We start from the raw sequence: 115,343 nt of genomic DNA on the forward strand, positions 1-115,343 counted from the left end.
TTTCGGCGCAGGGTCACTCGACTAGTGAGCTATTACGCACTCTTTAAATGGTGGCTGCTTCTGAGCCAACATCCTAGTTGTCTGTGCAACCCCACATCCTTTTCCACTTAACATACATTTTGGGACCTTAGCTGGTGGTCTGGGCTGTTTCCCTTTCGACTATGGATCTTATCACTCACAGTCTGACTGCCGAATATAAATGAATGGCATTCGGAGTTTATCTGAATTCGGTAACCCGAGATGGGCCCCTAGTCCAAACAGTGCTCTACCTCCATCATTCTTAACTTCGACGCTAGCCCTAAAGCTATTTCGGAGAGAACCAGCTATCTCCAAGTTCGTTTGGAATTTCTCCGCTACCCACACCTCATCCCCGCACTTTTCAACGTACGTGGGTTCGGTCCTCCAGTGCGTTTTACCGCACCTTCAACCTGGACATGGGTAGATCACATGGTTTCGGGTCTACGACTACATACTCATTCGCCCTATTCAGACTCGCTTTCGCTGCGGCTCCGTCTCTTCAACTTAACCTCGCATGCAATCGTAACTCGCCGGTTCATTCTACAAAAGGCACGCTATCACCCATTAACGGGCTCTAACTTGTTGTAGGCACACGGTTTCAGGATCTATTTCACTCCCCTTCCGGGGTGCTTTTCACCTTTCCCTCACGGTACTGGTTCACTATCGGTCACTAGGGAGTATTTAGCCTTGGGAGATGGTCCTCCCGGATTCCGACGGAATTCCTCGTGTTCCGCCGTACTCAGGATCCTCCTAGGTGCCTTCCAAATTTCGCCTACGGGGTTTTTACCCTCTTTGACTGACTTTTCCAAGTCATTCGACTATCTGAAAGAACTACCATATTGGAGTCCTACAACCCCAAGATGCAAGCATCTTGGTTTGGGCTGTTCCCTTTTCGCTCGCCGCTACTTGGGGAATCGATTTTTCTTTCTCTTCCTGCAGGTACTTAGATGTTTCAGTTCTCTGCGTCTACCTCGTATACGCTATGTATTCACGTATACGTAACATCCTATAAAAGATGTTGGGTTCCCCCATTCGGAAATCTCTGGATCATAGCTTACTTACAGCTCCCCAAAGCATATCGGTGTTAGTCCCGTCCTTCATCGGCTCCTAGTGCCAAGGCATCCACCGTGCGCCCTTATTCACTTAACCTTATAAGACCTTACGGTCTGGTTTTGAGCAGTTCTTCTAGCGATAGAAGCTTACTCAAGAAAATAAGCAATTGAACTTATTAAAAAACTCATTCAACGCGGTGTTCTCGGTTTGTTTTGATTTTTTCTTCAAGTATCCAGTTTTCAATGAACAAAATAAAATGTTTGAGAGTAGACCTCTCAAAACTGAACAAAGACAAGTTACAAACTGTGTAGTTTCCGTAATATTCCTTAGAAAGGAGGTGATCCAGCCGCACCTTCCGATACGGCTACCTTGTTACGACTTCACCCCAATCATCTATCCCACCTTAGGCGGCTGGCTCCATAAAGGTTACCTCACCGACTTCGGGTGTTACAAACTCTCGTGGTGTGACGGGCGGTGTGTACAAGGCCCGGGAACGTATTCACCGCGGCGTGCTGATCCGCGATTACTAGCGATTCCGGCTTCATGTAGGCGAGTTGCAGCCTACAATCCGAACTGAGAGAAGCTTTAAGAGATTAGCTTAGCCTCGCGACTTCGCAACTCGTTGTACTTCCCATTGTAGCACGTGTGTAGCCCAGGTCATAAGGGGCATGATGATTTGACGTCATCCCCACCTTCCTCCGGTTTGTCACCGGCAGTCTCGCTAGAGTGCCCAACTAAATGATGGCAACTAACAATAAGGGTTGCGCTCGTTGCGGGACTTAACCCAACATCTCACGACACGAGCTGACGACAACCATGCACCACCTGTCACTTTGCCCCCGAAGGGGAAGCTCTATCTCTAGAGTGGTCAAAGGATGTCAAGACCTGGTAAGGTTCTTCGCGTTGCTTCGAATTAAACCACATGCTCCACCGCTTGTGCGGGCCCCCGTCAATTCCTTTGAGTTTCAACCTTGCGGTCGTACTCCCCAGGCGGAGTGCTTAATGCGTTTGCTGCAGCACTGAAGGGCGGAAACCCTCCAACACTTAGCACTCATCGTTTACGGCGTGGACTACCAGGGTATCTAATCCTGTTTGCTCCCCACGCTTTCGAGCCTCAGCGTCAGTTACAGACCAGAGAGCCGCCTTCGCCACTGGTGTTCCTCCATATATCTACGCATTTCACCGCTACACATGGAATTCCACTCTCCTCTTCTGCACTCAAGTCTCCCAGTTTCCAATGACCCTCCCCGGTTGAGCCGGGGGCTTTCACATCAGACTTAAGAAACCGCCTGCGCTCGCTTTACGCCCAATAAATCCGGACAACGCTTGCCACCTACGTATTACCGCGGCTGCTGGCACGTAGTTAGCCGTGGCTTTCTGGTTAGATACCGTCAAGGGATGAACATTTTACTCTCATCCTTGTTCTTCTCTAACAACAGAGTTTTACGATCCGAAAACCTTCTTCACTCACGCGGCGTTGCTCGGTCAGACTTTCGTCCATTGCCGAAGATTCCCTACTGCTGCCTCCCGTAGGAGTCTGGGCCGTGTCTCAGTCCCAGTGTGGCCGATCACCCTCTCAGGTCGGCTATGCATCGTGGCCTTGGTGAGCCGTTACCTCACCAACTAGCTAATGCACCGCGGGTCCATCCTCAAGTGACGCAAAAGCGCCTTTCAAATACTAAACATGTGTTTGGTATTGTTATGCGGTATTAGCACCTGTTTCCAAGTGTTATCCCCCGCTTGAGGGTAGGTTACCCACGTGTTACTCACCCGTTCGCCACTCCTCTTTTTCCGGTGGAGCAAGCTCCGGTGGAAAAAGAAGCGTTCGACTTGCATGTATTAGGCACGCCGCCAGCGTTCGTCCTGAGCCAGGATCAAACTCTCATAAAAAGTGTTTGAACAGTCATAGACTGTTAAGCTCAAATAAAAATTAACTTTGCTAGCTATTGCTTGCATGTTGTTTGCTTCTATAAAAGAAGCGCCCTACACATTGGTTCGTTTGCTTGCTTTGTTCAGTTTTCAAAGGTCTACTTGCAAAATTAAATGTATTTATTTAACTTGCAGTTGGCTGCTTTTTGAAATGTTTCAGCAACTCTTATATCTTATCAGCTGACTTAATTTATGTCAACTGTTTTTTTCAAAAAGTTTTAAAAACTTTTTGAAATGATATTTCAGAAGTTTGCCGCTCATCAAGCAACTTCGTTAGTTTAACAGTCGTTGTAGCAACTGTCAACAACTTTTTTCAAAAATGTTTCAAGTTGTTTTCAATCGTGTGACTGCCTTGCCAACGTTGATTAATTTACCACTTTAAGAAGCATTGGTCAACACAAAAAAACAAAAAAATCTGCCGATGTAAACTTGTATAATCCTAGCTTTTATCCCAACGTTCGTATTTACACCGAATTCAAAAAATTAACCCAGGTTAATCAAAAGAAAATAAGTCATATTTATCTTAGGTTGTCGATGACTACGTTCAATAAATTCGTTAAAATTTTTTTTATATTTTTTCTGTATTGCTCTTTTTCCCATTTTAAATAGTAAAAGAACTAGGTATCAAAACCTAGTTCTTTAAGTTATCCATTAAACAGGTTAATTAGATCTTTTGGTAATTCAACAAAAATTTCGCACCCTGCTGCCTTTAATTCTGCTTGGTCGCCAAAGCCATACAAAACACCAACTGGTAAAATATTATTTGCTTTACCACCTAAAATATCATTTTCCCGATCACCAATCATGACAGCAGTAGATTTATCTTTTAATCCAGTACTTTCAAGCCCATAAGCTAAAACTGATGCTTTCTCACTGCGTTTATTATCCAAGTCGGCGCCATATATCCCAGTGAAGTATTGTGTATAATCCAAAAAATCTAAAATTGCCTTGGCAAAAACTTCTGGTTTTGAAGTAGCTAAATAAAGCTGCTTTTCCTTAGCTAGTTTGGCTAAAGCTTCCTCGATACCTTCATAAGGAGTGATTTCAAACATCCCACTTTGTTGATAATGTTCACGATAAAAAACAACCGCCTTGTTTGCTTGTTCTTCATCCATACCGATTTTTTTAAATGATGTTAACAGCGGTGGTCCAATAAAGGAAAGTAGTTCTTCATCTGATAAATCCGATAAGTTCATTTTTTGTAATGCATAACGAATCGAAGAAAAAATTCCTTTTTGTGAATTGATAATGGTACCATCCAAATCAAAAAACAGATGATTTTGTTTCAAACCAACACATCCTTTACTTTTTATTACTATTTAGTGTACTCCAAAGTAACGGACTATGGTAAATTTTTTCAATTGAAATTCATTCAAAAAAGTGGGATATATAATTTAAGTGGATAAGCTTTTCCATATTTTAATAAGTAATTAAAGCATATTAATTGCTGAAAATATGTTTAATCGTTATACTTACTTTTAGTAAGAATACTATTTGACCAATTTGGAGGAATTAAAATGGATACACAAATTAGAGGGCTTCACCACGTTACTGCAATGACTTCAAGCGCTGAAAAAATCTATCGCTTTTTTACTGATATCTTAGGACTGCGTCTAATTAAAAAGACAGTAAATCAAGATGATATCGAAACTTATCATCTATATTTCACAGACGACTTAGGTTCTGCCGGAACAGATATGACATTTTTTGACTTTCCAGGTATTCCAAAAGGTACGAAAGGTACAAATACAATTTCTCGTACTTCATTCCGTGTCAAAGATGATGCTGCTTTGACCTACTGGACATCTCGTTTTGATGATCACAAAGTCGAACATGGCGAAATTAAAGAACGCTTTGGTAAGAAGTATATGGAATTCGAAGATTTTGATAATCAACGCTATCAATTGATTTCTGACCAAAATAACCAAGGCGTTGCCGGTGGTACACCTTGGAAAAACAGCAATGTGCCAAGTGAGCATGCGCTAATTGGTTTAGGGCCTGCTTTTGTTACAATTGAAAATTTTGAACACATGAATTTAGTTCTAACAAATGTTTTAGGTTTTAAAGAAACAGCAAATGATGGAGACTTTCATTTATTTGAAATTGGTGAAGGTGGTAACGGTGCCAGCATTATTGTAGAACACCGCGATGATATTCCTCTAGCTACAGAAGGTTTTGGTAATGTGCACCACTTAGCATTACGCGTTGCGGATAAAGAAGCTTTGGAATGGTGGATTGGTCGCATTAATGAGTTGGAATTTCCAAATTCAGGGTTCACAGAACGTTTTTACTTTGCCTCTGAATACTTCATGGCTGCACCAAATGTCTTATTTGAACTTGCAACAGATGGTCCTGGCTTTTTAGAAGACGAAACTTATGAAACCGCCGGCGAAATTTTATCTTTACCACCTTTCTTGGAACCCAAACGACAAGAAATTGAAGATTATGTACGCCCATTTGACACAAGTGATGCCAATACTAAACGTGCGTAAGAATAAAATCATCCCGATTTTTAATTCAATTCATTTAAAATAAGTAAGATAATTACCCGAACACAACGCTATCGTTTTACTGTTGTCTATAAATTGATATGATAAAAATAGACAGCAAATAGGTAGCACAATTGACGTTCGGGTATTATTGTATTCTTATTTTTAAGGAGGCTCATTTATGATCCATTTTTCAGCCGATAAATTGGCACCAAAACAAAATTACAAATTTTTAACAGGCGCAGTTGCCCCGCGACCAATTGCTTGGATTACAACCAAAAGTAGTGAAAATGATGTCGTTAATCTGGCGCCATTTAGTTTTTTCACAGTTGTCTCTAGTGACTTACCTTATGTTTTGATTGCAACTACCCGAAAAAATGGCAAAAAAAAAGATACTGCCAGAAACCTGAGTCAGACAAAAGAAGGAGTCATTCATGTCGTAGATGAAAATATTTTACATCAAATGAATGAAACGGCCGCTAGTCTAAAGCCTGATGAAAGTGAACTTTCTTTAATCGATATGCCAACAGTTAAAAGTCGCAGTGTTGCCACTCCTGGACTTATCGATCCATTAATTCGCTTAGAAGTTAAGTTACAACACGAAATCCCTTTAAAAGATGATCAAGGCGTGATAATCTCTGATTTATTTATTTTAAAAGTTTTGGATTATTATTTTGCTGAAAGTGTTTTCGACTTAGATAAAGAATATATTCTCAATGAAAAATTGCGACCAGTCGCGCGATTAGCTGGGAATAATTACGCTTTGTTTGGAGATATCTTAACCATGGTACGCCCGCAATAAAAAGCAGACCTATCTATTTTAAAAGATAGGTCTGCTTTTTATTGCCTTTACTAATACCAATCAAATAGTAAAAATTACGTTACAGCAATTTTTTTGTGCCTTTTAAAATTTCAATAATTGTTTAATACTATGGATGATTACTCTTCTCGTATTTGTGCTAAGTAGCAGGCTGCAGCTTCATGAAGTACGGACGTAAAACTTGGCGACATTGGGAAAAAAGATGTGTTATTACTATATAGCTCTTCCATTTTCCAGCCACTTCTAATAACAATTTCCAACAGATCTAGTAACGTCTGGATGTTTTTTTCACTTACTATTTGTACACCCACTATTCTATCCTTAAAATCCACATGCAATGAAATTCGTATTTTCTCAAACGAAGAGAGATTTCCAACCCTAATCGTCTTATAGGCAATATTCGACTGTTCAAGTTTTTCTTTCGTTAAGCCCACTGAACCAAAATATAATCCAAAAAGTTGCGTTGTAGAAATATTAAGTTGTTTTGGCATAACAGTTTTTTTCCCAACTATATTTAACGCTGCAATCCTAGCCGTTTGTCGTGCCTCGGTAATTAGCGATAGTCTTGTCTTATTCTTAGTCAGTAAATTCGGTAATGCAATAAGATCCCCGATAGCATATACTTGCGGTTGATTAGTTTGAAGATACTGATTAACTTCTACTGTTTTGTCTTGCGAAATTCTTAAACCATTCCAATATAGTTCACTATTAGGCCTTGAATTATTCGCCATTATTAAAACATCACAAGCAACAGAACCCTCCAAAAGTTGTAAGTTAAGCCTGTTATCTTCTTCATTTATATCCATAATTTGATTTTCTAAAAAAAGAGAAGTACCGTAATTAGTAAATTTATGCTTAATACAATCACTTATTTCTTGATCGTAATACTCTTGTATCAAGTTTTTGGTAGGCCCAATGATAGATACTTGCTTGTTCAATTGGGTTAATACTTCTCCTAATTCTACCCCAACATAACCTGTCCCTGAAATCGCAATAGTATTAGCATTTTCTAACACTTTCAAAACATCTAGAGATTCTGAAAATGATTTATAACTATAAATATTTTTTACATTCATGTATTGTCGCGGCAAGTACTGTTTAGAGCCGGTCGCAAGAACTAAATTAGTATAGTCTTCTTCTTGTAAACCTTTGCCATTAGTATAACGAATAGTTTTTTTATCCCAATTAATCTCAACAACTTCATAACCAAAAAAAGACTTAACCCCAATTTTATCTAAATCGACTAAGGGGGCGATTGCGTCAGATAAATCGTGGATTTTATTTTTTAAAACTAAGTTAATACCACTAGCAATAAAGGGTACATTTTTTTCCTTTTCAATTAAAACAACCTCATGATCCGGGTCAAATCGTTTAATTTCACTTGCTACCATCTGTCCACTATGGGAGGCACCGATAACTACTGTTTTTTTCATTTCGCTACGCTCCTTTTGTCTCAATCGACTTCATTTTACTTCATTTTTTTTATTTTTTCTAATATTATATAAATGTACTAATTTTCCACTGGCATTTTTAAATGCTATGAAATCATTGATCGTATTACCAAGGGGGTGTTACTTTGCTAAAAAGAGAGTTATTAGAAAAACCATATGATTTTATGAACGACATTCTGGTTTATTTGTACAATAATGGTGGTACTTGCACCAAAGATGAACTCTGTAAAAATTTGGTAATTACACCAAATACGTTGACAGAGTATCTGGCATTATTAGCTGATTTTGTCGTAGAAAATGGCTTCTCTAATAGTATTGAAATAATCGAAGAACAGCAAACTCTCACTTTTAAAAAAGATCCCACCTTCCCGCTGAAAGTGTGCTTTCTAAAATTTTTAGAACACTCAACAAAATTTCAAATAGTGAAGTGGCTTTTTGACAATGGATCCATCAACGGACCAGTTTTTCAAGATCAATTTAATATTAGCTCCGCAACTTACTATAGACGGATTGCCGAACTAAACGAACTTTTGGAAGAATTCCAAATAACCATTAAACGAGGAAAAATAACCGGCAGTGAAAATCAAATTCGTTATTTTTTTTATAGCTATTATTGGTTTTTAAAAGAAAACAAAAGCGAGTTCAGTAAAGAAGTCAATCAAATGTATGGTCCCCTTATCCAAGACCTCAAAGAACAACTAGACGTAACCTTTGACCAGATGGAAGAACTTCAAATTAAACTATGGATGAAAATATCTTTTACCCGCTTTAATCAAACACGTGATTACAGTTTTCCAAAAGATTTTGAACAAAAGGATCGTCCGCTTTTTGATATTATAAATAGTATTTTATTTCAATATATGAAAAACTATGATCGCCCTTACACACTTCATGAAGGTCTAATGTTTTACGATTTCTTTTGTAGTACGCGAAATTTTTCAGTTTACTCGTCATTTGCTTTTCGACTGGCAAAACAGCAACGAGAAGAAAAAACTTACTTAGATTATCAAAATCAACAAATTTTAAGTTACTTGTGTCGTATTGGCTATATTGAAAGTGAAGCTTTCCCAAAAAGGCACCGCATCTTGTCCCATTATCTCTATCAATACCATTCACAACTTTATTATTTTAATGGTTTTGTGCTTAATTTCGATTCTTGGGGAATTTTTTTAACAGCCCAAAATTTAAGAACACCTACAGATTCCAAAGATGTCCACGACTTTATGGATTTTTGTCAAAACCAGTTTTATCCTGATGACCCACTTCAGCGTTATAGAAGTATTTTATCTGAAATAAACTACTCTTCAATCTTAAACATTGCGCAAGATCTATCAAATAAACGTATTTTGATTTCTGTTCACCATAGTGTTAATCCATTTTTAGCATCCCTTACGATTCAAATTTTAAAAAATACATTAGGAAATAAATATGAGCTGGATTTAGTTCTGTATGAAGAAGATACTCCCGGTGATATACTGCTCTCAAATATATATCTTGAGTCTTTTCGAACAAGGGAAAGCTATTACTATGTTTTTTCTGACTGCTGCAATAAATACGATGTCGCAGAAATAGAAACTTTGATTCAACAGGTAATTTCTGAACGTTTTACTCAAAAAAATCCTTATTCTTAGATAATTATTATCAATAAAATGGTTTACCCCGCTCTAAAAATCGTGCGTGGGGTAAATTTTTTATTGATACTTTTTGATACAATATTTCGCAATACATCCATTGCTCTATCCCATATTAAACTAGCTTTAATTAGATGCTAACTTATTTTCCGTTAATAAAATCTCTCAGTCAACCTTATCCATTTCAAAAAAATTTTTATCGTAGTATGATGAAATTAACAATACAAAGGGGGTTATTTTATGGCATGGGACATGTTGGACTATCCGGCATCACTGAAAAATTTGGAGCCCTTAGTAAAAAAGAAGACAATTGAAATTGCCAATGCGCTACTAGCAGATGGCTATCCTGAAGATCGCGCGATTCCGATTGCCACGAGTCAAGCAGAAAAATGGTATGCCGCTGCCGATGAAAAAGAAAAAACCGAATTTAAACAAGCAGCCGATCCGCAAAAAAATGATTTTCACAAGAAAGATGACAATGCACCAAAATTATTAACCGCTGATGTACTAGTAAAATATAGGAATGATGTTTGGGAAGTACTATCAGTAGGTGCTAAACGTGCCAGTGATACGTATTCAAACAAAGAAGAGGCGATTAAACGGGGCAAAGAAATTGCTACTAATAAACAGTCAACTTTACGTATTTATAAAAAGGACGGCACTTTACAGGCTACCCACAATTACAAAGAATAACACCTATCCTCCAAAATCTTGCGTAAGGCTTTGGAGGATTTTTTATTGTTAATTTTTTTATCGGACCTATTTAACAATTAGACTGATATTGCTAGCAAAAACGATTTTATCCAGATTACATCTACCGCCCACAAATTTAACTCATATATGTAATAGCAAAAAAAATAAAGACTAGTAGTTTATCTAAGCCAATAATTAAAGTCGCTGAATAATGTACTGCAGGCAAAGTCTTTTTCAAATCATGGGGCTACTTTTTTTACAAGGATAACCCTAAAGAATCTTAGCTTTACTGCTAAAAAACCTGCCCTACTCCCCTTATAAACCAAAGAGAGCCTGACAGGTTCTTAAGCATAAAAGCTAATTGGCTTTTATATAGTGTTTTTTTAGTTCCAGTAGGTTGCTTTCCAAAATTGTTAAGTCTTGCGTTACTTTTAGCAAAAGGATACTTCCTTGAATTTGTGCAATAACTTTTTGTGCCGCTATTTTAGCGGCGGCTAAATCAATTGAACGTAATACTTTGATTTTGTTTGCCAAAGCTACAAGCCATTGTTGCATAAAATCATTTAGTAAAATTCGAAAATCTTCATCTTCTAAGGACAACTCTACGATAAGATTTCCCATCGGACAGCCATAATAGTGTTGTTGTTGTTGATGGAAGGAAAAAATCCAAGTGAGCATTTCAGTAAAATCCTTTTCCGGCTGCGAGCTGGGAGCTAAAATACCTTCAAACAATTCTTTTTGCCAAATGGCAATATTTTCTTTAATAACTGCTAGTCCGATACTTTTTTTCGAATCAAAATAATAATAAAGTTGCCCTTTGCCAGCATTTGCAGCCAGTAGGATATCACGAATGGAGGTATTGTTATAGCCTTGTCGATAGATTAGCTCCCGGGCTGCAGCAATTAGTTTTTCTTTTGTGCTCAAAGTAATAATTCTCCTTATGAGTGTTCCTTTTCACGAATGCTATACCCAATTTTTCAAAGTAAATTTAATTTGTTTACTTCAAAACATCATTTAACGCTTCACTCATGGTTGGGTGTGAATAAATATGATCACGCAATAATGTGTAAGGCAGTTTACCTTTCATTGCTAAGGCGATCAAATTAATGACTTCGTGGGATTCTTCAGCATAAATACTTGCACCTAGTATTTGGTTAGTCTCAGGATCAACCAGAACTTTAAAAATACCTTTTGGATCTTCTAAAACTTGTGCTTTAGGAACTCCAGCAGACATGAATTTGAATAATTTATACGCAATGCCCTTCTTTCTAGCCTCTTTTTCAGTTAAGCCAACATTAGACAACGGTGGCGTAATAAAGACACTATAAGGAACAACTTCACGATCAGAGACTCGGCGCTTTTTCTCTCCAATCAATTGATCCAAAATAATCCGATAATCATCTAAAGAAATATAAGTAAATTGCAAGCCACCTTTAACATCCCCAATTGCCCAAACATCTTTTGCTGTTGTCTGCAGTAGATCATTGACCACAATAGCACCACGATCATCGACTGAAATTGTTGTGTTTTCCAAACCTAGTTCTGCAGTATTTGGTTTTCGACCAGTTGCAGCTAAAACTTTATCCGCAACAACTTTTTTCATCTCGCCATTTTCTGTGAAGCTAATTTCAACGGTAGCGTCTTTGTCTACTACTTGATCGACCGTTACACCTAAGTGAAACTCAATGCCTGCGTTCGTTAAATCACGATAGATCATTTCTGAGATATCGTCATCTTCGCGCGGAATAAATTCAGTATGCGCATCTAAAACGATAACTTTACTACCATAACTAGCAAACATTGAAGCAAACTCTAAACCGATATAACCAGCCCCAATAATGACCAATGTTTCTGGTAATTTTTCCTGATCCATTGCGCTGGTGGAATCAAGCAAGTATTTACTTTGTGCCAACCCAACAATAGGCAAGATAATCGGCAACGCACCGGTATTAATGAAGATTTTTTCCCCTTCAACCTGCATTTTTGTGCCATCTGGTAAAGCGACTTCTAAAATGTGGTCTGAAATAAAACGCGCCGTGCCATCTAGCACTACGCCTGTGGCTTCATCAGCAATCATATGATAATTTTTATTACGTAACATTTTCGTTAGTTTTTCTTTATGTTCCACAGCAGTGACGAAATCCATCTTCTTTTCGCCATTTAAAATAAGTGATTTTGACGGAATACACCCGATATTAATACACGTTCCACCATACATTCGTTGTGATTTTTCAATAACTAAAACCGATTGTCCTTTTGCAGCTAACGTTTTTGCCAGTGTTTTACCACCTTTTCCAAAGCCAATAATAATATTTTCATATTTTTCCATAGCGCGCCTCCAATAATTTTTTGTACCAATCGGTAGGTATATTTTGATTATAGTTGTCCTTTTACGCAGATGTAAAATGATTGAATTGTGAAATATCCATTTAATAAATTAAAATTTCCACTTGGCGCGGGGTTTATAACAAGACCGCGCACTAACAAATAAGATCCTTTTCTATTTTTCTACTATGCTTAGGCTACGCGCAAATTTCCAATCATAGCTAAGCCTCACCAAATGAAGTATTGGACTTTTGAGCATCATTTCCGATTTTTTTACATGCTTACTTTTCTTTATGTTTTTCGATGGGCAATTATTAGTTCGCCTAATTTCAAAATAAGGTTCAACTGAAATTCAAGTGCAAATAAAAAACTTAATTAAAAAAATTCCTGACAAAATAATCCTGACAACAAAAATACTAAGCTTACAAGTTAGCCAACTGCTGGTAAGCTTCCTTGTAATCTTAGTATCTTTTTATTATTTTTATAGTATGAATCAGTCTAGAATAGCTTTCAAATGAACTTTCGATTTCAAGAAAAATAGACCCGTCATTATCGGTACTACCTAATGACGGGTCCTCTTTATCAATTTTTCTACTACTTTCTTCTATTATAAATTCCCAATCCTTTAAGAAAATTACGCATATATTTATCGCCACAAGGCTTAAAGTTCCGTTGTCCTTCTTTTCGTAAAAAAGCGCCGATTTCTCCTTTTGACGGGTAAAGCTCAACCTCCGCAAAAATAGCTAAGATATCTTCAGTCGTCATTGAAAGTGCGATTTTCAACTTTTTCAGTAAGACATTATTGATATGTTTAATTTCCTTACTCTTTTGTGGTGTGTCTGCTGTTGCCGGTTTATCTTTTTGCGGACCCCGGGCTAAAAGAATCAAGCCGTTTAAGAAAGCATCAAAAACTTGATTATTGATGGCTTTTTCGTAGACATTTTTTTCTGCATTGTCTTCGTGTTTTTCTTGAATTTTTGTCAGCATCGCCCGGGCTTCTTCTTTGGTCACAGGGTGCTCACCGAGTTCAAAAGCTTTAATTAAATCAGCATCTTTAAGGTCGATTGCATAACGCAACCGTAATAATCGATCGTTATTGTTCATTGGTTCCTCCAAATTATTTTCTACGTTACCTCAAGAAATAAAACAGCACGTATTACCAGCAGCGCTAAAATGCGGCATCTACAAGGCTATCCATAATTCTCATAAGTCTTCATAACTATAGCACACTTGCACGCGCTTAGTTTTTGCAAATAATTATGTTTTAGGTGATTTTTAGCATCCCGAAATCTAGTGAAACAAAATCTTTATACGTACATTTCCCAAAAGATAATTTTTATCGTTGACCTTCATTCATTAAGAAAAAAATTTTACTTTTTAAATGTTTAAATCCCGTCTAATAATTTCTAGTCCGACAATCGCTACTAAATAATTTCAATATTAGTCTCTATTTTGTCTACATTCAAATTAAAGTTTTGCAGCAGTTGGGCTAAAAACTCAAGTGGAAAATCAGAATCTAGCTGTTCTGAGTCGACACGAATAGAGTTACCATCTTGATAATCTACTGTGAGAATGGCAACTTCTGTTATCTTCCTCTTACTATTTCCCTTTCTTTCAACGCTATATGCTACATCCACTATTCCTTCGTATGGTATTTTTACAGAATTCTCAAGCATTCCCCGCACAAAGACTTCGGTACCTGTGAATACCGCTCCCGTTTTTCCTTTTTTAAAAAGGGCCGTATTCATTATCCCAAGAATTAATGCGGGATTAGTATCTCTAGCTATTGTTTTTGATGCTGTAAGTAATGTTTTTTCAGCAATATTCGGTATGATACTAGTCTCTTCAATCCCCGATTTGGCTAAAGTTCTTTTAATGTAGACATCAGAAGAAACTTTGGTTACTGCTACCCCAGGAAATGTTGCTTTTTCATTTTGAGTCAGAATTTTGTAACCACACTCTGGACAAAATTTTGCCCCCGCTATCACCTTACTCCCACATTCTGGACAATATTTCATATAAAAACACCTCGTTTTCCTAGTTGTATTTTAATCTCATTGTATCAAGTAAGCGAAGTCATTACTACTCAAAACACTATTTTATCAGCTCCTGAACGTCTCGTTATTCTTCAATAAAAAAGTTCAGGACCACACTTTAAAATGTAATCCTGAACTTTCGCAAATGAAATATCGGTTGTTTTCACAGCAGATTTTTTATTATTATCTTTTCGTTTATAAACAATCATGCATAACTTCTTTTTTAATAAAATCCATTTATCTCCGTGTTAAATTACGCAAGCCCTGCTACCTTAGCGATGCTGCCATTTTCTAAATAAAATTCCTCATTACAGGATTTAAATAGCCTCATTTATGATAAGGCTCCCCATTATTAATCCGAAAAGCACGATATATTTGCTCCACTAAAATTAAACGCATCAACTGATGAGGATAGGTCATTTTGCCAAAGGAAATTTGCGTGTCACTTCGCTTTATAACCGCTGGGCTTAGGCCCAAAGAGCCACCAATTACAAAAACAAAACTGCTCTTCCCTTGGACCATCAATTGTGAAATTTGTTTGGCAAATGCTTCGCTAGTTGGATTTACACCTTCAATTGCTAGTGCAAAAACATAGTCTTGTTCTCTAATTTTAGCTAAGATCCGTTCGCCTTCTTTTTCTTTGACTTGCATCATTTGCGCGCCGCTTAAGTTTTCGGGTGCTTTTTCATCGGGCACTTCAATTAATTCAATTTTTGTATAGCCTCCTAGACGTTTCATGTATTCCTGAATGCCCTGGACCAAATATTTTTCTTTTAATTTACCGACTGCAATAATTCTGATTTGCATGTTTTACCTCTTTTCCCCAAGTGTTAATAAGTCTGTTTTAGTTTACCACAAAGTTTTACACACGCGTTTTTCTTTTCGCTAAATATTTATTACGCAAAAACGCCGAATTACCCCCACTAAACCCATGCAAACATACGTTTCAACACTTTTATCCACATTGTTCACAAGTCTGTGGATAACTAATCCCCAAGTACTCTTAAAACGAGATAACAGCCGTTTGAAACACCAAAAGATAAATTTTCGCCATTTGTGAAATATTTCATACCAACTTCTTCATATTTTTTTCAAAGTCTATAATTAGACTAAACTCAGCAATAAATCATATACTATAATTATAAGAATTCCACATTAAGGGGGAAATGGACATGCAAAGAAAAAAATCAAAAGGCACACTTAGCCGCTTTTTAGTCGGACTATTGGGTGGTGTCTTAGGTGCTGTATTAGTAGGTGGTGGTTATCTACTGGCTACTGGCGCAGATTTACAACCGAATAATACTGCCACCGAACAAACGACTACTGCAAGTGGCGACACAAAAGTCTCAAACGTCAAGGTCAATGCCGAGACAGATATAACCTCAGCTGTTAATAAGGTTCAAGATGCGGTTGTCTCTGTCATTAACTTACAAAAGCAACAAGCCTCATCAGATAATCCTTTTGGTGATCTTTTTGGTCAAGGGCGCTCTGAGTCTGAATCAGAAAGTGATAGCGAATCTGGTGGTTTACAAGCTGTCGGCGAAGGTAGCGGCGTCATTTACAAAAAAGATGGCAAAACAGCTTATGTGGTTACCAACAATCACGTTGTTGAAGGACAAGATGGCTTGGAAGTTGTTTTAAAAAATGGTGAAAAAATCAAGGCTGAATTAGTTGGAACCGATAGTTATACTGACTTAGCTGTTTTAAAAATTAATAGTGATAAGGTTGACAAAACGGCTACTTTTGGTGATTCATCTGCGTTAAAAGTTGGCGAACCTGCAATCGCGATTGGTTCACCACTAGGTTCACAATATGCAAACTCCGTAACATCTGGGATTATTTCTTCATTGAATCGCCAAGTGTCAGATTCTCAAACAGGTGTCAATATTAGTGCGATTCAAACCGATGCGGCAATTAATCCAGGTAACTCAGGTGGTCCTTTAGTAAATATCGCCGGTCAAGTAATCGGGATTAACTCAAGTAAAATCGCTTCAACAAATTCTTCAAGCTCTGATATTAGTGTCGAAGGGATGGGCTTTGCCATTCCAAGTAACGATGTAGTCTCCATTATCAATCAACTTGAGAAAAATGGTAAAGTTATTCGTCCAGCACTTGGTATTACGATGGTTGATTTATCTGCTGTAACATCACAACAACAAGAACAAATCTTGAAAGTACCAAATACTGTTAAAAATGGTGTCGTTATCACTTCTGTTCAAAATGCTACTCCTGCAGAACAAGCTGGCTTAAAACAATACGATGTCATCACAAAAATCGATGGCAAAGAGGTTGACTCAAGTTCTGATTTACAATCAGCTTTGTATAAGAAAAAAGTTGGCGACTCCATTGAAATTACTTACTATCGTGGTAGTAAAGAACACACAACAAAAGTTTCGCTAACCATCGATCAATCAGCTCTAAAGCAAAATAACTAATTTAAACAGGAACCTCCCGTAGCGAGTGGCTACGGGGGTTTAGTTTTTTTCTAAAATAATCTTTTCAGCAAAAAGGAGCTTCTCACCAAAATGTGAAAAGCTCCCTTTTTACTTTTAAGCTAGTTTAAATTCGCTGCCAACAACAGCATCTTGCCCTAATTCTAAGATACCTTTTTTCTGTGGTGCATTGGGTAATCCCAATTCGCTAGCAGAACAGATCATGCCATAGCTTTCTACACCCCGTAATACACCAGGCCAAATTAGCATTCCATCAGGCATCATGGTACCAGGTTTAGCAACTACAACTTTCAGACCTTCGCGAATATTGGCTGCACCGCAGACAATTTGCAAGACTTCCCCATCATCAACCCTAGTTTCTGTAATCGATAGGTGATCGCTATCTGGATGTGGTACACAACTTTCGACAAAACCAACAACAAAATGTGGTTTGTGATCATAAGGTAGCTTTTCACTAAAACCAGAAATTGCTAATTTTTCATTTAGAAGATCAATTTGTTCATCTGTTAGTGAAATGGCCCCATTGCCAGTTAATGCTAAAAATTCAGAAACGTGGAAAAAATTCCAACCGACAATTGTACCTGCGCTATTTTTAATTTGCGCAATATTGAATTTTCGTTCAACAGTTTGTTCTAATCCCTTGTCGTCAGCCATCATTACTAATAAAGTATCGCCAACATGGGCTTTGTTGTATGCAAAAATCACAACGTTTCCTCCTCAAAATAACTCTTTAAAAAAATTTGTAGCCAATCGTCTTAACTACCGCTAGCTATCTTACCAAAAAAGAAGGGAGCCGTCATGCTTTTTCGTTTTTTTCTTCATAAGTTACGACTAAAACATCACATGGAGCTTCTCGGATAACAAAACTTGCTACACTGCCAGTCATAAAACGTTCCACTGCATTCAAACCTGATTGTCCCACCATCACCAAATCAATCGCATATTTTTCTGGTAATTGTTGGGCCATTGCACTTTTGGCTGAACCATAAGCGATAATACCTTCGATATTGGTAAAGTCAACGGATTTCCCATATTCCTTACATTCTTCGATCAGCAACTTGGCGGTATTGGTTTCTTGATCAACAATATTTTGATTTAAAGAACTATAGCCCATTAAGACTGGTACATTTTGTTGAATGACATTAGCAACATAAACTTTACCGTTATTACGCCGCGCAACTTCCACTGCTTTTTGAAAAGCTTGGGTTGCTTGTTCTGAACCGTCAATACCGACTAAAATATTTTGATACGCCTGTCCACTCATGATAATCTCCCCTTTTTATGCTTGTGGTAAGCTGTTTAGAAATTCTTCAATTTCTCCTTTGGTTTTACGATCTTTATTTACTAGGCGCCCCAATTCTTTACCGTCTTTAACGGCTACTAAACTGGGAATGCCAAAGATATTCCATTTTGCAGCAACATCAATGTATTCATCACGATCGACTTCAATAAATTTAAATTGGGGAAAATCCGCCTCAATTTCTGGTAACGCCGGCTTAATAAAACGGCAATCACCGCACCAATCAGCAGTGAAGAAAAAGACGTTTTGTCCCTTATCTACATAGGTTGCTAATTCTTCTAAATTCTTCGGAATAATCATAATATCTCCTTTTTACATTTTACATAGTCTAAATAATGCTGCTAATCAAAAGTAACTTCTTATTATAGCGTTATAGCAAACTTTTCGTTAACTACTACCGGTTATTTACCGCCAACAATTGTAGCTACTGTACTTTTATCTAGTCCTTTTAATGTTTGAATTAACATTTCACGGGCCGCTTCAAAATCGGCAATACTAAACATTGTTTGGTGCGTATGAATGTAACGACCGCAAACGCCGATAACTGTACTAGGAACACCTTCATTTGTTGTATGGGCTGCCCCAGCGTCTGTTCCACCTTTTGAAACAAAGTATTGATAAGGAATATTGTGGGTCGTAGCGGTATCTAATAAATATTCTTTCAAGCGAGGTAACATAATCAAACCTGGATCATAAATACGCATTAACGTCCCTTCACCCAAGTGACCGAATGTTCCATTTTTTGTAACGGTGTCATCTGCCGCAGAACAGTCTACCGCAAAGAACAAATCTGGTTTAAATTTAGAAACAGAAGGTTTTGAACCTCTTAAACCGACTTCTTCTTGCACATTGGCACCAGCAATTAAAGTATGACCTAGTTTTTCATTTTGCAAAGCTTCCAATGCTTCTAAAACAAGTGTACAGCCGTAGCGGTTGTCCCATGCTTTACTAATAATATTTTTGCCGTTGGCAGTTTTAATCGTTTCAACTTGCGGTACAATTGTGTCCCCTGGTAAAACGCCATATTCTAAAGCTTCTTCTTTTGAAGCAAAACCAGCATCAAATAAAATACTGTCGACTGAAACATTTTGTTGTCCGCTCGTTCCTCTTAATAAATGTGGCGGAACGGAGCTAGAGATACATGGATAGTTGTGGCCTGTTGCCGTCTTTAAAGTAAAACGTTGTGCTGAAACAACGTAAGGATTCCAACCACCTAATGGAACAACTTTAAATAAGCCAGTTGCCGTAATTTCTGTCAACATGAACCCGACTTCGTCCATATGGGCTGCCACCATTACCCGTGGTGCATCTTCATCTTCGTTGTGGCGGATACCAAAAAGTCCGCCTAAACCATCTTGTTGCACTTCATCCACAAGAGGTGTCATTTTTTCTTTCATGTAGGCTCTGACTTCATGTTCAAAGCCACTTGTTCCTTGTAGTTCTGTTAGTTCTTTAATGCGTGCAAATGTTTTTTCTTCCATCTATTTACGCCCGGAGGCTAACCCTTCTTTCATAAAAAATCTTTACGTGCCTATTATAGCATAACAAATCCTAAGCAAAATCCATTCGTTTCGAAAGTAGTTTTTTCTATGTATTTTTTTACTTTGTGATAAAATGAAAGTGGATAATGAAAGAAGATACGCTCTGGAAATTAACAACCGAAATTACTGGATGAAAAAGTATAGGAGGGCGCCGAATGAACAACGAAAATGAATTTTCATATTTTAAAGGCGGACTGGCGCTGGGAATGGGTGTTGGTCTAGTTGGCGGGATGGCTTCTGCCTTTTGGCTGCAAAAAAAAAGAACATTGCGCGCAGATGATGTGTTGCAAATCGTAAAAGAAGAGTTTTTAAAAGAAGGTCCAATCGAAGGTTCTTGGATTAACTTCGAGAAACAACCTTTACGAAAGTTCGCCATTCATTCAGAAGGCTACGAAGGTGGCATTACACGTTTAGAAGACGAGCAGTTAGTGACCTATGAATTTTTGGCCGATGCAAAAACCGGAACGGTCTTAGATGTTAAACGTGTGAAAATTAGCGACTAATAATCATTGGGTGCATTTTGCCCAACTAAAAAACGACTACGTATGCCTGTGGGCACTGTAGTCGTTTTTATTTTGTCGCCCGTTTAAATGTGGAGTGTGCTTTATTTTGCTATTAAAGATTGCAACAATGTTTTTATATCTAATTGTAAAGCATACTCGACATTTTTATTGGTATGGCTTCGGTAAGCTTTGGCGCCACTTTCAAACATCGCAAACAAATCATCCCCATCTGCTGTAATTTGCTCCAAATAAGGTGGAAAATCTAAAATCAATTTAGCAGAGGCTGGGCTAAAACCACCGACTGTATCTTGCAAGTCAAAAACATACAGTTTACTATTGTGACTGCCAAAAGATTGGGACATCAGCATATAATTTTTCCAATAGGTAATCCCTTGAATTTTTTTCAAGATTTTCTCTGTATCCTCTGTTTGTAAATTATCTACTGAACCTAAATCATTTAAATTTTGTGTTTTACTAACAACAGAAATTAAATCCCCATTAGGAGCAAAAGGAAATAAACCTAATTTACCTTGCTGATGATTGGAAAAATAGCCCACGACTAAAAACGGATCCAAATAGGCTAAAAGTGAAGCTTTAGGGATATCTCCTACTGGGATGACGGTATCATATTTGATGGGCCGCAGACTAAGATTAGCATCATAAGCTGTCATCGTTTCTTTTAACAATAAGGACAGACTAGCATGTTTTTTTGTTTCAGTAGCCAGCCAAAGCTGTTGCTCTTTGGCGCGATAAACTAGGCCCCCTAAGTGTGGTTTACCTGGCACAATAATCGTCTGTACCCAATCTTTGGTTGCGCGATCTAAAACTTGTACCACAGAATGATGTTCATGCAAGTGGCAATATTCACTGATATAAATTTCAGTGCCGCTGACCGCAATTCCTTGGGGCGTTAGATCATGACATGTTTCTTTCTTCCCTGTTTTTAAATTAATACTCTCACCTGTAAACAAGCCAGGAATAGGATACATTTTTTCTTTTTCATCTTTTTGTTTGGTTAAAGCTTGAAAGACAGCAGGATAAGCTTCGATAATTTTCAATTGCTGTGTTTTGGTCCGCTGCGTGTTCAGTAGCGCTGACTCTTCTTGATGATACTTTGTATACCAAACCCCGCCTAATAATGCTATCAACACAATTCCTAAAACAAACCAGCTACGCTTTTTCATCTAATCCTCCTTTCCCGACAAAATTCATAAATAAAAGAAAAACACCCGAACAAAAATGATTTGCGCAAATTCAAACGCAATAAAATGCAGCTTTACTTAAAAAGTACATCTTCTTTTTGTCCCAGTGTTTTCAAACAAACAGGCTAAGATTTTAACCTCTTAATTTTTAATTTTATTTTGCCAAGCGATGAATCGCATCGGCGTATATGGCTGTTGCACGCAATAAATCGTCTAATGTCATAAATTCATTTGCTTGGTGCATGGTATCCACATACCCTGGGAACATTGCCCCATAAGCTACGCCACGTTCTAACAAGCGGCCATAGGTGCCACCACCAATGATTTTTTCATGACCTTTTTCACCAGTGTGATCTTCGTAGACTGACAATAATGTCGCTACCAATGGATCATCTTCTGGTACGTAATGTGGTAACATATTGCGTTCGTTATGGGTAATAGAAGCACCTTGCATACCTAAATTACCATCAATTGAAATTTCCAAACCTTCTGCTGTGATACCTTTTGGATACCGGAAGTTCATGGCGATAAAATTATCAGCCTGGAAACCGTCAGTGCTTTCTTTAAAAGCAAACAAACCAGCATTCATCGTAAGTTTGCCCATTTTTTCATCTTCATAAGCTACGCCTAATTTTTCACCGTAGAAATCTTCATGAATAATCGTGCCTGCTACGTGTAAGAATTGTTTTGCTCCGCCACCAAATTTGAATTGGTCTAAGAATAATGCCAAGAAAGTTCCCGCATTTATCCCAGATTGTGGGCTAGCACCGTGGGCACTTTTACCCACTAATTCCAATGAAGCTTCCACGCCTTCAACTGTAATTGTTCCTGTAACAGGATTTTTTTCTACAAAGTCATAGAACGCTTTTTCCATTTCTAGGGCTGCTTTGTCATTTGGCAGAATAACTTTGGCATTTGCTGCACCAGGAACCATGTTTTCTCTTAGCCCGGCAGCAAAACTCTTCAAGCGATATTCCCCTTCATTATTGCCATGGAAATGTGCCCCTAAGGTAATATTTCCCTTTTCACCATTAATAATTGGAAATTCAGCATCTGGTGAAAAGCCAAAATCTGGTTTTTCTTCGTGTTCAAAATAGTAATTCATATCGCCCCAGCCTGATTCTTCATCAGAACCAACAACAAAACGAATTTTTTTGCTCAATGGCAATCCTAAGTCACGAACAATTTTCATACCATAATAAGCTGCCATGCTTGGCCCTTTATCATCAGAAGAACCGCGGGCAAAAATTTTCCCGTCTTTTAATTCTGGTTCATAAGGATCTGTTTGCCAACCATCACCAGCTGGTACCACGTCCATATGGCCAAAGATACCAAGGGTTTCGTCCCCTTCACCAAATTCAATATGACCAGCATAGTTATCAACATTTTTAACTGTAAATCCGTCTCGTTCACCATAAGCCAGCATATGTTTTAAAGCATCTCGTGGTCCAGGGCCAAAGGGTGCATCCGCTGTTTTTTTGTTGTCATCTCTTTCACTGTTAATGCGAAGTAAGTCGAATAAGTCTTTTAATAAGTCGTCTTTTCTAGCTTCGACTTCTTTTTGCCAATTGATTTCCATCTGCATTTCCTCCTGACGATTACGCGACTTAGATTTAAATAGGTGTATTCAAAATCGTTTGTCTTCGTATAAAGCTTCGTTATTTTCCCAACCATCATACCACTTTTAAAGGCTTTTTGACAAAGGATGGCGATTGATTTTTGGTAAGGGGGAAAAGATTCGTTATAATGAACTAAAAGAAGATCTAACAAAAAAATTAATCCCAATAAATTTTTTCCTATTCATTTTAAAATTCTAAGAAACTTATTGCGTATTTCACGCAAAATTTTACTTACTTTTCATCATAGCAAGTAGGTTTTACAATTTTCAAACAACACTGCTTAAAAAACTGTCAATAACTACCAAAGGAGTAAAAAATGGAGACTTTAACTGAAGAAATTTTAACGACCGTTATAAAAAAGCGACCTGCAATTTCCCATAAAGGAACTTTTGGTCGTGCAGTTTTAATTGGCGGCAATGCCCAGTACGGTGGCGCCATAATCATGAGTGCAGAAAGTTGTCTTAAAAGTGGAGCAGGTCTGGTAACAGTCATTACCGCAAAAGAAAATCACGCTCCTCTTCACGCCCGCTTACCTGAAGTCATGGTACTTGATTGGAACGAACCAAAAGCTCTGCGTACAATTATTGAAAGTGCTGATGTTCTCTTAATTGGCCCTGGTCTCGGATTAGAAGAACATAGTCTCGCTTTATTAAAATTTGTCTTGAGCCGACAAGAAAAACAGTGGCTAGTCATTGATGGATCGGCTATCAGTTTATTCGCCCATGAAAAATTAACGCTGCCTCACCCTGACAAGACTGTTTTCACCCCTCATCAAATGGAGTGGCAACGTCTAAGCGGGATTGCTATTGCAGATCAAAATGAAATAACCAATCACACCTATCAAAAAAAATTAGCTGCCACAATTGTTGTCAAAAGCCACCGTACAGAAATTTATACAAACAAAAAGAATTATCGGTGTCCTTTAGGTAATCCCGCCATGGCTACCGGTGGTACCGGTGACACATTAGCTGGCATTATTACAAGTTTTCTAGCACAATTTGCAGCAAAAGAGGCTGCTGTTTGCGCCGCTGTTTATCTTCATAGCTACATTGGTGATTTGCTTTCTGCCAAAAATTACGTCGTTTTACCGACAACTATCAGTGCCGCTATCCCTCGGTACATGCACCATTTCAGTAATTAACTAATTTATTCGCTTCATTTTCCAATAAACAAAAAAAAGACTGGACTAATAATAAAAAATACCGACCTCCAGAAGTTAGATTTTTGTCTAACTTTTGGGGGTCGGTACAATTTGGTCTTATCTTTTTTATTTATACATCACAAAAAAAGATACTTCTGTACAATTCATTTATTACGACTACAATTCTTCCCAGCGCCAGTTTTCAACTTCTGGAATATCTACGCCATTAGCACGAATATAGTCGTGGTGATAATTCAGTGTATCTGTCATTTTTTGGACAAATTCAGCGCTTTTAGAACCATAAACTGCCCGTGCAGCATCTTGTGCAACATGGAAACGATCCATTTCAGAGAATACACGCATATCAAAGGGCGTTGTAATATCGCCATTTTCCCGATAGCCGTGGATGTGTAGATTACGATTTTCACGATCAAAGAAGATATCGCGAATCAAACCTTCATAACCGTGGAAGCAAAATACGATTGGCTTATCTTTGGTAAAATAACTGTTGAATTCTTCTGTCGTTAAGCCCCGCTTATCAACAGCTGGATGACGTAATTTCAACAAGTCAACAACATTGATAAAGCGAATCTTCAAGTCGGGAAATTCTTTGTGCAAAATCGTTATCGCTGCTAAAGCTTCCAAGTTTGGTTCAGTACCTGCTGCGGCAATGACAACATCGGGACTTTCATCTCCATCTGTTGAGGCCCATTCAATAATCTTCAAGCCATCTTTCACCAATATTTCTGCTTCTTCCACCGAATAAAACTGCGGACGGGGATGTTTAGAAGACACGATTAAATTGATTTTTTCTGCCGAGGCGAGTGTTTTTGCCATTACTGCCATTAAGGTATTGGTATCAGCTGGTAAATATTCCCGAATAAATTCCGGTTTTTTCTCAGCTAAATGCGTTAAAATTCCCGGATCTTGGTGGGTATAGCCATTGTGATCTTGTTGAAAGGCAGTCGAACTAGAAATCAAATTCAAAGAAGGATATTGTTTTCGCCAAGATTGTTCATGGGCTTTACGCATCCATTTGAAATGTTGGGTAATCATAGAGTCCACCACACGCAAGAAAGCTTCATAGGAGGCAAAAAATCCATGTCTTCCTGTTAATACATACCCTTCTAAGAATCCTTCACTTTGATGTTCTGACAATTGCGAGTCAATTACTCGTCCAACTGGTGCTAACCATTCGTCATATTTAGGCTTTTCTGGTTCCAACCATTGGCGATTTGTGACATCAAATATTTCATTTAAGCGATTCGATTTTGTTTCATCTGGACCAAAAATTCTAAAATTATGCGGGTTAGCTACGATTAAATCCCGCGCAAATTTACCAAATTCAATCATATCTTGGGCGGTTATTGCACCAGGGGTTGTCGTATCAATAGCATACTTATGCCAATCTGTTATTTTTAATGGTTGCGGATCAAGACCACCGTTTGTAATTGGATTGGCTGACATTCGTTTTTTTCCTTTGGGAGCTATTTTACGAATTTCAGCTTTAATTGTTCCATTTTCATCAAACAATTCTTCTGGACGATATGATTTTAACCATGTAACCAGTGCCTTACTATGATCCATATGATTACCATCAACTGGGATAGGAACTTGGTGCGCCCGAAAACTGCCTTCGATTGCCTCGCCATCCCATTCTTTTGGCCCGGTCCAGCCTTTTGGTGTGCGACAGATAATCATAGGCCAATGCGGCATGACCGCTTGTTCAGCTTTACCTTGACGCGCCTTTGTTTGGATCTCTTTAATTTTTTCGATGGCATTATCCATGACTTTAGCCATTTGTGGATGTAGAGTTTCAGGATCATCGCCACTGATAAAAATAGGCGCCCAACCCATTCCTTCAAAATATTTTTGTAAGTCTTCATCTGTTTTTCGCGACAAAATTGTCGGATTAGAAATTTTAGCCCCATTTAGATGTAAAATTGGTAAGACAGCCCCATCATTAACTGGATTAATAAAGACATTTGAAAACCACGATGTTGCTAGCGGCCCTGTTTCTGCCTCTCCGTCTCCCACGACGGTAGCGGCAATAACTTCTGGATTATCTAAAATAGCGCCTGTTGCATGGGACAACGAATAACCTAACTCGCCACCTTCATGAATAGAACCTGGCGTTTCTGGTGCTGCATGAGAAGCAATCCCGCCTGGAAATGAGAAAATCTTGCACAGTCTTTTTAAACCAGCTTCATCCTGCGTAACTTCTGGATAAATTTCTGAATAACTTCCATCAATATAAGAATTTGAAACCATTACCTGACCGCCATGACCAGGACCTTCAATGTAGAACATATTCAAATCATACTTATTGATTACTCGATTTAAATGGGCGTAAATAAAATTTTGACCTGCAATTGTTCCCCAATGACCGATGGGGTGAACTTTAACATCTTTTTTGGTCAGTTCATCTTTAAGTAACGGATTGTCCTTTAAATATATTTGTGCAACTGAAATATAATTTGCCGTACGCCACCATGCATCAACTTTTGCTAAATAAGCTTTTGAATCATAATCTACTGTCATTGTTATGCTCCTTTTAATTAAGTTTTCTGCTAGATTTCTTTAGTAAAGATACGCTTATTACTTAAAAAGTACATCTCTTTTCTTGGCTTTTGTCAAAGCTGTTTACCATTTAATGGTACCACAATCCATTCATAAAGATGTTTTCAACGTCTTTATCACTTAAGTAAAAAACTCCCTTTACCAAGCTGATCAGTTAATACTGATAAATACTTGGATAAAAGGAGTTTTCTTTCTTATTTCAGTTTAGGCTTTAATTAAACTGTCCACCATTAGTTTTACATAACTGGTTAACCCATCTGGATTGATGTGGGTGCCATCTTCATAAAACCACTCACCATGGTTGATACTATAATCATACCAATCAATGATTGTTAAGTTTTTATATTGCTTTGCCATTTTGGTCAAAGCTGCATTAACTGTGCCTTGTGTTCGAACAGTCGGGGCACGCATATTGATCCAGTAAACTTTGCGGTCTTTCCCCATTACATTCATAATGTCGGCAAATTGTTGGTCTGTAAATGGACTGTTGGTTCCAAGACCAATAATGACTGTATCATGTAACAATTTATCATCTTTTAGTTTTTGCAGTAAATCTACGCTAGCATAGACCTGCCGATTAATTTCAGCGTCTACTACTGAATTCGGGAACATTTCATTTAAACCTGCTGCTGCGCCTAACATGACCGAATCACCAAAGAAAGTAAATTTCGCCGCATCAGATTTTTTTACTTGTTGGTCTGTGACACCATATTTCTTGGCTAATTCTAAATGTTGTTCTGCTTGTTTTGCGGTGGCTTCTTTATCTTGACTTCCGCTAGTTGAGCTTTCAGTTGTCTTTTCTTTTGCAGTTTTTTTCGATTCAGCGGCAATCTTGCGATTGGCTAAGATCTGTTCTTTCATTCTTTGCTGATTAGCATCTACGTGATTTACCGGCGCAATAACTAAACCTACCAGTGTAATTGCTAAGATGGCAATAGTTGGGATTAGCGCTGGTTTCTGGCGACTTAAGATTGGTTTTTTAAACCAGCCTTTGACTGTCTGCCAAGTTTTACTGTAGTCAAAGTTTTTTAATGGCTTTTCAAAGAACTGATACGATAGTTCACTCAAAAGCATAATTAAAAAGATTTCAACTATCGTGTGCAGCAAAACATTGTCTGCTAAGTTTTTTATTTTTGCTTCATAAAAAATCATGACCGGATATTGATACAAATAAATCCAATAGCTCCGACTGCCAATGTAGCTAAAAATCGGATTGGTAAGCCATTTGTTTAAGCTGGCACCAGGATGTACCACGACGGCCAGCAACAAAACACATAAGATACTGATTAAAAAGAAGCCGCCATAATACAAAAATTTACTTTGATCACTTAAGAAAAAGAAACTCAAAATCAAAAGGAGTAAAGAACCTAATCCCACCCCATTTAATAAGCGTTTGGCTTCGCGGGGAATTTTTTCTTTTAAATGATTCGAAGGCCAAATGAATGCTAACGCACTACCTAACCAAATTCCAAAGACACGGGTATCCGTACCATAGTACACCCGTGTTGGATCGCTACCAGGCTTAAATAAAATCGCCATCCAGATTGCCGAAGCAATAGCACCAATCACAATGGCAATAAAAATCTTCCCTCTTTTTTTCAAAAGCAACATCAATATAATAAATATAATGGGCCAAATTAAATAGTTTTGAGCCTCAACAGCGGTGTACCAAATATGGGTAAAAGGCGATTCATTGTTGAAGCGGTCAAAATAAGAAGCGCCATTATTGATTTGCCACCAGTTATTGAAAAATAATAGGCTACTAAAAAATACGCCTCGTAAATTATTCAAGAGGTTACGTTGAAATAACGTAATATACGCAGTGGAAAGCACCATTACCAACGCTAAGTTGGGCCACAGACGCTTTAATCGTTTTTTGTAAAAGGTCAGTAAGCGAATCTTCCCCGTTGCTTGCCACTCTTGATTTAAATGATCGGTAATCAAATAACCTGAAATTGCAAAAAATATCGCTACCCCTAAATAACCACCTTTTACTTTATCAGGCAAAAGGTGATAAAAGATAACGCCTAAAACAGCCAAGGTGCGCACACCATCAAGGCCGGTAATGTATCTTCGTTTTGTTTTTTGTTCCATGACTTCGCCACTTTTCAAAATAAATTCTTGTAGATTATTTCCTTTTTTATCTTGCTATTTATAATTCTTCTTCATAAAAACGTCCTAAAATTTGAACATTTTCGGCAATACTCACAAAGGCTTTCGGATCAGATTCACGCATAGCCTGTCGTAATAACGGTAGCTCAAAGCGTGTACACACAGTTAAAAGCACCGTCTGTTTATCGTGTTTATAAGCGCCTTCTGCCTCATTAATAATAGTAATTCCCCGGCGCATTTTATCTTGAATATGATGAATAACCGCATCTGGATGACGGGTGATAATGGTCACCTGCATTTTCTTTTGCTTGGTAAAAACGGCATCAGTGACTTTGCCACTAACAAAAATAGCGATGGCACTATATAAAGCATATTGCCAGCCAAAGAGTAAGCCTGCAGCAAACATAATCAAAATATTAAAGATAATGGAAATTGATCCCACCGTCTTACCGGTCTTTTTTTGGATGGCAATACTGACAAAATCCAAGCCCCCAGAAGATAGACCACTTCTTAGTGCATAGCCAATTCCAGCTCCCATGACGGCACCACCGAAAATAGCACAGACAATTGGATCTGTAGTTAAAACTTCTTCTGGCATAATCTGCATAAACAGTGAGGTCAATATAACTGTAATCCCGGTAAAAATCGTAAACTTATGGCCTACCTTATACCAGCCAACTAAAAATAATGGCAGATTTAAAATCAATAAATTTGCCGAAACCGGCAGATGAAACCCTAATAAATCTTTAGATAGCGTCGTGATGATTTGGGCTACCCCAGTAATCCCACTAGAATAAATTTTCCCCGGCTGGTAAAAAAAGTTCACCGCAATTGAGGCTAAAATTGCGTAAACCACTGAAAACGAAAACTTTTGCAAATAGTCAGTAAAATTGACTTTTTGCGCAATATTTTTCATGATAAAAAAGCTCCTTATGCCTTTAACTAAGAGGCCAGCCAAATCAATGCACAACACAATAATTCAACTTTCTTCTCGCTGTGTACATTATACGAAGTCTAGCCCAAAAAGAAAAGGACAACCCACCAAAGTGAGCGTCCTTTTAAGATTCTTTTAGTCTTCTTCTGTAGCGGTCACATCAATACTTAATTCAAACAACTGTAAAGGTGAAACCGTGCTTGGTGCTTGCGTCATTGGATCGGCTGCTTTCCCATTTTTTGGAAAGGCAATGACTTCGCGAATATTGTCTTCTCCTGCCAACAACATAACAAAACGATCTAAGCCTAATGCGATACCGCCAAGTGGTGGGAATCCGTACTCTAGGGCATCTAGTAAGAAACCAAATTGTTCTTGCATTTCTACTCGACCAAAACCTAATGCTGCAAACATTTTTTCTTGTAATTCACGTTCATGAATACGCAACGAGCCGCCACCTAATTCATAACCATTTAAAACAATATCATAGGCCTGGGCATATACTTTAGTTGGGTCGGTTGTTAAATATTGAATATCTTCTTCTTTTGGTAAAGTAAATGGATGGTGCGCAGAAACATAGCGCCCTTCTTCTTCACTGTATTCAAATTGTGGCCAGTCTGTAATCCACAAGAAATTGAATTTACTTTCATCAATTAGCCCTAATTCTTTGGCCATTTTATTACGAACAGCCCCCAAAGCAGCCGTGACTACGTTAAATTGATCGGCACCAAACATAAGCAAGTCTCCAACTTGCGCGTTTGTTGCTTTTATAATTTCTGCTTCTTTTTCGGTTAAGAATTTAGCAATTGGACCTTTTAAGCCATCTTCTTCCACTTTCACCCAGGCTAATCCTTTGGCACCAAATTGACTAACATAATGCGCATAGTTGTCCATATCTTTGCGTGAATATTTGCTGGCAGCACCTTTGGCATTTAATGCTTTAACCACACCACCAGAAGTTAGTGCCATTTGGAAAACTTTGAAATCGACATCTTTTACAACATCGCCTAAGTCCACCAATTCCATTTCAAAACGAGTGTCGGGTTTATCACTACCATAACGATTCATCGCATCATCATAAGTCATGCGTGGAAATGGCAATTTTACATCTATGCCTTTAACTTCTTTCATCACGCGGGCGATCATGCCTTCCGTTAAATCTTGAATTTCTTCAACTGTTAGAAAACTCATTTCCATATCTACTTGGGTGAATTCTGGTTGTCGATCGCCCCGTAAATCTTCATCCCGGAAACAACGGGCAATTTGATAATAGCGATCAAATCCAGCATTCATCAATAGTTGCTTAAATAGTTGTGGTGATTGCGGTAATGCATAAAAATGTCCTGGGTGTACCCGAGAAGGAACTAAATAATCCCGTGCGCCTTCTGGAGTTGATTTACCAAGGTAAGGCGTTTCAATATCCAAGAAGCCATTTTCATCTAAATAATGACGAATTGCTTGGGTAGTTTTATGACGCATGATAATATTTTGTGTCATTTTTGGACGACGTAAGTCAATTGAACGATTTTTCATCCGAATTTCATCGCTAATTTCTTGCTCGTCTTCAATTGCAAAGGGCGGTGTCTTCGCTTTGTTTAAAACTGTAATGTCACTTGCGATAACTTCGAATTCACCGGTTTTCATTTTTGGATTAATTGCTGCTTCATCCCGTAAAATAACTTTACCCGTTACTTCAATTACGTATTCACTGCGACATTTGTCAGCAATTTCCCAAGCTGCTTTTGATAATTCGGGATTGAAGACAACTTGCACGATACCTTCTCGGTCACGCAAATCAATAAAAATTACGCCACCTAAATCACGACGTTTTTGAACCCAACCTTTTAATGTAACTGTTTGTTCTAATTCTGCTTTTGAAACTAAACCACAATACACAGTTCGTTTTGCCATTTTTTACCCTCCATAGACACTTTTTTAATCAGTAATTGGCAGTTTTTGAAAAACAAAAAAAGCCCTTGTGAGAACAAGGGCGAATTGTTAGTCCACGGTACCACCTAAATTTGAAAGTTAAACTTTCCTCAACACCGATAACGTTGGTGAAACGGAAGCGGCTTTGCACGCGCTCATCTCCAGAATGTCTTTGACAAATAAGACTTAAACTACTTTCAGCCAAGGTAGTTCTCTCTAAAAAGTGACTTATCTGCTACTCTTTCTTTCACTGATTTTAACTATTACTGTTAAGCTACTAGAATTACGTGAAAATGTCAAGATTTTTCAAAAAGCTTTTCAAAAAAATGACGGACTGCGATGAAAAAATGCTGAGTAAACCTTGTTTAGTTCCCAAAAAATAAACGTGAAATTTTTGAAAATTGTTCCGCAAGTTTCTCAAGATTTCGACTTTTCGACTTATTGTTACGAAGAGTTAGTGCTTGCAGCTAGCTTTTTTTCCTCTTTTTAACTAGGAACATAAGAAATTAATTTTACACAAGACGTTTCAATTCAGCTTTTTGTCAGATTGATTTAGACTAAAGTAAAGATAGAAAAGTAAACATACAGGAGGTCTTTTTCATGGCAGATGTACAAATTGGTAAATCACAAGTTTACGCATCAACTTTAGGACTTGGCACAAATAAAATTGGTGGGCATAACCTTTTCAAAAATTTAGATGACGAAGTGGGCAAAGAGGTTTTACGCACTGCGCTACGCAATGGTGTCACCATGCTAGACACAGCCTATGCTTATGGTTTGGGTCAATCGGAAAAATTAATCGGTGAAGTTCTACAAGAAGATGAATTTGATCGAGCTCGCGTGATTATCGCGACCAAAGCTGCCCATATTCCTGGCAACGAAGACAAAATGGACAATCGTCCCGAATTTTTAAAAAATGCCGTAGAAGATGCTCTACAACGCCTACAAACAGAGTACATTGACATTTTTTACATTCATTTCCCAGATGAAACTACACCAAAAAATGAAGCTGTAAAAGCTTTACATGAATTAAAAGAAGCCGGTAAAATTCGGGCTATTGGTGTTTCTAATTTTTCTTTAGCGCAAGTAAAAGAAGCAAATTTAGACAATTATGTCGATGTTGTTGAAGACAATTACAATTTATTACACCGTAAAGCCGAAACAGAATTGTTTCCTTATTTAGACAAACACCAAATCAGCTTTATCCCTTATTTCCCATTAGCTTCTGGTTTGCTATCAGGAAAATATACAGCGGATCAAAAATTTTCTGCTCCAGACCCGCGAAGTAAAAAAGCCGATTTTACCGGCGAACGTTATCAAAAAATTATCGCCACAATGGAAGAGATGAAGATTATCGCTCACCGTAACGATGCCACCGTTTCACAATTAGTTTTGGCTTGGTATTTGAAAAATCCCCATATTGCTGCTGTGATTCCTGGTGCTCGCAATGAAGAACAAATGCGTGCCAATGCAAAAGCAACAGACATTCGCCTCAACAATGACGATTATGAATTAATTGATGATTTATTCCGTTTTTAATATTCTGGTACTTTTTATAAAAGACTGCTATGCTAAATAAAAAAAGACAGGAGCAACTATGGAGAAATATTCAGGATATGTCCGCAGTCCCCATTATTATGAAACCGACCAAATGCAAATTATCCACCACTCCAATTATATACGTTGGTTTGAAGAAGCTCGTGTTGATTTATTGGAACACTTAGGGCTGCCTTATCACATTTTAGAAGCAAGCGGCATTATCGTCCCGGTACTTGGGGTGAGTTGTCAGTATAAAGATATGATTCGTTACGGTGATACGGTAAAAATTCATGTTTCAGTAGAAAAATATACCGGTACCCGTCTAAATTTTGCGTATCGTATTACACCTGTAACAGATGAAAGTAAAATCTTGACGACAGGTGACAGTCAACACTGCTTCTTGCAAGGAGATTCCGGGCGTTTGGTCCACTTAAAAAAAGCAAACCCAGCCTTTCACCAACTATTCAGTGATTATACAGCCCTCTAAAAATTTATTAAAAAAGGACTAGCTAGAAAAATCGAAAAAATCCTTCAGCCCTGAGAGATAAGATCAGAACTTTTTTAAAATTGTTGCTTAATTTTTTGGAAATTTCGCCTTGTTTCTTAAAGTGCTAGTTTGTGAAACAGCCACGGATACAGCTGCAATTAATTTCACGGGAAAACTTTATATCTTCTGATTGAAACCAAAACACCGAGATAAAGGAAATAACGTCCTTGATCTCGGTGTTTTTCACTTAAGCTCTGAACGGCTAAGAGCTTGAGCTTAACTTTTTTATTTTGTAGCAAAAACTTCTGACCACTCATCTTCTTTAGCTAAAAATTCTCGGGCTAAACTTTTAGCACCTTCCAGCGTATGATTAGCTGCCCAGCCACATTGTTTTTCATTACTTGCAGGCACTTCTGTCGCTTCTAATACATCTTCCATCGTTTTTTTCAAAACACTTAAGATCTCAGCGTAATTATCATGATTTAAAACCGTTAAGTAAAAACCGGTTTGGCATCCCATCGGGGACCAGTCTACAATATAATCGGCATGATTTCGAATTAATTCGGCTGTTAAATGCTCCAAAGAATGCAAGCTTTTCATTTCCATATGTTCTTTATTGGGCTGTTTAAAACGGACATCATACTTAATAATCGTATCGCCATTGCCCCCTGTTTTACGATCAGCAACGCGAACATAAGGTGCGCTTACTTTTGTGTGGTCTAAATTGAAACTTTCAACATTCATCTTCATTGTTGTTACTCCTTTTCATTTAAATTTCCTGAATTTTTGGGGAAGTTTTTGCATTATTTTTTTACAGCTTCGGCAATCCAGGCAAAGGTGTTAATCTGCCAAAATTTTACCGCAAAACCAGCTTCATGGAAATAGTTTTCTAAATCTGGTAATAAAGGATAGTATTCTCGTTGCAAATCAGCAGCGAGTGTTAATTTTTCAGCCTTCACAGCCTCTGTAATTACATCATCAAAGCGGATTTGCGAAACAAACATCGTATCACCAATAATGACTTTGCCACCTTTAGGTAAAAGTGTGGCGTATTTTTTTAGCGCTTGTTTTTTTTCTATGCCATTTAAATGATGGAAAACAAAATTCGCGGCGATTGTGTCGATGTTATCATTTGGCACAGGAAAATCTTCCATATCGCCAGTCAAAAAATCCACCTTTTCAAGTTCAGGCTTACTTTGGGCCAGCGCTCGCATTTCAGCTGATGGTTCAATTGGGTAAACAATTTTACCAGCATTTAATAAACTAATAGTTAAATTACCCGTACCGCTGCCAAATTCTAACACAGTTTGCCCTGACTTTTCAGCAATCATGTGCAACATCTCATTATAGTTTGAAAAGACCTCGGCGTATTCACGATCGCCTCCTGCCACTGTATCATCATATGCGCCAGCCCACTCTTTAAAAATCGGCATAAACTCCAAACCCATTTACAATCCCACCTTTTCAAAGGCTAATTTTAAATCTGCCAATAAATCTCGTTGATCTTCTAAGCCCACTGATAAACGGACCAAGCCGTCTTTAATCCCTGCTTCTTCTCGTTTATCTTTGGGAATGGATGCATGGGTCATTACTGCAGGAACTTCGACCAAACTTTCAACACCACCTAAACTTTCACCAAGGGTAAATAAAGTTAAACTTTCTACCCATGTTGTCGTTTTTTCTTCTGCCAAAAGTTCAAAAGAAACCATGCCGGAAAAGCCTTGCATTTGTTTTTCTGCGATTTCAAAACCCGGATGTGTGCTAAGACCCGGGTAATAAACTTTAGCAACAGCCGGATGATTTTGTAAAAATTCAGCTATTTTTAAAGCGTTACGCTGATGTTCGCGCATCCGCACGCCTAAAGTTTTTATTCCCCGTTGCATTAACCAACTGTCTTGGGGTCCTAGCACTGCTCCAATCGCATTTTGCAAAAAGCCGATTTTTTCTGCTAATTCATGACTATTCGTCGTCACTAAACCAGAAACGACGTCACTATGTCCTCCTAAATACTTCGTGCCACTATGCACCACAATGTCTGCCCCTAAGTTTAAAGGTTGTTGAAAATACGGTGTAGCAAATGTATTATCCACAATTGTCAAAAGATTATTGGCTTTGGCTAATGCCGCAGCGCCTTTTATATCTGTGATTTTCAAAAGTGGATTACTAGGAGATTCCAAGTAAAGGGCCTTCGTATTTGCTTGAACATTTTCGGCAATATTACTTAAATCACTCGTGTCAATTGTTGTATAGGTCAAACCATTCTTCTCAAAAACTTGTGCCAGCAAACGAAACGTGCCGCCGTAAACATCATCTCCTAGTAAGATGTGATCTCCAGGGTTAAATAAAGATAAAACGGTGTGAATACCTGCTAAACCAGAAGCAAAGGCAAAACCTGTTACCCCACCTTCTAAATCGGCAATTAATTTCTCTAAGGCAAATCGAGTAGGATTTCCTGAGCGAGAATACTCATAACCCTTTGGTTTACCAACAGCATCTTGTTTGTAAGTAGATGTTTGATAAATTGGGACACTAACAGCCCCTGTAGCAGGGTCTGTACTAATACCCCCATGAATAAGTTTCGTATTGAGATGCATAAAATTTCCTCCTCAAAATTTCTTTTGATAAATTTTTACTGTTAGTTCTTTTTAATAATTTGTCCGACTGTAAATTTTTTTTGATAAATAGCGATCGCCTGCATCAGGAAAAATTGTGGCAATCACACTAGCAGCAGGCAATTTTTGGGCCACATTCACTGCCGCTGCTAAAGCCGCGCCACTGGAACTGCCAGCCAAAATACCAAAGGTTTGGGCTAATTTACGCGTATAAGAAAATCCTAAGTCATCACTGATGGTTTCATAGCCACTGATTGTTAAAGCTTCAAAAAATGGCGGGATAAATTCTACCCCAATGCCTTCAATTTCATGACCATGACTTTTTCCACCGTTTAAAATAGAGCCCACTGGTTCTACACCATACAACAAAATTTCAGGATATTTTTCTTGCAAGTAAGCGCCTGTTCCAGCAAAAGTGCCCCCTGAGCCGACTCCTGCTACAAAAGCCGTCAACCCACTTGGAAACTCGGCCGCAATTTCTGGGCCTAAGGTTTCATAGTAAGCTTGGGGATTTTCTTTATTTTCAAATTGCAATGGCAGAAAACTATTAGGAATTTCTGCTGCTAATTCCTTGGCTTTTTTGATTGCACCACTCATGCCAGCTGCTGTTGGCGTATGAACAATTTCAGCCCCCAATGCCTGCATTAACGCTTGTTTTTCCAAACTAAATTTTTCTGGTACTACAAAAATGGTTTGAATATTATACGGTTGCGCCGCTAGCGCTAACCCAATTCCGGTGTTACCTGCTGTCGGCTCAATCAACGTCCCCCCTACTTGCAGTTCTCCTTTTCGTAGCGCTTTTTGAATTAGAAATTGCCCCAAGCGATCTTTGATACTGCCGCCAGGGTTTAAAAACTCCAGTTTTGCAAAAATTTCTGTCCCTAAAGGCAACGGCAATTGTTTACTGGTAAACCGTATCATTGGCGTGTTGCCGATCAATTCATCAATCTGATTTACTATCATGTTTTTACTCCTTAATTTGACGTTGAAAACAAAAAAAGAGGTACTGACTATTAATCAGTACCTCGAAAAGTCTAAAAATATTTGCAAATATACTCTGGTGCACGCAGAATTATTTACGACAAATTTTAGAAACTAGGTCTATTAATAGGCATGACAAAATGGTATGCTGCAATTTTTTGCACCATACAACAACAATCTGCAACTAAAACAGTTCGCTGTGCCATGTCCGCCTGACCCCTTTTCTTAAAATTTGATACAAATCTACCATCCACAACATTTGCTGTCAATAAGTAAATTATTAAATAACAATCAAAACAACATTTGAACAAAGCGCCATAAATAACGCAGTAATCGATATAAAATAAATAAGAAAAACAGATTTCCTAAAATGAAATTCACACCATTACCAGCTGTAGCCTTCAAATTACTCCAAGTAAAACGGCGTAAAAACCTAGGCACGTTACTGTAACCATTGCGTTTTAACCGAAACTTCTCTTCATAAGTCAGCTCCAACATATCATAATAGTAAAGCTCCAAAGGCTGCAGTGTAAAAAAGTTTTTCGCAAATCCGACTAACAAAGTATATTGCTTATTACTAGCAGGTAAGTTACGCGCCCCTTTTTTATTAATCGCAACGATTAATTGCTTATCTTTTTTGACATTATACGTATATTCCGCTTCTTCAATTTGAATAATTTCAGCTGTCGGATTATTTTGTGCTAAAAAGTCAGCATAAACTTTGGGAAATTCCTGCAGCTTTTGTAGCAGTAGAAAAGTTACCCCTAAAAGTATGACGACAATAACACCATTTACAAGTAAATGATCTTTAAAAATAAGACTGTAAATAACAATAATCAAAAGTGCTAAAAGTGATAATACAATCCGCTTCATAAAAAACTTGCGATACATCAATGCAATGGTGCGCTCGTAATATGCAAAATCTTGATTGGCAAAATCCATAAAAACCTCCTTAGTCCCTTTAGAAAAGATGACTTTTAATTAGTATAACTGATGACTTGCACTCTGTCATGATGCTAAGTCGTTTTACGAAACACTTGACCTTTTCTTTTGCAAAAATTATCTTTTAGCAGTAACGTAGTAATCGTTGACGGGAAATAGCTCAGCTTGGTAGAGCACTTGCTTCGGGAGTAAGGGGTCGCAGGTTCAAATCCTGTTTTCCCGATTCTATTTTTTTAATTCATCCATTTACTCTGACTACTTTAGTTATCAAAATCATGTCCGTAGTTATAAATTGAATAATCACTCAAAAAAAATATCCTTGTGAATGTAAACTGTTTTTACCAGTTTTTTCCCAAGGATATTTTATTTTCTAGCTATAAAATGTCTATTTCTTTTTGCGACGGTAAAAAATGAAAGTAACGCTAATAATTACCAATATCCCTATAACTGAAACATAAAACATCGGATTGTCTCCCATTTTTGGTAAAATTCCAGTTTGTTCTTTTTTATTATCTTCTTTTTTAGTTACAGAAGATTCCGTTGTCGTCTCATTAGTAGCAGAGGTTGTTTCTGTGGTCGCATTCGTCGTCACAGGCTTCACCAATTCATTGCGGGCTTGCGGGATTCCTTCAGAGGCATAGCGGGCAACCCAAGCAATAATGCCGGGGAAAAATCGCCCTTCTTCTGCCAACATTTTTTCTTGTAGTGGTGTTATAAAATTTAAAATCGCAAGCAGTTCATCATGGCTTAACTGCCGAATTGAAATAAAGCTACTATTGGCTGGATAAACAGTTTGCAAGTAATTTTCTAATGCATCGACTTGGTTTTTCAACTCCGACAAAGATAAACCGGTCGCATCAAAACTTAAAGCTGCAAGTGCTGATGACACAGCAATTGTTTTATCTTGATACAAGGCTGTTAATAGACGTACATACGCACCTAAATCCATACCATAAAAATCTTGATTTATGCGGGTAAATAATTGCAACGCTTCGTCTAACTGTTCATCTGTATAGTTTGCCAACTCTTCTGGCGTAATAGCATATTGCCCACTTGCTAAGGCTTTGCGAATTTCAACTACATTTTGATTAACGGTTTCACTAGCTTCAACAGCTTTAATTCCCGTCTGTTCTTCAATACCATTTTTGATTGCTTCCCCCACTTCAACAGCTTTGGTTGTCGTATCTGTTGTCTTTTCACTTGTCGTCTCTAAAGATGTTGTCGTTTGAGTCGTACTCATCTGCTCAGTCGTTGTGGTGGTTAGTGTTTCTTCACTTTCATTCACATTTGCAGCTGTATTTTCCTCAGCGGCATACGCACTTGGAACTGTTAATAGTGCCATGAAAGCCAAAATCCCCAATACTTTTTTCACTTTGATCACACTTCTTCACTTTTATTTTTTACAAAAACATTTCTTTTGTAACACAATTGTAACATTAACTTAAAAAAATAAAAGACTTTTTATGAAAAAAAAGAAAGTTCTCGTTTTTATGCGAAAACTTTCTTTCTATATTACGTTTCTATTTAATTATAAAATAGTAAAAATTTTAGCTGTTCTTTGTTTTTTCAGATAGTTTTTTCCACCAAGCTGCACTTTTTTTGGGAATTCTTTCTTGCGTGTCAAAATCTACATAAAATAGACCATACCGTTTATTGTAGCCATTCGTCCAAGAAAACATATCTTGTAGTGACCAAATAAAATAACCTTTGACTCTAATTCCAGATTGAATTGCTTCTTCGATCGCTTTAAGATGAGCCGTTACGTAATCAATACGCGCTTGATCTGATACTTTGCCACTTATTACTTGATCTTTATCCCCTAAGCCATTTTCAGTAATATAGATTTTTTGATAATTTGGATAGCGGTTTTTAATATAAAGCATCATATCATAAAGCCCCTTTGGATAAATTACCCAGTCCCAGTCAGTCTTAGGAATATTGGGATTATATATCCGTTCTCCAACCCCTTTTAATTGGAAAACAGCGGTTCCTTTTTCACCAGTACCGTTATGATGAATATAACTTTCGCCTAAAAAAGGGCGAACAAAATGACTTTGATAATAGTTCAAGCCTAGAAAATCGATTTGTTTTGCCGCTTTTGCCAACGCTGCTAGTTCAGTGGCTTTAATCTCTAATTTCCCTTGATTTTGCTCCAAAACTTTATTAATGACAAACATTGTATCATCATCGTAATAGCCTTTATAAATTGCATCTAGCATAAATTGGTTGTACAAAACATTACAGGCATTAACCGCAGCCAAATTTTCTACCGCATCTTCAGCAGGGTAATAGGATTCTAAAATGTGAACAATACCGATTTCGCCAGGGTAATCTTTTTCTTTAAAAAGATTTACTACTTTGGCATGGGCCACCATTTGATTATGCATAGACTGAATTGCTTTTTCTAAATCGTATTGAATATTAGGCGGAAAATTTCCTACGACATATTGGCCAAAAGCAATGGAAGCTGGTTCATTAATAGTAATCCATTTTTTTACCTGATGACCAAACTCAGCAAAACAGTAGTCTGCGTAGTCTACAAAAGCATCAACTGTTTTTGAATTTAACCAATCACCATTTTGATGCAAAACCAAAGGTGTATCAAAATGGTGCAATGTTACGTATGGTTGGACATCATTTTTCAAACATTCATCAAATAAAGCGTGATAATATGCAACGCCTTTTTCATTTATTTTCCCAGTACCATTAGGAAAAATCCGTGTCCATGCAATCGAAATACGAATCGCATCAACCCCATATTTTTTACTTAAAGCTAGGTCAGTTGGATATTCATGATAAAAATCACTTGCAGGATCTGGTGAAAAACGATCTTGCTCTTTTAAGAATACATCCCAACAGACAGGCCCTTTTCCATCCTCTGTTGTAGCTCCTTCTACTTGATATGCTGCTGTAGCTCCGCCAAAAATAAATTCTTTAGGCAATAACAACGTCATCTGTTTGTCCTCCTTTATTTTTCAAAATATTTAATACAAATTCTAATGATTTCTTTGGATCTCTCGTTAAGGATATATATTCAACTCCTTCTGTAGCGACACACGAAATTCCCAAACGCTCACAATCTTTTTGTAATTCTGGTAAGTTTGTTGCAACTTGTGGTGCCAAGATAACAAGATCGTAATCTGAAAGCATATCTTGATGAGCTCCCCATGCCGCAGCAGCAGCCGTAACTTTTACATTAAATTCTTTTGCGCCTTTATTTAATGCATTGGCTAACAACCCGCTCGTCCCCCCACCAGCACATAGTACAAGTACATTCGATTCATCAGAAATCACTTCTTCTGCAGCTAAAGTTACAATTGGTTCATCACTTTTTTCGATAGTATTTTTTTCATTATCACTTTCATTTTGTTCTTCTTCATATCTCTGCAAATCGTAAGCTTTAAAGAATGGATAATAGATTAGAGCATCTACAGCAAGTAATGCGACTGCTAATACAAATGAAAGTGGACTAAATCCCGTTCCCAAGACAAGTCCAATTGGTCCAGGAAATGTCCAAGGTAGAACATAAAGAAAACTATTCATCCCAAGTATGTCAACAAAAAATTTAAACAACCAAACATTCACGATTGGTGCTGTGATAAATGGTATAAAGAAGACTGGATTTAATACTAGCGGTCCACCAAATAAAATAGGTTCATTTACCCCAAAAGAAGTTGGAACAACTGCTGCTTTACCGATTGCTTTATTCGCTTTTGACTTCGCAAAGAAAATAAATAAGAAAGGTACGACAAATGTGGCTCCTGTTCCACCTAAAGTAGCAACAAAATATTGTAGTCCAGGAGTTAATAATTTGGCCGCATGATCACCAGCTTGCATTGCACTGACATTCGCTGCAATATTGACATAATAAATAGCTGAAACAGCTGGCTCTACAATTGACGGTCCGTGAATACCAATAAACCAGAAGAAAGCCATTGCCCCATAAATAACAGCTAAACCAATCCAACCATCTGCTGCTGTAAAAAGGGGTTGGAAGAAAGTAATAACACCTTGAGCAAAATTCATTTCAAAAGCGGAACGGAAACCTAAGTCAAATAACCAAAAAATAATAATTGAAACTCCAAAAGGAATAATATCTTTAAATGCTTGTGAAATATTCGGTGGCACTTCTTCTGGTAACCGAATTGTAATGTTGCGCTTTACACAAAAGCGATAGACATTTACTGTCACAAATGCAACGATAAAAGCTGCCAACAAACCGCTGGAACCTAAGTAGCCAGTCGAAATCCCGCCATCAAGCCGATCTGTTGCTAGCAATAACAATCCACAAATTGACGCAACCATTGGAGCAATAATATTAATTTGATTTGTTTGTGGCATATTGCGGTTAAAGTTATCTGTTAATGCTTTAGCTGTAGTCGCAACAACCCCTACGGCTAAAAATCCCATAGTAAAATTGTATGGCGTCATAATCATAGCTTCTATACTATCCGACCAATAAAACCCAAAAATATTTGGCACATAGGCGATTAAAAGAAAAATACTAGAGAAAATAACAACAGGCATACAAGATACAAAGCCATTTTTTATTGCGGATAAATAGCTATTTTTTGAAACTTTTTCAAAAAATGGTTTCCATTTTTCAATTGTTTGAATAATCTTATTCATTTTTTTCCCTCCTAAATTTTACCCTACTCATTATTAAAAACATTATTTTGTTATTCGTTGGTACGTTGGTAAAGCTCTACCATATCCATGACAATATCTCGCAATAATAATGTAGTCATTAAGTGATCTTGTCCATGTACAAAGATAAAGCCTAAATCTACTTCCTCACCTCCAGCTTCCGCTGCTAACATTTGTGTTTGTGATTCATGGGCTTTTTTCAAAAGTTCATCAACGCTTGCAATACCTTCAGTAACATTTGTAAAATTTCCTGACTTGGCTTCTTTTAACAACATTAAAAGTTTTGAACGAGCATCGCCAGAATAGGCAACAATTTCAAAACCAATCATAGCAACTTCATCTTTTTTCATTATTTTCCCTGCTTTCTTTGTAATAATCGTTGTAGGTGAATTGTTAAATAAACTTGTTCATTTGAACTAAGGGTAACGTTGGCTTTTTTTATAAGAATGGTAAAAATTTCGCCTGCAATTTGATACGCTTGCGGATATTCAGCAATTAAGTTCTCACGAAATTTTTCTGCTAAAGCATCACTTTTCATTTCATCTGGCTCTCGATCTAACGTGTATTTAATATGAATCATTAAACGATCATACAAGTTACCATCTGCTTCACGCGAAATACCTTTTTCTTGTAAAAAATGACCAATCTCCGCTAACGTGTCTTTTATCAGAGATAATCTTGATGATTGACTTTCATTTGTCACGCCTCTTGCATTAATGAAATGATAAGCAATATTTGCAACTTCGCCTGCCGGCATGATAATAGCTAGTTTATTTTTTATAATTTTTAAAGCATCTTCAGCAATCTGATACTCTATCGGATATTGCTGACTTAAATCTGGCAACATACTAGCAACATATTCATGATTCATAATTCTTTGATAGCTAAAATAAATATGATCTGTCAGTGTCGCATAGATGTACTCTTGAACAGGAAATTGGTACTTCTTTTTCCCATGTTCAATAATTTCGTAACTTGTCGTAATAAAATCGATGGGTACATCCTTTAATAGCGCTGAAAAATTTTGTTCGGATTGTTCATTTCGTAAAACAAATAAGTTTTGAATTTCATTTTTGTTTACGAAATCTCCCTTCTTCTTTTGAAAAGCAATGCCTTTTCCCATTGCAATTGCCTTTTGTCGCCCGTGGTCCCAGATAATAACGACATTATTATTTAGAACCTGTGCAATTTCATACATTTCATCACTCCTTTACAAAAAAAGAACCGCAAATATAGAAAAGATAGTAACTACCCATTTCTATATTTGCGGTTCTTGCCTAATCGAATTAGTAACAATCCACACTTTATTTACATATTTAATGTATCATGCTTCAAACAAATTGTAAACACTTTCATTCAAAAATATTTTTAAATAAAAGAGAAATAAACAATACCAGGGGAATAAACCCAATTTTCAGGTATCCAATCGCCTTTATACAAACGTTTTTAAACAACAAACAAACTTTTGCAAACATAAACTACAAGTGCAGAATTGTGTTACCAGACGTAGAAAATATGCTATCTTTAAATTAACACTAACTAAAGGGAGTTATGAAATGTTTAATGAAAAAAGCTTTACCGTTTTTACTATACCAGGTCTAGAAGCACGAATGGCTGCTATTCGTAGCGAGATTCAGCCAGTTTTTACAGCAATTGGTAACCCAACTTGCGAAATGCTAGCACAACACTTTAAACATCCTTTTTATCTGCATATTGCCCAACACCGCCGTAGAACTGTTCACCCGCCCGAAAATACTTGGGCCGCTATGAGCGAAGGTAAACGCGGCTACAAAATGAGTGCTCACTTTCAAATCGGTATTTGGCCAGAATATGTTTTCATGTGGCTCTCCATTATCAATCAACCAAAAAGACAAAAAGAAATGGCAGCTATACTGTTAAAAAACACCGCTATATTTGATAGGCTACCAGCAGATACCGTTATGAGTTTGGATCATACCAAAGAAAAAACAGTCCCATTAACGCAAGAAAATTTAGAACATGCCTTACTGCGACTGAGCACCGTTAAAAAAGCTGAATTCCAAATTGGACGAATTATTAAAAATAAAGATGAATTATGGCATCATCCTGCTAAAGCCGCAAAATATATTGAAGAAACTTACAAAGAGCTACTACCTTTATACGCCTTACTTCAGGACGTGTAAATCGTAAAAAAATCCCTCACGAAATTCGTGAGGGATTTGCAGTAGTTAACTAAGTTATCGTTAATATAAAGATAGGTCTAAGCACTAGCTCGAAAGCTAATTCTCATGGATTAGCGCATGACTACTATGCACATTCTTCCATAATTTATTACGTTATGCGTTAGTAGTTGGTAAAATCGACTCTACCTCAGCATGTGGGCGTGGAATTACGTGAACTGATAATAATTCTCCTACTCGTTGAGCTGCTGCAGCACCGGCATCAGTTGCCGCTTTAACCGCACCAACATCACCACGAACTAAGACAGTCACAATACCGCCACCAACATGTTCTTTTCCTACTAAAGTAACATTAGCTGCCTTCACCATTGCGTCTGCTGCCTCAATTGAACCAATTAATCCTTTTGTTTCGATCATTCCTAATGCATCTGACTTCATTTTTGTATTCCTCCTAAATTATTTTCTAATTTCTATTTTTGTTCCTGGTACAACACCAAGAGCATTGGCTTCTTCCGTATCAATATGACACTCTAAGCCTGAATTCGCGGTTGCGCGAATTACAACATTGTTTAAAGTACCACCTCGTTGACCACTAAATTCAATCGAGACAGTTTCCCCATCGCGTACACCAAAACGAGTTGCATCTTCTGGTAACATGTGAATATGACGTTTTGAAACAATGACACCTGCTTGAAGCTCAAATGATCCATTAGGACCAACTAACGTTATACCCGGTGTACCTACTAAATCCCCCGACAAGCGTAATTCACCTTTAACGCCTAGCTTAAAGGTATCACTTTGTAAAATCTCAACTTGTGTTTGTGTTCTGACTGGGCCTAAAATACGAACTTTTTCAATCACACCTTTAGGGCCACAAATTGTGACACATTCCTTGCACGCATATTGGCCAGGCTGAGATAAATCTTTTAGCCTTGTCAGTTCATAATTACAGCCAAATAATTTATCAACTGCTTGTTGGCTCAAGTGAATATGACGATTAGAAATTCCAACAGGGATTTCATTTTTTGCGACTGTTTCTCGGGGATTTAAATGTGCCATAATAGCATCCAAAATCACTTCATAGTCTTCCATTTTAACTCCTCTAATTCCTCATTTTCTTGTTTTCACAAAAAACTAGCTATTCATTCTAGATAAAACTTTTCGAACAACTTCAGCTAATTCCGTTAATTCATCTGATGAAAAATCAACGTCTTTTTCAACTGGAGTGCTTGTTGTTTGCGTACTATTTTGTAAAGTCGCCGTCGAATCGATCGGCTCCTCTAATTCTGGATGAGAAAAACTATTATCTTCTGCAAACAATGTTGTAACATCTTTTAATCCATATGCAACCTTTTTGATATTTAACAAATGTTTGGGACTCAAGTTTTCTGAAACAGAGCTGCCACCAAATGTTCCACAACCTAACGTAAAGGAAATTGGTAAGCCAGTACTAATCCCTGTTCCCCCTTGACTGCCACCCGTATTAACTAAAATACGAGAAGCAGGCTTGGTCGCAAATTTTAAGACAATGTCACGATTATTTGTGTGAATACTCATGGTATGTCCAATACCATTTTGTAAGAGTTCAATACTTAATCGGCAAGCTTCTTCCCAATCTTTGACAGTATAAAAAGCTAAGACAGTTGTCAATTTTTCATAAGACAAAGGGTTTCCTTGCCCCACACCTGTCTGACGACCAATTAAAACAGTTGTTGTATGCGGGATACAAAATCCGGCTGCTTCAGCAATCATTTGGGGTGAACGCCCAACAAATTTAGCATTCATCGCATAACTGCCACCTTTAAAGAGCAGACCGCAAACTTTTTTCGTTTCTTCTTCGGTCATGAAATAGCCACCTTGTGCTTTTAGCTCTTCCACGACAGCCGCTTCATTACTTTCTTCACAAATAATAGATTGTTCAGAAGCACAAATCGTTCCATTATCAAATGTTTTACTCGCAATAATTTGAGAAACAGCATGTTTTACATCCGCGCTATTTTCAATATACGCTGGTGAATTTCCTGCTCCTACTCCAATAGCAGGTTTGCCAGAGCTATAAGCTGCCTTCACCATGCCAGGACCACCTGTCGCAATAATCAAGCTCACTTCTTTAGCATGCATCAATTCGTTTGTTGCCTCCATTGTCGGTGTGCTCACGCAACCGATAATGCCTTTTGGAGCACCCGCCGCTTCAGCAGCACGACCCATCATATCCGCAGCTTTTTTTGTACAATCTGTTGCAGCTGGATGGGGGGCAAAAACAATTGCATTTCGCGCTTTCAAAGCTACCATGGCTTTGAAAATAACAGTTGAAGTTGGATTTGTTGAAGGAATAATTCCCAAAACTAATCCGACTGGTTCTGCAACGTCTAGTGTTTTTTTAACTTTATCTTCATGAATAATACCGACTGTTTTTTCATCTTTTATTTCTTCGTATAAAAGCGTGCTTGCTGCATGGTTTTTATACGTTTTATCAGCGACTTTACCAAATCCTGTTTCATCTACAGCTGCTTTGGCAAGACAAACAGAAAATTTTTCTGCCGCTTCCTTCATATTTTCTAAAATGGCATCGACTTGTTCTTGTGTAAACGTTGCAAATTCCTGTGCTGCTTTATGTCCTGCTCGTGCTAAGTCACGAGCTTCTTGTACAGAACATAAATCTTTATCAAACTTATTCATTATGATGACTCCTTTAGTATTACGATTGATAGCTATCACATATGAAGTAAAACGCTGTTACTTCGAATTCGTTTTATTTTCTTTAAAATGACCAGTTAATGCGGCAATCAATTGTTCCTTATTAGCTTGTTGGATTTCTTTTTTGTTCATTGAAAATTCGACTTGTTTTTTAGCAAGTTTGCGTAAATCCACCGCCTTCATTGTTGTGAAAGATTTTGTTATTTCTTCATCCACAATTTTGGAAGGATGATTGGAGACCTCTTTAATTTTTATTGGTTCTTTTTTTATCGTTTCGTGGTTTACGAGACTTTCAACCGAATTTTTCGTGACGTTGTCTACTTGATCTATTGGTTCTTCTTTTAATAATTCACTTTTTTCAGTGATCACATCTAACAAGCTTAAGCTTTCATCTGGTCTTGCAATCACATGTTTTGTGATAAACAAACCATCATCAAGGCGCTGAACTGCAATCGCCGCTGCATCCACAGCTGTTTTAACAGCTGAAACATCACCACTAACCATAACCGTTACAATGCCACCGCCAATTGCTTCCTTTTGTATCAAGGTTACTTCAGCGGTTTTTAACATCACATCGCTTGCTTCAATTGCTGCTAACAATCCATTGGTTTCAACTAATCCTAGTGCTTTCATCTTTTACTCCTTCGTTACCTTAGCTTTAAGTATGAATTTTTCAAATTAAATCTGGCCAATTTGCTGGATAAGTTGCATAAAATAATTTTACTTTATCAGGTGAACCCCACATTACTTTACTTCCCTTCGGTACAAAAACAACATCTCCTGCATGAGCTGTATATTTTTTACCTTCAATCGTAATTTCTAGAGTTCCACTAATAACGTAATCAATTTCTTCATAAGTTAATTCCCAATCAAATTGAGAATGATCAATTTCCAAAAATCCTGCACTCAATTTCGCTTCATCTTTACTAACCAATTCTTGATAAAAGACCTTGTCAGTAGGGTTACCCGTATCAAAAACGTCCATTTTCACACTGCTACCTTTAACAACTTTCAAGCCGTTGCGATGGTTTTCAGCTAAAAATGTTGGATTTTCATTTGCTAAAATCATTTTTAGTAACTGTACTAAAGTATCTTGCGTTAAATTTTGTGGCAATTCAGCAGCTAAAGCTTGTTCGCAAACTTCACTTAACGGTACTTGAAGATTTTCAATTAAATCTTTTGCCGCCGGCGTAATAATCGTGTCTTTATTTACACATAAACTTTCAGAATTTTTATGTGCTTTGGTAACATCTTCAGCACAAATCAATTTTTTCATTACTTCTGATCCTTCCTAAACAGATTCACAACTTTCATCGATAATGCCAACGACAGCAGCATCAACTGGAATCGCATCATCTTCTAACATTCGTCTTGCAGCACTTCCACAAGTAATGATTACGCGATCTCCAATCCCCGCACCAATGACGTCACAGACAATCATCTGTTCACCATCCCGTGACCCTCCGATAACTTCAGCAATCATCAGTTTCAACCCATTTAACTGTTCTGATTTTCTCGTTGCCCAGATGTTATCGACTAACTTTGCCGTTACCATTTTCGTTCCTTTTCTTTACGTTTGATTTCTTCAATCGCAGATTCAACTGAAGCTGTGTCACCAAATATCGCAAGCATGATCATATTTTGTGGACAACTACCACGAATATCTTCTACCGTTACACCCACTGCTTTTTCTGCAATATCAGCTGCACAAACCATTTCGATTAGTTTTCCTTGAACAAGTCCAACCGCATCTGGTGTGTCCAAAGCTGATTTTGGACCCGAACCTTTCCGGCGGTTCAAAATGGCTAGTGTTCCTTCACCTGGCGATTTAATAATTCGACAATCCATTTTCTGTGCCTCCTATTTTCAGTCAGACTATAATCCAGCAATACGATAAAAGAATAAATAGAAGTTTTTAAGGCTTTTAGCTTATTGCCAAATTGATTACTGACTACAAAATTTTATCTGTACAACTTAACGCAATACCTAATGGTGTAACAAACATTGGATTGAACGGCTTGTACGTTACAATTTTAGTTTTTTCTTCGATGATTGATTCAATGCCCGTTAAACAAGCTGTCCCACCGACTAAATATAAGCCATCAATTGCATAGCCCTCAATTTGTGATGAAATAATTGTAGCTATTTTTTCAACAACCGGTTTTAAAACGGCAATAAGTTCTGCATGATTTTTCTGATTACGTTTATATTTTTCGGCTTCGGGCACTGATATGCCATAAGCACCGGCGGTCACTAATGTTAAATGTGTTCCACCCGTTGCTTCATCACCAATTTTGACTACTTCACCATTTTTAATGATTGAAATTCCGGTTGTTCCACCACCAATATCAACGACCGCTCCGTTTTGAATTTGTAAAACTTGATTTGCAGCCGTTGGTTCATCTAAGATATTGGTTAGATAAAATCCTGCACCTTGTACAACATTTTTAATTGCACCACTGTCTAATTCATCTGTTCCTGGTGGAATGGCAGCAGCAGCATAGATTAATTCTGTTTCTAATTTCACTTCCAATTCTGCCTTTAACTCTTTGACAATCGTAATAGCACCAATATAATCGACTACCATGCCATCACGTACAACATCTGCATAACGATAAGCGCCCGCTACTGGTTGATAATTTTCATCCATAACAGCCAAAACGATGCACGCTGTGCCAAGATCCACTCCGGTATAATAAATCGAGCTCGTATTTTTCTTTGGTGTTTTTATTACAGTTTCAAAATTTGCCACAATCTTGTCACACACATCAATATCCGTTATCGTCATCACAAACGCAAACCTCCGACTTTTAGTCTTGTTCCAATTGATAAATTTCTTGTCTTAAGAATAAAATGATTTGTGCTAAAGCAATCTTTTGTTCTTTTGACACACAACTTTGCAAGGCTGTTGCATAAACACTTGCTCGTTGTAGTTTGATAATTATTTTCCCGTTGGGTTGAAAAATGAGTTCTTCTTTGATTGTCATGATTTCAATTTCCACTTCATTTTGTGGTGCTGTTTTAGCATCTAGTTGAAGCCCAGTAAAATCATCTGTCTGAATGGCTTTCACCAGTTGAACAAGAAAAAGTATCTTTTCTTTATACGCTCGACTAATTTCGGCTGCTTTTAAAGCGGCTTCCCATAATTCTAATTCTAGTAAGGGAAATAAAGTTTCTCGTTTACTTTCAGAGACTGCGAGTAAAGCTATTGTCTCGGATTGATTGTTTGGAAAAGTTCCTTCACACTCAATAATTGCAATTTGATGATCGCCTAAAAATTGTCTTGCACCTGGAGTTAATCTTTCGTTTTCCATTAGGTTAAATTTTTGTATTTTTTCTTCACGAAAACGTACTTGTAGTTCTTGCTCAGTAATATAACGCATCAATAAACACCTCGACACATTCTGGCATAAATTTCTGCTAAATCGGCTGCTTTGACCGGTCGTGGATTGGTTAGCGTGCATTTATCTTTTAAGGCAGCTTCTACCATTGTTGGAATTGCTGCTTTAAATTCCGCTTCATCTATCCCTAACCCCGTTACAAATTTCGGAATGCTCATTTTGTGCGTCATTTTTTGAATGCCTGCTATTAACAAATTGACTGTTGTCCGTGGTGTCATCGCTTGCAGACCTAACAAATTAGCTGCTTCAGCATATTTTATTAATGCTTTTGTATCACAACTTGTTTCCAACCCAGCATTAAAAGATATAACATGTGGTAGTAAAATCGCATTGGCTCGGCCATGTGGAATATGAAATCTACCACCTAGCGCATGAGCTAAACTATGACAGATCCCTAAAGATGCTTCGCTAAAAGCCATCCCTGCCAAGCAAGAGGCATTATGAACCTTTTCTCGCGCAACCTCGTCTTCACCATTTTCTACGATATGTGCTAGATTTTGCCAGATAATCCGCATCGCTTTTTCTGCACAAGCGTCAGTAAAGTCAGTGGCATCTGTTGAAACATAAGCTTCTAGTGTATGTGTTAAAACATCTATCCCTGTATCTGCCGTAATATTGCTTGGTACTGTCAAGGTAAAAATCGGATCTAAAATTGCGACATTTGGAATCATATCCTCATCGACTAAAGCATATTTGCCATTCACACTTGGATCAGAAATGACCGCAAAGCTTGTCACTTCACTTCCTGTACCACTTGTAGTTGGAATACATACCAATTGCACCGCGTTATCAATTTCAACTTGTTGATAAATTTGTCTGACTACTTTTGCTGTATCCAGGGCTGAGCCACCACCTAAAGCAATCATAAGATCGGGTTGAAACTGTGCTGTACAAGCTACACCTTTAGTCACAACTTCAATTGTAGGATCTGGAACGATCTCTGAAAAAATTTCATACGGTACACTGGCCTCATTCAAGATTTCAGTTACGTTGTCCACCATACCACTGGTTACCATAAAAGGATCGCTAATTATTAAGGCTCGTTTACAATGGAAATCTTTTAAACAGGAAATGGCCTGCTTGCCAGAATATACTTTCGTTGCCATTTTAAAGCTATTCATCTTCTTCCCCCCTTCCTATTAATTTTTCTATTTGGTCATAGTTATCTTTTGTTAAATCAAAGAGCAAATCAATTTGATTTATACCACAATCAAAAAGTTGCTGTGACGCGTTTTCTAAATTACTTTTCGTGTATTGCTTTTGATAGGTTAGGACTCCATGAATTGGAATGCGAAATACCTTGGCAAAATTCGGAGGATAACTACGTTTTTTAGCTCCTAATGGCTGTAAAAAAATGCCACAAAACGCAGATTGTTGCAATGCAATCAGATGTTTATGCATCCACGGACTTTCCAAATAACTATCTGGTACAATAATCGTTTTTTTGTAATAGACAATGTTTGCAACTTTTTTTAATGGCTTTTCACTGCCTTCAATCAAACTAGCAACTGTCATTTTCCCACTATTTTTTGGACCAATTAAAAGTGTTCTCATGTTCTCGTCACATCGACAATATTGAAATGCAAAATAGTTTCAAAGACACGAATCACCTCTTTTAAACTTGTCTCGACACTTTCTACATCTCCTGTAATAACAACTGAACCCGTAAATCGATCTAAAAAACCAATTTCTACATCCGCTACTTTGACTGCTGTATCTGCAGCAATCATGGCTGTTTCAAATGGGGAGACTGTCAAGATTCCAATGGCACCACTTTCTTCAATTCCTAATGATTGATAGACGTCGATAACAGGTGCTGCAATGACATGAGCCAATGTAATCTGTTTTCCGGGGACCGATTCTTCAATTACGCGTTGCGCTATACTTTGCGACATGCCATTTCCTCCCAAAATGCTGTTTCAGTTAACCAATTCAGATTTTGTAAGCAAAAAAATCTTGATTGGTTCGTGCGTAGCTTTTATCTTTAATGTCTAACTACTCGAACTGGAAAATCATATTCTGCAATCCAGCCTTCGATTCGATCCAAATCAGCTTCTGCTAAACTCGGATCACCTGAGACAGGATACGTCATGCCTAACTGTCCATACTTATTCACACCTAATTTATGGTAAGGTAATAAATCAATTCCTTTAAAATTGGGTAAGTCTTTATAAGGTAGTAAAAAATCAATAATTTGTTTAATTTCTTCGTGGCTATCATTAATCATTTTTAACATTGGCATTCTAATTTGAACTTTATAACCTCGCAATAACAACTCTTGTAAATTTTCTAATATTTTTTCGTTGCTAATACCTGTCAGCTCATTATGTCGTACGGGATCCATATGCTTCATATCATATAAAAATAAATCAACATAATCGGCCATTTCCAGTAGTTTTTTCATGCGACTATGACCACACGTTTCAATCGCTGTATTGAGCCCATCTGCTTTACAAGCTTTCAATAATGCCAGTGCAGCTTCAGGCTGCGCCGTACACTCTCCGCCACTAAACGTTACACCTCCACCGGACATTTCATAAAAAGCATCATCTTCATGAATGACTTCCATTAATTCTGATATAGTTTTAATCGCGCCAGTAATATTCAATGCTTTCATGGGACAAACTTCGATACATTTTTGACAACCATTACAAGAAATATCGCGACGCACTTGATGCTTGCCATTTTCATCAATGTAATGAATACCTAATGGACAAACATCCGCACAGGCGCCGCAATCCGTACAAACACTTTCTTTGTACATTACTTCAAATTTACGATTAATACCTTCTGGATTGGCACACCATTGGCAGCGCAATGGGCAGCCTTTGAAAAAGACGATAGTTCTGATTCCGGGTCCGTCATATAGGCTGTATTTTTGTACGTTGAAAATCATGGCTTGCCGTTCTATCCGTTCCTCTTTCACATTAACCATCTATTTCAAACTCCAGTTCTTTAAAATTTAGTCAACATTGTACGACTAATGATTTCATCTTGAACATCCTTACATAATTCGACAAAGAATGCACTGTACCCTGCCACACGGACAATTAAGTCGCGGTATTGTTCAGGATGTTTTTGAGCTTCAATTAACGTATTATTATCTAGATAATTGAATTGCATTTCGCCATTACCTAAATGACACGCTGTTTTTAATAAGGTAATTAGACTTTCTTCACCTTCTGGTGTATCTAACAGACCAGACATAATTTTAAAGTTATGAACCATCCCAATATTCATGCTGTCATTTGACATTTTTGAAATTGATTTGATAATGGCAGTTGGACCTTTAAAGTCTGCGCCTTGTGTTGGACTAATACCGTCTGACAAAGGTGTCCATGCTTTACGACCGTTCGCAGAAGCCCCTGTCATTTGACCAAACGGTGTGTTATTTGAAATTGACAATGTACCATGACTCAAAACAGAATATAATGTTTTGTATTTACGATGTTCTGCTTCTGTAAAGTTAATCAAGTCAGCCGCAATCAAATCAGCATAATCGTCGTCATTTCCATATTTAGGTGCATTTAAGCAATCTGTTCGTAGGCGTTCATAGCCAGCAAAGTCTGATTTCAATCCTTCATTTAATTCATGTAAAGTATATTTCTTATCTTCAAAGACTAATTTTTTAATTGCTGCCATTGAATCGGCATAAGTTGCTAAACCTGACCACACAACACCAGGTCCAAAGTTGTACATCGCGCCTCCAGCAGAAACGTCTTTTCCTTTTTCCATACACCCTTCATACATAATTGACATTAATGGTTTCGGTGCTAAATCACGATGAACACGTTGTGAAATAACGGTTGCCACATCTGTCCATTTCGTAATATATTTAATTTCCTCTTTAACAGCACTTTCAAACTCTTCAAATGTACTAAAACGTGAAAGATCTCCCATGTCAGGGCATACTTTTTTTCCATACCACAATGGAACACCATGATTTAAAACAAGTTCAATACAGATTGGCCATTGTGTATAGGCAGTTGATGTCCATTGATAAAGACGACCAGATTTTTGCGGTTCCACACACCCCATCAAACAGTAGTCACGCGCATCTTCAATCGAAACACCTTTAGCTAACATCATTTTGATATGGGTATCATCAAAGTGGCACGCTGGAAATCCCATCCCTGCTCGTACAACATCAACTATTTTTTTTAAGTATTCCCGTGGTGAATGATTATGAATACGACATGCCAATGATGGTTGATACACTTTGACATGACGGACAGCATCCATTAATAGATAAGTTAGCTCATTTGTAGCGTCTCGTCCTTGACGTGTCACACCACCAACACACATATTTACAAATGGTTGATAACCAGCGAAGAATTTTGAACCACCTTCACTCGTAATCCACATCATTTCAGACATTTTAATTAACATACAGCCTGCTAATTCAAACGCTTGAAATTCATTCATCCGACCTTCATCCAAATCAGCTTGGAAGTATTCGTACATATATTGATCCACACGTCCAATAGACATACCTGTTTGGTTTTCTTCCACTACAAGTAAGGATTCAATTGTCCATACAGCTTGAATCGCTTCCCAAAAAGTTTCAGGTTTATGCGCTGGTACTTTGCGGTTTACTTCTGAAATTTTTAAAAGTTCAGCTTTACGTCTTGGATTGCTTTCTTTTGCGGCCAATTCTGCCGCATAATCTGCCATACGACGTGCATAGATCATGACGCCTTCTGTCGTATCGATAATTGATTTGTAAAAATAAATTTTTTCAATATCATCTGGATTTTCATAATCTAATTCTTCTAAATGCGCTTTAGCTTCATTTTGAATGTCTATCATACCTTTTTTCATTAAAATGACATCGTACCCGGGATTAGAATCCCCACCACCATTTAAGGCATGGTATGAACAGTCAGATACAAAAGATTCGCCAGATAATTCCCAAACGCCAGCTTCGCGATATTGATCTTCACAATATTCATCAACAGATTTGCCTGCCCAAAATGGGAAAAGTTCTTCTCGCATGATTTTTTTATCTTCATCTGAAATATAAAACGGATCTTGCGCACGTGTACCAATTGTTTCAAGCTCATCTTCCATCCAACGCCACGCAATATCTGGTGAGAAAGCGCCAGCACGAGGTTTTCCGTTAGGAGCGCCGACAATTAATTCATGATCTTGAATAACTAGAGGCGCTGTTTCACAACAATATCTAAAACATTTGGCACGAAGAACAATCTTTGGCATCCCAGGATTTTCTTTAGCGATCTTAGTGATAGCACGCGCACGATATGTTGTAATAGATGGCACTTGCTCTAAATAATTATCTTTTAACGCTTGTAAACGTTTGGTAATCCCGTTTGGAATACTTGTTCCTTCTTCTGAAACTAGGGTTTCGGTAACAACTTCATCATTTTTAACTTCATCAGATACAGAAGCAAACATTTTCACTAAAGCTTGTCTCTCTTCTGAACTTAACTCTTTGGTTGCTTCAGCTAGCTTAGCTGAAAACTCTTTGATATCCATTTATACCCCTCACTTATTGCTCGATTATTTTTTGTAATAACTTTTCTAACAACATTTGTTCATCCTCCGCAACACCTTTACTGCTCTTTTTTTCACTTGGTATGACAAGTTTCGCCTTTTTATTGTCATAGCCAATTTCGCGAACATAGCTCATATCTTTTGCGGTGACATTTTTGGCTACATAACCTCTGCCGGTGGTCATTCCACCTAAAATCATTGACAATGGTAGCGTTGCATCCAAGCCGATTCCGGCTAAACTGGCACCAGTATTTACTAACATGCGTCCAACAGGTTTTTTTAAGGCAAATTCATTAATGACACGTTGATCATTAGAATGAATAGCTAAAGTATGTCCGTTGCCTTTTTCCTTTAGTAACTGGATACACTTGTCACAAGCATGGATCCAGTCAGATTCTAAATAGAAAGTTAAAACCGGACATTTTAAAGCGCTTGCAAAAGGATTTTCATCAAAAATATACGGCTGCTCGGATACGAGAACTTTTGTTTTAGCCACAACTGAAAAACCAGCTAATGCTGCGATTGTTCCCGCGTCTTTACCAATCACTTGAGGATTAACCTTGCTGCCAATAAATAATACTTTCAAAAGCTGTTTTTCTTCAGTAGCAGTCATAAAATGAGCCCCCGCTTGAATCATCAGCGTTTTCACTTCTTTTGCTACAACACTCTCAGCAATGACAAATTGTTCTGCTGATGGGAGTAGACCATTATCAAAAGAACGACTGTTAATTATCGATTCACAAGCTTCATACATATTTGCTGTTCTTTCAATAAAAACAGGCGTCGAACCACTCGCACCATATATTGTGGCTTTGGGTCTATTTTTCCAGTCAAAATATTTTGGCGCGGCACTGTTGATTACTAATGAAATCGACTCTTGCTCGATGATTGCTCGAATTCCTTCAGGTGCTGTATTTTCCATAAAGCAGTAACTTGACTTCGGTAATCCCACGTTATCTTTTTGAATAAGTTGAAATAGCTTTGCAACAACCTTCGCAGATTTCCCTTGTGGAATTAAAATTACAGCATTACCAGCTTTTAAAGCACTAATCATTGAAAAAATTGCATTTAAAATGATATTTTCTTCCGGTAAAATAGCAGCAACTACACCTAATGGAACACCAATCTTTTGGACATGACTATTTTCACAGTCTAATATACCAATTACTTTTTCTTCTAGTGAAGATGTAAACTGGTATAAAAAATTTTGCCACAGGAATAGTTTATCTTCCTGGTTCCCCTTTCCTGTTGTAGCTACTTCAAAAGACACTAATTCAGGCAATACCATTTCAATATTCTTAATTATTTGTTTAATTATGCAATCAATTGTTTTTTGATCATATTCTTTTAATAAGATTTGTGCATCACGAGCAGATTCAACCAGGACACGTGCTTCTTGGATTGATTTTAAATCATCATCCACAAACTGCATGTTCTCCACTCCTTACGCTGGTAATAATTTTTCTAATGAATAACGATCAATAATTTTACCCAAATCAAGGTGCGGGCTTGCAATTACAACTGAACTATAAACTTCTGCTCCTATTGCTGTTACAGCTGCAATACCCGTTTCCACAGCAGCCTTACAAGCCGCCACATCGCCTCGAACAATAACGGAAATATAACCTGACGCGACGTTTTCATAACCGACTAATTCAACATCTGCTGCTTTACACATCGAATCTGCTGCTTCCAAAACAAAAACTAAACCAAATGTTTCAATTGCGCCAATTGCTTCATATCTTTTCATCTTTTCACCTCTTATTGTTGATCAATGTCATGAACAGATACAATGTCGCCAACAGCTCTTATTGGTCGAGGCATGACATTTTGTGCTGTTAATTTACCAATTTCAGCCGCGACTTTTGCTCCAGCTACAACTGAGGCTTCAACAGCTGCAACATCACCTTTAATCATAATGGTGACTAAAGTTGAACCGATATTTTCATAAGAGACTAATTCGACATTCGCTGCTTTTAGCATCTCGTCACAAGCTTTTAAAGCTGGAACTAATCCCACCGTTTCTACTAATCCCAGTGCCTCTTCTCCCATATATCTCATCTGAAAGTCTCCTTATCTTTTACGGTATGAGGCATCCACATACTTGCGTACTGCGTGTCGCCCATCTTCTGTGATTACATAACGCATTACCAATTCACTATTCACATCTAAATCATAACTAGCCATCTCGACTAACCCGTTAGCTTCTAATGCTAACAAATGATCTAAATACATTTTTTCGTTGAACTGTTTTTCATTACCATAATCTTTTTCTAGAGCTGACATAACTTGATTTACATCTACTTCTTCCGTATCAAACATATGATTTAAAACAGCCATTCTGCTAGGTAGTAACATTTTATGCCGCCCCTTTTCTAAATAAGTCTAAAGGATTCATCGTTACTACGATAGCTCCCATTACAATAACAACTGATCCAAGCACAATCGTTGGTGTTAAGGTTTGACCTAAAAATAGGACACAGAATAAAACACCCCAGAAAGCATATGTTACATTTAGCGACATACCAATTGCACAACCAACCATTGAATTTGCTTTATACCAGCAAACAAAAGATACGGCAGCACTTAGACCAGATAAGATTAGCCAAAGGGCTGGAACCCCTGCAGATAATGTTCCACCTAATAAATTCAAGCCACCAACTAGTGGTAAAATTAATACTAAAACAACTAAACCAGAAACTAATTCTCTTAAGTTCACTGCAACATCTGTATCAATCATGGCACCACCAAAACTAGAGAAGACACCTTCTAAGCCCCAAGCAACTGCGGCAATTAAGGCACAAATAATTCCCATAGTAAAGTTTGGTGATCCTTCAGGTTTTACCCAGTTAATAATAATAGCTCCAAACACACACATGACCATTCCTAAGACAACTCGTTTTGTTGGCCGTTGTTTTAAGAAGACCCAAGCAAATAATGCTCCAAAAAGGCTACATGTTGCCGAAATTGGGATTGCATAAGCACCAGCCATCGCTAAGCCAATTAAATAAGCGCCATTGGCAACTGGACCACCTAGTAAAAAGCCAATGACAAGCATTTTCCCTGGCTTTGTTTTCAAAGTTCGTAGTAATTCTTTTAAGCGACCTTGTTTTGCGTTATAAATCAGCAACCAAATACCAGCAAATAAATCATTTAAACCCGAACAAACAAACGGTGCTGCTAAAAATCCAGCTGCACTAACTAATGGATCAAAACCACTTGCTACCATAACAAGCGTTGAATATACGCCGTAAGTTAGACCAGAAACGAGTCCATTACTTATACCTGCAACTCTAAATTTTTTCCCAACTGCTTTCATTTTTGTTTCAGCTGAAACCTGCGTTTGCATCACACTTTTTTCACTGTTCATATTTTATTCCCCTTATTCATTTGACGTACGTGGAAGAACAGATTCAACTTCACTATGAGGACGTGGAATAACATGAACTGATAATAATTCCCCTACTCTTTGTGCTGCTGCCGCTCCGGCATCTGTTGCTGCTTTGACGGCACCTACATCGCCACGAACCATGACTGTAACAATCCCGCCGCCGACTAATTCTTTCCCAATTAAGGAAACATTAGCTGCTTTGACCATCGCATCTGCTGCTTCAATTGATCCGACTAATCCTTTGGTTTCTACCATTCCTAATGCATCGTATTTCATAACAGTTCCTCCAATACACGCTTTTTGCGTTTATATTTTTTATGCATTTTTAATTTAGAGCGTTCCCTAATGGTGTAAGTCAATAGGAAATAAAAAAAAGATTGTGCTTTACAACACAATCTTTTTCCATTGATACAGATTATATTCTCAATTACCTAAATTTAATCGAGAATACACTCCTTGATCAATCACTTTATTTCGATTTATCTTTGTTATAAAGCCATTTGCTATTTTAAAATAACTTTTTTCAAAAACAAGTTTTTATTTTTCTAATTATTACAGAAAGATAAAAAAAAAAACAACAAAAAATAGATGAAAAAGCTAGATTCGGAGATAAGTCATCTTTTCATGCAACTTGAAAATGAAAAAGTCGGTTACATTTTTAATAACCATTTAGTAAAAGTTGATATAACAACATTCTAGTAGCAGATTTATTATTATACAAAAGATTGTCCTTTAGATTAATGTTTTGGATTATTTCATTTTTTTTCATATTCTTTTCAGTCAAAATACTTATTTAAAAACAAAAAAATACACCACTAAATACGTTAGATGTTTAACGTATTTAGTGGTGTATTACCGCTATTCCTCTTTCTTTTATGTGGTTATTTTTTGGACAGGAAGCATAATCTCCGTTACAAATTTATTCGTATCTTGCGTCGACCAATAATCAATAACATATCGTTCATAGCAACTTGGTCCAAGTTGATAATGATGTCTATTTGCCCACTCTTCTATGAGCGCATATTTACCTGCAATCAATTTCTGATTTCCTAAATGATACATACAGACAAACATTTGCCCTCCAAAATCTTGCCTCGGCAAGAGAAACTTACTATTTCGGACAGGTTTTTGTACCACCGTCGCTCGTTTCATTCGCCCGTCGGCTTTGGCACGATAATCGTCAAAAGACAAAATAACCGGCCCAGTAATTTCACTATCAGAAGCACCTAAATAATTCGTCCACTCAATATTGATAATCGATTTTTTGTAATCGTATTCAAAATCTTGTTCTAAAAAAAAATAATAATCACGATCAATATATTTAAGACTAATATTATTCATATTATTTTCCATCGCGATTGTGCCTTCATTCAATAGCCCGACCCAATCAGAAACGGATTCATGACAATTTTGAATACGTTCTTCTTCTTGCTTTAATACCTCCAGTTTAGTAAGAAAGTTGCGTTGATGGAAAAAATAGTCTGAATTATTTGATACTCCTGTCATTTCTTGCAAATGAAACCCCATCTGTTTGTAGTATTTCAAAACAGGAATCAGCATAACGGTGTCATCACTATAATAGCGATAGCCATTTTTAGGGCTAATATAATCTGGTACAAGTAATCCTAACTCTTCATAAAAACGCAATGTTTTCCTTGAAACATTACAAATTTCTGCTGCTTCACCAATACTATGTAGTTTCTTTGTATCAACTTTTACTCTTGTCACCATACTCTTCCTCCTACTCAACTAGTTAAAGTATGAGACCAACTGTTATAGTTGTCAAGACTATTTAATCTCTGATTTATAACAGATATGGATTATTTGTGAATTAAAGTACTTAGTAAATCGTAAAAAAATCCCTCACGAATTTCGTGAGGGATTTGCAGTAGTTAAATATAATTATTTAGCCAATGCGTCTTTCGCTTGGTCAGCTAGTGCAGTGAAAGCTGCTGCGTCGTTGACTGCAAGATCAGCCAACATTTTGCGGTTGATGTCGATTTCAGCCAATTTCAAGCCATGCATTAATTTTGAGTAGCTCAAGTTGTTCATACGAGCCGCTGCGTTGATACGTGCGATCCACAATTTGCGGAAGTCGCGTTTTTTCTGACGACGATCGCGGTATGCGTAGTTGTATGAATTCATTACTTGTTCTTTTGCTGTTTTAAATAAAGTATGTTTGGAACCGTAGTAACCTTTAGCTAATTTAAGCACTTTTTTACGACGTTTACGAGTTACTGTTCCACCTTTAACACGTGCCATGTTTAATTCCTCCTAAAATAAATCTCGAATTTTTGAAATGGTAAAGCAAGGGTTCAATTAGCTTATTTCATACGAGCTAATTGTTGACGGATACGTTTGTAATCGCCAGCTGACACCATGCTTGCTTTACGCAATTGACGGCGTTGTTTTTTTGTTTTGCCGTGGAAACGGTGGCTTGTAAACGCGCGGAATCGTTTTAATCCGCCTTTACCGGTACGTTTTACGCGTTTTGCTAAACCGCGGTGTGTTTTTTGTTTTGGCATAACTAATTTCCTCCTCAAAATCAATTCTTCATGAACTTTGACTGACTGACGCTTATTTCTCAGGTTTTGGTGCAACCACTAGAAACATGCTGCGTCCGTCCATCTTCGCTTTTTGCTCAACAACTGCGATATCCGCAACTTCTTCAGCTAAGCGATCAAGGACTTTCTGACCAATTTCTTTGTGGGTAATGGCACGACCTCTAAAACGGATCGAAGCTTTCACTTTGTCTCCTTTTTCTAGGAACTTACGTGCATTACGCAGTTTTGTATTGAAATCATTGACATCAATTGTCGGACTTAGACGAACTTCTTTAATGTTGATCACTTTTTGTTTCTTACGAGCTTCACGATCTTTTTTCTGTTGTTCAAAACGATATTTCCCGTAATCCATGATCCGCGCTACTGGTGGTTTCGCACCGGGAGCTACTAAAACGACATCAAGATTGGCTTGTTCTGCAATACTCAATGCTTCTGCTTTAGTTTTAACACCTAATTGTTCACCGTTTTGGTCGATCAAACGCAACTCACGTGCACGAATGCCGTCGTTTACCATCATATCCTTTGCTATGGTCATTCACCTCCAAGTTTTTTGAAGAGAGAAAGCAATAAAAAAACGAGTTCGAATTCGAACCCGCGCGCAAAATCAGCTTGTAAACAAGCGATCTAACTATTCTGCCCAGCAATATCTTCACTAAGGCGAGAAGCGGGTGCTTCTGCTTTCATTTCTCAACTCGTATAATATACTATATCCAAAATTCTTTGTCAACAAGAAAGAAACTTGACTAACTTTTTTATAAATTTCTGTTACCAAGCAAAAAAAAGCCATTTTCTTTTGCAGCAATTCCAAAAGTCAGATTAAAAATCTAACTTTTTAGAAGTACTTCATTTCAAGAAACTGGCTTTTATTTGAGGCTGTATTATCTTTTACGATTTTACACCTATACTTTTAATTGCCTAAAAGGTCTGGTTGGGGCCACGAAAATTGGCGCCAGGTAACGGGGTCTCTTCTAACACCTTTTCAAGGCCTTTGCTTTCTTTTTCATCTTTTTCTTCATTGTCATCATCCAGTTGCAATTCTTTTTCCATTTCGTCGATTTTTTCCATTGTCTTATCTTTTTTTGCTTCTTTAGCCAAGTCTGCTAATTGTTTTTCTTTCTCCTCCATTTTCACCACTCCTCTACTATTTAATTTTCCTTCAATGTAAGCGTATCATTTTTAGCACTAAAACTAAAATAGTCCGCTTAGTGGTCACATTTCTTATATTTCACTAAACTTTTTAAGCGAACAAAAAAGCTGTGACAACAATTGTCACAGCTCTTTTTGTTGACACTTTTTGTCAACAAACGACGCGTAGGAGTAGTTAAATAAAAAAAGGTGCTATTATTTTAGACGGTTTTAATACCACCTGTTATCCCTTTAGTTAAGCATTATAGGCTGCTTCAAACAGTGAAACGATATCGGCTTTTATCCCTTTACGGGGATTTGAAAAAGCATTCCCATCTTTCAAAGCATTTTCTGCCATTAAAGAAAAGTCAGCCGGATTTGCGCCTATGGATTTAATATTTGCAGGAATGCCGACATCTTCTGAAATACGTTCTAATGCTGCAATTCCCCGCTCAGCAGCTGCCATTTTTGACAAGCCTGCAATATTTTCACCTAAAAAAACAGCAATATCTGCAAAGCGTTCTGGACTAGCGATCATATTCCAACGTTCAACAGTAGGCATTAATACAGCACAACAAACACCATGAGGCGCATCGTATTGACCACCTAATTGATGCGCCATTGCGTGAACATACCCTAAATCAGCGTTGTTAAATGCCATACCCGCAAGTAACGAAGCATAGGCCATATTGGTACGTGCCTCTAAATCGTGACCATTTGCCACTGCACGTCGTAAATATTGCCCAATTAACTTCATTCCTTGAATTGCTTGCGCGTCTGTAATCGGATTGCGATTTTCTGAAACGTAAGCCTCCACACAATGACACAATGCGTCCATGCCAGTTGCAGCGGTTAATTTTGTTGGAACATCTAGCATTAGTAATGGATCATTAAAGGAAACTAGCGGTACATTACGCCATGAAACTACTACAAATTTCAAATGTGTCGCTTCATTTGTCAAGACTGTGTGCCGGGTAATTTCAGAAGCAGTACCTGCCGTCGTGTTAACTGCCATTAGCGGAGGTAATGGTTTATCTAGCGTTTCAATTCCTGCCAATTTTGTCACGTCAGTACCATTGGTCAAAACAATTCCAATCCCTTTGCCACAATCATGAGCAGAGCCACCGCCCACGGTTATAATGGCATCGCAGTTTTCAGATTGATACAATGCTGCCCCAGCCTTCACATTGCGAATTTTGGGATTCGGTTCTACTTCATCAAAAATTGCATAAGCCACACCAGCATCAGATAAACTTGCTTCTGTTTGTTTGACCGGACCATTTTCCATTTGACGCAAAAAACTATCTGTCACAATTAAGACTTTTTTCATATTTAATATTTTTGCTCGTTCGCCAATTTTTTTAATTACTCCTGGACCAAAAAAATTGACACTGGGCATCATAAAATCAAAATTTGTTTTCATTTTTTTCCCTTCTTAAAATGCTATTTATTCGTTACGCTTTTAAAAATATGTTAAAAGAGTGGTAAATAACAAGGCACTTGAGGCTGCTCCAGGATCGATATGGCCTACTGCCCGCTCGCCTAAATAAGAAGCTCTGCCTTTTTTGGCCACTAGATCTTTTGTTGCTTCTTTAGCTGCTGTAATTTTTTCAACCGTTAAATTTTCTTCTTTTAACGCGGCTACCACTGGCGACCAGACATCGACCATCGTTTTATCGCCAACTTCAGCTTTTCCCCGTAATTGAATACCATTTAAGCCTTGTGCCATTAAATTTCCTAATTGGGCCTGACTGGTGATTTCTGTAATATTTTTCGTTTCTTTGGTTAAATTCATAAAAGCTGAGCCATAGAGGGGACCAGAAGCGCCCCCAACTTTTGAAATTAAGGCCATTGCCAATACTTTAAAGGTATCACTAATTGTCGCAGGTTTTTGTTGTGCCAAACTTTCTTCATAGGCCTTCATTCCGCGAGCCATATTATTTCCATGATCCCCATCACCAATCGGGGTGTCTAGCTCACTTAAATAATCTTTTTTGGCTTTTATTTCAGCTGCAAAATCTGCCAACCATGCTTGCAATTCTTTTACGGTTATTTCCATTGTCTTTTTTGTCCTTTCTTTGCCAACTTTTACCAAGAAATTGTGTCTACTTGACTGTTTAGCGCACTTAACCAAGTTTTCTCACTCAAATTAATCAAGGTTAAAGAAAGTCCTTCCATGTCAATGGAAGTCATATAATTGCCCACTTTGTGAAAAGTAACTGCAATACCTTGACTGCTTAATTCATTTAAGACATCATTCATGAAGACAAATTGTTCCATTAGCGGTGTTGCGCCCATACCATTCACCAACACCCCAACTTCAACAGGTTTTTGTTCATATTGTGCCAAAATTTTACCAACTAATTCTTGGGCCATCTCTTTTGAAGACTGCATCTTTTCCCGACGGTAGCCGGGTTCACCATGGATACCAACACCAAATTCAATTTCATCTTCTGCTAAAGTAAAGCCAGGTTTTCCAACTTCCGGTACGGTTGCCGCAGCTAAGGCCACCCCAATGGTTTTAATTTCAGCGACAACTTTTTCCCCCAGCGTTTTTAATTCGCTTAAACTTAGACCATTTCTGGCTGCATCACCCAAAATTTTGTGCACTAAAATAGTTCCTGCTACGCCACGTTTTCCGGCTGTATACGTACTATTTTCAACTGCGACATCATCATCAACTACGACCATCTCCACTGGAATTTCATTTAATGCTGCCATATCCTTCGCCATTTCAAAATTTAAAATATCGCCGGTGTAATTTTTTACAATTTATTAATTGTCAAATTAAGTTAGACAATTCCTCTTTGCATATGTGACTCAAGAATACTTCTATTGGTGTTTTATAGTTTAATGATTTTCGAGGGATATTATTTCTTTTCGATGCAATAGATTGGATAAAAGATTCATCAACTTCGTTGAAGTCCATTTGCTTTGGTAAACCATCTTTACGTAATAAACCATTAGAGTTTTCATTTAAACCTCTTTGTGATGGTGTACCAGGATCTGCAAAATAGATATCAATATCATTGATATTACTGATTGATTTCCAATTTGAAAATTCCTTTCCACAATCAAAAGTCATTGATTTGAATAGATACTTAGGTACAGATTGCATCCATTGGTTCAAACGATTTTCAATATCTATAGCTCGTCTGCCTTCTGGCTGAAGAGTGATGATTACTTTAGATAATCGCTCAACGAGGGTAATAACAGCACTTTTGTGCTTTTTACCTACAATAGTATCCCCTTCAAGGTGGCCAAATTCTTGATTGAATTTAGAATAATCTTTTCCTCTGTCACGAAGTGATCGACGAAAAGATTGTTTTCCCCGAGTTTCTTTGTGTCCGTTGGCTTTACGTTTTCCTTTCATAGGTAGGTGAGTCACTTCAAATACGCCTTGTTTAAACATACGATAAAGTGTACGCATAGAACAAGAAATAGAAAACTCTGCACGGCCAACAATCACATCAGGTGTCCAACCTTGAACAACCCTCTTTTGAATATATTCTGTTTGTTCATCTGATAAGACAATAGGACGTCTGCCACAGCGAGTTTTATTCTTCTTGTATTGATTGAAATAATCTAGAGCATTGTGCCCTGTTTTGAAAAATTGGTAAACTTTATGAATCGTTTGTCTAGATCTATTCAATAGTACTGCGGTTTTGGCTACAGATTGATGATTATTATAATACGCCTCTATCATTGCAAGTTCATTTGATGTAAGATGGGTATAGGTCATTTGTCTTCACTCCTTATAATTCTTTTGCGGGAACTATCTTGAGTGTAGCACAAATGACTTTTTTATTTGTCTAGCTTAATTTTACAATCGGCGATTAATAAAACACCTGCGCCGTAATCTACTTCATTTATAGCGATTTCAATTTGATCAGGGGTTGGAGAAGTAAAGACATCTCCTAAAACGGCCGCACTTAACATCCCTTCCCCTACAAAGCCAGCATGGGCTGGCTCGTGACCACTTCCACCACCAGATACTAGACCAACTTGTTTTTTGGTTTCATTTTTTGCCACAACACGCGAGTCAGCCACTTGGTGAATTGACTCAGGATAGCTTTTGACTAAACCTTGCAACATTTCATCCACAATCATACCCGGTTCATTAATAATCTTCTTCATCTTTTTACCATCCTTTTTTGCCTGCTTGTTTTGCTTCTGTCATGATTTGTTCAACATCATCTGTAATGCCGGCAGTAATTGCAGCTGCAAAGGCACCTTCAACTAGAGGAGCGTCCACTAAGCGATATTTTTTCTGGTCATTTTCAGCTAACAAATCAAAGGCCAATTCAGCGCTTAACACCGCACTGCCTAAATCGGCAAAAACAAGGTAGACGGCGGCATCTTGTGATGCTTCTACGGCAGCCATAATTTTGGTTGGATCACTGCCCAATTGCCCTTCAGCTGTGCCGCCTAAAGAAAAGATAGCTACTTCTTCTTTTTGAGCCATTTGTTCCACCATAGCTTTAATACCGTCCGTAATTTCTTTACTATGGGAAACTAAAAAGATACTTTTTTTCACGGATAACCTACTCCTTCGTCAATAAAAATCTATGCTAAGTCGTGTCGCTCTTTATAATTTTGACCAATTTTATCTGCGACAATTAAGGCATTGGCCACTTCTTCTACCACAATTGGAAACGGCATTGAATGAATGGACTCTTCTGGAATACAAGCAATTTCAGCAACTGCCATGGCTTCATCAAAGGAAATCGTTTCAACTCCCAAATCAGCCAATGTTAATGGCAAACCAACAGAAGCACTAAAATCCATGACTGCTTCTAATTCTTCTTTGTTCGCATCTTCTAAGACCAATTGAACAATTGTTGCAAAAGCCACTTTTTCACCGTGCAAGTAGCCATGGGCACCTGGTAAAACCGTCATCCCATTATGAATGGCGTGTGCTGCTGCTAAACCACCGCTTTCAAAACCAAGTCCTGAAAGCAAGATGTTGGTTTCAACGATTTTATTTAAAGCTTCTGTTACTAAATTACTATCCGCTGCAATTTTGGCTTTTAAACCATCTTCTTGCAAATGAGTCCAGCATAATTTAGCCATCGCTAAAGCCGCATACGTTCCAGACGCATTAGGTGTTAAACCTTCTCTTGAGCCCATTGGTAAGCTCGCATTTACCCGTGAATAAGAGTTATGCGTGGCTCTTGCTTCAAAATAAGTGGACAAAGCATCTCCCATACCAGCAACTAAAAAGCGGGTTGGTGCTTTGGCGATGACAGTTGTATCTACCAAAACGACACTTGGACTTTGTTTAAAGTATGCATAATCATCAAAAGAACCATCCTCATGATATAAAACAGCAGAATGTGAAGTTGGTGCATCCGTTGCCGCGATTGTTGGTACAATAATTAAATGTTCGCCTTCTGCGACTACTTTTGAAGCATCAATAGCCTTACCACCACCTAAACCAACGATGGCATCAGTATGATTTTCTTTTGCTACAGCTTGCAAGCGTTTGGTTTCTGCGCGAGTAACTTCACCATTAAAACCACCTTCAATAAAGGTGATATTAAATTTTTTGGCAGTCGCATCTAATTGCGGTTTCACGCGTTTGACATCTTCTGGATTTGCAATTAGTAAAGCTGATTTGCCAAATGTTTGAACAAAATAACCTAAATTTAGTAATTCATTTTCTCCTTGGACATACTTTGTTGGTAAGATTAATGCTTTTCTCATAGTAAATTCCTCCTCATTTGTGGTGGGTCGATTTTTTATAAATTGAAAATTAAAGATAGTAAAAATTAACTATCTCTTTTTCTCTACGCCACAATAATAACCGCTTCCATTACAATTAACACGACACTTTGATAGCGCTTTCTTATAAATTTAGATAGAATTTTTTTGTGAAATAGCAATTATTTGTCATTAAACCAAAAAGTTCTATAATAAAACTACGGAGGGCCCAATTATGAGTACCCATTTTGAGATTGAAAAAGTTTTGGATTTAGAAAAATGGGAGCGCCTACAAGAAAGTATTGCTGTCGCTACCCACTTAGCAATTATTTTAGTTGATTACAAAGGCAAACCCATTACAAAGCACAGCCAAGTGAAACCCTTTTGTAACTTAGCCCGTCACCACCCACAATTAGCACAATTTTGTGAAAAATGTGATGCCCGCGGCGGTTTAGAAGCTGTGCGCACCGGTGAACCTTTCATTTACCGCTGTCATTTTAATATTGTTGATTTAGCCATTCCTATTCTGGTGGACAATAATTACGTCGGTGCTATTATGGCAGGGGAAATTTTATTAGACGAACAACAAGAAGAATTAGAACAGATTTTAAACTTGGATACCCGCGCTGATGTCGCCGCCTTTAAAGCTGAACATCAGGATTTAATTAACGCCTATCCGCGTTTTAGTATGGCCGATTTAAATCATGCAGCCAACATGTTAGAACAATTAAGTGAATATATTGTCACCGAAGCCATCAAAAAAGATTACTTAATCAAAGCCTATCAACAAACACTTCGTCTAACAAAGCGCACTACAAATTTAGCTGTCATAAAAGATGAAGAACCGGTTGATTTGACCTTTATTCAAGAGGATATTCGCCAATCAGTCTTAGAAAAACGCTTAAATACCACCAGTGGCATTTATCAAGCTAAAAACAAAATTTTGCAACCAGCTGTCGATGCCGTCTTCGCTAATAAAAGCAATCATGTGGATCTGCCAACACTAGCACAGTTGGTGAATTTGAGCCCTAGTTATTTAAGCCGTCTTTTGAAAGAAGAATTTGGTGAGCCTTTTAGCCAGATTTACAGTAAGCTAAAAATCTATTGGGCCGAAGAGTTGTTAAAAGATACTGATTTATCAATCAGCGATGTTAGTGAAGAACTCGGCTACCTGGAGCCTAGCTATTTTATCCGCTCTTTTAAAAAAATTAAGGGACAAACGCCTTTAAAATGGCGCCAACAAAATCGCCCCTAATCCTCAAGCTACGCGTAGAAAAAGTTTAAACAACACAAAAAAATACAGCGAAATTTATACCTATAATTTCTGCTGTATTTTTTGTGTTGTTTAAAGCTGTACTTTTATTTATCTATATTTTTTTAATTATTGGTTAAAACAATTTTGCCCACCGCATGATGGGTAGCACTTAATTCATGGGCTGATTTCACCCCTGCAGCCGTTAGCGGAAATTGCGCACCAATAACACTTTCTAACTGACCTGCCTGCATCCTATTGGCTAATTGCGCTAACTCTTTACCATTTGGTTCTAACCAAATAGCCTGTGCAAAAATATTTTTAGCTGTCATTAAATCCGGATTACTGATACCTAAGACTGTGACTAAGCGACCACCATTTTTGAGCACTTTGACACTGTCTTCTTGAATTTTTCCTCCCATTGTATCCAATACCAAATCTAAATCAGAAAAAGCTTCCGCAAAATTTTCTTCATGATAATCAATTACTTTGTCTGCACCAAGGCGATAAAGCAGTTCATGATTTTTTTTGCTGGCAGTTGTAAATACCTCAGCTCCTTGTGCTTTTGCTAATTGAATTGCATAAGTTCCGACACCACCGGCGCCAGCATGAATCAAAACTTTTTCACCTTTTTGCAAATGACCATGATTGAATAATCCTTGATAAGCTGTCAAAGCCGCCAGAGGTGTGGCAGCAGCAGCTTCAAAGGAAATATTAGCGGGTATTTTAGCCAAAAGATTTGTATCCACAATCGCATAATCGGCATAAGTTCCAAAACGCGTAGTCGCCGGTCGAGCAAAAACACGATCACCGATTTGCCAGTCTGTGACATTTTCACCAACTGCGCTAATTATTCCAGCTACATCCCAGCCAAGAATAATGGGAAATTCCCAATCAAACATCTGTTGCAAATAACCTTCCCGCAATTTCCAATCGATTGGATTAATTGAGGTCGCTTGAACTTGAACTAAAACTTGATCTTCTTTTAAAGCGGGCAGCTTCACATTTTCTTCTTGTAAACCTTCACTACCACCATACTGATTAATGACAATTGCACGAGTTTCCATTCTTTTACCCCCTTACTTAATAAGCACTAATAGTTACTGCGATATTTCCTTTGGTAGCACGAGAATACGGGCAAACTTTATGCGCTTCTTGCAATAATTCCATTGTTTCTTCATTCGTCGCACCGTCGATATGTCCGGCAATTTCAACACCTAATTGCACGTCAGGTAATTCCGATTGACTCAAATTATATAAAGAAACGGTTACTTCAATCGTAGATTCACCGGTAAAGCCCGCTTGTTCTTTAATATAAGAAAGTGCACTGTTAAAACAAGCACTGTAACCTGCTGCAAAAAGTTGTTCGGGATTTGTTGCGCCTTTTTCTTTACTGCCAGGAGGCAAAATATTCATGGTAAAAGCGTGATCAGGTGAGTGAACTTCTCCTGTACGACCACCGGTATTAATCATCTTAGTTGCATAAACTTTTTTCATGTCAATTCCTTCTTTCTTATTTACAAATTAAATTGTATACAATTTAATTGTGTTTGACAAAAATTTAGATTCTGCTTAGACTAAAAGAAATTAAAAGGACGTGAAAAAATTGGCGGAAGATTTTTTAACAAAAGAATTATGTTTTCAACTGTATGTTGCCTCAAAAGAAATAATTCGGTTATATAAACCTTTTCTAGCAGAATTGGATTTGACTTATACAAGTTTTATCGCTTTATTGGCGATTGAAGAGGATATGAGCGTAAAATGTTTAGGTGAAAAATTATTCCTAGATTCGGGCACTTTAAGCCCACTTTTAAAAAAAATGGAGAATCAAGGACTACTAAATCGTAGCCGTTCTCCTGAAGATGAGCGAATTCTAAAAATTGATTTAACCCCAAAAGGGCGAGAAATTAAATCCCAATTACCTAATATTTCAAAAAAAGTTTATCAAAATATTAAAAGCCGCAATCCCGAAATTGACTACCATCAACTCATGCACTTTTTAAATCAACTAAACTTGGCTTTTTAAAGTAGCGAAGTTTTTAAAACTCGTTTTGCTTTTAAACAATAAGACAGAATTTCAATAATTGCTTTTCAATTTTCTTGAAAGTTTGGCTTAATATCGCAGAAAGTTGCTTCAAAAACAAGCCAGCTTGAAAAGCTTAAGGAACCTTTTTGTCCCAAGCTATATAACAAAATTTGCTAAAATGGCTTTTTATTTTTGAAAATTTTTGCTTATGGCCGTAGTGATTCATAAATTGAGACAAAAAAAGCCGTCTGTAAATGTACCTGTAGATGAAATCACTAAAAAATTAAGCTCTTACTTTAATTTTTTAGTGATTTCATCCCAGAGACTGACAGAAAGCTTTTTTGTTAACGCCAATAGATGGGTACACCTTCATTTTCATATTGGCTAATCAATTCTTCTGCTTGCAAGGTAATCCCAATTTCATCTAAGCCATTCACCAATTTATTTTTCCACGTTTCATCAATAGCAAATGAAAATGTGTCCTCTTTTGTTTTGACAACTTGGTTTGGTAAATCGATCGTAATTTTAGCGGTCGGTGATACAGCTGCTAATTTTTCTCGTGCTACTTTGTCTAAAGCAATCGGCAACAGGCCATTTTTAGTCGCATTCATATAAAAAATGTCACTAAAACTGCCAGCAATAACTGCTTTAAAGCCATAATCCATTAAAGCCCAGGCCGCATGTTCTCGCGAAGAACCAGAACCAAAATTATCGCCTGAAACTAAAATCGTAGCCTTTTGATACTCTGGAAAGTTTAACACAAATTCAGGATTGGGCCTGTGATCTGACAAATAGCGCCAATCATCAAAAAGAAATTCACCAAAACCTTTTTTATCTACACGTTTCAAATACGTTTTTGGAATAATTTGGTCGGTATCCACGTTATCATTCATAAAAGGAACAGTCATTCCCGTATAGACTTTAAATGCCTCCATTAACAAGCAGCTCCTTTCACGATTTTTCGTACATCGACAAAAGTTCCATTTAGCGCAGCGGCAGCCGCCATAGCCGGACTACATAGATGCGTGCGGGAATTTTTCCCTTGACGGCCCACAAAGTTGCGATTAGAAGTAGAGGCACAGTGGACAAACTCAGGAACTTTATCTGGATTCATCCCCAAACACATGGAACAGCCGGGTTCTCGCCATTCAAATCCTGCAGCTTTGAAAACTTCATCTAGCCCTAACTTTTCAGCGGCCTTTTTTACTGGTCGTGAACCTGGTACAACAATGCCCGTGACACCGACTTTAATTTTTTTGCCTGCAATAATTTTAGCGGCTTCTTGTAAATCTGAAAGTCGGCCGTTAGTACAAGAACCAATAAAAACATATTCAATTGGAATATCATTGGGTGTTTGACCAGGCTTTAAATCCATATATTCATAAGCTAATGCATCATTATGATCTTTGATTGCAGGAAAGTTCTCTTCAAAAGAAACCCCCATCTCCGGATTGGTCCCCCAGGTAATATAAGGTGCTAAATTTTTGGCATCCAATTCTAATAACGCATCAAATTGGGCATCTTCATCTGTATAAAGCGTCTGCCAATCGGCTATAGCTGCGTCCATATTTCTAGGTGCATATTTACGTTTTGCAACATACTCAAATGTCTTTTGATCCGGGGCCATCATCCCCATTTTAGCACCACCTTCAATTGCCATATTACAAATAGTCATCCGCTCTTCCATTGATAAATTCGTAATTGTATCTCCGAAAAACTCCGCCGCATAGCCAACACCAAAATCCGTACCGTATTTAGCAATCAAAGCTAAAATAATATCTTTAGCATAAACTCCTGGTTGTAATTCCCCTGTTACTTTAATACCCATGCGTTTTGGTTTTTTCTGCCAAATTGTTTGCGTTGCAAAAACATGTTCCACCTCACTTGTGCCAATCCCAAAGGCAATTGCGCCAAAAGCACCATGAGTAGCCGTGTGGGAATCGCCACAAACAATGACTTTACCTGGTTGTGTCAACCCCATCTCTGGTCCTACCATGTGAACAATTCCTTGATTTTCTGAACCATTATCACAAAGCTCAATCCCAAATTCCTGACAATTTTGGCGTAAGGTATCGATTTGCTTTTTTGCAATCAAGTCCGTGATATTATGAATATCCACCGTTGGGACATTATGATCCATCGTGGCAAAAACTCGCTTGGGACAGCGAACTTTACGCTTAGCTTGTCGCAAGCCTTCAAAAGCTTGCGGTGAAGTAACTTCATGGATTAGCTGCAGATCTACATATAATAATTGGGCGCCTCCTGCTTCTCCTTTAATGACGTGACGTTCCCAAATCTTATCAAAAAGTGTTTTTCCCATCTTTTTACTCCCCTCTTATGCACATATGTTTTTCTTCCTTTAATCCATAAACTGTTTATGCTTGAATTTTATTTATGACAGCTGTTGTAAATTCCGTCGTCTTTGCACTACCGCCTAAATCAGCCGTAATGACACCTTCATCCATAACCGCAAAAACGGCTGTTTCAATTGCTTGCGCCATTTTTTCTTCATTAAAACTTTGTCGTAACATTAAAGCCGCTGATAAAATCATTGAAGCAGGATTGGCAATATTTTTTCCGGCAATATCTGGGGCTGAACCGTGAATGGGTTCATATAATGACACACCGTTTTCACTATGACTAGCACTTGGCAAAACACCTAATGTTCCCGGTAAAACAGCGGCTTCATCGCTTAAAATATCACCAAATAAATTTTCTGTGACAATCACATCAAATTCTGTGGGCTGTTGCACGATACGCATCGCACAGGAATCAACCAGCTGATGTTCCAATGTACAATCAGGGTATTGTCTGGCTACTTGCGTCACAACTTTGCGCCATAATTTACTTGTAGCCAATACATTGGCTTTATCCACTGACGTTACTTTTTTATTACGAGTTTGTGCAATTTGAAAAGCTTTATGGGCAATTCGCGCAATTTCTTTTTGCGTGTAACGGCAGGTATCAAAAGCTGCTTGTTCTTGTAACTCTCTTGGTTCACCAAAATAAATGCCACTGGTTAATTCCCTCACCACGATAAAATCTGTCCCTTTTACGATTGCTTCTTTAATGGGAGATAAGGGTAGCAGTGCATCTGGCACACTGATTGGCCGAATATTGGCAAAGAGATTTAACGCTTTTCGTAAAGCTAACAGTCCTTGTTCAGGCGTTTGCTCAGCTTTTTCCCAAGGTGAACCTGCAATACCACCAATAGCCCCTAATAAAATTGCATCCGCATTTTGACAGGCAACTAATGTTTTTTGCGGCAATCCTTTACCACTGACTTCAATTCCAGCACCGCCAAAAGGTTGTTCATCAAATTGAAATTCCTGACCATACTTGGGTGCAGCTGCCTGCAACACAGCAATGGCACTATTCATAATTTCCGGTCCAATTCCATCCCCGGCTAAAACTGTAATTTTTTTCATCACGATTCCCCTTAAATTTATTATTTATCTTCTGAGAAAAGATTTTTTAGGTTACCACTGGCTTGAACATAGGCTTTTGCCGAAGCTTCTAAGACATCAAAATCAATGCCAATTCCGTTAATCCGTTTTTTTGTCTGGGGACATTCTAAAATCACCTGCACTTGTGCTTGCGCATCTTCGCCAGCAGTTAAAGCGGTGATTTCATAGCTGATCAAAACTGGCTGTTGTTCAAAAATCTGATTGATTGAATTGTAGATTGCTTGAATACTGCCAGAACCAATCGCAGAAGCCATTTTGATTTCTCCTTTTTTGTCACGAACCGAAACGATCGCGCCTTGATGACCATTAGAAACATACTGTAACTGCACACCAGCTAAGTGAAGACTTGTTTCTTCTTGGCGTACTTGATCGGCCACCAAAGCCAGGAGATCTGCGTCAGTAATTTGCTTTTTCTTATCTGCCAAATTTTTGAAACGTTTAAAAAGTGGTTTGACTTCTGCTTCTGCTAAGCTGTAGCCCAATTCCTCCATTTTGGTTACAAAAGCGTGACGGCCAGAAAGTTTTCCCAGTGGCAAGGAGTTCGTATTCACACCCACTAATTGTGGCGTAATAATTTCATATGTTTCTGGATTTTTTAAAACACCGTCTTGATGAATTCCTGACTCGTGGGCATAGGCATTGCCGCCAATAATCGCCTTATTACGCGGAATAGAAATTCCTGAAAGACGGGCGATTAAATCACTGGTTCGTTTTGTTTCTTTAAGTTGAATTTTATTTTCACATTGATAGAAATCACGGCGAATATGCAGTGCTACGGCCACTTCCTCTAAAGCCGTATTTCCCGCGCGTTCACCAATACCATTTATTGTACCCTCGATTCGATTGGCACCATTTTCAATTGCAGCCAATGCGTTGGCTGTGGCCATACCTAAATCATCGTGACAATGGGAAGAAAAAATAATTTCTTCTTCACTTTTGATATTTGCCAATAAATATTTGAACAAAGCACCATATTCAGTCGGATTGGAATAACCGACTGTGTCGGGAATATTGATAATTGTGGCACCCGCATCAATTGCCGTTTGAACAGCTTTTAATAGAAATTCTTTGTTGGTACGTGTAGCATCTTCAGGTGAAAATTGAACCTTGGCGAATTTTTCTTTTGCATAACTCACATGTTCCCAAATCGCTGCTAAGACTTGATCTTCTGTCATTTTTAATTTGTACTGCATATGCACATCACTCGTTGCCAAAAATACATGAATTTGAGAAAACTTAGCATGTTGCAACGCTTCATAAGCACGATCAATATCTTTTTTCTGGCACCGTGCTAAGCCAGCTACCGTCATAGTAGTTGCCGCTTTGGCAATTGCTGTTACAGCCTCAAAATCTCCCTCTGAAGCAATCGGAAAACCCGCTTCAATTGTATCAATACCCCATTTTTCTAACTGTAAGGCAATCTGCACCTTTTCTTTCGTATTAAAATTAACACCGGGAGTTTGTTCGCCATCCCGTAGCGTTGTGTCAAAAAATTGAATCTCGCGCATGTAATTCCCTCCTTGATGCAGTAATTTGCAATGTGCAACAGCTTTTATCACCAAAAAAATTTATAAAAAAAGCATTCCATTAAGGTTTTAACCGTTAATGCAATGCGAATAGGACTCTTAAATTACCAAAAGAGTCCTAGGCTATAATAATAAATTCATCATGAATGTCGAAGTTGTCATTTTCATCACCTGCTTGTTTGTTACAAATATCATAAAGCTTCGTGAAAATGATGTCAACAGTTTATTCTAAATTTTCTGAATATTCTTTTATATTTGTTTTCAAAATTTGGTTACTCTTACGCATAAGAATTAAAACATACTTGGGTAGACAGACTTTTTTACTACGGAGCTACAAACTCTTTTTGAATCGTTTGATTTTTTTCATTGCCCATTCATAGTGACTCGCTGTTGCAGAAACAAAATAGCTCCCTAAGGTACTTCCTCCCACCCACGGAAATACTCCTTTTTCAAATAATTCTTCATTAGAAAATGTCTTAGCCAAATCCATAACTTGGTAATGCGTTTTAGCTATAAGTTGCAACGCCTCTTCATAACTGGTATTTTGATGTTTTAAAAAAAATTCCTCATTCATTTTCCCATAAGTTTTCCAATTATAGCCAGCTTTTAAAAACTGTTTTGCTTTTCCATTTTGATTGGCCGCTACCCAATCTAACAGCAGCTTGTGCCATTCATACAGATGCACGAAAACATCCCGTAAATTTTTATCCCGCTGCCAATGTGCTTGCTTTTCCTTTTCAACGTCAAAGGTGAAATTTTGCGTTAAACTTTCCTGTGGCAGTGTGTCTAATAATTCCATCATATTAAGATAAGTATCGTTTCCTGCTTGAAGTAACGCTTCTTTTGTTTTTGATCTTGCCATTTTAATCCTCCCTAAGTTTTTAATAATCAGCCTACCACTTAAAATAAATTGTCTACTATTTCATTATGCCGTTATCCCTATAGGAGGCGTCAAGTGAAAACTAATCCTACCACTTGAAATATTCTTTATCTCCAATATTTTCGCATTTAATAAAAAGAAGCCTGTTAGTTTTCATAACTACCAAATGCGAGTAGCACTATAACGACAAACTTTTCCCCAACAGCCTAAAATTTTTTAAGATTACAAAAAAACGCTAAGAACAGCGATAAAACTGCTCTTAACGTTTTTACACTTATTTTATTTTTCTACCTATTCAGCAGCTAAAGCAGCCATTGTAATGTAGTTGTAAGGTTGGTTAAAGTGTGGCAAGAAGAAGATATCCAATAATTTTAATTCGTCGATTGTAACGTGTTTGCTGATTGCCAGTGAGAACATATGGATTGCCATGGAAATATCTTCGGTGGAAGACATTTGTGCACCGACAATTCGACGTGAAGACGCTTCGTAAACGATACGAATTTTCACATCGCCATTTTCTTCTTTAATGAAACCAGGTTTTTGTAAGTCTTCGTAGTCCGTGTATTTAACTTCCATGTTGTTCTTTTGGGCTGCAGCAACAGACAAGCCTGTTGAAACCATATTAAAGCCAAAAATTGAAATACCATTTGAGCCTTGAACGCCAGCAGATTCAACCGGTGTGCCACCAATATTATGACCCGCCACAATTCCTGTACGAACAGCATTAGAGGCAAGTGCAATATAAGTCGTAGCATCAAGTGCATTAGAGTAAATGGTCGCACAATCTCCGACTGCATAAACATCTGGATCACTTGTTTGTTGGTGACGATCAACTAAATAAGCCCCATTAGCAAATAATTCTAAATGATCTTTTCCTAATTGTGCATTTGGCCCAAAACCAATCGCATTAATAACCATGTCCACTGGGTACTGCCCTTTTTCAGAAACAACGGCATCTACGCGGCTATCACCTTTATATTCTTTGATCAATTCTCCAAAATGTAATTCAATCCCGTGATCTGCCAAATTTTTATCCATATCATCTGTAAACCATTTATCATAATATGAAGGCAATGAACGATCAGCAGCATCAAATAATAAGACATTTTTGCCTCGGCGTTTTGCTGCTTCTGCAATTTCTACACCGATATAACCAGCACCAATGACAGCCACTGTTTTTACACTGTCTCGTGCCATTTCGCGATCAACATCTTGTCCTTCTTGGAATAATTTCAAGAAGTGAATTCCGTCTAAATCGTGACCAGGTACTTTAGGTGAAATTGGGCGAGAACCTGTAGCTAAAATAATTTTATCATAATTTTCTTCAAACGTAGAACCGTCTTTTTTCTCGCAATGAACGATTTTTTTGTTAAAATCAACGCTGGTTACAGAAGTTTCCATATAAATTTTGGCGCCTTTTTCTTCAAATGCTTCTTTATTTGTATAAAAAAGGTCTTGATAACCATCTATTTGACGGCCTACCCACAAGGCAGTGCCGCAACCCAAGTAACTTAAGTTCGTATTGCGGTCGATCATCACGACTTCTTGATCTGGGTAATTATCTAATAATGTATTTGCAGCAGCAATTCCGGCATGGTTAGTTCCGACAATAATCGTTTTTGTCATTTTTTATTCCTCCAATAATAAACTCATTCATACTACTTTTTTCACAAACTTTTTCAAAAAAAGAGAAAAAAGCAATTCTGAAAAAATAAGTGTGAAACAATCTATTTTCTGTTTCCGTTTACATTCTAGAAAAAAAAGAAGCTAAAGGCGATCATTCTGCTTGTGAATCTCTATTGCCTTATTTATAACAGGAGTTTCCATTCTAAAGCTTGCGATAATACGTTTTCAATATTAGAAATTTATGAGATAAAATATTTTTCACAATAATTATTCTAAAATAATAAATATTTTTAAGTGAAATGACATATCTGTTTTAGCTTAATTTGTTTTTAGTATTTTTTTTAGCTAAAATGCAACTAACAAACCACAAAGGAGACGCGCCAATGAAGCAGCCTGCCCCACCTCAATTACCAGTTTTAATTAAAAATGATTTTTTTATTGAAGATGAAGCCTACTTTGAAGCAAATCGTTTTACTAATAGCGATCACAGCTATTTAACTGGTAAAAACATCATCATTCGTCAAAGTGAATTAGAAAAAATCACCTTGCATAAAACCCGCCTGGACAATTTCGAGGCTAGCAACGTGATTTTTCGTAATTGTGATTTTTCCAATATTGAATGGCTTAAAGCCAGCTTTCATCAAGTAATTTTTGAACAATGTAAGCTCACGGGAGCCAATTTTGCAGAAAGTTATTTACGCGATTGTCAATTTCACGACTGTCTTTGTGACTTTGTCTCTTTTAGTCAAGGAAATTTGAAAGTTGTGACTTTCGCCAATTGTCGCCTGACTGATAGTGAATTTTACAATCTGAAATGGCAACATATAAACTTCATTAACAATGATTTAACAGGTAGTAATTGGGGCCATACATCTTTAAACAAGCTTGATTTTAGCAATAACAAATTTTATCGCATCATTTTAGAGCAAGAAAACTTGCGCGGGCTCATTGTCAATTCCCAACAAGCCTTAGTTATTGCAGCTAGTCTGGGGCTTGTTATTAAAGATTAGCTTATTTAATCCGGCGCCACATAGCCAAAAGCATCCAAACAGATAAGCCAATGCTGATCAACATTGCAATCCCCCAACCAAAAACAGAATGGGAGAATGGCAGCGGAACATTCATGCCAAAAAAGCCCGTAACAATCGTCGGTACCGTAAGCAATAACGACCAAATAGTTAAAAATTTCATCGTATCATTCAAATTATTATTTAAAAGATTGTTATAGGCACCTGAAAGTTGGTCGATAACTTGAGCAGCTAAATTCGTCATCTCCACTGCTTGCTTGGCTTCAATTAGAGCATCTTCCAATTGCTCTTTTTCATTATCTTGCAGGCGATGGAAAATATTCAAGGCGCGGATTTGTTGCAATAAGACCGCATTTTGTTTGGTCGCTGTTACTAAATAGACCAAACCAATTTCAAGGTCAGAAAGTTCCAGTAAATTTTTATTTGTCGTCTTTTCCCGCAGTTTTTGATTTAAACGCATCCGCTCACTGTTCACTTCTTCAATCAAAGGAAAAAAAGAATCTGAGATTAAAAATAGCGTGTGGAACAATAAGCTGTATTCACTTTGTTTACTATTTTTGTGAAGTAAATTCTCCATCATATCTGCTACATAGCTGGTATGCTCTGTCGTAAAAGAAAAAAGATGATGTTCTTTAATAATAAAAGTCATCGGACTTGTTTCATAATGATTATCTGTTTTATGGCGATGAGGCACATTATAAACCAGTAAAAAAGCATGTTCTTCGGGATCATATTCTACCCGCGCGCGTTCGTTTTTATCTAAAGAATATGTCAGCATCTCATCACTTAACTGGTACTTTTCTTGTAATTCACTTAAAGTGGTGACACTGTGATTATCGACTTGGACCCAATAAGAGGCGCCTTGATTAAATTCTCTTTTATGTTCCATATTCCACCTCATTTGATTTTCTATCTTCAATTATAACAAAAAACGCTGGAATCCCTATTCATAAGCCTGGATTCCAGCGTTTTACTTTTTAGCCGATAAATTCTAATTGGCGAATTTCTGCCAACTTGTCATCAATCAGTTGGATAACTTCTTTTGCCGCTACTTCATCTTCCACGAAATTCAACAGATCGCCATCAATTTGTAATTTGGGACTCTCGTGATAGTTTTCAAACCACGCATCATAACGACGATTTAATTCTTGATAATAATCGTAAAGACTTGGATCATATTCCAATTGTTCAAACTCGCGACCACGTTTTTTAATTCGCGCTAACATCGTTTCAAAGGACACTTTGATGTGAACCAATAAATCAGGATGCTTTTTTTGAGCGGCAAATGGCAATTCTTGCATCATATTGGCCAACAATTCATCGTACACTTGTACTTCTGTGGCAGTTGCCCGACCCAAATCAGCATTTAAATGAAATAATAAAGAATCTTCATAGATCGAACGATCCAAAACATTGTCTTCGTGTTGCAATGCTTTTTTTATACTATCAAATCGTTTATTCAAAAAGTAAATTTGCAATAAAAAAGCATATTTATTGGGATCTTGATAAAATAAGGGCAATACTTCATTATCATCAACTGATTCATAAAATGCTTCGCTGTTTAAATGATTGGCAATCATTTCTGTTAAACTTGATTTACCTGCGCCAATGGTACCTGCTAATACAATCACACTCATGGACCTCCAACTCACCTATCACTAAATATTGTGTTTTTTCTCTACCTGACACACTATACCCCACAACATCTTGTTGCGTCAAATAAGAAAGTACTCACAAAAACAGGTACTATTTTGATAAAATCCGCTACCAATATGGCTTAAAAATTAGAACAAGCCACCTGAGTGAAAAAAATTATTTGACTGACAAAAAAATAGCTTTCTATAGTTTACCTTTATAAATGCAATGATTTTAAAAAAAGAAGTTAAAAAAATCTCTTAAGAAAAAATTGAAAAGCGTTGAAATTTTTCATAAACCCTTAACGATTCGCTTAATTTTTAGTAGAATGGACAAGCAGTACATATTTTGTTTTATTTAAATATAAAAAGAAATGAGGCATTTGCATGAAATCCAGTGGTGAAGGTAATGCCAATGGAAAAATTATTTTGATGGGGGAACATTCTGTTGTCTATGGAAAACCCGCCATCGCTTTTCCTTTCCAACCGACCCATGTCACAGCTGAAATAACCGACCACATTTACGACGTATTACGTTCGGGTTATTTTGTCGGTCCCTTAGCGAAGGCACCAAAAAGTCTGGAAAATATTAAAACACTCATTCACCAATTGCGTCATGACTTTTCTACGCCACCAGTACAAATTACAATTTCTAGTACCATTCCCGCTGAAAGAGGAATGGGATCAAGCGCTGCTGTTGCGGTAGCCATTACCCGGGCATTTTTTGATTGGCAAAATTTACCCCTAAGCCATGAGCTTTTATTAACCTATGTAAATTATGCTGAGAAAATTTCCCATGGGAATCCAAGTGGCATTGATGCTGCAGCCACAGCCGGTGATGAACCGATTTTATTTCAAAAAGGCGCAGCTTTTGAGACTTTTCCTATCAACATCAGTGGCTTTTTAATTGTGGCAGATACCGGTGTTAAAGGCAAAACCCGCCAAACTGTTAAAGCAGTAGCGCAACGTTTTGAACAAGATAATAAGACTACTGGTCATTTAATTAATGAGCTAGGAGACTTAACTTTAAAAGCTAAAAAGGCTATTTTAAATAATCAAGCCGCGTATCTGGGAGAACTAATGAATGCTGCCCAAAAAAATTTAGCCGCCCTACAAGTAAGCGATCAAACATTGGATAATTTAATTATGGTGGCCAATCAAAATGGTGCACTAGGCGCTAAACTAACTGGTGGTGGTAAGGGTGGCTGCATGATCGCCCTAGCTTCAGATTACAGTACCGCCAAAAAAATTACGACCGCTTTAACTAACCAAGGTGCCAAAGCAACTTGGATTCAAGAATTAGGAGTTTATCAATATGCTTAAAGGAAGTGCCCGGGCACACACCAATATCGCCTTAATCAAATACTGGGGCAAAGCCAATGAAGAATTAATTATTCCCATGAACAACAGTCTCTCATTAACTTTAGATGCTTTTTATACCGAGACGACAGTAATATTTTCAGAAGATTTAACAGCAGATACCTTTTATTTAGATGATATTTTACAAGATGAAAAAAGCACAGAAAAAGTCAGCCGCTTTTTAGACTTAGTGCGCAAAATGGCAACTTGTCCGCTTTTCGCTGAAGTAAAAAGTTATAATCATGTTCCTTATGCCGCTGGTTTAGCTTCATCTTCAAGCGGCTTAGCCGCCCTAGCTGCCGCTTGCAACCAAGCGCTGCAATTAGATTTGTCTGATCGGGATTTATCCCGCTTAGCGCGCCGTGGTTCAGGTTCTGCTTGTCGCAGTATTTTCCCTGGTTTTGTGGAATGGCAAAAAGGTAACAGTGATGAAACTTCTTTTGCTGAAGTGGTGCCAAGCAATGGCTGGGAAAATGAACTGGCAATGCTCTTTATTTTGATTAACGATCAAGAAAAAGATGTTTCCAGCCGTGATGGTATGCGACAAACAGTCGAAACTTCAGCCTTTTATGAAGGTTGGTTGCAAACGACACCGCAAGATTTAGCCAGTGCTAAAATTGCCATCCACGCGCAAGATTTTAATAAGTTAGGTAGCATCGCTGAAAACAATGCTTTAAAAATGCACGGCACGACATTAGCAGCCGTACCACCATTTACTTATTGGTCACCTGACAGTTTAAAAGCAATGCAGGCGGTCAGAAAAATGCGGGCAGCAGGAATCCCTTGTTATTTCACCATGGATGCTGGACCAAATGTTAAAGTATTATGCCTGAAAAAAGATGCTGAAAAAATCAAAGCTAAATTACGTGATTATTTTGCAGCAGATCAGCTTGTCACCGCTTTTAGTGGTCCAGGAATTACGTATTTATAAATGGAGACACATTACAGGGGGAAAAAGAAATGTTAGTGGAAGCTTCGGCTCCAGGAAAACTTTATATTGCAGGAGAATATGCCGTGGTTGAAGCAGGTCACCCTGCAATTATTATCGCCGTCGATCAATTTATCACAGTTACCATCACAAAAGCCACAAAAAGTGGTAGCATCCAATCGGCGCAATACAGTGAATTGCCAGTAAAATGGACGCGCCGCGGTGGCGAACTGGTTTTAGATATTCGGGAAAATCCATTTCATTATATTTTGGCAGCAATTAAAATCACCGAAAAATATGCCCAAGAACAAGGCAAACAATTGGCTTTCTTTGATTTAAAGGTCACAAGTGAATTGGATAACTCTAATGGTCGTAAATACGGTCTGGGTTCTAGCGGAGCGGTAACAGTCGCAACAGTAAAAGCATTAAGTGCATTTTATGAACTTTCGCTAACTCCCATGATGACTTTTAAACTCGCAGCCTTATCTCACCTAGAAGTGCAAGGCAATGGCTCTTGCGGAGATATTGCCGCAAGCTCTTACGGCGGCTGGATTGCTTTTTCTACCTTTGAACAAAATTGGTTGCAAAAACATCGCCAAGCAGAAAGTATCACGACTTTATTAGCAAAAAAATGGCCTAAGCTTGCTATTACACCGCTGCCAGAAGTTTCTCATCTGCGTTTGTTGATCGGTTGGACAGGATCTCCTGCGTCTACTTCTGATCTGGTGGATCAAGTAAATGAATCCAGAGCAGATAAGAAAACCTCTACTTCTTATGAAGAATTTTTAGCCACCAGTAAAGACTGTGTAGAGCAAATGATTACTGGTTTTCACACCCAAAATATCAGCTTGATAAAAAAAATGATCAAGAAGAACCGGCGGCTTTTAAACGAATTAACCCAAATCACCAATGTCACGATTGAAACACCTCCATTAAAAATGCTCTGTGATTTAGCTGAAAATTACGGTGGTGCTGCCAAATCCTCTGGCGCTGGTGGCGGTGATTGCGGTATCGTGATTACCGATCAAAAAAGTGGTATATTGCCTTTGATGAGCGTTTGGGAAAAAGCTGGTATCACACCGCTGCCCTTACACGTTTATCATTATCAAAAAAAGGTTGAAGAAAGGACGCAGCATGAATCGTAAAGATGAACACGTAAGCTTAGCAAAAGCTTTTCATAAAGAAAAAACAAATGATTTTGACGCAGTCCGTTTAATTCATACCCCGTTACCACAAATTGATGTAAAAGATGTCAGTTTAAAAACAGAGATTTTAAATCACGAAGAAAACTTTCCTTTTTTCATTAATGCCATGACTGGTGGTTCCAAAAAGTCATTACAGATTAATCACGATTTGGCCCTTATTGCTAAAGAATGTCAGTTAATGATGGCAACAGGCTCTGTCACAGCTGCTTTAAAAGACGAAAGTGTCAGTGATAGTTTTAAAATAGTGCGCCAGATTAATCCAGCTGGCTTTTTTCTTGCTAATATTGGTGCGCACAACGCCTTGGAAAATGCGCAACGTGCCGTGGAACTATTTGGTGCTAACGCCTTACAAATCCATCTAAATGCACCGCAAGAATTGGTCATGCCTGAAGGAGATCGAACTTTTTCGGATTGGTTAGACAACATCGCTGAAATTGTTGCAAAACTCCAAGTACCAGTAATAGTCAAAGAAGTTGGCTTTGGCATGACCAGAGAAGCGATGCTGCAATTAATCAGTGTTGGGGTTCAAACGATTGATGTTTCTGGTCAAGGCGGTACTAGTTTTACCCAAATTGAAAATGCACGCCGACCAAAACGTGAAATGGCGTATTTAAGTGAATTTGGCCAATCGACTGTTATTTCGTTACTTGAAGCTGCCCAAGTAACGCGCTCCTTTGAAGTAATCGCCTCAGGTGGCATTCGCAATGCTTTTGATATTTTTAAATCATTAATTTTAGGCGCTGACACAGTAGGTATTTCTGCCACCATTTTAAATCAACTTTTAAGCCACGGCGTTGAGGCTACGATTGAAATGATTCAAAATTGGCAAGAAGATTTGGCGCTTCTTTACACCATGGTAGGTAAAAAAAATACCCATAGTTTAGAAACAGTTCCGCTTATTTTTACTGATGAAGTTTGGCAGTGGTGCCAAGCCCGCGGCATTGATGTAAGAAAGTATGCAAGTAGAGGACAAAATGAAATACCGCTTCGTTTTTAAACTTCAGTTATCACTTAGATAAAACAAAAAATAACGTCTTTTTTCAAAATTTGAAAAGGACGTTATTTTTTATTGATCATTTTTTAAAAAGTCGTTTAAAAAAACCATTTTTTTCTGGTGCCGCACTTTCTTTTGTAACTGGTACTTTAGCTAAATCGACTACCAGATTAGGTTCTTTTTGCAAAGTCCGGTTGAGTTCTGTGATACCTTTTAAACTTTCTGTCAATCGCCGGATTGCCCCTGGTGTCAAATCAAATTTTGCTTTTGCTTCTGCTTGCCCTTCTGTTGACTGCAACTCACCAATAATAGCTTGTAATAAGGTATATTGTTGCTGCAAAATATTTCGTAATTCATAATTTTTAAGCTCGTTTTCTGCTTGATCTTTAAAAAAATATGTTACGACAGATAAACTTTCGCCGTAATCGACTAAGTCATTACGTAATTGGATTAATGTTGCGTCATCAGTAGGATTTTCAATTCCTGCGACAAATTTCTTCAATAATACTTGAGACGTTTTTAATTGCGCAATTGCTTCTGCTAACATTTTTTCACTTCCTTTCCCCTTATTTCTTTATAGCCAAGTATCAAATTATGTGCCCAAAAAGTCAAGAAGTATGAGAAAAGCTGAAGGAATCGCTCTGCCCTGAGCCATAAGACCACAATTTGCTAAAATGGCTGTTTCATTTTTGCTAATTTTGGCTTTTGGCCGAAGGGTGATTCAGAAAGCTAGACAGCTGGAAAAGCTTTTTGAACTCGTTTTGCTTCCAAGCATTAGAACGAAATTGCAATAAATTGCTTTTCAAATTTCTTGGAATTTTGGCTTAATGTCGCAGAAAGTTAGACATGAAAAATCTTCTGTAAATGAATTTATCTAGGCAAAGATTTTAACCTTTTCTAGTAAAAAACCGCCCAGCTGCTAAGAAGCCGGGCGGTTTTTGTTAATCAAAAATATCAAATATCGTCTTAAACGTCAGCTATAAAATTAAGCTTTTTCGTTGTACGCTTCAATAATGATACCTTTTAATTCAGAGATTAAAGGTTCTTTTGGATTTGCTGTTGTACATTGGTCTTCATAAGCAAGTTCTGCCATACGATCAACAGTTGTATCCAATGTTTGTTGCGTTACACCTTGGGCTTTCAAGCTCATGTCGATGCCGACTTTTTTACCTAATTCGTAAACTGCTGTTGCTAATGCTTCAACTAATTCTTCAGTTGTTTCACCTTTAAGGCCTAAGAATTTCGCAATATCCGCATAGTCTGTATCAGCACGGAAGTAGTCATATTTAGGGAACATCGCATGTTTTTGTGGGTCTTTGGCATTGTAACGGATGATGTGCGGTAATAAAATCGCATTTGTACGTCCGTGAGGAATACCGTATTCGCCACCAATTTTGTGTGCAATTGAGTGACAAATACCCAAGAATGCATTCGCAAATGCCATACCAGCCATTGTTGAAGCGTTATGCATTTTTTCACGAGATTCCATATCCGGTGTTTTCACTGATTTTTCTAAATAGTCAAAGACAATTTTAATTGCTTGTAAACTTAAACCACGTGTGTAATCAGATGCCATAACAGAAACATATGATTCAATTGCGTGAGTTAATACGTCCATACCTGTATCGGCAGTCACACCTGCTGGTACTGACATTACAAACTGAGGATCCACGATGGCAACATCTGGAGTCAATGCGTAGTCAGCTAACGGGTATTTTACATGGGTTTCGCTATCTGTGATAACTGCAAATGGTGTTACTTCTGAACCAGTACCTGAAGTAGTTGGGATACATACAAATTGTGTTTTTTCAGGTTTGCCAATTTTGTAAGTCCGTTTGCGGATATCTAAGAATTTTTGTTTCGCGCCAAAGAATGAAGTGTCTGGGTGTTCAAAGAACATCCACATACCTTTTGCCGCATCCATTGCAGAACCACCACCAAGAGCAATTACTGTGTCAGGTTGGAAAGCGTTGAATACTTCAAGACCTTTGTAAACAGTGTTTGTTGAAGGGTTAGGTTCAACATCTGAGAAGATTTCAATTTTCACATCGTTTTTACGACGAGCTAAAACTTCACGAACTGTATCTGCGTAACCAAATTGCACCATACCTGGGTCACAAACGATCATGACACGTTCAACATTTTCCATTTTTTCCAAGTACAATAAAGAGTTCTTTTCAAAGTAAATTTTTGAAGGTAATTTGAACCACTGCATGTTATTTCTCCGTTTCGCGATAGTTTTAACGTTGATTAAGTTGATCGCAGATACGTTCTTAGATACAGAGTTACGACCGTAAGAGCCACAACCTAATGTTAATGATGGAATCATTTCGTTGTAGATATTCCCGATACCACCTTCAGCAGATGGAGAGTTTACTAAGATCCGGCAAGCTTTCATTTTCAAGCCATATTGTAATTGCAAGTCTTCGTTTTCAGAGTGGATAACTGCTGTATGGCCAAGACCGCCTAATTCCAACATACCTTGCGCTAAGTCAAAACCGTGTTCTGTGCTTTCAGCTTTCATCATAGCTAAAACTGGTGATAATTTTTCGCGAGATAATGGATAATCCGCACCCACACCGTCAAGTTCTGCGATTAGCATTTTTGTCCCTTCAGGAACTTTGATACCGGCTAATTTTGCAATTTCAACTGCTGGATGACCAACGATTGCTGGGTTAACAGCATATTTACCTTCGTTCATTACAGCATCTTCTAATTTTTTCAATTCTGATTTTTTCACAACATAACATTGATGCGCTTCAAATTCAGCTTTAACAGCAGCGTAGATTTCTTTATCGACAATCACGCCTTGTTCAGAAGCACAGATCATACCGTTATCAAATGTTTTTGAAACGATAACGTCATTTACTGCCCGTTTGATTTTAGCTGTTTTTTCGATGTAAGCTGGTACGTTACCTGCACCTACACCTAGAGCTGGTTTACCAGTTGAATAAGCTGATTTAACCATACCAGGACCACCAGTTGCTAATACAATGGCAACGCCTGGATGATTCATTAATTTTTGTGTTGCTTCGATTGAAGAATGTTCTTTTTCAATCCATTGGATACAGTTTTCAGGAGCACCTGCTGCAATTGCTGCGTCACGCACGATACGAGCTGCTTCTTTTGAACATTCTTGTGCAGATGGGTGGAAAGAGAAGATAACTGCATTTGCAGTTTTCAATGAGATCATCGCTTTAAAAATTGTTGTTGAAGTTGGGTTAGTTGTTGGTACAACTGCTGCAACCACGCCAACTGGTCCTGCAACTTCGATTAAACCTTTTTGCTTGTCTTCGCCAATAATGCCGACTGTTTTATCGTGTTTAATTGAATTCCAGATATATTCTGATGCGTACATGTTTTTGATTGCTTTATCTTCAACAATCCCACGACCAGTTTCTTCAACTGCCATTTTTGCTAAAGGCATATGTTTGTCTAAAGCAGCCATTGCCATTTCATGAACGATTTTATCTACTTGTTCTTGTGTAAAGTTTTCCATTTGTTTAGCAGCCGCATTTGCTTTTGCTGCCAAATCGTCGATTACTGCATCTGTATCGATTACTTTAACTTCTTTTTCCAATGTCTTAGCCATTGTGTTCCTCCTAAAAGTTGGTTAAATTTTCTTTGTTAATCATTTCACATACAGAACTATACACTATATTTTTTTCGTTGTAAATACTTTTTGTGATTTTTTTCACAGTTTTTGTTATAACGCTGTTTTTACTGTTCCAATCACGTTTTAGCAAACATTGATTTAAAAACAAAGAAAGCAGTTACAAGATTTTCATCTATTGTAACTGCTCATAAAATATTTTTTTATTTCGTTAGATAAAATGAAAATAGATTAATTATAACTTAAGTATTTTATTTTCATTTAGACTTTTTAATACCATTTAAAAGCTCGTGCAAAATGCCACAATTTATTTTTAAGTGAAACTTTTTACCATTTTTTCTAAGCCCAGTTCTAACTTGCTTTTTGAACACCCGATATTTAGACGCAAGAAATTACTCCCCTCATCGCCGTAAACACTGCCATCCATAATTGCAACTTGCCCAATTTCTATTAAACGTCGTTGGACAACTTCCATTGGTAAATTAAGTTTTGTGATATCTAACCACATCAAATACGTTGCTGTTGAATCAACGATTTTTATTTGCGGCAAATTTGCTGCCAGATATTTTTTAACAAATGCAAAATTGGTGTCTAAGTATTCATTTAATTCATCCACCCAGTAACTACATTCATAATACGCAGTCATAGTAGCCAACATGCCAAGATTGCTAGCTGAAGACAGACCATCTTGATTTTTCAAAGCCAGTTGAAACTGCTCGCGTATTCTTTCATCTGGTAAAATGGCGTATGAAAAAATTAACCCTGGAAAATTGAAAGTTTTAGACCCCGATGTTACTAGCGCAACATTTTTATCCATGAAATCTATAATCGGGTGGTGCTTTTGCCCCTTACGAAGGATATCCATATGAATTTCATCACTGATCAAAAAGACATCGTATTGCCAACACAAGCTGACAATTTTAGCCAATTCTTCTTTTTGCCACACGCGTCCAGTAGGATTGTGAGGAGAACATAATAACAGCACCGTATTCTCTTGACTTGCTAATTTTAGTTCTAAATCTTGCCAATCAATTTCATACTGACCTTCTTCATAACGTAAGGGATTGGGAATAATTTTACGCTCATTGCCAGCAATTGTTTTATAAAACGCATCATAGGCCGGCGTTTGAACGATAACACCTTCTCCTTTTTTAGAGACGATTTGCAATAATTTTGAAATGCTATACATGACTGTCGGACTATAAACGATATCTTCTGGCGTAAGATAACTCGTGAACCTTTTTTCATACCAATGTAAAATACTTTGTTTAAATGTTTCGTGATTCCAGCGGGTATAACCAAAAACTGGATGTTGCAACCGGTCTTTTAAAGCTGTCATTACTTCATCAGGTAAAGCAAAATCGGTATCTGAAATCGTAAAGGGTAGCAAGTCCGCTACGCCAAAACGATCTTGAACATAATCCCATTGGGTACAAAATGTACCTTTACGATTGACGACTGTGTCAAAATCCATCGTCTTTGCCTCTTTTCTTAAATCAAATTGTCTAGTGCATTGCGCACTGTTGTAACTTTAGTACCGATAATGACTTGAACATTGGTATCATCCAAATGCACGACGCCTAAAGCCCCTAATTTTTTCAATTCATCATCTCGAACTTTTTTGCCATCTTGTAAAACTAAACGAAGACGTGTAATACAATTGTCCAATGATTCAATATTTTCTGCGCCACCTAAAGCATTTAAAATGCCCGTCGCATCATAGCCACCTTTTTTAGCGTAGTTTGTCTCAGTATCAGTGTATTCTGTTTCATCTACTACTGCCTCACGACCTGGTGTTTTCAAGTCTTTTCGTAAGATAACGGTTTTAAAGACGAAGTAGTAAATTGCAAACCAAAAAGCACCCACGATTAATACCATCCACCATTTCGTATAATTACCTTGCATTACACCAAAGATTAAGAAGTCTAATACCCCACCATCTGTGTTGCCAATCGTAACTCCTAATAAGCTCATAATCATAAAACCAGCGCCAGTCATAATAACATGGAAAATCCATAGTAATGGGCTAATAAACAAAAATAGAAATTCAATCGGTTCTGTAATTCCCGTGACAAAAGTTGCAATTACGCCGGAAATTAATAGACCTTTAATTTTATGACGATTTTCTGGTTTGGCAGTTTGATACATTGCCAGTGCGGCTGCTGGTAGACCAAACATAAATGTAGGCATTTTACCTTGTGATAAAAAGGCAGTAGCAGCAGAGCTGATTGGTAAATTATTTTGCAATTCTGCATAAAAAATATTTAAAGCACCAAAAACTTCTTTACCATCAATTACTGCATGACCCCCAGCTTCTGTGAAACGAATCATAGATACTAGAATATGATGCAGGCCAAATGGGAGTAATAAACGTTCGCCTGAACCAAATAAAAATGGACCAAATGGACCAGCTTTTTGAATTAAAGTGCCAATACCAGTAATAAGTAAAGCAAATACTGGCCAAATCATCGGAATCGCTGTCCCTACCAACGCCATTACAAGTGATGTGATAATTGGGACAAAACGAGCGCCTGAAAAGAAAGCAAAACTATCTGGCAGCTGCGTTTGATAAAAACGATTATGCAGATGATAGACGATTACTCCGGCAATAATACCCCCTAGTACACCCATTTCTATTGTCTGAATACCAAAGACCATTCCTTGGCCTGCTTCTCGTAAACTTTCAGCAGCAGCTAAGTTGTTTGTTTCAGTTAAGTAAAAATTGATGGCTAAATTCATTACAACGTAGCCGACAAAACCAGAAAAGGCTGCCACCCCTTTTTCTTTACGAACTAAACCTAAAGGAATTGCCATGGCAAACATAACTGGTAAATAAGTAAATGCAAAACCACCAATCGCTGACATAAAGCGGAAGATAACTTGTAAAATATCATTTCCTAAAAATGGTAAGGCTTGGATTGTTGACTCACTAGAAAATGAACTCCCAATCCCTAGTAAAATCCCCATAAACGCCAGCAATGCTACTGGAAGCATAAACGTTTTTCCTAATCCTTGAAAAAATTCCCAAAACCCAGCTTTTTTCTTCATTCTTGTGTCCTCCACACTTGTTATTTTTATTATCATCTGTTCTTATGCTAATTAAATGAGTGCTGTAAATTATTTCGGATACATTAGATAAGTTTCAGTGATAATTTTTAATTTGTGGTAGTGCATAATATTTTTTTATTTTACTACACATCACCTGTAACAAGAAAAATGTTATGTATCCGCTTTCTTATTACTTGTCTTATTTTAGCCAGTTAAAACAAAAATGCAATATTTGCGAAAGATAATGAAAGAGCATACAAGATTTTGTATGCTCTTTCATTATCGCTATTGCCATTTTTATCCCATTTTTTCTGCTAGTTTCATCATTAAAATATCTGTAACAGCTGTTAAAGACACCCGCGAGCTTAAATCAACTTGATCAAAATAGACCATTTCTACCATAACTTGTAAGGGATAGTCCGCTAGTTTAGCCAAGGTTGAATTCTTCGTTCCCACGATAGCAATGATTGGAACTTTATTTGCCATCAGGTTACGGGCGTATTCCATTAAATGAATTGTCTCGCCGCTATTGGAGACAATAATTGCGGCATCTTTTTTTGTTAAAGATTTAGAAACCGCTTGAAGTTCATCCCAATCAATTCTGGCAGAGGCATTTTTACCTAAGAAGGTTAATTTGCGTGCAGCTTCGATACAATTTGGCAAACTGCCTCCAACACCAAATATTTCAATTTTTTCAGCATGAAACAACTTTGTCACTACTTCATCTAACGGCTCTTTTTGCAACAGACGAAATGTTTGATGCAATTGTTTTTCAATTGAGGTCATAATGGTTTTTATGTCGTGATCAATTCGTAAATCGTGCTGTTCTGCTTTTTCCACATCGTCATATTGCGCAATCGCGTATTTTAATTCTTGAAAGCCGCGAAATCCCAGATGTTTTGCCGTACGCGATACTGTCGCCGTTGAAATGAACAGCTCCCCAGCGACTTCATCGGCGGTCATCTGCCCAATTTTTTGCGGATTACGTAAAATATAATCAAAAACTTGGCGTTCCAATTCACTTAGCTGGTCCCGTCTTTTTTGTAATTTATTAATTAAGCTTTGCATTTTTTTCTCCTTGTATTAAAAAGGTCGTGCAAACTCCATCTTTTTTATGTATCGGGTATTTTTTTATTAGCTGACTAACACTAAAGGATAAAAGAAAAATCCCGCAAAAGCAGGATTATTCTTTATCGCTATTTTCGTCAGTTGAATCTGTTGAATCAGAAATTAAGTCTTCTGTTTTAACTTCTGTCACCGTATCGTCAACTACGACAGATTTACCAGGAGTAATTGATTTGATTGCTTGTTTATCAAAGACAAGAAACACACCTTCGCAATCGATTGTTACGGTTTTATTCGTTTCGTCAACTTCAGACAAAACACCATGCAAGCCGCCGATTGTTACAACTTCATCGCCTGGTTTCATTGCATTCAACGTATTTTGACGTTCTTGTTGTTGTTTTTTCGTTGAACGTGACATAAACCACATTGCCCCTAATAAAACAACGAACATGATAATCGTTGGTAAGCCACCCATTTTATTCACCTCGTTTAATTTGATTCACAAGAATAACTTTAACAAAGATTCTTTACTTAAACTAGTTTTTTCTATGAATTTTAAAAACTTTTCGCGTTTTCTTTATTATAGCCATATTCTTCAAAGAAAGCTTGACGAAATTCTAACAAGTTATCATCCATGATTGCTTGGCGAACTTGTTTCATTAGATTCAACAAGAAGTATAAGTTGTGATATGTGGTTAAACGAATCCCAAAGGTTTCATCACAATGAATCAAATGACGAATATATGCGCGACTGTAATTACGACAAGTATAGCAATCACATTTTTCATCTAATGGTCTAAAATCGTGGGCAAATTTTGCATTTTTTACAACTAACCGGCCTTGTGAAGTCATACAAGTACCATTGCGGGCAATTCTTGTTGGTAAGACACAGTCAAACATGTCAATTCCGCGAATCACACCATCAATTAGTGAATCTGCTGCCCCAACGCCCATTAAATAGCGGGGCTTATGATCTGGAATCAGCGGTGTTGTGAAATCTAAGACGCGATTCATTTCAGCTTTTGGTTCACCAACTGATAACCCACCAATAGAATAGCCGGGAAAATCCATACTAATTAAATCTTTGGCACTTTGACGACGTAAATCTTCAAAGCCAGCTCCTTGGATAATACCAAACAAACCTTGGCGATCTGGATTGGCGTGGGCTTCTAATCCTCTTTGTGCCCAACGTGAAGTCCGTTCAACGGATTTTTTGACATAATCATAACTTTCATCAAACGGCGGACATTCATCAAAACTCATCATAATATCTGAACCCAGTTTATTTTGAATATCAATCGCTTTTTCTGGTGATAAGAAAAGCGGTGCACCATTTAAGTGATTTTTAAAATGAACGCCTTCTTCGGTGATATTACGCATATCGGCTAATGAAAATACTTGAAAGCCACCTGAATCAGTTAAAATAGGTTGATCCCAATTCATAAACTTGTGCAAACCACCAGCTTCTGCAACTAGATCTTCTCCTGGTCGTAGCCATAAATGGTAAGTGTTACTCAAAATTACTCCGGCACCCATTTCCTTTAATTCTTCTGGCGCCATAGTTTTTACAGTTGCTAATGTTCCTACTGGCATAAACATTGGGGTTGGAAAAGTCCCGTGAGGTGTAATCAGTTCACCTAACCGAGCTCCCGTATGCTTTTCTTTTTTTATTAAACGGTATTTGATGGCTGGTTCTTGTGCCATTTTACTCCCTACTTTCTACTTTGTTCTTTGTAGCTTCAACCATCATAAAGGCTCGGGAAAAAATTTGCAAGGTCATAATTTCTACTGTTATTTTCTCTTAATAAATGTGCCTTTATTCCTTTAAAAAAAGGCAAAATACAGAAAAATTCTTGTAATTTTCCAAAAGTTAAAGTTTTTGTTATACTAATATTACTTTGAAAAAGGAGTTGAAAAAAATGAAATCATCTGGTGAATTAAAGTTAGAAGCAAAACAAATGCTACAAGGGCGCTGGAAAGATGCCGTTTTAATGAACTTAATCCCAACGGTTATTGGTATTGCAATTGCAGCAATTATTATCATTCCTCTTATTGCTATTATTAGTGGTATCGCACTTTTTAGTCCTGATACATTGGATACCGTTTCAAATGGGATTCAAAACAGTAACGGTGATGTCTCTTGGACAGCACAAATTGGACAACAAGGTGGCGGCATTATTAGCGGGCTTCTGACCTCTATTTTTGTCTCTGGAATGTCTTGGACTTTCTTAGATATTTACCGTGGCAAACGTGTGGACATCCATCCAATGAGTGATATTTTCCGCGCATTCAAAAGCCCTTATCTAGTTGGCGTTGTATGTATTTACCTACTTTCAACAATCTTTATTGGTTTGTGGTCTTTACTATTCTTAATTCCTGGGATTGTTAAAAGTTATTCTTATTCACAAGCGAACTTTATCTATTACGATATTTTAGATGGTACTGGCCAAAAACCAGGTTATCTTGAATGTATTACTGCAAGCCGTCGCTTAATGAACGGCTACAAAGGCCAGTTATTCTGGTTGGATCTAAGCTTTATCGGTTGGCACATCTTGGCAGTATTGACTTGCGGTATTGGCTACTTATGGTTAAATCCTTATATTTATGCCACTAAAGCAGCTTTTTACAACAACTTACCAAACGAAGCCGAAACTTTTTAATAAGTCATACTAGTGTAAAAAGATCAAACACAAAAAACCTCTGTTACTTTCATTTTAGATGAAGGCAACAGAGTTTTTTTTATCTTAGCGTAAAAAGAGCATTCTAAAAATTTCAGGAATTTTTTATTCTTCGTCAGTTGAAAAATGAAACTTAATCATTTCATTTACAAATACCGGGACGATTGATAAAATCGCCACTAAAAACCAGTGATTTAAGCTAATATGCACTAAATTAAACAAGTCTTGTGTAAAAGGCAACAAAGCAATTGCAGTTGTAATCAAAATCGCTAAGACTGCCATTTCAAACAATGATTTATTCGTTGCTAATTTCACTTGGAAAATCGAACGACTGCTCCGAACATTAAAAACATGAATAATCGAAGAATAGGCTAAGACTAAAAAGGCAACCGTCTGACCTACTTCAGCACTTGCATCTACCCATGGACTAACGCTATCCACAAAAGAACCAAGATAATAACCAAATAGTGTTACTACAGTAAAGATACCTGCATTTACCGCAATCTTCTGCCAAAGACCACGGGCAAAAATTCCTTCATGAGCTGGAATTGGTGGCTCATTCATAATTCCCACTTCAGCTGGCTCTCTTCCTAAGGCAAAGCCTGGCAAGCCGTCTGCTACAACATTTACAAATAGCAATTGCACAGCACTAAATGGTGCTCCCCAGCCAATCAGCATGGCAATAAGGACGATGAAAATTTCTGAGATATTACAGCTTAATAAAAAGTTGATCGCTTTACGGATATTTTGATAAACAGTTCGCCCCTGCGCAACTGCATCAACAATTGTAGCAAAATTATCGTCGGTTAAAACAATATCTGCTGCTCCTTTGGCGACATCTGTCCCGGTAATTCCCATCGCACATCCAACGTCACTAGCATTTAGTGCCGGTGCATCATTGACACCATCTCCGGTCATGGCCACGACAGCACCCGTTCGCTGCCATGATTTTACAATTCTGATTTTATCTTCTGGTGTTACACGAGCATAGACGGTTAAATCTTTTACTTTTCCATCTAATTCATCATCGGTTAATTTTTGCAATTGCGACCCGGAGATTGCTTGATTTTTGTGATTCAAAATACCTAACTCTTTGGCGATTGCACTAGCAGTTACTACGTGGTCCCCTGTAATCATAACGGTCTTAATTCCTGCCTTGCGTGCTTTTTTAATCGCACCTTTACTTTCAGGTCGCGGCGGATCGATCATCCCCACTAATCCCAGTAAGCGTAAATCTTGTTCCAAATTTTCCGAAGTGATCTCAGTTGGCTCTGCCTCAAAGATTCGATACCCAACTGCAATGACGCGCAACGCCTTTTTCCCAAAACGATCATTTACAACTTGTGCCCGCTCTACGTCCCCATAATGAAATTTGGGCATTAAAACATCAAAGGCGCCTTTGGTAACGGAAAGAAATTTCTTATTCCCCATTTTATGCACCGTTGTCATCATCTTGCGCTGTGAATCAAAAGGCAATTCTGCAATCCGCGGATATTCTTCATCTAATTCTTTTTTTGTATGATAATTTTCTTCGATCGCTCTTACAATGGCAACTTCTGTCGGGTTACCCTTGACGATTACTTCATCATCTTCGCCTTTTTCTACAATGACATCGGTACAAAGGCTGGCAATTTTTAATACTTCCATCGCTTCATCTGTCATGCCATCTTCAACGTCTGTTACTTCATCACCTCTAGACCAAACACGGCGAACTTGCATTTTATTTTGAGTCAAAGTACCGGTTTTATCCGAACAGATCACACTTGCAGTCCCGAGCGTTTCGACTGCCGGTAATCGTCTAATGATTGCATTTTTCTTGGCCATTTTCTGCACGCCATAAGCTAATGTTAATGTGACAATGACAGTTAGGGTTTCAGGAACTGCCGCAACAGCTAAAGAAACCGACGTCATAAACATCTCTAAAATTGGCTCATTTTGTAAATACCCAATTAAAAAGACTAAAGCTGCAGCAACCAAAGCAATTAAACTGATCCGTTTGCCTAATTGATTTAACCTTTTTTGTAAAGGTGTCAAAGAAGTGCCTGCATCACTTAACAAGCCTGCAATTTTACCCATTTGCGTTTGCATCCCGGTAGCAGTAACAATCGCTTGTCCGCGTCCATTTACGACAGTACAGCCTTTGAAGACCATGTTTTGCTGATCTCCTAATGGCAATTGTTCCTCACTAACAAAATCAGCATCTTTTTCCACCGGCTCACTTTCCCCGGTCAACGCAGACTCCTCAATTCGCAATTGGGAAGCTTGCGTTAAACGAGCATCCGCCGCAATCATTGCACCATTTTCAATAACCAATAAATCACCTGGTACTAATTCATCCGCATCGATATCTTTTTGCTGACCGTCTCTTATAACAGTTGCCGTTTGTTTGTTCATATCCTGCAACGCACTGAGCGCTTTTTCAGCATTTCCTTCTTGCACAATTGTCAAAACCGAATTAATGACAATAATCGCAATAATCAAAATTCCTTCAAATAAGTCACCATGATCCGTTGCAATGGCGGTGTAAAACGAAATAATTGCCGCTACCATTAAAACTAATGTAGTAAAATCCGTTAAACTTAATAAAATTTTCTTTAACATGGAATCTTTTTTTTCTTCAGCAAAACGGTTTGGTCCATATTTTTCATAACGCGTTTTTGCTTCATCTTGACTAAGGCCTGCTTTACTTTGTGAAGAAAACTCCTTCACTATTTCGTCCGCTGTTTTTTTATAATAGTCCATCATCTTCTCTCCCTTTAATTTAATTCACAATCTAACTATAACATATGATTTTTTAAGACCACAAATTATATGCGGTTTTTTCACAAATGTTCATATTTTATTCATATTTAAGGTAGGAATTTTCTTTTGAAAAAGGTGAGTTTATTACTTGAAAGCGCTTTTATATCGTGCTATACTATGGGTGTAAGGAAGGAAGATATTTGTTGGAAAGGAGATCTCGAAAAGAAGAAAAATTAAACAAGCTAAAAGTTGTTCGATGTACAAGATTCACCTAGATTTATATGTGTGAAGTAGCACCAAATTATAAATAGTGAATGCGTATTAGAGGTTGAGAATTAAGCAACATGTAGTAAAAAAATCAATACGTAACAATTACAGGATACAAGATTACAAGTGAATAGCAACAAGAATCACATGTTTTAGTGTAGAAAATGTAGTGAAAACAAAATTTTATGTTTAACACAAGAGATTAATACTTTGCATATATAAACTGCAAATACCCTTTTCAACAAATCCTTCCATGATATAAAAGAGGATGGGCACTCGAGAGCCCATCCTCTTCTTTTTGTCTTTTTAACTATTGCAAAAAAGTGTACAAATAGTATTTCAATAGACTTCAGTGTTGCACTTTTGATTATCTAAAGCGCTATCTTTTTTCATTAAGAAGTTTGGCTGTTACAATAATCTATGTAGGTCACGCTAAAAATAGAGAGGAGAAATTTGAATGAATCGATTAGAATCAAAGCCACTACAAACACGCAACATTGTGCTGGGTGCTTTATTTTTATGTATCGGGTTTACACTATTATCGCTTTTCACATGGGCCTGGTGGGCACTGCTATTAGGAAGTATCGCTGCTTGGCTTATCGTCTTTAAGAAAGACTTATTTACTATTTTTACCTTCCCAAAGCATCCTTGGATTATACTAGTAGGATTTGTCGGTTACTTAATTTTAGGTATTGTTGTTGGTACCTTGGCTAATTTTTTAGGTTTTTCTTGGGCAGGTAATCCCATTGCCAACCAGCTGGGCAGTATGCTGTTAAAAATTCCCTTTATGTTATTGGGAGAAGAATTATTAGGTATCGGCATTTTAGAAACCGCTAGAAATAAAGGTCTATCTTTAATGAGTAGCTCACTTTTGAGCGCCTTGCTTTTTGGCTTGATGCATAGCTTTGTTTATTGGGATGGTTCCATATTTTCAACCTTGCTCCACGTTTTACTGCTCCAAGGAGTGGCACGCCTGATTTTTAACTCCGTCTATTTAAAAACAAATCGCAGTATTTGGGGCTCTTGGCTTTCTCATGTATTGGTGGATATTGTTACGCTTATTTTCTAATTCACTTTCGCCACATCTCAAACCGGCAAAATGCTTTTAACTTGTCAGAACCTAGTTAAGGGAGGATAAATCTTTATTTTCCCATAAAAAATTCCTAAGCGGATATTTTCCTTTAAAATTAGAGCAAAGCTAATCTTAAAGGATCACTACCTGCTTAGGAATTTTTTAACGCCATTTATTTTACAAACATTGCATCGCCAAAACTAAAGAAGCGGTAACGCTCGTTTATGGCATGTTGATAAGCATCCAAAGTTAATTTACGACCGGCAAAGGCACTGACTAACATAACTAATGTTGATTTTGGTAAGTGAAAGTTGGTACTGAAAGCTTGGACAACTTTAAATTCATAGCCTGGCGTAATAAAGATATCCGTCCAACCGCTATCTGCCTTAATTTCACCATCAAATTTCGTACCAATTGTCTCCAAGGTACGAATGGATGTCGTTCCTACTGCGACAATCTTGCCCCCATTTGCACGAATATCATTTAACACTTGGGCGGCTTCTTCGGTCAGACGGTAAAATTCACTGTGCATCTGGTGTTCAGCGATATTATCGACACTAACCGGTCGGAATGTGCCAAGTCCCACATGTAATGTTAGATAAACCAATTTGACCCCTTTTGCTTCAATTGCGGCTAATAATTCAGGGGTAAAGTGTAATCCTGCCGTTGGCGCTGCCGCCGAACCATTTTCTTTTGCATATACTGTTTGATAGCGATCTGGGTCTTCTAAACGTTCTTTGATATAAGGTGGTAACGGCATTTCTCCTAATGATTCCAAGATTTCTAAGAAAATGCCCGTATATTTAAAAGTAATAATGCGACCACCATGTTCTAATTCTTCTTCTACCACGGCTTTTAATCTACCATCGCCAAAAACAATTTCTGTCCCCACTTTAGCTCTTTTAGCAGGTTTAATCAGTGTTTCCCATGTATCACCTTTGGTATTGGTTAAAAGTAAAACTTCTAAATGGCCCCCTGTATCTGGTTTTTCGCCATGCAAACGGGCTGGTAAAACACGCGTGTCATTCATGACTAGCGCATCGCCAGAATTCAATTCATCAATAATATCCCCAAAGTGTTTGTCTTCCATTTCACCTGTTTGCCGATTTAAAACTAACAAACGTGAACTAGAACGCTTTTCCAAGGGCGTTTGCGCAATTAGTTCTTCTGGCAAATCAAAATCAAAATCTTCTGTTGTTAACATATTTACCACTCTTTTCCTGAAATTGTCTTTTGTATTTTAACACTTTTTAGAAGCCTTGACGATGAATGAGACACAATACTTGCTGAAAAGACTTTTAGCAAGTATCCTTACATTAAGTAAGAGAAACTTAGCCCCTGCTTTGTTTTCTCCAATTTTAAAAAGAGGTGTCTTTTATGCCAGCGTTTCATCATATTTCGTTATTAACCAAAGACCGCAAGCAAAATGTTGCGTTTTATACTGAACTGTTGGGTATGCGTTTTGTTAAAAATACTGTCAATCAAGAAAATAATAGAATGCTACATTACTACTACGGTGATTATACCGGCAGTCCCGGCAGTGTTGTTACTTTTTTTGTTGTGCCCCATCTTGGGCAACGATATGATCACGACCACTTTTTAGCCACGATTGGATTAAAGATTCCCAAAAATAGTTTGAATTATTGGCAAGAACGGTTAGAAAATGCCGGTGTTGCGGTTACCCAACAAGAAAATCAACTATTTTTTGATGATCCTGATAATGTAGCTGTAATCTTAACAGAAGTACCAGAAGGTCCATTAAAACCTGAATTACAGGTCAAAAATGATATTCCTGGTGACAAACAAATCCTCGGGTTGGCTTCAACACAACTACATGTAGCTGATCTCGAAAAAACGGCGGACTTTTTCAAACGCTATTTGGATTGGGATGTGGTCGCTGGTCAAATCAAACTAAGTGAAAGTGAACATTTAGAAATCTATCAAACAAAGACCCCAGAAAAAATGCGGATGGGTCGTGGTAGTATCGACCATGTTGCCTTTGCGGTAAAAGATGATGCTGCCTTAGATGATTTATACAAAAAAGCACAAGAGCAAAATTGGAATATTGAAGAAATTATTTCCCGTGGTTACTTCAAGAGCCTCTATATTCGTGAACCAGGTGGTAACCGACTTGAATTTGCTACGATGTCGCCAGGCTTTACTATCGATGAACCTTTGGAAACATTAGGGGAAAGTTTTGCTTTACCACCATTTTTAGCTGATAAGCGGGCGGAAATTGAAGCCAATTTATATCCAGTTGACTAAAAATATTTTACTTAGGCCCAGTGACAATCTTTGTCACTGGGCCTTTTTTTGCATACATGTTCTGTGTCTGGAATTTTTTTGAAACAAAGGGCATCAATTTAAAAATATACGAAGCTAATTTGAGTTTATCTGTTTAATAAGAACCACAGATTGCCTTTAGGATTTCTTTATCCCGACGTGAATTTTTTCATACAGGATTTAAATAAGCCAAAAATAATAAAACGCTGTCATTCACCCTTTAATTCATTTATTTTTGCAAAAATATGCGTATTATTTGTCATATTTTCCATTTACTTTCATACTAGTAGTGATACCTACAGGGAAAAAAGATGAAGAGGTGAAGCACATTGATCGAATTTCAACATGTAACAAAAATTTACAAAGGCGGCAAAGTCGCTGTCGAAGACGTCAATTTGTCTTTTGATAAGGGGGAATTTATTTGTTTTATCGGCACAAGTGGTTCTGGTAAAACGACTTGTATGCGGATGATTAACCGGATGAATGAACCGACAAAAGGAAAAATTTTAATTAATGACAAAGACATCAAGGAAGTTAATCCGGTGGAATTACGACGCAAAATTGGCTACGTAATTCAAAATATCGGCTTAATGCCCCATATGACGATTCGAGAAAATATTACCTTGGTCCAAAAGCTACTGAAAGTAGATGAACAAACTCGCAAAGAAACTGCAGAAAAAATGATTGATCTAGTGGAATTACCACGAGAAATGTTAGATCGTTACCCTGCTGAACTCTCCGGCGGTCAACAACAGCGCATTGGGGTAGTACGCGCCCTTGCAGCCAACCAAGACATCATTTTAATGGATGAACCTTTTGGTGCCTTAGATCCCATTACCCGTGACGCGTTACAGGATTTAGTGAAGGATCTACAAGAACGTTTAGGTAAAACGATTGTTTTTGTTACCCACGATATGGACGAAGCTTTAAAATTAGCCAACCGCATTGTCATTATGAGTGAAGGTAAAGTGATCCAATTTGATACGCCAGAAAATATCTTGCGTAATCCTGCGAATGAGTTTGTCGAAGAATTAATTGGTGAAGATCGCTTATTACAAGCAAAACCTGATACAACCACCGTTGGCGAAGTTATGTTAAAAAGCGCGATTACGATCACACCAGAAAAATCTTTACGTGAAGCAATCTCTTTGATGCGGGAAAAACGCGTGGATACGCTGCTGGTAACAGATAACAGCAAAATATTAAAAGGGTTTATCGACGTCGAGTCTATCGATAAAATGCGCGGAAAAGCCTCTAGTGTGGGGGATATTTTGAATAAAGACGTCTTTTATGTCAAAGAAGATAAATTACTACGGGACGTGTTGCAGCGCATTTTAAAACGGGGCTTAAAATATGTTCCAGTGGTGGATCAAAAAACCCGCGTCGTCGGAATTTTAACCCGCGCCTCATTGGTTGATATTGTTTACGATGTTTTATGGGGTGATGAAGCTTCCATCAGTGAAGCGATTGAATCTGCAAAAGAGGAGGCGTAAAGCATGGCTGATTTTTTTGCAAAACACGGTTCTGAAATTTTAAATAAAAGTTTTGAGCATATTTATATATCTTTTTTTGCTTTACTATTAGGGATTGTTATTGCAGTGCCTTTAGGTGTTCTTTTGACGCGCTTTAAAAAAGCAGCTAACATTGTGATTACAGTCACCTCTGCGTTGCAAACTATCCCCTCTCTTGCACTTTTGGCATTGATGATTCCCATTTTTGGTGTTGGGAAAGTACCGGCGATTATTGCCTTATTCATCTATTCGCTTTTACCAATTTTACGGAATACCTACATTGGGATGAAAAATGTCGATGGCAATTACCTAGATGTCGCCCGCGGAATGGGCATGACGAATTTGCAGTCAATTTTTAGTGTGGAACTGCCAATTGCGATGCCAACCATTATGGCCGGAATTCGCTTAGCCTCAGTTTATGTCATCGCCTGGGCAACGCTAGCCTCTTATATCGGTGCTGGCGGTTTGGGGGATCTAATTTTCAGCGGGTTAAATAACTACCAACCTGATTTAATTTTTGCTGGGACTATTCCAGTAACACTATTGGCTTTATTAAGTGATTTTCTTTTAGGTTTATTAGAAAACTATTTAACGCCAAAAGCTTTAAGGGGGGCAGACGAATGAAAAAATTAAAAACACTCTTCCTTACGCTGATGACGACGGTTTTATTAGCTGGTTGTTCATTTCCTGGACTAGCTTCTTCTAGTAGTGAAAATACAGTTGCCATTACTGGTGGTATTACTTCTGAAGCACAAATTTTAGCGAGTTTAGTCGCTGGTATGATTGAACACTACACCGATTTGGATACGACAATTATTAATAACTTGGCGACTACTACAATTAACAACCAAGCTATGATAAATGGCGACGCTCAAATTTCAGCCGCGCGCTATACCGGGACTGACTTAACTGCCACCTTAGGCATGGAACCGGTCAAAGATCCCGCCGAAGCTTTTAAGATTGTAAAATCCGAATTTAACAAGCGTTATCAACAAACTTGGTTTAAATCTTATGGTTTTGACAATACGTATACGTTTTTAGTTCGCAAAGATACAGCTGAAAAGTATAATTTGAAAAAAATCAGCGACTTAAAAAATGTAAGTGACAAGCTAGTTGCCGGCGTCGATACTTCTTGGATTAATCGTAAAGGTGATGGGTATGACGGCTTCCAAAAAGAATATGGTTTTTCATTTAAAAATATTTTACCGATGCAAATTGGCTTAGTTTATGACGCAGTAGCCGCCGGCAAAATGGATATCGTATTAGGCTACTCCACCGATGGCCGGATTGCCAGCTACGACTTGGTGATGTTAGAAGACGATTTAAAATTCTTCCCACCTTATGATGCAGCTGCTATTGCCGATAATGCATTGTTAAAAAAATACCCTGATTTACAGACGGCATTAGGACGCCTAGAAGGTGTTATAGACACCAAGCAAATGCAAAAATTAAATTATGAAGCCGATAATAATTTAGTTGAACCTTCTGTCGTTGCAGAAAAATTTCTTAAAGACAACCACTATTTCGAAGGGAAGTGAGTAGATGGATCTGCAAAATATGAATTTAGCCGAACAATTTGTTTATTACTTTAAAGAAAACGGCAGTTACGTTTTCAGCCAGTTTTTACGTCACTTCTTAATTTCGATTTATGGCGTGTTACTTGCAGCGATTGTGGCAATTCCACTAGGGATTTTAATTTCTAAAAGACACAAATTAGCCGATTGGGTGATTCGGATTGCTAATGTCATTCAAACCGTACCGCAGCTGGCAATGTTATCCATTTTAATGATTGGATTAGGTCTAGGGGTAAATGTCGTTATCGTAACGGTTTTCCTTTATTCTATTTTACCGATTATTAAAAACACATATACGGGAATGAAACAGGTCGATAAAAATGCTTTAGATGTTGGTAAAGGGATGGGGATGACTAGCTGGCAGCGTCTTTACATGATTGAATTGCCGCTTTCCATTTCTGTTATTATGGCCGGGATCCGTAACGCCTTAGTGGTTGCGATCGGGATTACAGCAATTGGTGCTTTTGTGGGTGCTGGCGGTTTAGGCGACATTATTATTCGCGGTACAAATGCTACAGATGGTGCTTCAATTATCTTAGCCGGTGCTTTACCAACTGCTTTAATGGCGATTATCACAGACTGGATTTTAAGCATTGTAGAACATCGCCTAGATCCCGCTGGCAAAACTTCAAAATAATAATAAAAGTTTTTCAAACTCGGTTTACTCGCAAGCAATAAGGCAGAATTGCAATAAATTGTTCTGCAAATTTCTTGAAATTTTGACTTATTGTCACAGCGAGTTAGTTTGAAAAACTAGACATCAATAAAAGTTTTTCAAACTTGTTTTACTCGCAAGCAATAAGACAGAATTGCAATAAATTGTTCTGCAAATTTCTTGAAATTTTGGCTTATTGTCACAGCGAGTTAGTTTGAAAAACTAGACATCAATAAAAGTTTTTCAAACTTGTTTTACTCGCAAGCAATAAGATAGAATTGCAATAAATTGTTCTGCAAATTTCTTTGAAATTTTGACTTATTGCTGGCGCGTTAGTACATGAAGCTAGCTAGTTAGAAAGCTTTGCTAAAGCGATTTATTCATTTGAGAATGCTAATTTTAGTTAAAAACATATCAGTGAATCAACTAAAAAAGACTTGAAAAAAATACCGACTGTTAAGAGCTAGCGTAAAAACTAACCCTTAACAATCGGTACAAAATTTCAAGTCTTTTTTATTTTTTCAAATGGTAACTATAGGTGCTGACGACAATATTTTGACGCCAAGATAAACGCATCCGCAAACGTAAGCTTGTTTGGTTGTGCAAAATATTTTGCCAACGTCGCCGCGGTACGAATTGGGGAATGATAACCGTTGTCGTATAGTTGTGTTTCACGGCATTTTTACTCACTAAGTCGACGTAACGGATAATCGGATTTTCAATCGAACGGTAAGAGGAATGAACAACAGAAAAACGTACATCTGGGAAATTTTGTTTAAATTCTGCTTCAATTTCTTTTTCTTTTTTTACATCTTCATCTAATGAAACGTGCATCGCAACCACGTAATCACCAATAGATTGGGCATAATTTAGTGCCCCGACATTTACGCGGGTCACATTACCAACTAAGACAATCACGGTATTGCCGTCGTAAGTGTGAAGTTTGGCTTCATCTTCCATTAAACGCAATTGCTCGGCAACTTTCCGATAGTGATCATGAATCTTGTAAAAGATAAATAATAAAACCGGCATAATGATAAAGAATGGCCAAATATCACCTAGGCGATAAGCAAATAAGATTGTAATAATCGCATATGAGATAAAGGCACCGACAATATTTGCAATGGATTTTTTCAACCAGCCACTGCCTTGTTTTTGCCAGTGACGGACCATCCCGGTTTGTGATAACGCAAAGGGAATAAATACCCCAATAGAATAAAGCGGAATCAAGCGCTCTGTCGAACCTTGGAAAATAATCAACAAGACAATAGAGCCTGCTGCAAGGGTTATGATCCCATTGGAATAACCTAAGCGATCACCACGATCTTGATACATATGCGGCATAAATTTATCTTTTGCTAAATTATAAGCCAAAACTGGAAAAGCTGAAAAACCCGTATTGGCAGCCACAGCCAAGATTAAAGCTGTCGTAAATTGTAATGCATAATACATAATTCCGTGACCAAAAACAGCTTCCCCGATTTGAGATAAAACTGTTACCTCTTGTTCAGGGACGATCCCATACCAATAGTTGATAAAAGTAATTCCGACAAAGAAGAAGCCTAAGATACTCGCCATGATTGCTAGCGTTGCAGCTGCATTTTTTGCCCGAGGTTTTTTAAAGAAAGGTACAGCGTTACTAATGGCTTCCACCCCAGTTAAAGAAGATGAACCAGAAGAAAATGCTCGTAAAATTAACGCAATCGAAATTCCCGGAATCGCTGCTCCAGGTAGCGCCGTTGCATTAAGTGGTTGTACACCGCTAATGATTTTAAATAGACCAACAGCAATTAAAATCGTGATTACGGCAATAAATGTATAAACCGGCACCATCAAAAAGCTAGCCGACTCTCTTAATCCTCGCAAGTTCATCATCATAATCAGCAAAACGATGAAAATGGAAATGGCAACTTGGTGTCCGTACAACGCCGGTACAGCTGACGTAATCGCTTCAGCTCCAGCAGAAACAGATACCGCTACGGTTAACATATAGTCAATTAAAAGGGAACCTCCGGAAATCAGGCCCGCATTCCGCCCCAAATTCTCACTACTAACGACATAGGCGCCCCCGCCATGTGGATAAGCGTGAATGATCTGCCGATAAGACAATGTCAAAGAGACCAACAAAATAATGACAAATGCTGCAATTGGCAATGAATACCAAATTGCCGCTGTGGACAAAGCGACTAAAACAACAACAATTTGTTCTGTTCCGTACGCAATTGAAGATAGTGCATCAGAAGATAATAATGCTAACGCCGCAAACCGCGTTAATTTTTGTTCATCATTTTCTGCTGATTTTAAAGGCCGTCCCACTAACAGCCGCTTTAAATAATTCACTTTTCCTTACTCCTTTACGAAATAATTTAGTCTAACAAGATAGTTAATCGTGGTTTTGTAACAACCCAAAAAATAGAAATAATTGCTGCAATCAAGAGTGTATGCTACGCCTCTCTTTTGAAAAAGTCAATGAAAATTTCATTTAAAAATCTACAGCTTTTTTTAAAGCTTTAAAGGACCACTAACAAGCAAAAGAAATCGCTTTCTAAAAAGGAGAAAAAAGAGAACAAATTGCAGTAATTTGCGTTGCTACAATTTGCTCTCTTACTTTTAATGGAAGAAATGACTTTCTTTGGTCATATTGCCGAGTTTTTTTGTCGCCCCTTCTAAATATGGATAGGCGATCGTCCCAACGACACCAAAGAAAATAAACAGTCCTAACATGATAAAAATATTTGGCCAAGCATTTGCCCAATAAATTCCTCCCGCTGACTCCCGCAATAAATCTACCGCATGGGTAAATGGCAATAATGGGTTGATCATTTGGAAAAATTTACCGGAAACTTGAATTGGATAGTTCCCGCCACCACCAGAAATGGACAGTACCAGAATAATGATCGCAATTCCCTTACCGATGTTACCAAATAACGCTGCTAAAACATAGACAATCATCATAAAGGAAAGTCCCACTAGTAATCCAAATAAAACAGCATAAACAGGTTGTTTAACATCGACACCTAATAAGAAATAATTTCCTAAGGTAACAATTAAAGCCTGTGCCACACCTTCCGTTAAGAAAGTTAGCATACGAGCAACAAAAGTTTCACGTTTTGAAAAGCGACCTTTGTTTTTGTCTTCAATAAAGACATCGGTTGCCGCGACACTAGAAAGTAACAAGGCCCCCACCCATAAACATAGTGCGGTATAAAACGGTGTGCTGGCCGATCCGTTATTGGCCATTGGATACATTTGATTGGTTTTTAACGCAACTGGGTTGGTGAAAAATTCACTTTCTTTATTGGCATCCAATTTCAATAGTTTGATGATTTCACCAAGGTCGGCTGTTTCTTCACCTTTTTTAATCGCAGTTGCCGCTTTTTTTATGCCTGCGCGTAACGAAGGCCAATTATTTTGAATTAAGCCAGTTGCTACATCCAATGCTTTTTCAACTTCGGGTAATTTTTCATTAACCATTCCCATGGTGCTGGTTAAATCTTTTCTGATTCCTGGCCAATCTTTTTCATAAAAATCAACAGCCAGTGCTAATTTTTTCTCAACTTCAGGTAAATCATTTTTATAAAGGTCCGCACCTTTATTAATACCAGAAACAATCGCATTCATGTGGCCATTTAGCATGACATTCGCATCATGTAACTCTTTACCGATTGCTGGCATTTCTTTTTGATACTTTTCTAAAATTTTAATCGCATTTGTAATAGTCGTCTTGGTTGAGGCTAATAAAGCTTGAAAATCAATGTGTTGTGCTTTGGTCAATAGTCCATCGGCCGTATTGATCGTTGTGATCAATTGTGTCAATCCTTTTGAAATCTCACTTGAAATTTGATTAGCATCAATGCCACTTAACACATTATCTACTTCATTTCCTACACTTTGGACTTGTTCAATAAAGTTAAGGGCAGCATCCACATTTCCCGCTTGAATATAGCCATTTAAAGTCGTCACGCGATTTGCAAGACCATTAATTAGGATTTTTGCATTATTTAGTCGGCTCACCAAGTCTTGTAAAATTTGGCTATCACTCGCATTTGGCAACTTATTAATGAAATCAATCAAGTTTTGAATGATTGTTTGTTGCGTTTGCAGGTGACTAACAAAATCTTGTAATGATTTATCAATCGCTTTTTTTTCATCATCTGTCAATTTGTTATCGGCTAAAGCTGTCTTCACGTCTTCTAAAGCACTATTTACTTCTGTATGAATGAATTTCAGATTGTTTAAAATCATATTTACACTTTGCGTGATATTCGGAATAGCCTTTTGCAGTTCTTCGGCCCCTTCTTTGGTGGTATTGGCAAATTCTTGTGCCTGATTGCCCAATTTTTGAATATCAGGTAAAACACTTTGGACTTGTTCAATAATCGTTAAGCCTTGCTTGGCGTCTTTAATCCCGGCATCCATCGTGCTCTTAATATTTTCAAAGTCACCATCAACCATCGCCAATTGTTTCCCTGCGTTTTGGATTTCAGGAATTTTAGCTTGTAAATCCAAAATAATTGCCGCTTCTTTTTTCAATTGGGGCATTTTATCATTCAAACTAACTAACTTGTTGCCCATTTCATCTACTTGAGGTAGATAGTCGATAAATTGATTGGCCTTATTCAATTTTTCTTTAATTTCAGGCATCTTATCATTTAACGCAACCACTTCTTTGGTATAGCCTTCAATTTGATCCAAATTATCATTGGTAGTTAAAATCAAATTTTTCACTTTATTGATGCTGACTAAGTTACTGTCAATATCATAGCCTACTTCATTGAAAACTTTCATCAGCGTGTTACTAGCAGTATCAATGAACTGATTAGAAATTTGTTCTTGTAAACTAGTAGCACCTTTGTCAGCAATTTTTGGTGCAATTGCATTGATTTTTTCATTAATGTAATATTCAATCGTCGGTTTTTTTATCGTTCCCGTTGTAAAACTCAATAAATCTTTGGAAAACTCTTTTGGAAGATAAATCCCCGCATAATATTTCCCAGAGCGCACGCCTTTGGTTAATTCTTCTTTCGAGTCAACAAAACGCCAACCTAGTTGCTTGTTGTCATGAAGAGTATCAATCACCTGCTCGCCGATTTCTACTTTCTTATCTTGTAAACTCGCCCCTGCGTCATCACTGTAAACGGCAATGGGCAACTCCCCAGTATTGCCATAAGGATCCCACAAAGCCTTGATATTAAACCAAGCATATAAAGAAGGCAAAACCATTAACGCAACGATTAAGAAAGCTGCCATTGGATTTTTAAAGATTCGCTTCCAGTCTGTTTTATATAGTTCAAAAACATTTTTAATATGTTGCATATTCATCACCTTTATTTTTTTCTGCCTGCTTACTTTACCATTTTTTATTTTAAGGAACCATCTAAAAAAACGAGCTCGTCGTGACTTTTTGACACTTATGACAATCTGTCATAAAGAAAAGGCTTGCATTCTTTTCAAATGGGGTTACTTCTTAAACATTACTTTAAGTTTACCAAAATTATCATTATATAGAAATAAATACGGTTCTTTTGAGCAAGAGACAAAACAAGAGACAAAAATAGTAGCTTTGATCACCCACCATTTTGCCGCAGTGAATGAAAAGCTACTATAATTTTGATTTTTGATTATAAATTTTAGTTCATGGCATCTAACCAATCCCATAAAACTTTTAAACTTGTTCCTTGTAAAAATGGAGTTAAGCCAATTTCAGCCGGATCGCGGTGATTGGCTGGTAAACTTTGATCTGGAATGAGTACAACTTTCATTTTCGCTTGCAAAGCAGCCTTAGCGCCGGTTAAAGAATCTTCGACTGCAATCGTATTTTGTGGATTTGCTCCAACTTTTGCGGCAGTTGCCAAATAGATGTCTGGTGCTGGTTTTAATTCTTTAACATCATCGCCAAATGTGATCACATCAAAAAAAGACGCCAATTGGAAATAATCCAAATACATTTTACCTCTTTTTCTCAAAGTAGAGGTGGCCAAACCACAATATAAACCTTTTTCTCTGACTTTTGCTAAAGTTTCTTTTGCGTAAGGCTTCAACTGCAACGCCCCTTTTGCCAATTCAGCAGCAATAAAAACTTCCCGTTCTGTTTTCATTTTTTCCACGATTTCTTCAGAACCAAAATGAGCAGCTAATTTTGCCATTGTTTGACTAGCGCTTTGCCCACTCCACCCCTTCATATCTGCTTTTGTCAGTGAAATACCATGTTTTTTAGCAACCTGTAACCAACCGCGCTGATACATTTGCTCACTGTCTATTAGTAAACCATCCATATCAAAAATTATCATCTCAATCATCACATCACCCTAAATTCTTTGCCTGCAAAAATTTTGCCACTGTTAAATCAAACAACTCGACAACTTTATCTGGTGCCTCATCATAAGATAAATTAATGGTGGGTGTTGCCAAACTATCAAAAGCACTTAAGGGTTGCAAAGTTTGAGTATCAAATGTAATTTTCGGTGCATGAATCGTCTCACCACAGGGGCCTGCATGAATAATTGCCAGCTCAGCTTTATGCTGTGGTAACAGGCGCAGACGATAAAAAACACCATCTAAAAATTCTCGCTCTTCACTGTAATTTTCTTTAATTTTTTGCCACTGTTCTTTTCTCATCAGCAATTCTCCTATTCTTATTTTACCTTTATTATAGACCAAAAAACACCCTGTAACCAACCGCGGTTACAAGGTGTCTTTTTGCGCCAAGTTCATTATTTCAACAAATTTATTGTTGTTTTTTATTATCCAATGCTTCATCCATAATAAAAGTTGCAATTCGTTCATTAGGCTGACGACTTGGATAAACGGAGCGACCTGAGTGAAAGTCTTTTGCGTCAAGCTGGGTTAAGTAACGATCAGAAGCTTCTTTTTGAATTGCAATGATGCGGCGATTCAGCACTTCCCAATCTGCTTCTGAAAGATAGTCATCTACAATCATGAGATTTTCATTTTGATAGTTATGAATTGGGTCATTTGTGACAACTAAGTCATAATCTTCAAAGTGCTCCAATTCCGCTGTAGAAACAAATAAAGGCGATTCTTTATATAAATCAATTTTAAAACGATCTCCATACGGCGCTTTTAGCAAGGAGCGCAACATTTTTGCGTGACGCACGCCTCTATGGCTAACAACCAAAATGCTTAGACTACGTCGCAAACTTTCCAACTGCAAGGGTAAATTAGCCCATTCTTTCAATAAAATGCAGCGCACATCTGCTTCTGTCTTTTGTACCCAAGGAAAATTACAGTCTTTTTCAATTTCTCTTAAGTGCACACTGACAATCTTAGAAAAGATTGGATAGATTCGTTGAATATTACGCGCATATTCTTGACTTTGATTATGCAAGATTTCCCGATCATAAGGGTAAAGGGAATACGTCGAATAAAGTC

Annotated in this window: 105 protein-coding genes, 1 tRNA gene, 2 rRNA genes, 2 pseudogenes and 2 other annotated features (2 of these 112 only partly in view); of the genes and pseudogenes, 25 read left to right on the top strand and 85 right to left on the bottom strand. The window is 37.6% G+C overall.

Going from position 1 to position 115,343, the window contains the following annotated elements; genetic code table 11:
- From AC6R0T_RS10585 to AC6R0T_RS10595, 3 genes are all read right to left on the bottom strand, one after another.
- Nucleotides 1-1,167, bottom strand: a 23S ribosomal RNA gene (locus tag AC6R0T_RS10585) (it extends 1,747 nt beyond the left edge of the window).
- Nucleotides 1,168-1,401: 234 nt separating this feature from the next.
- Nucleotides 1,402-2,961: ribosomal RNA gene (locus AC6R0T_RS10590) — 16S ribosomal RNA — on the bottom strand.
- Together the 16S and 23S rRNA genes form the textbook arrangement of a ribosomal RNA operon.
- A gap of 683 nt (nucleotides 2,962-3,644) precedes the next feature.
- Nucleotides 3,645-4,289, bottom strand: a complete 645-nt coding sequence (locus AC6R0T_RS10595; protein ID WP_303753432.1) for an HAD hydrolase-like protein — start codon at nucleotides 4,287-4,289, stop codon at nucleotides 3,645-3,647.
- 228 nt (nucleotides 4,290-4,517) lie between these two features.
- On the opposite strand from AC6R0T_RS10595, the gene AC6R0T_RS10600 reads away from it, so the two are divergent.
- A complete protein-coding gene (locus tag AC6R0T_RS10600; RefSeq protein ID WP_303753431.1) occupies nucleotides 4,518-5,492 on the top strand; it encodes a ring-cleaving dioxygenase in 975 nt (324 codons plus the stop codon).
- A 178-nt stretch (nucleotides 5,493-5,670) separates the two neighbouring features.
- Nucleotides 5,671-6,291 carry a flavin reductase family protein gene (locus tag AC6R0T_RS10605; RefSeq protein ID WP_303753430.1) on the top strand — a complete coding sequence of 207 codons (621 nt, stop codon included), beginning with the start codon at nucleotides 5,671-5,673 and terminating at the stop codon, nucleotides 6,289-6,291.
- Nucleotides 6,292-6,428: 137 nt separating this feature from the next.
- Here AC6R0T_RS10605 and AC6R0T_RS10610 read toward each other — a convergent pair whose 3' ends face one another.
- Nucleotides 6,429-7,742, bottom strand: a complete 1,314-nt coding sequence (locus AC6R0T_RS10610; RefSeq protein ID WP_303753429.1) for an FAD-dependent oxidoreductase — start codon at nucleotides 7,740-7,742, stop codon at nucleotides 6,429-6,431.
- 143 nt (nucleotides 7,743-7,885) lie between these two features.
- Here AC6R0T_RS10610 and AC6R0T_RS10615 point away from each other — a divergent pair, with 143 nt between their 5' ends.
- Nucleotides 7,886-9,391 carry an AcpB/EbpR/MafR family transcriptional regulator gene (locus AC6R0T_RS10615; protein ID WP_303753428.1) on the top strand — a complete coding sequence of 502 codons (1,506 nt, stop codon included), beginning with the start codon at nucleotides 7,886-7,888 and terminating at the stop codon, nucleotides 9,389-9,391.
- Between the two features lie 240 nt (nucleotides 9,392-9,631).
- Complete coding sequence (locus AC6R0T_RS10620) at nucleotides 9,632-10,084, top strand: DUF2188 domain-containing protein (RefSeq protein ID WP_303753427.1); 453 nt, start codon at nucleotides 9,632-9,634, stop codon at nucleotides 10,082-10,084.
- A 357-nt stretch (nucleotides 10,085-10,441) separates the two neighbouring features.
- Here the strand turns inward: AC6R0T_RS10620 and AC6R0T_RS10625 are convergent, their stop codons facing one another.
- The 5 genes from AC6R0T_RS10625 to rlmH form a co-directional block, all read right to left on the bottom strand.
- The gene (locus tag AC6R0T_RS10625) at nucleotides 10,442-11,008 is read right to left on the bottom strand and encodes a TetR/AcrR family transcriptional regulator (RefSeq protein WP_303753426.1); all 567 of its coding nucleotides are present in this window, start codon (nucleotides 11,006-11,008) and stop codon (nucleotides 10,442-10,444) included.
- 73 nt (nucleotides 11,009-11,081) lie between these two features.
- Nucleotides 11,082-12,413 (bottom strand): FAD-dependent oxidoreductase, encoded by a 1,332-nt coding sequence (locus tag AC6R0T_RS10630; protein ID WP_303753425.1) that lies wholly within the window; start codon nucleotides 12,411-12,413, stop codon nucleotides 11,082-11,084.
- Nucleotides 12,414-13,003: 590 nt separating this feature from the next.
- Nucleotides 13,004-13,513, bottom strand: coding sequence for a YehS family protein (locus AC6R0T_RS10635; RefSeq protein ID WP_206903633.1), 510 nt, complete (start codon nucleotides 13,511-13,513; stop codon nucleotides 13,004-13,006).
- A 320-nt stretch (nucleotides 13,514-13,833) separates the two neighbouring features.
- Nucleotides 13,834-14,427, bottom strand: coding sequence for a zinc ribbon domain-containing protein (locus tag AC6R0T_RS10640; RefSeq protein ID WP_282462130.1), 594 nt, complete (start codon nucleotides 14,425-14,427; stop codon nucleotides 13,834-13,836).
- A 345-nt stretch (nucleotides 14,428-14,772) separates the two neighbouring features.
- Nucleotides 14,773-15,252 (bottom strand): 23S rRNA (pseudouridine(1915)-N(3))-methyltransferase RlmH, encoded by a 480-nt coding sequence (rlmH, locus tag AC6R0T_RS10645; protein ID WP_206903631.1) that lies wholly within the window; start codon nucleotides 15,250-15,252, stop codon nucleotides 14,773-14,775.
- Between the two features lie 365 nt (nucleotides 15,253-15,617).
- Between rlmH and AC6R0T_RS10650 the strand changes: the two genes are divergently transcribed.
- Complete coding sequence (locus AC6R0T_RS10650) at nucleotides 15,618-16,880, top strand: S1C family serine protease (RefSeq protein ID WP_206903630.1); 1,263 nt, start codon at nucleotides 15,618-15,620, stop codon at nucleotides 16,878-16,880.
- A gap of 114 nt (nucleotides 16,881-16,994) precedes the next feature.
- Here AC6R0T_RS10650 and ytpR read toward each other — a convergent pair whose 3' ends face one another.
- From ytpR to pepA, 4 genes are all read right to left on the bottom strand, one after another.
- Nucleotides 16,995-17,603, bottom strand: coding sequence for a YtpR family tRNA-binding protein (gene ytpR / locus AC6R0T_RS10655; protein ID WP_303753424.1), 609 nt, complete (start codon nucleotides 17,601-17,603; stop codon nucleotides 16,995-16,997).
- 91 nt (nucleotides 17,604-17,694) lie between these two features.
- Nucleotides 17,695-18,162 (bottom strand): universal stress protein, encoded by a 468-nt coding sequence (locus AC6R0T_RS10660; protein WP_230711291.1) that lies wholly within the window; start codon nucleotides 18,160-18,162, stop codon nucleotides 17,695-17,697.
- Between the two features lie 15 nt (nucleotides 18,163-18,177).
- The gene (locus tag AC6R0T_RS10665; RefSeq protein ID WP_206903627.1) at nucleotides 18,178-18,498 is read right to left on the bottom strand and encodes a thioredoxin family protein; all 321 of its coding nucleotides are present in this window, start codon (nucleotides 18,496-18,498) and stop codon (nucleotides 18,178-18,180) included.
- Nucleotides 18,499-18,599: 101 nt separating this feature from the next.
- A complete protein-coding gene (gene pepA, locus AC6R0T_RS10670) occupies nucleotides 18,600-19,679 on the bottom strand; it encodes a glutamyl aminopeptidase (RefSeq protein WP_303753423.1) in 1,080 nt (359 codons plus the stop codon).
- Between the two features lie 215 nt (nucleotides 19,680-19,894).
- Here pepA and AC6R0T_RS10675 point away from each other — a divergent pair, with 215 nt between their 5' ends.
- Entirely contained in the window at nucleotides 19,895-20,242 is a 348-nt protein-coding gene (locus AC6R0T_RS10675) for a PepSY domain-containing protein (RefSeq protein ID WP_303753422.1), read from the top strand.
- 101 nt (nucleotides 20,243-20,343) lie between these two features.
- On the opposite strand, the gene AC6R0T_RS10680 is transcribed toward AC6R0T_RS10675, so the two are convergent.
- Nucleotides 20,344-21,426 (bottom strand): hypothetical protein, encoded by a 1,083-nt coding sequence (locus tag AC6R0T_RS10680; protein ID WP_303753421.1) that lies wholly within the window; start codon nucleotides 21,424-21,426, stop codon nucleotides 20,344-20,346.
- Nucleotides 21,427-21,598: 172 nt separating this feature from the next.
- Entirely contained in the window at nucleotides 21,599-23,023 is a 1,425-nt protein-coding gene (gene pepV, locus AC6R0T_RS10685; protein ID WP_303753420.1) for a dipeptidase PepV, read from the bottom strand.
- A 356-nt stretch (nucleotides 23,024-23,379) separates the two neighbouring features.
- Between pepV and AC6R0T_RS10690 the strand changes: the two genes are divergently transcribed.
- Complete coding sequence (locus AC6R0T_RS10690; RefSeq protein ID WP_303753419.1) at nucleotides 23,380-24,204, top strand: NAD(P)H-hydrate dehydratase; 825 nt, start codon at nucleotides 23,380-23,382, stop codon at nucleotides 24,202-24,204.
- A gap of 177 nt (nucleotides 24,205-24,381) precedes the next feature.
- On the opposite strand, the gene AC6R0T_RS10695 is transcribed toward AC6R0T_RS10690, so the two are convergent.
- From AC6R0T_RS10695 to aspS, 4 genes are all read right to left on the bottom strand, one after another.
- Nucleotides 24,382-26,745, bottom strand: coding sequence for a phosphoketolase family protein (locus AC6R0T_RS10695; RefSeq protein ID WP_303753418.1), 2,364 nt, complete (start codon nucleotides 26,743-26,745; stop codon nucleotides 24,382-24,384).
- 243 nt (nucleotides 26,746-26,988) lie between these two features.
- A complete protein-coding gene (locus AC6R0T_RS10700) occupies nucleotides 26,989-28,878 on the bottom strand; it encodes an acyltransferase family protein (RefSeq protein WP_230711285.1) in 1,890 nt (629 codons plus the stop codon).
- A gap of 58 nt (nucleotides 28,879-28,936) precedes the next feature.
- Nucleotides 28,937-29,812 (bottom strand): YitT family protein, encoded by an 876-nt coding sequence (locus AC6R0T_RS10705; RefSeq protein ID WP_206903619.1) that lies wholly within the window; start codon nucleotides 29,810-29,812, stop codon nucleotides 28,937-28,939.
- A gap of 153 nt (nucleotides 29,813-29,965) precedes the next feature.
- Nucleotides 29,966-31,738 (bottom strand): aspartate--tRNA ligase, encoded by a 1,773-nt coding sequence (aspS, locus tag AC6R0T_RS10710; protein WP_303753417.1) that lies wholly within the window; start codon nucleotides 31,736-31,738, stop codon nucleotides 29,966-29,968.
- Nucleotides 31,739-31,810: 72 nt separating this feature from the next.
- Nucleotides 31,811-32,016 (bottom strand) — a binding site (T-box leader).
- A 340-nt stretch (nucleotides 32,017-32,356) separates the two neighbouring features.
- Between aspS and AC6R0T_RS10715 the strand changes: the two genes are divergently transcribed.
- The gene (locus tag AC6R0T_RS10715; RefSeq protein ID WP_206903617.1) at nucleotides 32,357-33,295 is read left to right on the top strand and encodes an aldo/keto reductase; all 939 of its coding nucleotides are present in this window, start codon (nucleotides 32,357-32,359) and stop codon (nucleotides 33,293-33,295) included.
- A gap of 58 nt (nucleotides 33,296-33,353) precedes the next feature.
- The gene (locus AC6R0T_RS10720) at nucleotides 33,354-33,782 is read left to right on the top strand and encodes an acyl-CoA thioesterase (protein WP_206903616.1); all 429 of its coding nucleotides are present in this window, start codon (nucleotides 33,354-33,356) and stop codon (nucleotides 33,780-33,782) included.
- 285 nt (nucleotides 33,783-34,067) lie between these two features.
- On the opposite strand, the gene AC6R0T_RS10725 is transcribed toward AC6R0T_RS10720, so the two are convergent.
- The 5 genes from AC6R0T_RS10725 to AC6R0T_RS10745 form a co-directional block, all read right to left on the bottom strand.
- On the bottom strand, nucleotides 34,068-34,532 hold the full coding sequence (locus AC6R0T_RS10725; protein WP_206903615.1) for an S-ribosylhomocysteine lyase: 465 nt from the start codon (nucleotides 34,530-34,532) through the stop codon (nucleotides 34,068-34,070).
- 53 nt (nucleotides 34,533-34,585) lie between these two features.
- Nucleotides 34,586-35,230, bottom strand: coding sequence for a class I SAM-dependent methyltransferase (locus tag AC6R0T_RS10730; RefSeq protein WP_303753416.1), 645 nt, complete (start codon nucleotides 35,228-35,230; stop codon nucleotides 34,586-34,588).
- Entirely contained in the window at nucleotides 35,231-36,376 is a 1,146-nt protein-coding gene (locus tag AC6R0T_RS10735) for a cystathionine gamma-synthase (protein WP_303753415.1), read from the bottom strand.
- A gap of 51 nt (nucleotides 36,377-36,427) precedes the next feature.
- Nucleotides 36,428-37,357, bottom strand: a complete 930-nt coding sequence (locus AC6R0T_RS10740; RefSeq protein ID WP_303753414.1) for a PLP-dependent cysteine synthase family protein — start codon at nucleotides 37,355-37,357, stop codon at nucleotides 36,428-36,430.
- 309 nt (nucleotides 37,358-37,666) lie between these two features.
- Nucleotides 37,667-38,317: a hypothetical protein gene (locus AC6R0T_RS10745; RefSeq protein ID WP_206903611.1), complete on the bottom strand. Its 651-nt coding sequence runs from the start codon at nucleotides 38,315-38,317 to the stop codon at nucleotides 37,667-37,669.
- Between the two features lie 149 nt (nucleotides 38,318-38,466).
- Here AC6R0T_RS10745 and AC6R0T_RS10750 point away from each other — a divergent pair.
- Nucleotides 38,467-38,540: transfer RNA gene (locus AC6R0T_RS10750), tRNA-Pro, on the top strand.
- A 162-nt stretch (nucleotides 38,541-38,702) separates the two neighbouring features.
- Here the strand turns inward: AC6R0T_RS10750 and AC6R0T_RS10755 are convergent.
- The 5 genes from AC6R0T_RS10755 to AC6R0T_RS10775 all read right to left on the bottom strand — a co-directional run bounded on the left by AC6R0T_RS10755 (nucleotide 38,703) and on the right by AC6R0T_RS10775 (nucleotide 44,162).
- Complete coding sequence (locus AC6R0T_RS10755) at nucleotides 38,703-39,698, bottom strand: LPXTG cell wall anchor domain-containing protein (protein ID WP_526159360.1); 996 nt, start codon at nucleotides 39,696-39,698, stop codon at nucleotides 38,703-38,705.
- A gap of 166 nt (nucleotides 39,699-39,864) precedes the next feature.
- Nucleotides 39,865-41,271: a 6-phospho-beta-galactosidase gene (gene lacG / locus AC6R0T_RS10760; protein WP_303753412.1), complete on the bottom strand. Its 1,407-nt coding sequence runs from the start codon at nucleotides 41,269-41,271 to the stop codon at nucleotides 39,865-39,867.
- The gene (locus tag AC6R0T_RS10765) at nucleotides 41,252-42,946 is read right to left on the bottom strand and encodes a lactose-specific PTS transporter subunit EIIC (protein WP_303753411.1); all 1,695 of its coding nucleotides are present in this window, start codon (nucleotides 42,944-42,946) and stop codon (nucleotides 41,252-41,254) included. Before AC6R0T_RS10765 ends, lacG begins: the two co-directional genes overlap by 20 nt.
- Nucleotides 42,947-42,996: 50 nt before the next feature.
- Nucleotides 42,997-43,314 carry a PTS lactose/cellobiose transporter subunit IIA gene (locus AC6R0T_RS10770; RefSeq protein WP_303753410.1) on the bottom strand — a complete coding sequence of 106 codons (318 nt, stop codon included), beginning with the start codon at nucleotides 43,312-43,314 and terminating at the stop codon, nucleotides 42,997-42,999.
- Nucleotides 43,314-44,162, bottom strand: a complete 849-nt coding sequence (locus AC6R0T_RS10775) for a PRD domain-containing protein (RefSeq protein ID WP_303753409.1) — start codon at nucleotides 44,160-44,162, stop codon at nucleotides 43,314-43,316. Before AC6R0T_RS10775 ends, AC6R0T_RS10770 begins: the two co-directional genes overlap by 1 nt.
- Nucleotides 44,163-44,520: 358 nt before the next feature.
- Here AC6R0T_RS10775 and AC6R0T_RS10780 point away from each other — a divergent pair, with 358 nt between their 5' ends.
- Nucleotides 44,521-45,126, top strand: a complete 606-nt coding sequence (locus AC6R0T_RS10780; protein WP_303753408.1) for a DUF1054 domain-containing protein — start codon at nucleotides 44,521-44,523, stop codon at nucleotides 45,124-45,126.
- Between the two features lie 153 nt (nucleotides 45,127-45,279).
- Here the strand turns inward: AC6R0T_RS10780 and AC6R0T_RS10785 are convergent, their stop codons facing one another.
- From AC6R0T_RS10785 to AC6R0T_RS10940, 32 genes and pseudogenes are all read right to left on the bottom strand, one after another.
- A complete protein-coding gene (locus tag AC6R0T_RS10785; RefSeq protein WP_303753407.1) occupies nucleotides 45,280-45,561 on the bottom strand; it encodes a BMC domain-containing protein in 282 nt (93 codons plus the stop codon).
- A gap of 18 nt (nucleotides 45,562-45,579) precedes the next feature.
- Nucleotides 45,580-46,215: a phosphate propanoyltransferase gene (gene pduL, locus AC6R0T_RS10790; RefSeq protein ID WP_303753406.1), complete on the bottom strand. Its 636-nt coding sequence runs from the start codon at nucleotides 46,213-46,215 to the stop codon at nucleotides 45,580-45,582.
- A gap of 42 nt (nucleotides 46,216-46,257) precedes the next feature.
- Complete coding sequence (locus AC6R0T_RS10795; RefSeq protein ID WP_303753405.1) at nucleotides 46,258-47,802, bottom strand: acetaldehyde dehydrogenase (acetylating); 1,545 nt, start codon at nucleotides 47,800-47,802, stop codon at nucleotides 46,258-46,260.
- Nucleotides 47,803-47,859: 57 nt separating this feature from the next.
- Entirely contained in the window at nucleotides 47,860-48,453 is a 594-nt protein-coding gene (locus tag AC6R0T_RS10800) for a BMC domain-containing protein (protein WP_303753404.1), read from the bottom strand.
- 40 nt (nucleotides 48,454-48,493) lie between these two features.
- Nucleotides 48,494-49,096 carry a EutQ-related cupin domain-containing protein gene (locus tag AC6R0T_RS10805; RefSeq protein WP_303753403.1) on the bottom strand — a complete coding sequence of 201 codons (603 nt, stop codon included), beginning with the start codon at nucleotides 49,094-49,096 and terminating at the stop codon, nucleotides 48,494-48,496.
- 15 nt (nucleotides 49,097-49,111) lie between these two features.
- Nucleotides 49,112-49,375, bottom strand: coding sequence for a EutN/CcmL family microcompartment protein (locus AC6R0T_RS10810; RefSeq protein WP_303753402.1), 264 nt, complete (start codon nucleotides 49,373-49,375; stop codon nucleotides 49,112-49,114).
- Nucleotides 49,369-49,668: a BMC domain-containing protein gene (locus AC6R0T_RS10815; RefSeq protein WP_303753401.1), complete on the bottom strand. Its 300-nt coding sequence runs from the start codon at nucleotides 49,666-49,668 to the stop codon at nucleotides 49,369-49,371. The genes AC6R0T_RS10810 and AC6R0T_RS10815 overlap by 7 nt, the downstream gene beginning before the upstream one ends.
- A 103-nt stretch (nucleotides 49,669-49,771) precedes the next feature.
- Nucleotides 49,772-50,608, bottom strand: coding sequence for an ethanolamine utilization protein EutJ (eutJ, locus tag AC6R0T_RS10820; RefSeq protein WP_303753433.1), 837 nt, complete (start codon nucleotides 50,606-50,608; stop codon nucleotides 49,772-49,774).
- A 22-nt stretch (nucleotides 50,609-50,630) separates the two neighbouring features.
- On the bottom strand, nucleotides 50,631-51,203 hold the full coding sequence (locus AC6R0T_RS10825; protein WP_303753400.1) for a hypothetical protein: 573 nt from the start codon (nucleotides 51,201-51,203) through the stop codon (nucleotides 50,631-50,633).
- Nucleotides 51,203-52,342: a 1-propanol dehydrogenase PduQ gene (locus AC6R0T_RS10830; protein ID WP_303753399.1), complete on the bottom strand. Its 1,140-nt coding sequence runs from the start codon at nucleotides 52,340-52,342 to the stop codon at nucleotides 51,203-51,205. The genes AC6R0T_RS10825 and AC6R0T_RS10830 overlap by 1 nt, the downstream gene beginning before the upstream one ends.
- Nucleotides 52,335-52,775, bottom strand: coding sequence for a EutP/PduV family microcompartment system protein (locus AC6R0T_RS10835; RefSeq protein WP_303753398.1), 441 nt, complete (start codon nucleotides 52,773-52,775; stop codon nucleotides 52,335-52,337). Before AC6R0T_RS10835 ends, AC6R0T_RS10830 begins: the two co-directional genes overlap by 8 nt.
- On the bottom strand, nucleotides 52,772-53,116 hold the full coding sequence (locus tag AC6R0T_RS10840; RefSeq protein WP_303753397.1) for a BMC domain-containing protein: 345 nt from the start codon (nucleotides 53,114-53,116) through the stop codon (nucleotides 52,772-52,774). Before AC6R0T_RS10840 ends, AC6R0T_RS10835 begins: the two co-directional genes overlap by 4 nt.
- A gap of 89 nt (nucleotides 53,117-53,205) precedes the next feature.
- On the bottom strand, nucleotides 53,206-54,156 hold the full coding sequence (cutD, locus tag AC6R0T_RS10845) for a choline TMA-lyase-activating enzyme (RefSeq protein WP_303753396.1): 951 nt from the start codon (nucleotides 54,154-54,156) through the stop codon (nucleotides 53,206-53,208).
- A 20-nt stretch (nucleotides 54,157-54,176) separates the two neighbouring features.
- The gene (gene cutC, locus AC6R0T_RS10850) at nucleotides 54,177-56,717 is read right to left on the bottom strand and encodes a choline trimethylamine-lyase (protein ID WP_303753395.1); all 2,541 of its coding nucleotides are present in this window, start codon (nucleotides 56,715-56,717) and stop codon (nucleotides 54,177-54,179) included.
- A gap of 13 nt (nucleotides 56,718-56,730) precedes the next feature.
- Complete coding sequence (locus AC6R0T_RS10855; protein ID WP_303753394.1) at nucleotides 56,731-58,167, bottom strand: aldehyde dehydrogenase family protein; 1,437 nt, start codon at nucleotides 58,165-58,167, stop codon at nucleotides 56,731-56,733.
- A gap of 12 nt (nucleotides 58,168-58,179) precedes the next feature.
- Nucleotides 58,180-58,485, bottom strand: coding sequence for a BMC domain-containing protein (locus tag AC6R0T_RS10860; RefSeq protein ID WP_303753393.1), 306 nt, complete (start codon nucleotides 58,483-58,485; stop codon nucleotides 58,180-58,182).
- Nucleotides 58,486-58,496: 11 nt separating this feature from the next.
- A complete protein-coding gene (locus AC6R0T_RS10865; protein ID WP_303753392.1) occupies nucleotides 58,497-58,796 on the bottom strand; it encodes a BMC domain-containing protein in 300 nt (99 codons plus the stop codon).
- Between the two features lie 12 nt (nucleotides 58,797-58,808).
- A complete protein-coding gene (locus AC6R0T_RS10870) occupies nucleotides 58,809-59,093 on the bottom strand; it encodes a hypothetical protein (protein ID WP_303753391.1) in 285 nt (94 codons plus the stop codon).
- Nucleotide 59,094: 1 nt separating this feature from the next.
- Complete coding sequence (locus AC6R0T_RS10875; RefSeq protein ID WP_303753390.1) at nucleotides 59,095-60,105, bottom strand: DMT family transporter; 1,011 nt, start codon at nucleotides 60,103-60,105, stop codon at nucleotides 59,095-59,097.
- A 12-nt stretch (nucleotides 60,106-60,117) separates the two neighbouring features.
- Nucleotides 60,118-60,402 (bottom strand): ethanolamine utilization microcompartment protein EutM, encoded by a 285-nt coding sequence (gene eutM, locus AC6R0T_RS10880; protein WP_303753389.1) that lies wholly within the window; start codon nucleotides 60,400-60,402, stop codon nucleotides 60,118-60,120.
- A 597-nt stretch (nucleotides 60,403-60,999) separates the two neighbouring features.
- Nucleotides 61,000-61,857, bottom strand: a complete 858-nt coding sequence (locus tag AC6R0T_RS10885; protein WP_303753388.1) for a MerR family transcriptional regulator — start codon at nucleotides 61,855-61,857, stop codon at nucleotides 61,000-61,002.
- Nucleotides 61,858-62,028: 171 nt separating this feature from the next.
- Nucleotides 62,029-62,388 carry a 50S ribosomal protein L20 gene (gene rplT / locus AC6R0T_RS10890; RefSeq protein ID WP_173103647.1) on the bottom strand — a complete coding sequence of 120 codons (360 nt, stop codon included), beginning with the start codon at nucleotides 62,386-62,388 and terminating at the stop codon, nucleotides 62,029-62,031.
- Between the two features lie 62 nt (nucleotides 62,389-62,450).
- Nucleotides 62,451-62,651 (bottom strand): 50S ribosomal protein L35, encoded by a 201-nt coding sequence (gene rpmI, locus AC6R0T_RS10895; RefSeq protein ID WP_016173762.1) that lies wholly within the window; start codon nucleotides 62,649-62,651, stop codon nucleotides 62,451-62,453.
- A gap of 52 nt (nucleotides 62,652-62,703) precedes the next feature.
- Nucleotides 62,704-63,225 (bottom strand): translation initiation factor IF-3, encoded by a 522-nt coding sequence (gene infC / locus AC6R0T_RS10900; RefSeq protein WP_016173761.1) that lies wholly within the window; start codon nucleotides 63,223-63,225, stop codon nucleotides 62,704-62,706.
- A 25-nt stretch (nucleotides 63,226-63,250) separates the two neighbouring features.
- Nucleotides 63,251-63,376: a sequence feature (ribosomal protein L20 leader region), on the bottom strand.
- Nucleotides 63,377-63,605: 229 nt separating this feature from the next.
- Nucleotides 63,606-63,815, bottom strand: a complete 210-nt coding sequence (locus AC6R0T_RS10905) for a hypothetical protein (RefSeq protein WP_016173760.1) — start codon at nucleotides 63,813-63,815, stop codon at nucleotides 63,606-63,608.
- A 256-nt stretch (nucleotides 63,816-64,071) separates the two neighbouring features.
- A complete protein-coding gene (locus AC6R0T_RS10910; RefSeq protein ID WP_303753387.1) occupies nucleotides 64,072-65,238 on the bottom strand; it encodes an iron-containing alcohol dehydrogenase in 1,167 nt (388 codons plus the stop codon).
- 39 nt (nucleotides 65,239-65,277) lie between these two features.
- Nucleotides 65,278-65,874 (bottom strand): dihydroxyacetone kinase subunit DhaL, encoded by a 597-nt coding sequence (gene dhaL, locus AC6R0T_RS10915; RefSeq protein WP_230711277.1) that lies wholly within the window; start codon nucleotides 65,872-65,874, stop codon nucleotides 65,278-65,280.
- Between the two features lie 29 nt (nucleotides 65,875-65,903).
- Nucleotides 65,904-66,587, bottom strand: a pseudogene (locus AC6R0T_RS10920) (dihydroxyacetone kinase subunit DhaK); the annotation flags it as partial.
- Between the two features lie 10 nt (nucleotides 66,588-66,597).
- Nucleotides 66,598-67,557 carry an IS30-like element IS1062 family transposase gene (locus tag AC6R0T_RS10925; RefSeq protein WP_526159369.1) on the bottom strand — a complete coding sequence of 320 codons (960 nt, stop codon included), beginning with the start codon at nucleotides 67,555-67,557 and terminating at the stop codon, nucleotides 66,598-66,600.
- Between the two features lie 92 nt (nucleotides 67,558-67,649).
- Nucleotides 67,650-67,952: pseudogene (locus AC6R0T_RS10930) on the bottom strand (dihydroxyacetone kinase subunit DhaK); the annotation flags it as partial.
- A 4-nt stretch (nucleotides 67,953-67,956) separates the two neighbouring features.
- Entirely contained in the window at nucleotides 67,957-68,352 is a 396-nt protein-coding gene (gene dhaM / locus AC6R0T_RS10935) for a dihydroxyacetone kinase phosphoryl donor subunit DhaM (protein WP_016173756.1), read from the bottom strand.
- Between the two features lie 29 nt (nucleotides 68,353-68,381).
- A complete protein-coding gene (locus AC6R0T_RS10940; protein ID WP_016173755.1) occupies nucleotides 68,382-69,521 on the bottom strand; it encodes a glycerol dehydrogenase in 1,140 nt (379 codons plus the stop codon).
- 232 nt (nucleotides 69,522-69,753) lie between these two features.
- Between AC6R0T_RS10940 and AC6R0T_RS10945 the strand changes: the two genes are divergently transcribed.
- Entirely contained in the window at nucleotides 69,754-70,773 is a 1,020-nt protein-coding gene (locus AC6R0T_RS10945) for a PocR ligand-binding domain-containing protein (RefSeq protein ID WP_206903603.1), read from the top strand.
- A 122-nt stretch (nucleotides 70,774-70,895) separates the two neighbouring features.
- On the opposite strand, the gene AC6R0T_RS10950 is transcribed toward AC6R0T_RS10945, so the two are convergent.
- Both AC6R0T_RS10950 and AC6R0T_RS10955 read right to left on the bottom strand, forming a co-directional pair.
- On the bottom strand, nucleotides 70,896-71,837 hold the full coding sequence (locus AC6R0T_RS10950; RefSeq protein WP_303753494.1) for an NADP-dependent oxidoreductase: 942 nt from the start codon (nucleotides 71,835-71,837) through the stop codon (nucleotides 70,896-70,898).
- Between the two features lie 16 nt (nucleotides 71,838-71,853).
- Nucleotides 71,854-72,267: an Ohr family peroxiredoxin gene (locus AC6R0T_RS10955; protein WP_303753493.1), complete on the bottom strand. Its 414-nt coding sequence runs from the start codon at nucleotides 72,265-72,267 to the stop codon at nucleotides 71,854-71,856.
- Between the two features lie 109 nt (nucleotides 72,268-72,376).
- On the opposite strand from AC6R0T_RS10955, the gene AC6R0T_RS10960 reads away from it, so the two are divergent.
- Nucleotides 72,377-72,796 (top strand): MarR family winged helix-turn-helix transcriptional regulator, encoded by a 420-nt coding sequence (locus AC6R0T_RS10960; protein WP_303753492.1) that lies wholly within the window; start codon nucleotides 72,377-72,379, stop codon nucleotides 72,794-72,796.
- A 344-nt stretch (nucleotides 72,797-73,140) separates the two neighbouring features.
- Here AC6R0T_RS10960 and leuD read toward each other — a convergent pair whose 3' ends face one another.
- From leuD to nox, 6 genes are all read right to left on the bottom strand, one after another.
- Complete coding sequence (gene leuD / locus AC6R0T_RS10965) at nucleotides 73,141-73,731, bottom strand: 3-isopropylmalate dehydratase small subunit (RefSeq protein WP_230711272.1); 591 nt, start codon at nucleotides 73,729-73,731, stop codon at nucleotides 73,141-73,143.
- Nucleotides 73,731-75,116: a 3-isopropylmalate dehydratase large subunit gene (leuC, locus tag AC6R0T_RS10970; RefSeq protein ID WP_303753491.1), complete on the bottom strand. Its 1,386-nt coding sequence runs from the start codon at nucleotides 75,114-75,116 to the stop codon at nucleotides 73,731-73,733. Before leuC ends, leuD begins: the two co-directional genes overlap by 1 nt.
- A gap of 55 nt (nucleotides 75,117-75,171) precedes the next feature.
- Nucleotides 75,172-76,224 carry a 3-isopropylmalate dehydrogenase gene (gene leuB, locus AC6R0T_RS10975; RefSeq protein WP_500559738.1) on the bottom strand — a complete coding sequence of 351 codons (1,053 nt, stop codon included), beginning with the start codon at nucleotides 76,222-76,224 and terminating at the stop codon, nucleotides 75,172-75,174.
- A 20-nt stretch (nucleotides 76,225-76,244) separates the two neighbouring features.
- A complete protein-coding gene (locus tag AC6R0T_RS10980; RefSeq protein ID WP_303753489.1) occupies nucleotides 76,245-77,771 on the bottom strand; it encodes a 2-isopropylmalate synthase in 1,527 nt (508 codons plus the stop codon).
- A 349-nt stretch (nucleotides 77,772-78,120) separates the two neighbouring features.
- The gene (locus AC6R0T_RS10985) at nucleotides 78,121-78,651 is read right to left on the bottom strand and encodes a ClbS/DfsB family four-helix bundle protein (protein ID WP_303753488.1); all 531 of its coding nucleotides are present in this window, start codon (nucleotides 78,649-78,651) and stop codon (nucleotides 78,121-78,123) included.
- A gap of 309 nt (nucleotides 78,652-78,960) precedes the next feature.
- Nucleotides 78,961-80,295 carry a H2O-forming NADH oxidase gene (gene nox / locus AC6R0T_RS10990; RefSeq protein WP_303753487.1) on the bottom strand — a complete coding sequence of 445 codons (1,335 nt, stop codon included), beginning with the start codon at nucleotides 80,293-80,295 and terminating at the stop codon, nucleotides 78,961-78,963.
- A 383-nt stretch (nucleotides 80,296-80,678) separates the two neighbouring features.
- Between nox and AC6R0T_RS10995 the strand changes: the two genes are divergently transcribed.
- Nucleotides 80,679-81,305 carry a pentapeptide repeat-containing protein gene (locus AC6R0T_RS10995; RefSeq protein ID WP_230711269.1) on the top strand — a complete coding sequence of 209 codons (627 nt, stop codon included), beginning with the start codon at nucleotides 80,679-80,681 and terminating at the stop codon, nucleotides 81,303-81,305.
- A gap of 1 nt (nucleotide 81,306) precedes the next feature.
- On the opposite strand, the gene AC6R0T_RS11000 is transcribed toward AC6R0T_RS10995, so the two are convergent.
- Together AC6R0T_RS11000 and AC6R0T_RS11005 are read right to left on the bottom strand one after the other, a co-directional pair.
- Nucleotides 81,307-82,212: a magnesium transporter CorA family protein gene (locus tag AC6R0T_RS11000; RefSeq protein WP_016173743.1), complete on the bottom strand. Its 906-nt coding sequence runs from the start codon at nucleotides 82,210-82,212 to the stop codon at nucleotides 81,307-81,309.
- Between the two features lie 88 nt (nucleotides 82,213-82,300).
- Nucleotides 82,301-82,960: a deoxynucleoside kinase gene (locus AC6R0T_RS11005; protein WP_206903592.1), complete on the bottom strand. Its 660-nt coding sequence runs from the start codon at nucleotides 82,958-82,960 to the stop codon at nucleotides 82,301-82,303.
- Nucleotides 82,961-83,344: 384 nt separating this feature from the next.
- Between AC6R0T_RS11005 and mvk the strand changes: the two genes are divergently transcribed.
- The 4 genes from mvk to fni are packed head-to-tail and all read left to right on the top strand — an operon-like array spanning nucleotide 83,345 to nucleotide 87,446.
- Nucleotides 83,345-84,280, top strand: a complete 936-nt coding sequence (gene mvk, locus AC6R0T_RS11010) for a mevalonate kinase (protein ID WP_206903591.1) — start codon at nucleotides 83,345-83,347, stop codon at nucleotides 84,278-84,280.
- On the top strand, nucleotides 84,273-85,247 hold the full coding sequence (mvaD, locus tag AC6R0T_RS11015; protein WP_195515713.1) for a diphosphomevalonate decarboxylase: 975 nt from the start codon (nucleotides 84,273-84,275) through the stop codon (nucleotides 85,245-85,247). Before mvk ends, mvaD begins: the two co-directional genes overlap by 8 nt.
- A 29-nt stretch (nucleotides 85,248-85,276) precedes the next feature.
- The gene (locus tag AC6R0T_RS11020) at nucleotides 85,277-86,389 is read left to right on the top strand and encodes a phosphomevalonate kinase (RefSeq protein ID WP_195515715.1); all 1,113 of its coding nucleotides are present in this window, start codon (nucleotides 85,277-85,279) and stop codon (nucleotides 86,387-86,389) included.
- The gene (gene fni, locus AC6R0T_RS11025; protein ID WP_195515716.1) at nucleotides 86,379-87,446 is read left to right on the top strand and encodes a type 2 isopentenyl-diphosphate Delta-isomerase; all 1,068 of its coding nucleotides are present in this window, start codon (nucleotides 86,379-86,381) and stop codon (nucleotides 87,444-87,446) included. Before AC6R0T_RS11020 ends, fni begins: the two co-directional genes overlap by 11 nt.
- Before the next feature lie 76 nt (nucleotides 87,447-87,522).
- Here fni and AC6R0T_RS11030 read toward each other — a convergent pair whose 3' ends face one another.
- The 7 genes from AC6R0T_RS11030 to tgt form a co-directional block, all read right to left on the bottom strand.
- Nucleotides 87,523-87,990 carry a hypothetical protein gene (locus AC6R0T_RS11030; protein WP_230711267.1) on the bottom strand — a complete coding sequence of 156 codons (468 nt, stop codon included), beginning with the start codon at nucleotides 87,988-87,990 and terminating at the stop codon, nucleotides 87,523-87,525.
- 438 nt (nucleotides 87,991-88,428) lie between these two features.
- Nucleotides 88,429-91,035 (bottom strand): bifunctional acetaldehyde-CoA/alcohol dehydrogenase, encoded by a 2,607-nt coding sequence (gene adhE, locus AC6R0T_RS11035; protein ID WP_206903586.1) that lies wholly within the window; start codon nucleotides 91,033-91,035, stop codon nucleotides 88,429-88,431.
- Between the two features lie 334 nt (nucleotides 91,036-91,369).
- Nucleotides 91,370-92,530: a MalY/PatB family protein gene (locus AC6R0T_RS11040; protein ID WP_303753483.1), complete on the bottom strand. Its 1,161-nt coding sequence runs from the start codon at nucleotides 92,528-92,530 to the stop codon at nucleotides 91,370-91,372.
- A 17-nt stretch (nucleotides 92,531-92,547) separates the two neighbouring features.
- Nucleotides 92,548-94,104, bottom strand: a complete 1,557-nt coding sequence (gene malX / locus AC6R0T_RS11045) for a maltose/glucose-specific PTS transporter subunit IIBC (protein WP_303753482.1) — start codon at nucleotides 94,102-94,104, stop codon at nucleotides 92,548-92,550.
- Nucleotides 94,105-94,401: 297 nt separating this feature from the next.
- Nucleotides 94,402-95,172, bottom strand: coding sequence for a MurR/RpiR family transcriptional regulator (locus AC6R0T_RS11050; RefSeq protein ID WP_206903584.1), 771 nt, complete (start codon nucleotides 95,170-95,172; stop codon nucleotides 94,402-94,404).
- Nucleotides 95,173-95,287: 115 nt separating this feature from the next.
- Nucleotides 95,288-95,644 carry a preprotein translocase subunit YajC gene (yajC, locus tag AC6R0T_RS11055; RefSeq protein WP_206903658.1) on the bottom strand — a complete coding sequence of 119 codons (357 nt, stop codon included), beginning with the start codon at nucleotides 95,642-95,644 and terminating at the stop codon, nucleotides 95,288-95,290.
- Between the two features lie 80 nt (nucleotides 95,645-95,724).
- Nucleotides 95,725-96,873, bottom strand: a complete 1,149-nt coding sequence (tgt, locus tag AC6R0T_RS11060) for a tRNA guanosine(34) transglycosylase Tgt (protein ID WP_206903583.1) — start codon at nucleotides 96,871-96,873, stop codon at nucleotides 95,725-95,727.
- A gap of 215 nt (nucleotides 96,874-97,088) precedes the next feature.
- On the opposite strand from tgt, the gene AC6R0T_RS11065 reads away from it, so the two are divergent.
- Nucleotides 97,089-97,829: a DUF975 family protein gene (locus tag AC6R0T_RS11065; RefSeq protein WP_206903582.1), complete on the top strand. Its 741-nt coding sequence runs from the start codon at nucleotides 97,089-97,091 to the stop codon at nucleotides 97,827-97,829.
- Between the two features lie 123 nt (nucleotides 97,830-97,952).
- Here AC6R0T_RS11065 and AC6R0T_RS11070 read toward each other — a convergent pair whose 3' ends face one another.
- A complete protein-coding gene (locus tag AC6R0T_RS11070; RefSeq protein WP_303753481.1) occupies nucleotides 97,953-100,589 on the bottom strand; it encodes a cation-translocating P-type ATPase in 2,637 nt (878 codons plus the stop codon).
- Between the two features lie 724 nt (nucleotides 100,590-101,313).
- On the opposite strand from AC6R0T_RS11070, the gene AC6R0T_RS11075 reads away from it, so the two are divergent.
- Complete coding sequence (locus AC6R0T_RS11075) at nucleotides 101,314-101,925, top strand: CPBP family glutamic-type intramembrane protease (protein WP_303753479.1); 612 nt, start codon at nucleotides 101,314-101,316, stop codon at nucleotides 101,923-101,925.
- Between the two features lie 175 nt (nucleotides 101,926-102,100).
- Here the strand turns inward: AC6R0T_RS11075 and queA are convergent, their stop codons facing one another.
- The gene (queA, locus tag AC6R0T_RS11080; protein ID WP_303753478.1) at nucleotides 102,101-103,132 is read right to left on the bottom strand and encodes a tRNA preQ1(34) S-adenosylmethionine ribosyltransferase-isomerase QueA; all 1,032 of its coding nucleotides are present in this window, start codon (nucleotides 103,130-103,132) and stop codon (nucleotides 102,101-102,103) included.
- Nucleotides 103,133-103,305: 173 nt separating this feature from the next.
- On the opposite strand from queA, the gene AC6R0T_RS11085 reads away from it, so the two are divergent.
- The 5 genes from AC6R0T_RS11085 (at nucleotide 103,306) to AC6R0T_RS11105 (ending at nucleotide 107,933) form a co-directional block, all read left to right on the top strand.
- Nucleotides 103,306-104,193, top strand: coding sequence for a VOC family protein (locus AC6R0T_RS11085; protein WP_303753477.1), 888 nt, complete (start codon nucleotides 103,306-103,308; stop codon nucleotides 104,191-104,193).
- A 347-nt stretch (nucleotides 104,194-104,540) separates the two neighbouring features.
- Nucleotides 104,541-105,704 (top strand): betaine/proline/choline family ABC transporter ATP-binding protein, encoded by a 1,164-nt coding sequence (locus AC6R0T_RS11090; RefSeq protein ID WP_206903577.1) that lies wholly within the window; start codon nucleotides 104,541-104,543, stop codon nucleotides 105,702-105,704.
- A gap of 3 nt (nucleotides 105,705-105,707) precedes the next feature.
- Nucleotides 105,708-106,346: an ABC transporter permease gene (locus AC6R0T_RS11095; protein WP_206903576.1), complete on the top strand. Its 639-nt coding sequence runs from the start codon at nucleotides 105,708-105,710 to the stop codon at nucleotides 106,344-106,346.
- Nucleotides 106,343-107,260 carry an osmoprotectant ABC transporter substrate-binding protein gene (locus tag AC6R0T_RS11100; protein WP_282462096.1) on the top strand — a complete coding sequence of 306 codons (918 nt, stop codon included), beginning with the start codon at nucleotides 106,343-106,345 and terminating at the stop codon, nucleotides 107,258-107,260. The genes AC6R0T_RS11095 and AC6R0T_RS11100 overlap by 4 nt, the downstream gene beginning before the upstream one ends.
- Nucleotides 107,261-107,264: 4 nt before the next feature.
- A complete protein-coding gene (locus AC6R0T_RS11105) occupies nucleotides 107,265-107,933 on the top strand; it encodes an ABC transporter permease (protein ID WP_526159379.1) in 669 nt (222 codons plus the stop codon).
- Nucleotides 107,934-108,464: 531 nt separating this feature from the next.
- Here the strand turns inward: AC6R0T_RS11105 and kimA are convergent.
- From kimA to AC6R0T_RS11130, 5 genes are all read right to left on the bottom strand, one after another.
- On the bottom strand, nucleotides 108,465-110,291 hold the full coding sequence (gene kimA / locus AC6R0T_RS11110; RefSeq protein WP_303753476.1) for a potassium transporter KimA: 1,827 nt from the start codon (nucleotides 110,289-110,291) through the stop codon (nucleotides 108,465-108,467).
- A 270-nt stretch (nucleotides 110,292-110,561) separates the two neighbouring features.
- A complete protein-coding gene (locus AC6R0T_RS11115; protein ID WP_303753475.1) occupies nucleotides 110,562-113,267 on the bottom strand; it encodes a YhgE/Pip domain-containing protein in 2,706 nt (901 codons plus the stop codon).
- Between the two features lie 314 nt (nucleotides 113,268-113,581).
- Nucleotides 113,582-114,250, bottom strand: a complete 669-nt coding sequence (locus tag AC6R0T_RS11120; RefSeq protein ID WP_206903572.1) for an HAD family hydrolase — start codon at nucleotides 114,248-114,250, stop codon at nucleotides 113,582-113,584.
- A gap of 4 nt (nucleotides 114,251-114,254) precedes the next feature.
- Nucleotides 114,255-114,569 carry a hypothetical protein gene (locus AC6R0T_RS11125; RefSeq protein WP_206903571.1) on the bottom strand — a complete coding sequence of 105 codons (315 nt, stop codon included), beginning with the start codon at nucleotides 114,567-114,569 and terminating at the stop codon, nucleotides 114,255-114,257.
- Nucleotides 114,570-114,678: 109 nt separating this feature from the next.
- Nucleotides 114,679-115,343, bottom strand: the end of a protein-coding gene (locus AC6R0T_RS11130) for an AcpB/EbpR/MafR family transcriptional regulator (protein ID WP_242595813.1). Its footprint extends 910 nt past the window's final position; only the last 665 of its 1,575 coding nucleotides appear in the window; its start codon lies off the right edge, out of view — the gene reads right to left on this strand; its stop codon occupies nucleotides 114,679-114,681.

This window comes from Enterococcus sp. S86.2, assembly GCF_059834485.2.

Excerpts from the sequence above, each read along its gene's own strand:
- AC6R0T_RS10600 (WP_303753431.1), top strand. The coding sequence starts at position 4,518 with ATGGATACACAAATTAGAGGGCTTCACCACGTTACTGCAATGACTTCA.
- AC6R0T_RS10605 (WP_303753430.1), top strand. The coding sequence starts at position 5,671 with ATGATCCATTTTTCAGCCGATAAATTGGCACCAAAACAAAATTACAAA.
- AC6R0T_RS10610 (WP_303753429.1), bottom strand. The coding sequence starts at position 7,742 with ATGAAAAAAACAGTAGTTATCGGTGCCTCCCATAGTGGACAGATGGTA.
- AC6R0T_RS10620 (WP_303753427.1), top strand. The coding sequence starts at position 9,632 with ATGGCATGGGACATGTTGGACTATCCGGCATCACTGAAAAATTTGGAG.
- AC6R0T_RS10630 (WP_303753425.1), bottom strand. The coding sequence starts at position 12,413 with ATGGAAAAATATGAAAATATTATTATTGGCTTTGGAAAAGGTGGTAAA.
- AC6R0T_RS10635 (WP_206903633.1), bottom strand. The coding sequence starts at position 13,513 with ATGAACAATAACGATCGATTATTACGGTTGCGTTATGCAATCGACCTT.
- AC6R0T_RS10640 (WP_282462130.1), bottom strand. The coding sequence starts at position 14,427 with ATGAAATATTGTCCAGAATGTGGGAGTAAGGTGATAGCGGGGGCAAAA.
- rlmH (WP_206903631.1), bottom strand. The coding sequence starts at position 15,252 with ATGCAAATCAGAATTATTGCAGTCGGTAAATTAAAAGAAAAATATTTG.
- AC6R0T_RS10650 (WP_206903630.1), top strand. The coding sequence starts at position 15,618 with ATGCAAAGAAAAAAATCAAAAGGCACACTTAGCCGCTTTTTAGTCGGA.
- AC6R0T_RS10660 (WP_230711291.1), bottom strand. The coding sequence starts at position 18,162 with ATGAGTGGACAGGCGTATCAAAATATTTTAGTCGGTATTGACGGTTCA.
- AC6R0T_RS10665 (WP_206903627.1), bottom strand. The coding sequence starts at position 18,498 with ATGATTATTCCGAAGAATTTAGAAGAATTAGCAACCTATGTAGATAAG.
- pepA (WP_303753423.1), bottom strand. The coding sequence starts at position 19,679 with ATGGAAGAAAAAACATTTGCACGCATTAAAGAACTAACAGAACTACAA.
- AC6R0T_RS10675 (WP_303753422.1), top strand. The coding sequence starts at position 19,895 with ATGAACAACGAAAATGAATTTTCATATTTTAAAGGCGGACTGGCGCTG.
- AC6R0T_RS10680 (WP_303753421.1), bottom strand. The coding sequence starts at position 21,426 with ATGAAAAAGCGTAGCTGGTTTGTTTTAGGAATTGTGTTGATAGCATTA.
- pepV (WP_303753420.1), bottom strand. The coding sequence starts at position 23,023 with ATGGAAATCAATTGGCAAAAAGAAGTCGAAGCTAGAAAAGACGACTTA.
- AC6R0T_RS10690 (WP_303753419.1), top strand. The coding sequence starts at position 23,380 with ATGGAGACTTTAACTGAAGAAATTTTAACGACCGTTATAAAAAAGCGA.
- AC6R0T_RS10695 (WP_303753418.1), bottom strand. The coding sequence starts at position 26,745 with ATGACAGTAGATTATGATTCAAAAGCTTATTTAGCAAAAGTTGATGCA.
- AC6R0T_RS10700 (WP_230711285.1), bottom strand. The coding sequence starts at position 28,878 with ATGGAACAAAAAACAAAACGAAGATACATTACCGGCCTTGATGGTGTG.
- AC6R0T_RS10705 (WP_206903619.1), bottom strand. The coding sequence starts at position 29,812 with ATGAAAAATATTGCGCAAAAAGTCAATTTTACTGACTATTTGCAAAAG.
- aspS (WP_303753417.1), bottom strand. The coding sequence starts at position 31,738 with ATGGCAAAACGAACTGTGTATTGTGGTTTAGTTTCAAAAGCAGAATTA.
- AC6R0T_RS10715 (WP_206903617.1), top strand. The coding sequence starts at position 32,357 with ATGGCAGATGTACAAATTGGTAAATCACAAGTTTACGCATCAACTTTA.
- AC6R0T_RS10720 (WP_206903616.1), top strand. The coding sequence starts at position 33,354 with ATGGAGAAATATTCAGGATATGTCCGCAGTCCCCATTATTATGAAACC.
- AC6R0T_RS10725 (WP_206903615.1), bottom strand. The coding sequence starts at position 34,532 with ATGAAGATGAATGTTGAAAGTTTCAATTTAGACCACACAAAAGTAAGC.
- AC6R0T_RS10730 (WP_303753416.1), bottom strand. The coding sequence starts at position 35,230 with ATGGGTTTGGAGTTTATGCCGATTTTTAAAGAGTGGGCTGGCGCATAT.
- AC6R0T_RS10735 (WP_303753415.1), bottom strand. The coding sequence starts at position 36,376 with ATGCATCTCAATACGAAACTTATTCATGGGGGTATTAGTACAGACCCT.
- AC6R0T_RS10740 (WP_303753414.1), bottom strand. The coding sequence starts at position 37,357 with ATGATAGTAAATCAGATTGATGAATTGATCGGCAACACGCCAATGATA.
- AC6R0T_RS10745 (WP_206903611.1), bottom strand. The coding sequence starts at position 38,317 with ATGGATTTTGCCAATCAAGATTTTGCATATTACGAGCGCACCATTGCA.
- lacG (WP_303753412.1), bottom strand. The coding sequence starts at position 41,271 with ATGACGTTGTTATTGCCTAAAGAATTTATTTTTGGCGGAGCTACAGCA.
- AC6R0T_RS10765 (WP_303753411.1), bottom strand. The coding sequence starts at position 42,946 with ATGAATAAGATTATTCAAACAATTGAAAAATGGAAACCATTTTTTGAA.
- AC6R0T_RS10770 (WP_303753410.1), bottom strand. The coding sequence starts at position 43,314 with ATGAAAAAAGATGAAGTTGCTATGATTGGTTTTGAAATTGTTGCCTAT.
- AC6R0T_RS10775 (WP_303753409.1), bottom strand. The coding sequence starts at position 44,162 with ATGTATGAAATTGCACAGGTTCTAAATAATAATGTCGTTATTATCTGG.
- AC6R0T_RS10780 (WP_303753408.1), top strand. The coding sequence starts at position 44,521 with ATGTTTAATGAAAAAAGCTTTACCGTTTTTACTATACCAGGTCTAGAA.
- AC6R0T_RS10785 (WP_303753407.1), bottom strand. The coding sequence starts at position 45,561 with ATGAAGTCAGATGCATTAGGAATGATCGAAACAAAAGGATTAATTGGT.
- pduL (WP_303753406.1), bottom strand. The coding sequence starts at position 46,215 with ATGGAAGACTATGAAGTGATTTTGGATGCTATTATGGCACATTTAAAT.
- AC6R0T_RS10795 (WP_303753405.1), bottom strand. The coding sequence starts at position 47,802 with ATGAATAAGTTTGATAAAGATTTATGTTCTGTACAAGAAGCTCGTGAC.
- AC6R0T_RS10800 (WP_303753404.1), bottom strand. The coding sequence starts at position 48,453 with ATGAAAGCACTAGGATTAGTTGAAACCAATGGATTGTTAGCAGCAATT.
- AC6R0T_RS10805 (WP_303753403.1), bottom strand. The coding sequence starts at position 49,096 with ATGAAAAAATTGATTTGTGCTGAAGATGTTACCAAAGCACATAAAAAT.
- AC6R0T_RS10810 (WP_303753402.1), bottom strand. The coding sequence starts at position 49,375 with ATGGTAACGGCAAAGTTAGTCGATAACATCTGGGCAACGAGAAAATCA.
- AC6R0T_RS10815 (WP_303753401.1), bottom strand. The coding sequence starts at position 49,668 with ATGGATTGTCGAATTATTAAATCGCCAGGTGAAGGAACACTAGCCATT.
- eutJ (WP_303753433.1), bottom strand. The coding sequence starts at position 50,608 with ATGACGATAACGGATATTGATGTGTGTGACAAGATTGTGGCAAATTTT.
- AC6R0T_RS10825 (WP_303753400.1), bottom strand. The coding sequence starts at position 51,203 with ATGCGTTATATTACTGAGCAAGAACTACAAGTACGTTTTCGTGAAGAA.
- AC6R0T_RS10830 (WP_303753399.1), bottom strand. The coding sequence starts at position 52,342 with ATGAATAGCTTTAAAATGGCAACGAAAGTATATTCTGGCAAGCAGGCC.
- AC6R0T_RS10835 (WP_303753398.1), bottom strand. The coding sequence starts at position 52,775 with ATGAGAACACTTTTAATTGGTCCAAAAAATAGTGGGAAAATGACAGTT.
- AC6R0T_RS10840 (WP_303753397.1), bottom strand. The coding sequence starts at position 53,116 with ATGTCGCAAAGTATAGCGCAACGCGTAATTGAAGAATCGGTCCCCGGA.
- cutD (WP_303753396.1), bottom strand. The coding sequence starts at position 54,156 with ATGGTTAATGTGAAAGAGGAACGGATAGAACGGCAAGCCATGATTTTC.
- cutC (WP_303753395.1), bottom strand. The coding sequence starts at position 56,717 with ATGGATATCAAAGAGTTTTCAGCTAAGCTAGCTGAAGCAACCAAAGAG.
- AC6R0T_RS10855 (WP_303753394.1), bottom strand. The coding sequence starts at position 58,167 with ATGCAGTTTGTGGATGATGATTTAAAATCAATCCAAGAAGCACGTGTC.
- AC6R0T_RS10860 (WP_303753393.1), bottom strand. The coding sequence starts at position 58,485 with ATGAAAAGATATGAAGCAATTGGCGCAATTGAAACATTTGGTTTAGTT.
- AC6R0T_RS10865 (WP_303753392.1), bottom strand. The coding sequence starts at position 58,796 with ATGAGATATATGGGAGAAGAGGCACTGGGATTAGTAGAAACGGTGGGA.
- AC6R0T_RS10870 (WP_303753391.1), bottom strand. The coding sequence starts at position 59,093 with ATGTTACTACCTAGCAGAATGGCTGTTTTAAATCATATGTTTGATACG.
- AC6R0T_RS10875 (WP_303753390.1), bottom strand. The coding sequence starts at position 60,105 with ATGAACAGTGAAAAAAGTGTGATGCAAACGCAGGTTTCAGCTGAAACA.
- eutM (WP_303753389.1), bottom strand. The coding sequence starts at position 60,402 with ATGAAATACGATGCATTAGGAATGGTAGAAACCAAAGGATTAGTCGGA.
- AC6R0T_RS10885 (WP_303753388.1), bottom strand. The coding sequence starts at position 61,857 with ATGGTGACAAGAGTAAAAGTTGATACAAAGAAACTACATAGTATTGGT.
- rplT (WP_173103647.1), bottom strand. The coding sequence starts at position 62,388 with ATGGCACGTGTTAAAGGTGGAACAGTAACTCGTAAACGTCGTAAAAAA.
- rpmI (WP_016173762.1), bottom strand. The coding sequence starts at position 62,651 with ATGCCAAAACAAAAAACACACCGCGGTTTAGCAAAACGCGTAAAACGT.
- infC (WP_016173761.1), bottom strand. The coding sequence starts at position 63,225 with ATGACCATAGCAAAGGATATGATGGTAAACGACGGCATTCGTGCACGT.
- AC6R0T_RS10905 (WP_016173760.1), bottom strand. The coding sequence starts at position 63,815 with ATGGAGGAGAAAGAAAAACAATTAGCAGACTTGGCTAAAGAAGCAAAA.
- AC6R0T_RS10910 (WP_303753387.1), bottom strand. The coding sequence starts at position 65,238 with ATGAAAACAAATTTTGATTTTATGATGCCCAGTGTCAATTTTTTTGGT.
- dhaL (WP_230711277.1), bottom strand. The coding sequence starts at position 65,874 with ATGGAAATAACCGTAAAAGAATTGCAAGCATGGTTGGCAGATTTTGCA.
- AC6R0T_RS10925 (WP_526159369.1), bottom strand. The coding sequence starts at position 67,557 with ATGACCTATACCCATCTTACATCAAATGAACTTGCAATGATAGAGGCG.
- AC6R0T_RS10940 (WP_016173755.1), bottom strand. The coding sequence starts at position 69,521 with ATGAGAAAAGCATTAATCTTACCAACAAAGTATGTCCAAGGAGAAAAT.
- AC6R0T_RS10945 (WP_206903603.1), top strand. The coding sequence starts at position 69,754 with ATGAGTACCCATTTTGAGATTGAAAAAGTTTTGGATTTAGAAAAATGG.
- AC6R0T_RS10950 (WP_303753494.1), bottom strand. The coding sequence starts at position 71,837 with ATGGAAACTCGTGCAATTGTCATTAATCAGTATGGTGGTAGTGAAGGT.
- AC6R0T_RS10955 (WP_303753493.1), bottom strand. The coding sequence starts at position 72,267 with ATGAAAAAAGTTTATGCAACTAAGATGATTAATACCGGTGGTCGTACA.
- leuD (WP_230711272.1), bottom strand. The coding sequence starts at position 73,731 with ATGGAGGCATTTAAAGTCTATACGGGAATGACTGTTCCTTTTATGAAT.
- leuC (WP_303753491.1), bottom strand. The coding sequence starts at position 75,116 with ATGGGAAAAACACTTTTTGATAAGATTTGGGAACGTCACGTCATTAAA.
- leuB (WP_500559738.1), bottom strand. The coding sequence starts at position 76,224 with ATGAAAAAAATTACAGTTTTAGCCGGGGATGGAATTGGACCGGAAATT.
- AC6R0T_RS10980 (WP_303753489.1), bottom strand. The coding sequence starts at position 77,771 with ATGCGCGAGATTCAATTTTTTGACACAACGCTACGGGATGGCGAACAA.
- AC6R0T_RS10985 (WP_303753488.1), bottom strand. The coding sequence starts at position 78,651 with ATGGCAAGATCAAAAACAAAAGAAGCGTTACTTCAAGCAGGAAACGAT.
- nox (WP_303753487.1), bottom strand. The coding sequence starts at position 80,295 with ATGACAAAAACGATTATTGTCGGAACTAACCATGCCGGAATTGCTGCT.
- AC6R0T_RS10995 (WP_230711269.1), top strand. The coding sequence starts at position 80,679 with ATGAAGCAGCCTGCCCCACCTCAATTACCAGTTTTAATTAAAAATGAT.
- AC6R0T_RS11000 (WP_016173743.1), bottom strand. The coding sequence starts at position 82,212 with ATGGAACATAAAAGAGAATTTAATCAAGGCGCCTCTTATTGGGTCCAA.
- AC6R0T_RS11005 (WP_206903592.1), bottom strand. The coding sequence starts at position 82,960 with ATGAGTGTGATTGTATTAGCAGGTACCATTGGCGCAGGTAAATCAAGT.
- mvk (WP_206903591.1), top strand. The coding sequence starts at position 83,345 with ATGAAATCCAGTGGTGAAGGTAATGCCAATGGAAAAATTATTTTGATG.
- mvaD (WP_195515713.1), top strand. The coding sequence starts at position 84,273 with ATGCTTAAAGGAAGTGCCCGGGCACACACCAATATCGCCTTAATCAAA.
- AC6R0T_RS11020 (WP_195515715.1), top strand. The coding sequence starts at position 85,277 with ATGTTAGTGGAAGCTTCGGCTCCAGGAAAACTTTATATTGCAGGAGAA.
- fni (WP_195515716.1), top strand. The coding sequence starts at position 86,379 with ATGAATCGTAAAGATGAACACGTAAGCTTAGCAAAAGCTTTTCATAAA.
- AC6R0T_RS11030 (WP_230711267.1), bottom strand. The coding sequence starts at position 87,990 with ATGTTAGCAGAAGCAATTGCGCAATTAAAAACGTCTCAAGTATTATTG.
- adhE (WP_206903586.1), bottom strand. The coding sequence starts at position 91,035 with ATGGCTAAGACATTGGAAAAAGAAGTTAAAGTAATCGATACAGATGCA.
- AC6R0T_RS11040 (WP_303753483.1), bottom strand. The coding sequence starts at position 92,530 with ATGGATTTTGACACAGTCGTCAATCGTAAAGGTACATTTTGTACCCAA.
- malX (WP_303753482.1), bottom strand. The coding sequence starts at position 94,104 with ATGAAGAAAAAAGCTGGGTTTTGGGAATTTTTTCAAGGATTAGGAAAA.
- AC6R0T_RS11050 (WP_206903584.1), bottom strand. The coding sequence starts at position 95,172 with ATGCAAAGCTTAATTAATAAATTACAAAAAAGACGGGACCAGCTAAGT.
- yajC (WP_206903658.1), bottom strand. The coding sequence starts at position 95,644 with ATGGGTGGCTTACCAACGATTATCATGTTCGTTGTTTTATTAGGGGCA.
- tgt (WP_206903583.1), bottom strand. The coding sequence starts at position 96,873 with ATGGCACAAGAACCAGCCATCAAATACCGTTTAATAAAAAAAGAAAAG.
- AC6R0T_RS11065 (WP_206903582.1), top strand. The coding sequence starts at position 97,089 with ATGAAATCATCTGGTGAATTAAAGTTAGAAGCAAAACAAATGCTACAA.
- AC6R0T_RS11070 (WP_303753481.1), bottom strand. The coding sequence starts at position 100,589 with ATGGACTATTATAAAAAAACAGCGGACGAAATAGTGAAGGAGTTTTCT.
- AC6R0T_RS11075 (WP_303753479.1), top strand. The coding sequence starts at position 101,314 with ATGAATCGATTAGAATCAAAGCCACTACAAACACGCAACATTGTGCTG.
- queA (WP_303753478.1), bottom strand. The coding sequence starts at position 103,132 with ATGTTAACAACAGAAGATTTTGATTTTGATTTGCCAGAAGAACTAATT.
- AC6R0T_RS11085 (WP_303753477.1), top strand. The coding sequence starts at position 103,306 with ATGCCAGCGTTTCATCATATTTCGTTATTAACCAAAGACCGCAAGCAA.
- AC6R0T_RS11095 (WP_206903576.1), top strand. The coding sequence starts at position 105,708 with ATGGCTGATTTTTTTGCAAAACACGGTTCTGAAATTTTAAATAAAAGT.
- AC6R0T_RS11100 (WP_282462096.1), top strand. The coding sequence starts at position 106,343 with ATGAAAAAATTAAAAACACTCTTCCTTACGCTGATGACGACGGTTTTA.
- AC6R0T_RS11105 (WP_526159379.1), top strand. The coding sequence starts at position 107,265 with ATGGATCTGCAAAATATGAATTTAGCCGAACAATTTGTTTATTACTTT.
- AC6R0T_RS11115 (WP_303753475.1), bottom strand. The coding sequence starts at position 113,267 with ATGCAACATATTAAAAATGTTTTTGAACTATATAAAACAGACTGGAAG.
- AC6R0T_RS11120 (WP_206903572.1), bottom strand. The coding sequence starts at position 114,250 with ATGATTGAGATGATAATTTTTGATATGGATGGTTTACTAATAGACAGT.
- AC6R0T_RS11125 (WP_206903571.1), bottom strand. The coding sequence starts at position 114,569 with ATGAGAAAAGAACAGTGGCAAAAAATTAAAGAAAATTACAGTGAAGAG.